The following is a 115,343-nucleotide window of genomic DNA, read 5'->3' as shown; positions in this document are numbered from 1 at the left end:
GTCGTACTGAGCAACGTCAACAAGCACTTCGGCGCGCTGCATGTGCTCCAGGACATCGACCTGACCATCGCCCGTGGCGAGGTCGTGGTCGTCATCGGGCCCTCCGGGTCCGGCAAGTCCACGCTGTGCCGCACGATCAACCGCTTGGAGACGGTCGACTCGGGATCGATCTCGATCGACGGCAAGCCCCTGCCCCAGGAGGGCAAGGAGCTGGCCAGGCTGCGTGCCGACGTGGGCATGGTCTTCCAGTCGTTCAATCTCTTCGCCCACAAGACGGTGCTGGAGAACGTCATGCTGGGCCAGGTCAAGGTCCGCAAGGCCGACAAGAAGGCCGCGGAGGAGAAGGCCCGGACGCTGCTCGACCGGGTGGGCGTCGGCGTCCAGGCCGACAAGTACCCGGCGCAGCTCTCCGGCGGCCAGCAGCAACGCGTGGCGATCGCACGGGCGTTGGCGATGGACCCGAAGGTCATGCTCTTCGACGAGCCCACGTCGGCGCTCGACCCGGAGATGATCAACGAGGTCCTGGAGGTCATGCAGCAGCTGGCCCGCGACGGGATGACGATGATCGTCGTCACCCACGAGATGGGCTTCGCCCGGTCCGCCGCCAACCGCGTCGTGTTCATGGCGGACGGAAAGATCGTCGAAGAGGCGACGCCCGAACAGTTCTTCAGCAACCCGCGCAGCGACCGGGCCAAGGACTTCCTGTCGAAGATCCTTCACCACTGACGACAACGACCTACGAACTTAAGGATTGTTCACATGAAGCTCCGTAAGTCCGCCGCCGTCGCGGCCATCGCCGTCCTCGCCCTGACCGCTACCGCGTGCGGTGGCAAGGAGGGCTCCGCCGGTGACAAGCCGGGCGGCACGAAGCCGGGTTCCTCCGAGGCCCCCGCGCTGCCCACGTACACCGTGGCCAAGGACGTCGCCCTGGACTCCCCGGTCTTCAAGAAGGCCAAGGAGCGCGGCAAGCTGATCCTCGGCGCCAAGGCCGACCAGCCGTACCTCGGCTTCGAGGACCAGTCGACCAAGGAGCGCTCGGGCTTCGACATCGAGATCGCCAAGATGATCGCGGCCGACCTCGGTTTCTCGGACAAGCAGATCGAGTGGAAGACCGTCGACTCCGGCGTCCGCGAGACGGCCATCTCCAAGGGCCAGGTCGACTACTACGTCGGCACCTACACGATCAACGACGAGCGCAAGAAGCAGGTCGGCTTCGCCGGTCCGTACTACAAGGCCGGCGCGGACCTCCTGGTCCGCAAGGACGACACCTCCATCACCGGCAAGGAGTCGGTGAAGGGCAAGAAGGTCTGCTCGATCGTCGGCTCCACGCCGCTCCAGGAGATCAAGAAGCCCGAGTACGGCGCGAGCGTCGTCGAGCTGGCCAAGTACTCCGACTGCGTGCAGCAGCTGCTGACCAAGCAGATCGACGCCGTCACCACGGACGACTCGATCCTCAAGGGCTACGCGGCCGCCAACTCCGGCAAGCTCAAGGTCGTCGGCAAGCCGTTCACCGACGAGCCCTACGGCGTCGGCCTGAACAAGGACGACAAGGTGCTCCGCGAGGCCATCAGCAAGTCGCTGGAGGAGCGCGTCAAGGACGGCACGTACAAGAAGATCTACGAGGCCACGCTGGGCCTGTCCGGTTCGGACTACGTCGAGCCGCCGGCCATCGAGCGCTACTGACGCTCCTCGGGCGCCCGGTACCTCCGGGCGCCCGCTGATGCCGGGCGCGCCCCGCAACCGTCGCGCGCCCGAGCGCCGACACCTTCGTCACGACGCCCCGCGAGTGACTCGGGCGTCCCGTACGCCACCGCCGTCCCGTCCCTTCCGGGGGCGGCGGGCGTACGGGGCGCCGCTTCCCCTGCCCCGATGCCGATGACCGCCGACGCGGAGACCTCATGAACGTACTGCTCGACAACTTCCCAGCGTTCCGCGACGGCTTCATAGGAACTGTGTCGATCACCGCCGTCAGCTCGCTCATCGCCCTGGTCCTCGGTGTGGTCGTCGCCGGGTTCCGCGTCTCGCCGGTGCCGCCGCTGCGGTACTTCGGCACCGCGTGGGTCACGCTGATGCGCAACACCCCGCTGACCCTGCTCTTCCTGATCTTCTTCTTCGTGGTGCCCGAGATCCTCTTCCCGGGGATGAGCCCGTTCGTCCTCGGCTCGCTGGCCCTCGGCTTCTACACCTCCTCGTTCGTCTGCGAGGCGGTCCGCTCCGGCATCAACACCGTGCCGCTGGGGCAGGCCGAGGCCGCGCGCTCGATCGGTATGACGTTCGCGCAGACCCTGAGGATCGTGGTGCTCCCCCAGGCGACACGGACCGTGATCCCGCCGCTGAGCAGCATCTTCATCGCGCTGACGAAGAACTCCGCGATCGCCGGCGCCTTCAGCAACGCCGAACTGTTCGGCTGGCAGAAGCTGATGAGCGACAAGGGCTACGACATCGTGCCCGTCTTCATCTGGGTGGCCATCGGCTATCTGATCATCACCTTTACCATCAGCGGCCTCTTCCGGCTGCTGGAGCGTCGCATGGAGGTCGCCCGATGAGCGCCAGCGTTCTTTACGACGCCCCGGGCCCCAAGGCCGTCGTCCGCAACCGGATCTACGCCGTCGTCGGCAGCCTCGCCATCGTGGCGCTGATCGTCGTCAGCCTCGTACGGCTCTCGGACAAGGGGCACCTCGCCCCGGAGATGTGGGACATCTTCAACTACGCGGGCATCCGGCAGAACATCGCCGACGCGGTGCTGGCGACCCTCAAGGCGTTCGGGCTGGCCGCGGTCGGTTCGCTGGTCCTCGGCGTGCTCCTGGCGGTGGGCCGGCTCTCCGACCACCGGCCGGTCCGCTGGGTGGCGACCACGTTCATCGAGCTGTTCCGCTCGCTGCCGCTGCTGATCACCATCTACGCGATCTGGGTCGGCTTCCTCACCGACCACTCGATGTGGGCGCTGGCGGCGGGCCTGTCCGTCTACAACGGCTGCGTCCAGGCCGAGGTGCTGCGCGCCGGCATCAACTCGGTGCCCAAGGGCCAGAGCGAGGCGGCGTACGCGCTCGGCATGAGCAAGACGCAGGTCATGACGACCGTCCTGATGCCGCAGGCCGTCCGGTCGATGCTGCCGACGATCATCAGCCAGCTCGTGGTGACCCTCAAGGACACCTCGCTCGGCTTCATCATCCTGTACCCGGAGCTGCTCCAGACGGCGCGTCTGATCGCCTCCAACACCCAGGTGAACGGGCAGTACCCGTACGTCTCGACGATCGCCGTCATCGGCACGATCTACATCACGATGTGTCTGCTGCTCTCGGCCCTGGCCACATGGATCGAGAAGCGCGGCCGCCGGGCCAAGACCGGCATCAAGGTCGCGCCCGGCGCCCAGACCGCCGGCATCCCCACCGTGGACGCCGCCGGCCCGGACGCGGGGGGCGCAGGGGGCGCAGGCCCGGTGGACGGCGGTGCCGGTGGGGCCGGTGTGAGCAAGGACTGACCGTCCGGGAGCCTTTCCGGCAGGAGCATTCGAGGCAGCGGCGCACGCGTCGCTGCCTCGGTCACTTGACGCAAACACCACCAGTGGGTTGCATACGTTCTGTGATCACGCACCCGGCTACCTCCGCCATGTTCCGCATGACCGCACGGGCCGGAGGGTACGCGCCGTGGACCCGGTGATCGTCGTCGGCGCCGGGCCCGTCGGCCTGACGCTGTCGCTGGCCCTGGCCGCCCAGGGCGTCCCCTCGGTCGTCCTCGACGAGGGCTCCGGCGCGGAGGAGGCCCGTCCCGCCCGTACCGTCGTGCTGCGCGAGGACACCGCCGACCTGGTGGGCCGTCTCGGCTGCCGGGAGCTGGACCGGGTCGGGCTGCGCTGGGCGGGCTGGCGCTCGATGCGCCGGAAGCAGCTCGTCCGGAACGTTCCGCTGAGCGGAGGCCCCCGTGACGAGAAGGCCCCGCCGCTCCGTTCGCCGCTCCACCTCCCGCAGCACGAGCTGAGCGCGGCCCTGCGCGCGGCGGCCGACAAGGAGCCGCTGGTCCGGCTGGTGCCGATGAGCCGGATCGACACGCTGGAGCAGGACCGCGACGGCATCACGGCGCACACCCGCGAACCGGGCTCGACCTGGTGGCGCGGGAGCTATCTGGTCGGCTGCGACGGCGCCCGGTCCACCGTGCGCAAGCTGCTCGACATCCGCTTCCCCGGTCGTACGGCGGTGGAACGGCACGCCGTCGCCGCCCTGCGGGCCGAACTGCCCTGGGCCGACGAGGCCGTTCTGCACCGGCAGCCGCCCTGGCGGAGCGGAGGCGCCGAGGTCTCCGCCCGGCCGTTGCCGGGCGGCGTGTGGCGGCTGGACTGGCTGCTGCCTCCGGGCGGCGAACTGGTCACCCCGGAGGCCCTGATCAGCCGGGTCCGGGACACCCTGGCCGGCTGGTGCGGCGACACCCCGCCGTACGAACTGCTGGACACCGGCGTCCACACGCTCCACCACCGGCTCGCCCGGCGCTGGCGCAGGCAGCGCGCCTTCCTCGCGGGGGATGCCGCGCATCTGCTGGGCGCTCTCGGCACCCAGGGCCTCGACGAGGGCGTCCGGGACGCGGAGAACCTGGCCTGGAAGCTCGCCCACGCCTGGCACCACGGCCCGGCCGAGCAGCTCCTCGACAGCTACCAGGCGGAGCGCCGGGCGGCGGTGGCCGCCCGGCTGCGCGCCGCCGACCAGTCGCTGCCGATACTGCGCGGTGGTGGCGGGCTGCGCACCCTGGTGCCGGGCGCGGCACGTGGCCACGACACCCTGGTCGCCGACGGCCACCTGGGCCGCGGAGCACTGGGCGCGCCCCCGTCGTACTCCCACTCGCCTCTTTCACCGCCGCACTCGGAGGCGCACACCGTCGTGGGTACGCCCCCCGGTGCGCCGGTGACCGATGTGACGGTGACCGCGCCGGACGGGACGACGACACGGTTGCGGGAACGGCTCGGACAGGGCCACCCGCTGGTGATCCTGGTCGCGCCGGGGACCGGTGTCTGGGACCGGCGGCACTGGCAGACGGCGGGCGTCATGCCGCGCCTCACGGACGCCGTCGCGGCTCTTCCGGGGACGGCGGAACTACTGGTCACCGAGAGCTACCCGGGGGCCTCCGCGCACACCGTCCTGCTGGTCCGGCCCGATGGTCACCTGGTGGCGGCGTTCGGCGGCGTACAGCCGCGGGAACTGTTCACCGCGGCACAGGCCGCGCTGGGCGGTGCGCCCCGCGACGAGCGGGAGCGGGAGGCGGAGTCCGACTCCGTCGAGCCGGGCGAGGTGAACGGCCGCCAGCGGGAAGCTCCGCGCGTGCAGCGGCCCAGGACGCGGATTCACGCGGACGGAACGGCCGGACGCCCCTGACCGGGGGCACCCTTCGGCCCACCCGCCCTCCGTACCGTCCACCGTCACGGAGGCGCGTTGACCGTCACAGGCGCACATGGTTCACTCCAGATCATGACCGACACCGATGTGCGCCTGTGGCGGAGGGTCCATATGGACCTCGTCCGCTACGCGGGCTGCGTGTGTCGTCCGTCCTGCTGAATCGCCTCCCTCTGCCGGTCCGTGCCGCTTCCGCACGGCCGGATCACCGCGCGAACTCCCAGGACGGTCCTCGTGTCTTCCCTCCGCCCCGCCGTGCCCACGGCTGCCTCCCTCCCCTCCCCCGCATCCACGGCTGCCTCCGTGCCCTCCGCCGCGGCCACGGATGTGCCCGTTCCCTCCCCTTCCGCGACCGGTTCGTCCGGCGCGGCACCGACGCTCGCGGAGCTGATGGACTTCGTCCGGAGTGCGGCGCGCGACGAGGCGCTCATCGCCTCGCTTCCTCTCGATCCGGACGGCCGCACCTGGCTCCGCCTCGACGGGCCGGGCGGCAGCGAGGCGTGGCTGATCGGCTGGCCGCCGGGCACCGGTACGGGCTGGCACGATCACGCGGACTCGTTCGGCGCGTTCACCACCGCGGCCGGTGTCCTCACGGAGCACTCGCTGGCCGTACGGCTGCCCACCGACGGCTGGAGGACGCTGGAACTGACGGAGGGCGTCGACCGGTCGAGGGCCCTGGCGACCGGCCAGGGCAGGGCCTTCGGGCAGAACCACGTCCACGAGGTCCTCAACGAGTCCGGCACCACCCACGCCGTTTCCGTCCATGCCTACTACCCGCCCCTGCCGCGGATCCGCCGGTTCAGCCGGGCGGGCGCGGTGCTCCGCCTGGAGCAGACCGAGCGCCCGGAGGACTGGCAGTGAGCGAGGAACGGGACAGGACCGTGACAAGCACACCGGAGCCGGATGCTCCCGGGGAAGGCTCGCGGAATCAGGGTTCGCCGGAGACCGGCGTTCCCGAACCGGTGGGCATCGACGAGCTGCTGGAGCGGGTGAGGGCCGGCTACGACCGGATCGGCCCGGCCGAGGCCGCCGGGGAGGCGGCGTCCGGAGCACTGCTGGTGGACATCCGCTACGCCGCGCTCCGCGACCGCGACGGACTGATCCCGGGCGCACTGGTCGTCGAACGCAATGAGCTGGAGTGGCGGCTCGATCCCCGCGGCAGCCACCGTGCCGCCGAGGCGGTCGGCCACGGCCTGCGGATCGTCGTCGTCTGCGACGAGGGGTACGCCTCCAGTCTCGCGGTCGCCTCGCTGCGGCAGTTGGGGCTGCGCCGGGCCACCGACCTGATCGGCGGCTTCCAGGCGTGGCGCGCCGCGGGACTCCCCGTCATCGCTCCCCTCGGCAGCTGACCCACGACCGGCCCCGGTGTTCGGGGCCCCACGCCCGACCGCCCCCCGTTCCGGGCACGGCGGGCCTGACCCCGCCCCCGGGCTACGGGCTACGGGCTACGGGCTACGGGCTACGGGCTAATCGCACACCCGAACGCCACGTTCCAGTGGAGCAATCGCCGCGCGTGACCGACATTCGCCTCACACCGAGGCCGACATGTACGGAGATGACACGCTATGGCGATCGCGGCTCTCACCCCGGACCAGCTGGACGACCAGGCTTCCCGGCTGCACAACACCCGAGCATGGCAGCAGATCGTCACCGGTTGGGAGCACACGGCCGTCGAGCCGGCGCGGCCTTCCGACTGGCGGGATCTGCTGTCCGTCCCCGTCGAGCAATTGATCGACGACACGCTTCGTACGCTGCCTGCGGTGTCTCCGCGCGAGCGCCGGTTGCCCGGCAGGCTGGGCGCGGTGCTGCCCGACCGCGTCCACCTCTGGCGGCGGGTCGGGCAGAGCGATCTGCGGCCCTCGACCCATCTCGGCTACGCACGGCAGATCCTGGCCGAATGGGGTTGGCAGAACGCTCCGTACCGGCTGCGGAACGTCCGTGGCGCCCGCTGTGTCTGCGGTGCCCTGATCTCCGCGCACCGCCTCGGCTACGGTTCCCTCGAGACCGTGGACCGGGCCGGCGCCTGGCTGATCACGGAGTTGCGCGCGCAGGGATGGCCGGGACTCATCGGCCCCTGGAACCGTCATCCGGGCCGCACGGCCGCGGACGCCCTGGCGCTCGTGGACGCCACCATCCGCCGGGCCTCCCTGGCCGGGGAGTGACCCCCGCCCCGGTGGACCGCTGCCGTCGGAGAGGACGCCGGAGCACCGGGCTTCTGCCGCCGGTGTCCGACCGCTCGGCGTTCACATGAGGCCGACCCGGAACACCTGGTATCTTGCTCGGCCCCGAACCGCCCGGCCCACGGGCCTGCTCGCCTCCACCGCCCGTCGTCGGGCCACCCGGCTTCGGACCGGCCTGCTCACGGCTCGCTCGCCTCCACCGCCTCCTTCGGCCGGCCCCGCTTCCGGACCGACCCGGCCACAGACCGCCCGTCTCCAAGCAGCCCCGCTTCGGACAGCCTGCCTTCCGCGCCTCCCGGTTCAGAAGGGCTCGTCCAGACCCTCCGCGTCCTCGCCTTCCTCCTCCAGCGCCTGACGCACCACCCGCAGGGCCATGCCCTCCCCGTACCCCTTGCGGGCGAGCATCCCCGCCAGCCGACGCAGCCGCTTGTCGCGCTCCAGGCCCCGCGTGGAGCGGAGCTTGCGGGCCACGAGTTCGCGCGCCGTCTCCTCCTCCTGATCCGCGTCGAGCTGCCCGACCGCCTCGTCGATCACCGCGGAGTCCACGCCCTTCGTCCGCAGCTCACGGACGAGGGCACGGCGCGCGAGCCCCCGGCCGTGGTGCCGGGACTCGACCCAGGCCCCGGCGAACGCCGCATCATCGATCAGTCCGACGTCCTCGAAGCGCGCGAGCACCTCCTCGGCCGCCTCGTCCGGGATCTCCCGCTTCCGCAGGGCGTCCGCGAGCTGCTTGCGCGTGCGCGGCGTCCCGGTGAGCAGCCGCAGGCAGATGTTGCGCGCCTGCTCGACCGGGTCGCGCGGCTCCTCCGAGCCACGCGGTTCCCCTTTCCCGGCCCTCGACGAGGAAGGGGAACCGCTGCTTCTGGTGCCGGAGCGGGCCCCGCGGCCCGCTCCTTCGCCGAACCCGCTCCCGGCGCCCGGTCCGCCGCGTGAGCGGCGCCCGGACCGGGCGCCTACGTGGTCCGCTGCCGCCCCCCGCTCGGCGGCGAACCCGTCGGCGTTCCCGTATCCGGATGCGGGAACGCCGGGCTCGGGGCTGTCCGGCCACTCCGTACGACGTGTCACGGTCTAGCTCTTGGCCGCCGCGGTCTTGGCCGGCTTGGCCTTGGCGGCTGCCGCGGTCGCCGGCTTCGCCGCCCCTTCGGCCGCCGGGGCCGCACCGTCCGCGGCGGGCTCGGCAGCGGCGGCGGCGTCCGGACGGACGCCGACACCCAGCTTCTCCAGGATCTTCTTCTCGATCTCGTTGGCGAGGTCGGGGTTGTCCTTGAGGAAGTTGCGGGCGTTCTCCTTGCCCTGGCCGAGCTGGTCGCCCTCGTACGTGTACCAGGCACCGGCCTTGCGGACGAAGCCGTGCTCCACGCCCATGTCGATCAGACCGCCCTCGCGGCTGATGCCCTGGCCGTAGAGGATGTCGAACTCCGCCTGCTTGAACGGCGGGGCGACCTTGTTCTTGACGACCTTGACACGAGTGCGGTTGCCGACCGCGTCGGTGCCGTCCTTGAGCGTCTCGATCCGGCGGATGTCGAGGCGCACGGAGGCGTAGAACTTCAGCGCCCGGCCACCCGTGGTGGTCTCCGGGGAGCCGAACATCACGCCGATCTTCTCCCGGAGCTGGTTGATGAAGATCGCGGTGGTCTTGGACTGGTTGAGCGCACTGGTGATCTTGCGGAGCGCCTGACTCATCAGCCGGGCCTGGAGACCCACGTGCGAGTCGCCCATCTCGCCCTCGATCTCCGCACGCGGCACCAGGGCCGCCACGGAGTCGATGACGATCAGGTCCAGCGCGCCGGAGCGCACCAGCATGTCGACGATCTCCAGCGCCTGCTCACCGTTGTCCGGCTGGGACAGGATGAGGTTGTCGATGTCGACGCCGAGCTTCTTCGCGTACTCCGGGTCCAGCGCGTGCTCGGCGTCGATGAACGCCACCGAGCCGCCGAGCTTCTGCGCGTTCGCCACCGCGTGCAGCGTCAGCGTCGTCTTGCCGGAGGACTCCGGCCCGTACACCTCCACCACGCGGCCGCGCGGCAGACCGCCCACGCCGAGGGCGACGTCGAGGGCGGTCGATCCCGTGGGGATGACCTCGACGGGCTCGTTCGGCCGCTCGCCCAGGCGCATCACCGCACCCTTGCCGAACTGCCGTTCAATCTGTGCGAGTGCGGCGTCCAACGCCTTCTCGCGGTCGGTTCCTGCCATGGGTTCCACCCGATTTGCTTGAGTTGATCGCTTCACGCCACAGACGCTAACCCCTGCCACTGACAATGGGCCTCGACGTCCGCCCGCCCTGTGGACAACTCCACGGCCGAGCCCGGAAAAATCCGGTCCGGACTTCCATCAGAATGGATGTTCGATTTTCGTGTCAAGCGCACCACGCGGCGCCGCCGGGGCCGATCGCAGCGGCCGTCCGGTGCCACCGAACCTTGAGCGTGGGCCGACGAACTGTGGATGGCACGGCGGTAGCTGTCGTCGAGAGTGGTGACCGAAGGGTTGGGGTGCGGACCTCGCCAGCCTTCAGCCGAGCTGCTCGGCCAGTCCGACGATGATGCCCTCAGGGCCGCGGACATAGCAGAGCCGGTAGCTGTCCTCGTACTGTGCCAGCTCGCCGACGAGCTCGGCGCCGCGGGTGCGCAGGCGGGCAACGGTGTCCTCGATGTCGTCGACCGCGAACATGACGCGGTGCGTGCCCAGAGTGTTGTGCGGCCGGTTGCGCGGCCCGTCGCTGATCGCCTCGGGGCTGTGGTACTTCGCCAGCTCGAGCCGACTGTGACCGTCAGGGGTTCGGACCATCGCGATGTCACAGCGGACACCGTCGAGTCCGGTGCACTGGTCGGCGAAGAGGCCCTCGATCTCCGCCCTGCCCTCCAGTTGCATACCGAGTTCCACGAAGAACGCGATGGCGGCGTCCATGTCCTCGACAACGATGCCGACGTTGTCCATCCGCTGAATCGCCATGCTGGTCTCTCCTTCTTCCGTGTGCGGCCGGTGGTGGCCGCCTGATGTCCCTGGGACGGAGCCGGCGGCACGTTCTCGACATCCTCCACCACGAATCTCGGCGAGCGGCCCGCGTCACTCGAATTTCGCTGGCACGCGCTCAAGGTTCGGTGGCACCGGACAGCGGCTTCGCGTCCTCCGGAGGCGCGGACGCCGACGCCCCGAACCGACAGGACCGGCGTCGCCGCCCCGACCGGCGACGCCGCTACGCCCGGTTACTGCTGGGACGGCCCGCCCGAGCCGTCCGCGCCTCCGGGGCCGGCGGCCGGGCGGCCGCTCATCAGCCGGCGGAGCCGTGACGACAGCGGCCTTCCGGGCCTGCGGCTGCTTCCCCCGTGCACACGGGGATCGTCGGTGACGTCGTACCGCTTCACATAGGCGCTGAGGAACGCCTGGAGCGTGGCGACGGCGGGGATGGCGACCAGCGCGCCGACCGCACCGAGCAGGGCCGTGCCGGCGACGACCGATCCGAAGGCGACCGCGGGATGGATGTCCACGGTCTTCGCGGTCAGCTTGGGCTGGAGCACATAGTTCTCGAACTGCTGGTAGACCACGACGAAGCCGAGCACCCACAGCGCGTACCAGGGGTCGACCGTGAAGGCGATCAGCATGGGCAGCGCGCCCGCGAGATACGTGCCGATGGTGGGGATGAACTGGGAGACGAGTCCGACCCAGACCGCGAGCGCCGGGGCGTACGGCACCTCGAGGATCATCAGCAGGATGTAGTGCGCGACGCCGGAGATCAGCGCCATCAGGCCGCGCGAGTAGATGTAGCCGCCGGTCTTGTCGACCGCGATCTCCCAGGCGCGCAGCACCTCCGTCTGCCGGGCCGGCGGCAGGACGGAGCACAGGGCGCGCCGCAGCCGGGGGCCGTCCGCGGCGAAGTAGAAGGAGAACAGGAAGATCGTCAGCAGCCGGAACAGCCCGCCGAGGACGGTGGTGGAGACGTCGAGCACACCGGTGGCGCTGTTCTGGACGTACTTCTGCAGCCAGTCGGAGTGCAGCAGGCTGTCCTGGACCTCGACGCGGGACAGTCTGGTGCGGAACGTCTGGTTGACCCAGTGGATCACCGAGTCGATGTACTTGGGGAGCTCGTCGACCATGTTGACGATCTGGCCCGCGAGCATGGACCCCAGGAGCACGACGAATCCGACGCCGAAGATCATCAGACCGAGGAAGACGAGGAACGTGGCGAGTCCGCGTCGCATGCCGTATCCGGCCATCCGGCCGACCGCGGGCTCGATGGCGAGGGCCAGGAAGAACGCGATCAGCACGTTCGTCAGCAACCCGATGAGCTGGTGGAAAGCCCAGCTGCCGAGCAGGAAGCAGGCGTAGAGCGCGAGGGCCAGCACCATCGCCCGCGGCAGCCAGCCGGGCATGCGGACCCCGCCGGCGCCGGACGGCGGCGCGGGGGGCGGGACGGGTGGCGCGGCGGACGACTGGGCGGGGGCGGTCTCGTCTGTCGATGACACGGGACAAGTCTCGCCTACGCCACGGCCGGCGGGACCCCCGCCCTTGACCGGCCGCTCAGGCTCCGCTTCCGCCGCGGCCGGGCTCGCACCGGTTCAGCGCTTCCGCGACGGGAACGCGGGTTCTTTCGGTGCGACGCTTGTCCGCCGGAAACAGGTCCACCCGTCAGCACCCGTCCGCCCTGAGAAGGGTCCCTGTCAGCGCTTGTCCGCCGGGATGTCCATGGCCGAGCAGACCGCGCGCCAGACGTCCTTGGTCTCCCAACCCGCGTCCAGGGCTTGGTGCACCGTACGACCGCCGAGTTCGGCCATCACATGGTCGCGGGCGAAGGAGTCCGCGTACGCCGCGCCGAAATGGTCGGCCATCCGCTCCCAGAAAATCGTCAACCGCATGCCCCCAGTATCCCGCCCCTGAGAGTGCAGCATGCCCACCCGGCATGTGCCGGGCCTCGTTCCCCTCTACGGTCGGTCCATGGTTGGAACCGGAGCAAACACCCTCGCCCGCGCCGAGCAGTTCATCTGGCTCACAGCCCGTGTGCTCGAACAGCGGCGGTTCGCCCATGACTTCCTGGGCGGAGATCCCGACACCGTCGAGACGGCCCTCGCCGCCTATCGCAACGAGGACGGAGGCTACGGTCACGCGCTGGAACCCGATCTCCGGGGCCCGGTCAGCCAACCGCTGCACACCGCCCACGCGCTGAGCGTCCTCGACTCGATCGGCCGCTGTGAGGGACGGCGCGTCGAGCGGATCTGCCGCTATCTGACCGATGTGTCGACCAAGGAAGGTGCGTTGCCCGCGCTGCTCCCCACCCAGCGCGGCTATCCCGCCGCCCCCTTCATCCCGATCGTGGACGACCCGCCGCCGGAGCTGCTGGCGACCGGCCCGATCGTCGGACTGCTGCACGCCAATCAGGTGTGGAACGCCTGGCTGTTCCGGGCGACGGACTTCTGCTGGAGCGCCGTGGAGGCCTTGGAACAGTCCCACCCCTACGAGGTCGAGGCCGCGATCGCCTTCCTGGACGGAGCGCCGGACCGGGCCCGCGCGGAGGCGGCGGCCGACCGGCTCGGACGCCTGGTGCGTGACCAGCGGCTCGCGGTGCTCGACCCCTCCCGGCGCGAGGACTACCCGGTGTCGCCCGGCTACGCACCGGGCGAGCACCACTTCCCGTACGACTACGCCCGTACACCCCGGTCGCTGGCCCGCCGCTGGTTCACCGACGAGGAGCTGGAACGTTCGCTCGACCATCTGGCCGCCGAGCAGCAGGACGACGGCGGATGGCCCGTGACCTGGCGGCAGTGGGCTCCGGGGACCGCGCTGGAGGGGCGCCCGCTGGTGACGCTCAGGGCCCTGGGAACCCTGAGCGCGTACGACCGCCCGCTCGGCTGACCACGCCCTCACGAGCCGTCCCCTCTCACGGGCCCTCCCCCGCGTGCTTCGTCGCCCCGTGCCCTCGTCACCCCCAGGCCGGTGCGCGCACGGCCGCCGTGACCAGCACGCCCGCGCCGACGACCACCAGGAAGGGCGCGCGCAGGACCAGGGCGAGTGCCGCCGCGCCGAGACCGACGGCGCGGGCATCGAGCACGAGCTGCCCGCCGTCCCCGGCGAAGGTCTGTTGCGCGGTGAGCGCGGCCAGCAGCGCCACGGGCAGCAGGGCGGCCATGCGGCGGACGAGCGGTCGCTCCAGCGCTCCCGCCGGTACGAGCAGGCCGAGGAGCTTGGCGAGGTAGCAGCCCACCGCGGTCAGGCCGATGGCGATCCAGACGTTCACGTCCACCGCTCCCCCTCCGTCCGCTCCGCCACGTCCCCGTGATCCCCATAGCCGCTGTGGCCCTCGGCGTCGTAGCCCCTGTGGTCCTCGGAGTCACCGCCGCTCCCGCCGGCCTCGTCGGCCGTTCCCCGCTTCGTCCGTCCCATCAGGAAGAGGACGACGGGTGCCGCGAGAGCCGACAGCAGGACGGGCACGCCCGCCGGGAGCACGGGCAGCAGCGTCAGGGCGAGCAGGACCGCGAGGGCGGCCGTGACACGTTCGACGGTGCTCCCGAGCAGCGGCGCGAGCAGCGCGAGGAACACCGCCGGACTCGCCGCGTCCAGGCCCCACGCGTCGGTGTCGCCCAGCGCCCCCGCGCCCAGAGCACCCACCAGGGTAGTGAGGTTCCACAGCCCGTAAAGGGCGAGACCGGTGACCGTGAAGCCGACGCGCGCGGCCCGCCGGGTGGGCTGCGGAAGGGTGACGGCGGTCGTCTCGTCGGTGACCCAGTGGGCGGCGAAGGGCCGCACCGCGCGGGGCAGGGCGAGCAGCTGGGAGAGGCGCAGCCCGTAGAACGCGTTCCGGATGCCCAGGAAGAACGCCCCGGCCGCCGCGGTGTACGGATTGCCGCCCGCCGCCAGCGCGCCGACCAGGGCGAACTGGGAGGCGCCGGTGAAGACGAACAGGCTCAGGGCGCAGGTCTGGAGCAGGCTCATGCCGGAGCCGGCCGAGGTGACGCCGAAGGCGAAGCCGGAGAGCCCGACGGCGACGCCGACGCCGAGCGCGTCCCGGACGACGGCCGCGTCCGGCTTGTCCGGTCGGGCCTCCGACGCCGGACCGGGGCCGCCGGACGGACCTGCGGGGAGGGCACCGGCCGTGCCGGTGCCCCCGGTGAGTGCTGTCTGTTCTGCCACGTCCGGAACGCTACGGGGACCGTTCGGGACCGGTCTTGTACGTTCTTGCGCCTGTTCCCGCTTCTTGCGCCTGTTCCCGCACGGGCGGCGCTCACCCGCTCACACCCGTGCGACGCCGGCCCCCATCCGTGGACACCTCCGCCGTGTACGCCCCCGGTGCGCGGCCCCGCCCCGAGCCCGCCTCTCACCGGCCGGGCCGGCCCACTCCGCGTTCGCGCTGGTACGCGCCGGGCGGCACCCCGACGATCCGGGTGAAGTGGCGGTTGAGGTGGGGCTGATCGGTGAAGCCGACGGCTGTCGCGGCCTCGGCGGGGGCGACACCGGCGTCGAGCAGGCGGCGCGCCCTGCGCACGCGGGCGTCGGTGAGCCAGGTGTGGGGCGGCATCCCGAACTCCTTCTTGAAAGCCCGCAGCAGCGCGAACGGCCCGGTTCCCAGCTCGGCGGCGAGCGCCTCCAGCGTGGGCGGGGCGGCCATGCGGTCCTCCAGCACGGTCCGGGCCCGCACGGCGTTCCGCGTGCCGCCGGCGCGCACGGCAGGTGCGGGCAGCGGGCTGCCGTAGTGGCCGAGGAGCCGGGAGACCACGATGCGCAGCAGGCTGTCGGCCGCCAGCGCGTTCCCCTCCTCCGCCGCCCGGTGCACCTCGGTGATCAGCCGGGACGCGTGCGGATCGGTCACCCGGTTCTCGGCGAAGCCGGCCGTGCCGCGCAGGGACGTCACCTCGGCCGCGATGTCGTTGACCACCTGGTACGACGGGTAGAGCGTCGAATACGCCCAGCCGTCGGGCGCCCCGGAGCGGGCGGTGTGCGGCACCTCCGGGTTGATCAGGACGACGGTTCCGGGGACCGCCTGGATCGTGCCGCCCGGCAGCCCCACGTCCTCCACGCCGCCGGTGACCGCTCCGATGACGTAACCCTCGTGGCTGTGCCGGGGGAAGGCGTGGCGGACGTACCGAGCGCGCAGCAGATCGAGGTCGGGCAGTGCGGCGTACTGCCAGTGCCGTGCCCACTCCCCCGTGCGGTCCGCCCTCGCCATGAGGACATTCTCGCAGGTCCCGGCCGTGCACCCCCGGCCGAGCGGGCCGGGGGCGGCGGTGTCGGCGGCCCGTTGTCAGTGGCGGGGTGCACGATGGTGACCATGACCGGTTCCGCGCTCGACGCGTTCTCGCCCGCGACCCGCAGTTGGTTCGCCGGAGCCTTCAGCGCGCCCACCGCGGCACAGGAGGGCGCCTGGCGGGCCATCGGCGAAGGCAGTGACGTGCTGGTCGTCGCGCCGACCGGTTCCGGCAAGACGCTGGCCGCCTTCCTCGCCTCGCTGGACCGGCTGGCCGCCGAGCCGCCGCCCGCCGACGCCAAGAAGCGCTGCCGCGTGCTGTACGTGTCCCCGCTCAAGGCCCTAGCGGTCGACGTCGAGCGCAACCTCCGCTCGCCGCTGACCGGCATCCGCCAGGAATCGGTGCGCCTGGGACTGCCGGAGCCCGACGTACGGGTCGGCATCCGGTCCGGGGACACCCCGGCCGCCGAGCGGCGGTCCATGGTGACCAGACCGCCGGACATCCTGATCACCACGCCCGAGTCGCTGTTCCTGATGCTGACGTCCTCCGCGCGGGACGCGCTGGGCGGCGTCGAGACCGTGATCCTCGACGAGGTGCACGCGGTCGCCGGGACGAAGCGCGGCGCCCATCTCGCCCTGTCGCTGGAGCGGCTCGACGAGCTGCTGCCCCGCCCCGCCCGGCGCATCGGTCTGTCCGCGACGGTCCGGCCGGTCGACGAGGTGGCCCGCTTCCTGTCGCCGCAGCGCAAGGTGGAGATCGTCCAGCCCCGGTCCACCAAGGAGTTCGACCTCTCGGTCGTCGTCCCGGTCGAGGACCTGGGCGAGCTGGGCGGCTCCCCCGCCACGGACGGCGATTCCGGGCAGGCGGACAAGCCCTCGATCTGGCCGCATGTGGAGGAGCGCATCGCCGATCTCGTCCAGGCACACCGCTCCACCATCGTCTTCGCCAACTCCCGGCGGCTGGCCGAGCGCCTGTGCAACCGGCTGAACGAGATCGCCTACGAGCGGGCGACCGGCACCGCGTTCGACCCGGACGCCCCGGCCCCCGACCTGCCGGAGGCCCACGCCCCCGCCGAGATCATGGCCCAGTCCGGTGCGGGCAGGGGTGCGCCGGCCCTGCTGGCCCGTGCCCATCACGGGTCGGTCTCCAAGGAACAGCGGGCCCAGGTCGAGGAGGACCTCAAGGCGGGCCGCCTGCCTGCCGTGGTCGCCACCTCCAGCCTGGAGCTGGGCATCGACATGGGCGCGGTCGATCTGGTGGTCCAGGTCGAGTCCCCGCCCTCCGTCGCCTCCGGCCTCCAGCGGGTGGGCCGGGCCGGGCACCAGGTGGGCGCGGTCTCCACCGGGGTGGTCTTCCCGAAGTACCGCGGCGACCTGGTGCAGGCCGCCGTCGTCACGGAGCGGATGCGTGAAGGGGCCATCGAGGCGCTGCGCATCCCGTCCAATCCGCTGGACGTCCTGGCGCAGCAGCTGGTCGCCATGGTGGCCCTGGACAGCTGGCAGGCCGACGATCTGCTGGCGCTGGTCCGCCGGGCCGCCCCGTTCGCCTCGCTCCCCGAGTCGGCGTTCACCGGTGTGCTCGACATGCTCGCCGGACGCTACCCCTCCGACGCCTTCGCGGAGCTGCGCCCCCGCGTGGTGTGGGACCGGGTGGGGGGCACGGTCACGGGCCGCCCCGGTGCGCAGCGGCTCGCCGTCACCTCGGGCGGCACCATTCCCGACCGGGGCCTCTTCGGGGTCTTCCTGGCCGGGGCCGACCCGAAGAAGGGCGGCGGCCGGGTCGGCGAGCTGGACGAGGAGATGGTGTACGAGTCCCGCGTCGGGGACGTCTTCACCCTGGGCACCACCTCCTGGCGGATCGAGGACATCACGCGGGACCGGGTCCTCGTCTCGCCCGCCCCGGGCGTTCCGGGCCGGCTGCCGTTCTGGAAGGGCGACCAGCTGGGCCGCCCGCTGGAGCTGGGCCGCGCTCTGGGGGCCTTCCTCCGGGAGATCGGCGGCCTGTCGGACGAGGACGCCCGGCTGCGCCTGCTCGCCGCCGGGCTCGACGCCTGGGCCGCGGACAACGTCCTGGCCTACCTGGACGAGCAGCGCCGGTCCTGCGGCCATGTGCCGGACGACCGGACCATCCTGGTCGAGCGGTTCCGGGACGAGCTGGGCGACTGGCGGGTCGTCGTCCACTCCCCCTTCGGCGCGCAGGTGCACGCCCCCTGGGCGCTGGCCCTCTCCGCCCGCCTCGGTGAGCGGTACGGGATGGACGCCCAGGTCATGCACGCCGACGACGGCATCGTGCTGCGGTTGCCCGACGCGGACATGATGGGCCTGGACCTGTTCGATCTCGATGTTCCGGCGGCCTCGGACACCCCGGGCGACGGACCCGCTCCGGGAGCCGTCGCATACGACAGCGACCAGCCGCCGGTGGCCGCGGCCGACGTCGTCTTCGACCGGGGCGAGGTCGAGCAGATCGTCACCGACCAGGTGGGCGGCTCGGCCCTGTTCGCCGCCCGGTTCCGTGAGTGCGCCGCACGCGCGCTGCTGCTGCCCCGGCGCTCCCCGGGCAAGCGCACCCCGCTGTGGCAGCAGCGCCAGCGGGCCTCCCAGCTGCTTCAGGTCGCCTCGGAGTTCGGCTCGTTCCCGATCGTGCTGGAGGCCGTCCGCGAGTGCCTCCAGGACGTGTTCGACGTCCCCGGGCTCACGGAGCTGATGGGCGATCTGGAGGCACGCCGGGTCCGGCTGGTCGAAGTGACCACCCAGGAGCCCTCGCCGTTCGCCCGCTCGCTCCTCTTCGGTTACGTCGCCCAGTTCCTGTACGAGGGGGACTCGCCACTCGCCGAACGGCGTGCCGCCGCCCTCTCGCTGGACTCCCATCTCCTGGCCGAGCTGCTGGGCCGGGCGGAGCTGCGCGAGCTGCTCGACCCCGAGGTCCTCACCGAGCTGGAACGGGAGCTGCAGTGGCTCACCGAGGACCGGCGGATCAAGGACGCCGAGGGAGTGGCCGACCTGCTGCGGGTGCTCGGGCCGCTCACCGACGCCGAGCTGGCCGAGCGGGGTGCCGAGCCGTCCTGGGCACCGGAGCTGGCCACGGCACGCCGGGCGATCCAGGTCAGGATCACCGGTGCCGACCACTGGGCCGCGATCGAGGACGCGGGCCGGCTGCGGGACGCCCTGGGCACGGCGCTTCCGGTCGGTGTTCCGGAGGCGTTCACCGAGCCGGTGAAGGACCCGCTCGGGGATCTCCTCGCCCGGTACGCGCGGACCCACGGCCCGTTCACCGCCACCCGCGCAGCCGAGCGCTTCGGGCTCGGCACAGCCGTCACCGACGGAGCGCTGCAACGGCTCTCGGCCTCCGGCCGGACCGTCCAGGGCGAGTTCCACCCGGCGGGCATCGGCCAGGAGTGGTGCGACGCGACGGTGCTGCGCCGGCTCCGCCGCCGTTCGCTGGCGGCGCTCCGCCAGGAATTGGAGCCGGTGCCGCCCGCCGCCCTGGCCTCCTTCCTCCCCCAGTGGCAGCACTTCGGCTCCCACCGGCTGCGCGGCATCGACGGGCTGGCCCGTGCCGTCGAGCAGCTCCAGGGCGCGCCCGTTCCCGCGTCGGCGCTGGAGAAGCTGATCCTGCCGAGCCGGGTCATGGGCTACGCCCCGGCGATGCTCGACGAGCTGACGACCACCGGCGAGGTCGTCTGGGCCGGTGCCGGGGCGCTGCCGGGCAAGGACGGCTGGATCTCCCTCTACCTCGCCGACAGTGCACCGCTGCTCCTGCCGCCCGCGCACCCGCTGGAGCTGTCGGCGCTCCACGAGTCCGTGCTCACCACGCTCTCCGGCGGGTACGGCCTCTTCTTCCGCCAGATCGCCGACCAGGTCCGGGCCACCACCCACCCGGACTGCACGGATCAGCAGCTGGCCGACGCCGTGTGGGACCTGGTCTGGTCCGGGCGGCTCACCAACGACACCCTGGCCCCGCTGCGCTCGCTCCTGGGCTCGGGGAGGACGGCGGGAGCCACCGCCCACCGTTCCCGGCGCAGCGTGCCGCGCGGGCGCTACGGATCGCTCACCGCGGCGGCCCGCACCGCGTCCCGCACCGGCCCGCCGACCGTCTCGGGCCGCTGGTCCCTCCTCCCCCCGGCCGAACCGGAGCGGACCCACCGCGCCCACGCCCTCGCCCGCACCCTTCTCGACCGGCACGGCGTGGTGACCCGCGGCGCGGTGCAGGCCGAGGGGGTGGAGGGCGGCTTTTCCGCGACGTACCGCGTGCTGGCCGCCTTCGAGGACAACGGACAGGCGCGACGCGGTTATGTGGTCGAGGGGCTGGGGGCCGCCCAGTTCGCGATGGACGGCGCGGTGGACCGGCTGCGGGCCGCCTCCACGGCGCGCGACCGCCGCGATCCGGAGGCCGTGCCCGAGGCCGTGGTGCTCGCCGCGGCCGATCCGGCCAACGCGTACGGCGCGGCGCTGCCGTGGCCGGAGTCCCCGGACGGCGCCGGACACAAGCCGGGGCGGAAGGCGGGGGCGCTGGTGGTCCTCGTCGACGGCGAGCTGACGCTCTACATGGAGCGCGGCGGCAAGACCCTCCTGGCCTGGCCGTCCGACCCCGACTCCCCGGCGCTGCGAGCGGCGGCCGAGGCTCTGGCCGCCTCCGCCCGCGCCGGAGCCCTGGGCACGGTGACGGTGGAGCGGACGAACGGCGTCTCCTCCCTCACCTCACCGCTGGGACGCACGCTGGAGGCCGCCGGATTCCTCGCCACCCCGAAGGGCCTGCGCCTGCGCGCCTGACCGGGCAGCCCGGCCGAAGCCCGGCTCCCGCGCCCAGGGCTCGTCCGCGTTCGCAGCGACGGCCGTACACCGGGACAACCGGCCGTACACCGCGATGGCTCGGACGTCGCGGCGGACGGAGCCGACGGGCCGGACCGACTCCCGCGACCGGGCGGCCGGGCGGATCCCGCACGGACCCGGCAGGCTCCAGGGCCGGGCAGGCTCCAGCGGGGCGGACTCCGGGGCGGGGGCGGCGCACAACCGCGTCCGGCGCACCATCATGGAGGCATGCCCGAAGGAGACACCGTCCTGCAGACCGCCGCCCGGTTGCACACGGCGCTGGCGGGCCGGGTGCTGACCCGGTCGGACCTGCGCGTCCCCCGCTTCGCCACCGCCGACCTCACCGGCCGTACCGTCCTGGACGTCACCGCGCGCGGCAAGCACCTGCTGACCCGTGTCGAGGGCGGGCTGACCCTGCACAGCCACCTCCGGATGGACGGCGCCTGGCGGGTGTACGCACCGGACGAACGGTGGCGGGGCGGGCCGGGACACCAGATCCGCGCGATCCTCGGCAACGCGGAGCACACCGCGGTCGGCTACCGGCTCCCCGTGCTGGAGCTGATGCGTACCGATGAGGAGAGCCGGGCCGTGGGCCATCTCGGGCCGGACCTGCTGGGCCCCGACTGGAACCCGGCCCTCGCCCTGGAACGGCTGCTCGCCGCACCGGAGCGCCCCCTCGGCGAGGCCCTGCTGGACCAGCGCAACCTGGCGGGCATCGGCAATGTCTACAAGTGCGAGCTCTGCTTCCTGGCCCGCGTCACCCCGTGGCTCCCCGTGGGCGCCCTCCCCGACGGCGTACTCCCCCGCGTGGTCACCGCGGCCGAACGCCTGCTGTACGCCAACCGCGAGCGCCCCACCCGCACCACGACGGTCGTCTCGGAACTCCGCACCGCACCCAGCCGGACTCCGGGATCGGGCCCCGACCACGGCTCGGCCCCGGACGCGACCCGCGACACCACCCCGGCGTCCCCCAGCCCAATCCGGCGCCCGCCCGCGAACCGGGCCCCCGCCGCCGGCCGCGCGCGATCGCTCCCGCCCGTCCGCGTCCGGGAGCCGCTGTACGTCTACGGGCGGGCCCGCCGCCCCTGTCTGCGCTGCGGCACGCCGATCCGGCGCGCCGACCAGGACGACCGGCCGACCTACTGGTGCCCCACCTGCCAATCCGGCCCGACCCCGTAGGGAACGATCCGGCGCCCCCTCGGGCCGACGAACCGCCCGACGCGCTCGTACGGTCCCGTCCCCCTCCACGCACGCGGACGATCTCACGGGTCGCGCCGCGCTCATCATCCGCGCCTCACCACGACGCCGGCCGCGGAGCCGGGCCCGCCCGCCGTACGAGTGAACGCGGGTGCCCGGCGGGCCCGTACGCCGGTGACCGATCGGCACCGAGCGGCCGGCGCCCTGCCGATGCGTCGATGGCCGGACATCACCGACGGGCCGGGTCGGCGGACCCGAGGACGCCGCCCCTCCCGGCCTCGGACGCTTCGGCCTTCACGGCCGCCGCCCGGGTCCTCCGCCCGAACGATGGCGTCGCCCCGCACCGGTGAGCCACCTCCGGGTCCACGACCGACCCGCCGTCCCCACCCGGCCCGCCGGTACCGCCGACGCGACATGGACCGGCAGCAGGCTCAGCCCCCAGCCGCCCGCCGCCACCGCCCCCTCGACCAGACCCGCCTGGTCCGGGCGCAGTACCAGCCGGAGCACCGCCCACCACCACAGCCCGCCGAGAACCAGCGCCGGCACCCATCGCCGTATCATCGCTGCCTCCCACGGCCGAGGTTCTTTCCGGCAGTTTCCCCTGGCGGCGGCAGGGGTGCATCCAGAGCGTCCGGCCGAAGCGCCACCCCGCGGAAGCACCCGCACGGCCGCACACAGAAGCGCCCCCGCCGTGACGGCGGGGGCGCTCACGCTCCGGGGCGGCTTCGAGAGCCGCGAGGGGGGCGGACTACTTGTCGTCGTCCCGGCTCAGCGAGTCCTTGACACCCTTGGCGCGCTCGCCGAGCCCGTCCGCGGTGTCCTTGGCGCCGCCCTTGGCCTGGTCGGCCTTCCCCTCGGCCTCCTTGCGGCGGTCGCCGGTCAGCTTGCCCACCGCTTCCTTGCCCTTGCCCTTCAGCTTGTCCATGGCTCCGTCGCTCATGTTGTCGCTCCCTCTCGCTCGTCGGACATCTCGCGGTCGCCGGCCGGGCGCCGACCGATACGGTCAGGTGCCGCAGTCCGGCAGGCCAGCCGGTCAGGCGCTCTCCGCCTGGAACATCCAGGCGTGCTTCTCCAGGTCTGCCGTCAGCGCGATCAGCAGGTCCTGGGTGATCGGGTCCGGCTCGTCGGTCACCTCGATGCGCTCCCTCATCCGGCCGATGACCACGCCCAGCGCGTCCACCAGGATCCTCACGGCGTCGGTGTCCTTGATCCAGCCTTCGGGCACGGCCGCGATGGCGGTCTCCTTGGCCACGGTGCCGGACCGTCCGTCCGGGTTGACGCCGACCGCCGACGCACGCTCGGCGACGGTGTCGGAGTGCTGGCGCGCCGTGGCGACGACGTCGTCGAGCTGAAGGTGTACGGAGCGGAAGCGCGGACCGACCACGTTCCAATGGACCTGCTTGGCCACCAGGGAAAGGTCGACGAGATCGACCAGAGCGCCTTGCAGCGCTGTTCCCACGACCTTCAGATCGCCCTCGGACAACGTGCTCTTGACCACAGTCATGTGCGCTACTCCCATCCGTCAGCCGCTTGACCGACCGTTTCGGTGCATCACCCACGATGGCACATATCAAGCAAAACGGTCACGCGGGCCTCGTCCTCCATGTGCCCGCCCGACGAGGACTCACACACGTCACCCGCGCATGAAGCACAGGTCACATCCGCGGAGCCCAGGCCACCCGGACGGCCCGGCCTTCACACACGAAAGTCCCGGCCGGCCCTGGTGGGGCCGACCGGGACTCCGGTCGAGCAACTGTGCCGCAGCGGATCAAGCGGCGACGACGTCCACAGCTTCCGCGGGCGCCTTGATGGTCACCCGCCCCGACGGCACACCTGCGACCGACGAGACGGAGACGGAGTTGAGCATGGGACGAACCGGCACTGGCACCGGATCACCGGCAGTCGCCGACTCGGCGAGTTCGGCGAGCGAGAGCTCGTCGCTCACCTCACGCATGAGCTCGGACATCCGTACGTCAAGCGCGTCGCAAATCGCGGAGAGCAGCTCGGAGGAAGCCTCCTTCTGCCCCCGCTCCACCTCGGAGAGATAACCGAGCGAGACCCGGGCGGACGAGGAGACTTCGCGCAGAGTACGGCCTTGGCGCTGGCGCTGCCGACGCAGCACGTCACCCAGCAGGCGACGGAGCAGAATCATCGGTGGCTCCCTCCTCGGACCGCGTAGCCGCATCCTTCACGCCCTACCGTACCGCCTTGCGGTGCGGCCGTGCGGGGAGCGATGTCGTGTTCACTCAGGGCTGCAAACATCCATTCCCCCCGTGTTGTTCCGTATCCTGTGCCCGCGCATTCCCGCCGAGTTCGCCCGCGAGCAGTTCGAGGACGCTTCGCACACTCTCATGACGGATTTCCGCCCTCTCACCATTCAACCGCAGCGCAGTGACTTTCTCGGTGCCGGAGGGGCCGACCACGGCCACGTAGACCGTGCCGACCGGCTGCCCGTCCTGCGGTTCCGGACCGGCGACCCCGGTGGTGGCGAGGCCCCAGTCGGCGTCGAGAACCCGGCGCACCCCGGCCGCCATCTGCGCCGCGACCTCGGGGTCCACCGCTCCGCGCTCCGCCAGGAGGGTGGCGTCGACGCCCAGCACGTCCCGCTTCAGCGGGGTGGCGTACGCGGTCACCGAGCCCCGGAAGGACCGGGAGGCGCCGGGTACGGCGGTCAGCTCGGCGGCGACGAGGCCGCCCGTCAGCGATTCGGCGACGGCGAGCGTCTCGCCCCGTCCTCCGAGCAGCCGGAGCACCCGGGCGGCGGCTGTCACCGCTCGGCCTCCGCGGCGCCCCGCGCCTCGGACGGCCCGGACCGCACCTCGTTCACTCCGGACCGCACGTCGGACGCCCCGGCCCCCGCGTCCGTCGCACCGCCCCGCACATCCGTCACACCGGCCGCAGTCGGCCTGGCGCCCACGGGGGCACCGGCGGCCGCCCGCAGCGCCTCCGTGGCGTCCTCCGCCCGCGCCGCGGCGGCGGCCCGCTCGGCCGCGAGGCCCTTGCGGCGCAGGACGAGGGCCTGGCGTACGTAATCGAGGCCGGTGACCACCGTCAGCACGACGGCGACCATCATCACCCAGAACCGCAGGGTCGCCAGGGGCCCCGTGAGGGCCAGGACGTACATCCCGGCCGCCGTGCCCTGTGCGAGCGTCTTGAGCTTGCCGCCTCTGCTGGCCGGGATCACCGCATGGCGGATCACCCAGAACCGCATCAGCGTGATGCCCAGCTCGCGCGCGATGATCACTCCGGTGATCCACCACGGCAGATCGCCCAGGATGGACAGCGAGACCAGTGCGGCGCCCATGATCGCCTTGTCGGCGATCGGGTCCGCGATCTTCCCGAAGTCCGTGACCAGGTTGTACGTCCGCGCCAGATGGCCGTCGAACAGGTCGGTGATCATCGCGACGGCGAAGGCCGCCCAGGCGAAGGAGCGCCAGGCCGGGTCGTACCCGCCGTTGTGGAACAGCAGCAGGACGAAGCCGGGCACGAGCAGCAGCCGGATCATGGTGAGGATGTTGGCGATGTTCCACAGGCTGGCCTGGTTGACGGCCGCAGTGCCCAGCTTGCCGCCGCGGACCGGCTTCGCGCCGGAGCCGCCTGCCGCGGATGCCGGGACTCCGGTCATCTGGCTGCCTCCGCGAGCTCGTGGTGTTCGGCCACCAGGTCCACGCCCTCGGTGGCCACTGCCGTTGCCTCGACCATACGGCCGGGTACGAGTCCCTCGCGTGTGGTGAAGAGCACCTGGCCGTCCGTTTCGGGCGCCTGGTGCGCCGCACGCCCGATCGCGACCTCGCCGTCCTCGTCCGACTCCACGGACTCCACCAGCACCGTCAGGGTCTCCCCCACGCGCTCCTCGGCGCGCTGCGAGGTCAGCTCCTCGGCCAGCTGGGAGATGTGGGCGAGACGTTCCGCGATGGTGTCGGCGTCGAGCTTGTTCTCGTAACCGACCGCTTCGGTGCCTTCCTCGTCGGAGTAGCCGAAGACACCGATCGCGTCGAGGCGGGCGCCGGTGAGGAAGCGTTCCAGCTCCGCGAGGTCGGCCTCGGTCTCGCCGGGGAAGCCGACGATGAAGTTGGAGCGCGCACCGGCCTCGGGGGCCTTGCTCCGAATGGTGTCCAGCAGTTCCAGGAAGCGGTCGGTGTCGCCGAAGCGGCGCATGGCGCGCAGCACGCCGGGGGCGGAGTGCTGGAAGGAGAGGTCGAAGTACGGGGCGACCTTCGGCGTCGAGGTGAGGACGTCGATGAGGCCGGGGCGCATCTCGGCGGGCTGGAGGTAGCTGACCCGGATCCGCTCGATGCCGTCCACGCCGGCGAGCTCGGGCAGCAGGGTCTCCAGCAGGCGGATGTCGCCGAGGTCCTTGCCGTAGGAGGTGTTGTTCTCGGAGACGAGCATGACCTCCTTGACGCCCTGCTCGGCCAGCCAGCGGGTCTCCTGGAGCACGTCCGAGGGCCGCCGCGAGATGAACGAACCGCGGAAGGAGGGGATGGCGCAGAAGGAGCAGCGGCGGTCGCAGCCGGAGGCGAGCTTCACCGAGGCGACGGGGCTGGTGCCGAGCCGACGGCGCAGCGGCGCCCGGGGCCCGGAGACCGGAGCGACGCCTTCCGGCAGGTCCTCGGGGGCGGGAGCGGGGGCCTCCTGGGCGTGGCCGGGCAGCGCCACGGCGGCGTCCTGCCGTTCGGCGGGGCTGATCGGCAGCAGCTTGCGGCGGTCGCGCGGGGTGTGCGAGGCGTGGATGCCGCCGTTGAGGATGGTCTGGAGCCGGTCGGAGATGTCGGCGTAGTCGTCGAATCCGAGGACGCCGTCCGCCTCCGGCAGGGCCTCGGCGAGGTCCTTGCCGTAGCGCTCGGCCATGCAGCCGACGGCGACGACGGCCTGGGTGCGGCCGTGGTCCTTCAGATCGTTGGCTTCGAGCAGGGCGTCGACGGAGTCCTTCTTGGCGGCTTCGACGAACCCACAGGTGTTGACGACTGCGACATCCGCGTCGGAGGCATCCTCGACGAGGTCCCAGCCGTCCGCTGCCAAGCGGCCTGCAAGCTCCTCCGAGTCCACCTCGTTACGGGCGCAGCCAAGAGTGACAAGGGCGACGGTACGGCGTTCGGGCATGGACTCAAGACTACTTCGTCCCCGCGCCCCTCCTGCCGTGCAGGGTTACCGAGGCCACCCATGAGCGCTTTCCGGCTACGGGGAGTGACGGGCGCGGGTCCGGGGAACGCCGACGGGCGCCCGGCGCGAGGCCGGACGCCCGTTGTGAGGCTCACGGAGAGGACGGAGAGGTGGGGCGCGGCGGATCAGCCGGCCTCGGGGTCGCCCTTGGTGTAGGAGAGACGTTCGACCTGTCCGGGACCGAAGCGGTCCTGGACCTGCTTGCCGTTGACGAAGAGGTCGATCGCCCCCGCGTCGCCGAGGACGAGGTCGATGCGCTCGTTGTCCTGGAAGGTCTTGGACTCGCCCTGGAGCAGCAGCCCGTCGAAGAGCAGCCGTCCGTTGTGGTCCTTGGCCGAGATCCAGCTCTTGCCGCGGTCGGCGCTGAGCTTGACCGTCACCTTGTCACGGGGGGCGGCGGCGATGGCGCTCTCGGAGGGCACGGGCTTGGGGTCGGCGGGCTTGGTCGCGGTGGGCTTGGCCGCCGTCTTGTCGGGCTTGGAGCCCTCCGCGATCTGTGCGGTGTCGGTGGGTTCGTCCGCGCCGCCGTTGAAGAGGGTGAAGCCGACGAACCCGATGACGGCGACGATGGCCGCGACCATGGCCGCGGTCCAGTTGGGCCGCCGGGGCTCGGACCGGATGCGTTCCGCTTCGAACAGCGGGGCCGCAGGGGTCGGTGCGGGACGGCCGCCGTGGTCGGCGTCGTACTCCTCGACCAGGGGTTCCGGATCGAGGCCGACGGCGCGGGCGAGCGTGCGGATGTGGCCGCGGGCGTAGACGTCGCCGCCGCAGCGGGAGAAGTCGTCCTGCTCGATCGCGTGCACGATGGGCATGCGCACCCGGGTGGAGCTGCTGACTTCCTCGACCGTCAGACCTGCGGCGATACGAGCCTGCTGGAGGGCACGACCGATCGAAGGCCGGTCGTCTTCGGGGGAGTTGCCGATGGACACGGGGGCGCCTTTCGAGCGTGAGCCACCTGCTGGATGTTCAGTCTAGGGGGGGTACGAAAGGGAGGGGCAACCGGGAGGGACGACTTTGTACGCCATCGGGTCGCCGGTCGGCCCCGCCTCCTGCTCCGGGGAGGAGCGTCGGCGGAGCACGGCCCCGATCGAGGACTGGGCAACCGGTAGTGGGCCGAACGGGGGTGGGGGAACGGGAGGAACGACGACGGAGCGGGCTACGGGGAGGAGCACGGTTCCGTCCCTCCCTTCAACTGGACGTACGGCCGTACGAAACGGTTGCCCACCAAACCTTTACGGAGCTCATTCCGTTACGGGGCGGATTCCCCGCGGATGACGGCCAACACCCCGTCGAGCTCGTCGGGCTTCACGAGGACGTCACGCGCCTTGGAGCCCTCGCTGGGGCCGACGATGGAGCGGGACTCCATCAGGTCCATCAGCCGGCCGGCCTTCGCGAAGCCGACCCGGAGCTTGCGCTGGAGCATCGAGGTCGATCCGAACTGGGTGGAGACGACCAGTTCGGCTGCCTGGCAGAGCAGGTCCAGGTCGTCGCCGATGTCCTCGTCGATCTCCTTCTTCTGCTGCGTGCCGACGACGACGTCGTCCCGGAAGACCGGGGCCCATCTGGTCCTTGCAGTGCTGGACGACGGCGGCGACCTCGTCCTCGGTGACGAACGCCCCCTGCATGCGGGTGGGCTTGTTGGCGCCCATCGGGAGGAACAGCCCGTCGCCCTTGCCGATGAGCTTCTCGGCGCCGGGCTGGTCGAGGATGACGCGGCTGTCGGCGAGCGAGGAGGTGGCGAAGGCGAGCCGGGAGGGAACGTTGGCCTTGATCAGGCCGGTCACCACGTCGACCGAGGGGCGCTGGGTGGCGAGCACCAGGTGGATGCCGGCCGCGCGGGCGAGCTGGGTGATGCGGACGATGGAGTCCTCGACATCGCGCGGGGCCACCATCATCAGGTCGGCCAGCTCGTCGACGATCACCAGCAGGTACGGGTAGGGGGACAGCTCCCGCTCGCTTCCCTCGGGCAGCTTGAGCTTGCCCTCGCGCACCGCCTTGTTGAAGTCGTCGATGTGCCGGTAGCCGAAGTTCGCCAGGTCGTCGTAGCGCAGGTCCATCTCGCGGACGACCCACTGGAGCGCCTCGGCGGCCTTCTTGGGGTTGGTGATGATCGGGGTGATGAGGTGGGGGATGCCCTCGTACGCGGTCAGCTCGACGCGCTTGGGGTCGACGAGGACCATCCGCACGTCCTCGGGGGTGGCACGCACCATGACCGAGGTGATCAGGCAGTTGATGCAGGAGGACTTTCCGGAGCCGGTGGCGCCGGCCACCAGCATGTGGGGCATCTTGGCCAGGCTGTGCATCACGTAGCCGCCCTCGACGTCCTTGCCGAAGGCCACCATCATCGGGTCGTCGTCCTCGGCCAGGCGCAGTACGTCGCCGAGTTTGACCATCTCCCGGTCGCTGTTGGGGATCTCGATGCCGACCGCCGACTTGCCGGGGATCGGGGAGATGATCCGCACGTCCGGACTGGCCACGGCGTACGCGATGTTCTTGGCCAGCGCCGTGATCTTCTCGACCTTCACGGCGGGGCCGAGCTCGATCTCGTACCGGGTGACCGTCGGCCCCCGTGTGAAGCCGGTGACCGCGGCGTCGACCTTGAACTCGGTGAAGACGGTGGTCAGCGATGCCACGACCGCGTCGTTGGCGGCGCTGCGGGTCTTGCCCGGCCCGCCCCGCTCCAGCAGGTCGAGCGAGGGCAGGGAGTACGTGATGTCGCCGGAGAGCTGGAGCTGTTCGGCGCGGGCGGGCAGCCCTGGCGCGGTCTCGGGGGCGGGCTTGGTCAGGTCGGGCACCCCGCCCGACCGCTCCCCGGCGTCCCCCGACGCGGGGGCGGACTTCCGCACGCCCGGCTGCGGGCGCTCCTCCCGTTCGGCCTCGCGGGCGCCGGGCACGGGGGTGCCGGTGCGCTCCCGGTCCACGGAGACGCCCTGCGTCAGGTCGGCGACGACCGGCGAGGGAGGCATGCCGTTGAGTACGGCCCCGTCGAGCGCGGCGGCGGCGGCAGCGGCGACGTCCACCGCGTCCAGCGGCCGGTTCATCGCGGGCTGGGCGGAGGGCCGCCGGGACCTGCGCCGCTTGGTGAGTGCTTCCTCCTCGGCCCGGTCGTGGTCGGGGACCGGTTCGGCGCCCGGCCGCCGGGCACCACCGCGTCGTGACCGCGCGGGCAGGGCCTCCCGCCACTGCTCGTCGTAGCGCTCGTCGTCGCCCTCGTGCCCCTCGTACCCGTCGGCGGCCTCGGGGGTGGGTTCGACGATGCCGAGGCGGACGCCGAGCTGACGCAGCCGCTGCGGGATGGCGTTGACCGGGGTGGCGGTGACGACGAGGAGCCCGAACACGGTCAGCAGGACGAGCAGCGGGACGGCGAGGACCTCGCCCATCATGAAGATCAGCGGCTTCGAGGTGGCCCAGCCGATCAGGCCGCCCGCGTCCTGCATCGCCTCGGTGCCCGCGTCCCGGCCGGGCGAGCCGCAGGCGATGTGGACCTGGCCGAGGACGCCGATGACGAGGGCGGAGAGCCCGATGACGATGCGTCCGTTGGCCTCCGGCCGCTCCGGGTAGAGGATCAGCCTGACCGCCATGGCGCCCAGCAGTATCGGCGCGAGCAGATCGAGACGGCCGAAGGCACCGGTGACCAGCATCTCGACCAGGTCGCCGACCGGGCCCTGGAGGTTGGACCAGGTGCCGGCGGCGACGACCAGCGCCAGACCGAGCAGAAGCAGCGCGAGCCCGTCCTTGCGGTGGGCGGGGTCAAGTCCCTTGGCTCCACGCCCTATCGAGCGGAACACCGCGCCGACGCCGTGTGCCGCTCCGAGCCAGACCGCGCGCACCAGGCGGTAGAGGCCGCCGGTCGGCGACGGCGCCGGTTTGGGAGCGGGCCTCCTGGCCGCCGCCTTCTTGGCGGGTGCCTTCTTCGCGGGGGCTGCCGCCTTCTTGACGGCGGTCTTCTTCGCGGGCGCGGCTTTCTTCGCCGGCCCCGAGGTACGGCCGACGCGCTTCGCGGTGCCCGCCGTGCCCTGGGAACCCTTGCCGGACGTACGTGAGGCCATGATGCCGAGGTTACCGCTGTCGCCGCCCGTGAACACGTTCGCCTACTGGTTCACCCGTCCGTGTCGCCTTCGGGCGGCCGGGAACTGACGTCGCCTCACGGTGACGGCCTCTCGCCCACCGCGCGTCGGCGTGCGCCCGGGCCGTGGACCAGGGCGACGCGGGAGGGGTCAGCTCGGGGCGGGCAGCACGCCCGCGCTTCCGCCGGTACCCGGCTCCAGGGCGTCGAGCGCGCGGCGCAGGCCGGTCAGCTTGCGTTCCAGGTGAGCGGCGGTGGCGACGGCCGCGGCGTCCGCGGATTCGTCGTCGAGCTGCTTGGAGAGCGCTTCGGCCTGTTCCTCGACCGCGGCGAGCCGCGCGGAGAGTTCGGCCAGCAGTCCGGCCGGCTCCTTCTCGTGCCGTCCGCCCGCCTGGCCGTCGCCCTCCAACTGGAGCCGCAGCAGCGCCGCCTGCTCGCGGAGCTTGCAGTTCTTCATGTACAGCTCGACGAAGACGGAGACCTTCGCCCGGAGCACCCACGGGTCGAACGGCTTCGAGATGTAGTCCACCGCACCGGCCGCGTAGCCGCGGAACGTGTGGTGCGGACCGTGGTTGATCGCGGTGAGGAAGATGATCGGGATGTCGCGGGTCCGTTCCCGCCGCTTGATGTGCGCGGCGGTTTCGAAACCGTCCATGCCCGGCATCTGGACGTCCAGCAGAATGACCGCGAAATCGTCCGTGAGCAGCGCTTTGAGCGCCTCCTCCCCTGACGATGCCCGGACCAGTGTCTGATCGAGCGCAGAGAGGATGGCCTCCAGCGCCAGCAGATTCTCCGGCCGGTCATCGACCAGGAGGATCTTGGCCTTCTGCACCATGGCCCGTCCTCCTCGCCCCGGAAATGCGCCGGGTGCCGCCCCAGGGGACGACTCCCTTACGCCGTCCGTCCTTGTGCCGGTCATGGTAGCCGCACCCCGCCCGTCACCACACCCTGTCACCGAGATGTCACTGTGCACACAACGCCAACGTGGTGGGAGACCAGAAGGTTCCCCCGATCCAGCGGGTTCACACCCGTTCGAGCACAGTCGGTCAACAACTCATGCAAATTCACTCAGTCGTCGATCACTCTCCGTTCATCCACTGCTCCATCACCGCGAGCAGGTGATCAGGATCGACCGGCTTCGTCACATAGTCGGAAGCTCCGCACTCGATGGCCTTCTCCCGGTCGCCCTTCATCGCCTTCGCGGTGAGCGCGACGATCGGGAGCCCGGCGAACTGCGGCATCCGCCGGATCGCGGTCGTCGTCGCGTACCCGTCCATCTCGGGCATCATGATGTCCATGAGCACGACCGTCACATCGTCGTGCTGCTCCAGGACTTCGATGCCCTCCCGCCCGTTCTCCGCGTACAGCACCGCGAGGCCGTGCTGTTCCAGCACGCTGGTGAGCGCGAAGACGTTACGGATGTCGTCGTCGACGATGAGCACCTTCTCACCGCGGAAGCGGAATGTCCGCCGAGGCGCCGGCTCGTCGGCAGCGGTCAGGTCCTGCGCCTGGCTCTCACCCTGGCTTCCCCGCACCCACTCCTCCTGCTGCGGGGCGCTCTCGGGCCCGGTGCGGCCGGCCGGCAGCGCGGCCCTGCGTGCCGCGTCCCCCAGGGCCTTGCGCCGCCGGCGGAACACCCCGGCGGAGTTGGCCGGATCGCCGAGCGGAGCCTGTCCGCCCTGGGACGGACGAGCCTGCCCCGGCTCCCCCGCGCCGCCCAGCGCCTCGGCGGAACCGGAACCCGTCGAGGGGTAGCCCTGGGGCGGCAGTTCGGCGCGGTGCAGCGGCAGGTACAGCGTGAAGGTCGAGCCCCGGCCCGGCTCACTCGCCGCGTGGATCTCGCCGCCGAGCAGCCGGGCGATCTCCCGGCTGATGGAGAGGCCGAGACCGGTGCCGCCGTACTTGCGGCTCGTCGTCCCGTCCGCCTGCTTGAACGCCTCGAAGATCACCAGCATCTTGCTGGACGCGATCCCGATCCCGGTGTCGGTGACCGAGAACGCGATCAGGTCGGCGTCCGGGTCGCGCAGCGAACCCGCCTCCAGCAGCTGCTCCCGGATCGCTTGGGGCACATCGGCGCCGGCCGGCCGGATCACCAGCTCCACCGCACCGCTGTCGGTGAACTTCACGGCGTTGGACAGCAGGTTGCGCAGCACCTGGAGCAGGCGCTGCTCGTCCGTGTGCAGCGTGGCGGGAAGTTCCGGCGAGACCCGTACGGAGAAGTCCAGTCCCTTCTCCGCGGTGAGCGGACGGAAGGTCGCCTCCACGTAGTCGACCAGCTGGACCAGCGCGATCCTGGTCGGGCTGACGTCCATCTTGCCCGCCTCGACCTTCGACAGGTCGAGGATGTCGTTGATCAGCTGGAGCAGGTCGGACCCGGCCCCGTGGATCGTCTCGGCGAACTCCACCTGCTTCGGCGAGAGGTTGCCCTCGGCGTTGTCCGCCAGCAACTTGGCGAGGATCAGCAGCGAGTTGAGCGGCGTGCGCAGTTCGTGCGACATGTTCGCCAGGAACTCGGACTTGTAGCGCATCGAGACCGCGAGCTGCTCGGCGCGCTCCTCCAGCACCTGGCGCGCCTCCTCGATCTCGGTGTTCTTCACCTCGATGTCGCGGTTCTGCTGGGCCAGCAGCTCGGCCTTCTCCTCCAGTTCGGCGTTGGACGCCTGGAGGGCCTTCTGCCGGTTCTCCAACTCCTGCGAGCGGTCACGCAGTTGCTCGGTCAGTTCCTGTGACTGCTCCAGCAGCTTCTCGGTCTTGGTGTTGACGCTGATCGTGTTGACGCTCGTCGCGATCATCTCGGCGATCTGGTTCAGGAAATCCCGCTGGATGTGCGTGAACGGCTGGAAGGAGGCCAGTTCGATCACCCCGAGGACCTTGCCCTCGAAGAGCACCGGCAGCACGATCACGTGCGCCGGCGGGGCCTCCCCGAGCCCGGACGAGATCTTCAGATAGCCCGGCGGCACGTTGTCCACCTGGATCGTTCGCTTCTCCTCGGCCGCTGTCCCGATGAGCGTCTCGCCGGGCCGGAAGGAGGTCGGCATCGAGCCCGCGGAGTAGCCGTAGCTCCCCCGCATCCGCAGCTCGTACGAGCCCGGCCGGCCGTTGTCCGGACCGACCTCGTCCGAGTCGCCGGGCGCCATCGCCAGGAAGAACGCGCCGTGCTGTGCCGAGACCACCGGCGTCAGCTCGCTCATGATCAGCGACGCCACGTCGTCCAGATCGCGGCGGCCCTGCATCAGACCGGAGATCCGGGCGAGGTTGCCCTTCAGCCAGTCCTGCTCCTTGTTGGCGAGCGTGGTGTCGCGCAGGTTCGCGATCATCGTGTTGATGTTGTCCTGGAGGACCTGGATCTCACCGGCCGCGTCCACATCGATCTTGAGGTTCAGATCGCCGCGCGTCACCGCCGTGGCGACCGCCGCGATGGCACGTACCTGACGGGTCAGGTTCCCGGCCATCTCGTTCACCGACTCGGTGAGGTCGCGCCAGGTGCCGTCCACGTCCCGCACGCGCGCCTGGCCGCCCAGCTGCCCCTCGGTGCCCACCTCGCGCGCGACCCGCGTCACCTGCTCGGCGAACGAGGACAGCTGGTCGACCATCGTGTTGATGGTGTTCTTCAGCTCCTGGATCTCACCGCGCGCGTCGATGTCGATCTTCTTGGTCAGGTCGCCCTTGGCGATGGCGGTGGTGACCGTGGCGATCTGCCGCACCTGACCGGTGAGGTTGGAGGCCATCGAGTTCACGGACTCGGTGAGGTCCTTCCACGTACCCGAGACGCCCGGCACCCGCGCCTGACCGCCCAGCTCGCCCTCCGTGCCCACCTCGCGGGCCACACGCGTCACCTCGTCGGCGAACGAGGACAGCGTCGTCACCATCGTGTTGACGGTGTCGGCCAGCTCCGCGACCTCGCCCCGCGCCTCCACGGTGACCTTCTTCGTCAGATCGCCGTTGGCGACCGCGGAGGAGACGCGGGAGATGTTGCGCACCTGGCTGGTCAGGTTGTTGGCCATCAGGTTGACGTTGTCGCTCAGGTCCTTCCAGATGCCGGTCGCCCCGCGCACCCGTGCCTGCCCGCCGAGGATCCCCTCGGTGCCCACCTCGCGGGCCACCCTGGTCACCTCGTCCGCGAAGTTCAGCAGCTGGTCGACCATCGTGTTGACGGTCGTGACCAGTTCGAGGATCTCGCCCTTGGCATCGACGGTGATCTTCTTGGAGAGATCGCCCTTGGCGACCGCCGTGGTGACCTCGGCGATGTTGCGGACCTGGAGGGTCAGATTGTTCGCCATGCCGTTGACGGACTGGGTGAGGTCCTTCCACGTACCGGACACACCCTGCACCTCGGCCTGACCGCCGAGGATGCCCTCCGTACCCACCTCACGGGCGACGCGCGTCACCTGCTCCGCGAAGTTGGACAGCTGGTCCACCATCGTGTTGAGGGTGTTCTTCAGCTCCAGGATCTCGCCGCGGGCGTCCACGTCGATCTTCTGCGACAGGTCACCGCGCGCCACCGCCGTGGCGACCTGCGCGATGTTGCGGACCTGGGCGGTGAGGTTGCCCGCCATGCCGTTCACCGAATCGGTGAGATCACGCCACACTCCGGCCACGCCGGGCACCTGCGCCTGGCCGCCGAGGCGCCCGTCCGTACCCACCTCGCGGGCCACCCTGGTGACCTGGTCGGCGAAGGCCGACAGCTGGTCGACCATGGTGTTGATGGTGTTCTTCAGCTCCAGGATCTCGCCGCGGGCGTCCACGTCGATCTTCTGCGACAGGTCGCCCCGCGCCACCGCCGTCGTCACCTGGGCGATCTGCCTCACCTGGGAGGTGAGGTTCCCGGCCATGAAGTTGACGGAGTCCGTCAGCTCCTTCCACGTACCCGAGACACCGTCCACCCGCGCCTGACCGCCGAGGCGGCCCTCGGTGCCCACGTCCCGTGCCATCCGTGTCACCTGGTCGGCGAAGCTGGACAGCTGCGCCACCATCGTGTTGACGGTGTTCTTCAGCTCCAGCATCTCCCCCGCCACGTCGACCGTGACCTTCTGGGAGAGGTCGCCGTTGGCGACCGCCGTCGTCACCTGGGCGATGTCCCGGACCTGACCGGTCAGGTTGCGGAACGCGGTGTTCACCGAATCGGTGAGGTCCTTCCACGTCCCCGCCGCGCCCGGCACCTCGGCCTGGCCGCCGAGCCGGCCCTCGACGCCGACCTCGCGGGCCACGCGGGTCACCTCGGAACCGAACGACTGGAGCTGGTCCACCATCGTGTTGACGGTGTTCTTCAGCTCCAGCATCTCCCCGGCCACATCGACCGTGACCTTCTGCGACATGTCACCGCTGGCCACCGCCGTGGTCACCTGCGCGATGTCCCGCACCTGCGTGGTCAGGTTCCGGAAGACCGTGTTCACCGAATCGGTGAGGTCCTTCCACGTCCCCGCGGCCCCCGGCACCTGCGCCTGGCCGCCGAGCAGCCCCTCGCCACCGACCTCGCTCGCCACCCGCGTCACCTCGTCCGCGAAGGTGCGCAGCGTCTCGGTCATCTGGTTGATCGTCTCGGCGAGCTGGGCGACCTCGCCGCGCGCGCTCACCGTGACCTTCTGCGTCAGGTCACCGTTGGCGACCGCCGTCGTCACCTCCGCGATCCCACGCACCTGGGAGGTGAGGTTGCCCGCCATCGTGTTGACGGAGTCGGTGAGGTCCTTCCACACACCGGCCACGCCCGGCACGGTCGCCTGACCGCCGAGCTCGCCCTCCGTACCCACCTCGCGGGCGACGCGCGTCACCTCCGAGGAGAACGAGGACAGCTGGTCGACCATCGTGTTGACGGTGTTCTTGAGCTGGAGCATCTCGCCGGCCACGTGCACGGTGACCTTCCGGGACAGATCGCCCTTGGCGACCGCCGTCGTCACCAGCGCGATGTCCCTCACCTGTGCGGTGAGCCGGTACGCCATGGTGTTGACGGAGTCCGTGAGGTCCTTCCACGACCCGGACATCCCGCGCACCTGCGCCTGACCTCCGAGCTTGCCCTCGGTGCCCACCTCGACGGCGACCCGCGTCACCTGTTCGGTGAAGACCGACAGCTGGTCCACCAGGTTGTTGACCGTACGGGCGACCTTCAGGAACTCCCCGCGCAGCGGACGCACCGTCTCGTCCTGCGTGTGCGAGCGCAGCTCCATCCGCTGCTCCAGGTCGCCGTCGGCGACCGCCGACAGGACCCGGCCCACCTCGGAGACGGGCCGCGCGAGATCGTCGACGAGTTCGTTGGAGGCGTCGATCGCGGCGGCCCAGGAGCCCTCGCAGGCGCCCGTCTCCAGGCGTTCGGTGAGCTTCCCCTCGCGTCCGACCACCCGTCGTACGCGCGCCAGCTCGCCGGTGAGGTGGAGGTTGCGGTCCGCGACCTCGTTGAAGACGGCGGCGATCTCCGACAGCACGCCGTCCCCGGAGACGGTGAGGCGCCGGCGGAAATTGCCGTCGCGCATCGCCATGAGGGCGCCGAGGACTCTGTTCAGAGCCGCCGCGTCCACTTCGACGGTGCCATTGCGCTGCTTTTTCACGGACTGCCCGCCTTTTGTACGCGCCTTCGAACCCTGCGCCGCCACGCCAGACTCCACCGTGTCCCTCCCGCAGGGGTTGACCGTTCGACCCTGGGCTTCCTCGGAAGTCTGCCCAGTTCCACTGTGGCTCACCGCCACCGCACACCGTCGACGGGCGGCGGGGCGGACGTCAAATCATTGCAACGTACCAGGCCGGAACCGGTCGCCGGGCCACCTGCTCCGGTTGCCCCCATCCCCTGCGCCGGGAGTCCATACTTGTGCGCCCGCGCACCACCGCCGGGGCGACGTGTCCCGAACTCGGCCCTCGTGTATCCGGCGCCTTCGCCGAAGGTCTAGCCTGGCAGGCGAATCGAAGCGGCGATAAACGGGCACAGGACTCGGGGAAGCGACGAGACACCATATGGGGAGTGCTGTGATCACCGCGCGCGCGGCCGCCACGTTCGAACCGGTCGGACGCTCTGTCGCGACCGCCCGCGCCTTCGTCCGGGACACGCTCCAGGGGTGGGGCTACAACGATGTCGTCGACGACGCCGTCGTTCTCACCAGTGAGCTCGTCACCAACGCCGTCATCCACGCGGGCACCGCCGCCGACGTGCTGTGCCTGCGCACCGCGGAGGGCGTCCGCGTCGAGGTGGCGGACCACTATCCGGAGCGCGAGGTGCCGCTCCAGAGCAGCGGCATCGACTTCGGCAGCCCCGACCGTGAGAACGGTCGCGGGCTGCTCCTCTGCGCGGCCCTGGCCTCCCGCTGGGGCGTCGAGTACAGCCCCACCCGCAAGCACGTCTGGTTCCAGCTGGACCTGCCGGACCGGCCCGTGGGCATCCGCTCGGCGGGCCCGGTCCTGCCCACCTCGCTCCTCCCGGTCACCGACCAGCGGGTGAGGGTCGCCGTCGTGCAGATCGACAGCACGGGCGCGATCAGCGCCTGGAACGACGACGCGGCGTACGTGTTCGGGCACACCACGGAGCAGGTCGCCGGCAAACAGTTCACGGACTTCGTGGCCTGGCCGCACACCCCCGGCACCAGCACGGGCATCGCCGACGCCCTCCAGCTCTCCCGCTGGGAGGGCAGTTACGGGATCCGCGGTGCCGACGGACGGACCATCGCCGTCTACGCCTCGCACCTGCGCGTCCGCGACAACGACGGCGAGCCGTCCACGGTCTGCCTCCTCGTCCGCGACGACGAGCGCGCCGTCCTCCAGTCCCCGGTCCGCGCCCCGGTCTCCGACGCCTCTTCCGACAGCCGCGCGGCGGACCCGTTCGAGATCTTCATCGGCTCCCCCGCCCCCGACGACCTGGACGGCCTTCTCCAGCGGACGGTGGAGCGGGCCCGCGACATGCTCGACGCCGATGCCGCCTTCCTCCTCCTGGCCACGGACGACGAGACCGAGTTGGAGGTCCGCGCGACGACGGGCCTCCCCTCGGCCCGCCAGCGCTTCGCACGGGTCCCCGTCGAAGCCGGCACGGGCCGCTACGGCTCCGCCCGTATGCCCGCCGTCCACGAGGACCTGACAGCCGTGCCCGGCGCCGTCCCGCTGCTCACCGACACGGGGATGCGCTCGGTCGTCACGGTGCCGCTGAAGGTCGAAGGACGGCTGACCGGTTCTCTCGGCGTCGCGGCGGAAGCCGCCGGCCGCTACTCCAACGAGGAGGCCCTGCGCCTCCAGTTCGCGGCCGACCGCATCGCGCTGGCCGTGGAGTCCGCCCGTCTCGGCGAGCTGGAACGGCTGCGGCGCGGTTCCCTGTCCTTCCTCGTCGAAGCGTCCGACCTGCTGGCCGGCACGCTGGACCGGGACCAGACGCTGGCGCTCATGGCCCAGATGACGGTCCCGACCCTGGCCACCTGGTGCGCCGTCTACACGATCGCGGACCAGTCCTCCGAGCCGTACCTCTCGTACGTGCTCCACGAGGACGAGGACCTCATCGACGGGCTCAAGGCCCTGCTCTCGACGATCTCCCCGCCGGATCCGGTGCCGGCCCCGGGGGCCCGTGTCTGGGCCGCGCCGTCGGAGGCGGGACACCGCGCGGCGTTGTCCACGTCCACCCGCAGCCTGGCCCACGACGCTCCGCTCAGCATGAGCACGGCCACCCGGACCACGCTCGCCACGGCTCAGGCGGTCGGCGGTGAGACCGTGGTCCTTCCGCTGGTCGCCCGCAACCGTGTCATCGGCATGCTGACGCTCGGGAAGCCTTCGGACGACCACTTCCGCCAGGAGATCCTGGAGCTGGCCGAGGACCTGTCCCGCCGGGCCGCTCTGGCCCTGGACAACGCCCGCCTGTACTCGGAGCGCATGGCGATCAGCCAGTCCCTCCAGCGCAGCCTGCTGCCGCCGGGCCTTCCTGATGTGCCGAACGTCGAGATCGAGGTCATCTACCGCGCCGCGGGCGAGGGCAACGAGGTCGGCGGCGACTTCTACGACGTCTTCCCGATCAGCGACGGCGCGTACGGCTTCGCCATCGGCGACGTCTGCGGTACGGGCCCCGAGGCGGCGGCCGTCACGGGCCTGGCCCGGCACGCGCTGCGCCTGCTGGCCCGCGAGGGCTTCGGCGGCCCGGCGGTCCTGGAGCGCCTGAACGCGGCGATCCTCGACGAGGGCGCCCGCAGCCGCTTCCTGACCCTGCTGTACGGCGAGCTGTGGCCGCAGGAGGACGGCAGCGCCCTCCTGAAGGTCGTCTGTGCCGGCCACCCGCTGCCGCTGCGGCTGCGTCAGGACGGCTCCGTGGAATCCGCCGCGGAACCGCAGCCCCTCCTCGGCGTCCTCGATGACCTGGAGCTGTACGAGCAGGAGGTCGTCCTCGACCCGGGCGACGTACTCCTGTGTGTCACGGACGGCGTCACCGAACGCCGTGAGGGAACCCGCATGCTGGGCGACGACGGCCTCGCGGAGGTCCTGTCGACCTGTACGGGGCTGACGGCCGGGGCAGTCGCCGCACGCATCCTGCGGGCCGTGGAGCGCTTCGCCGCCGAGCCCGCGTCGGACGATATGGCGATCCTCGCCATGCGCGTCCCCGAGCCGCCGCTGATCTGACCCGCACAGCCCGGACCCCATGAGAAAGGCCCCCGCCATCAGGCGGGGGCCTTTCCTTTTCTCTGAGCCCCAATGCGGAATCGAACCGCAGACCTTCTCCTTACCATGGAGACGCTCTACCGACTGAGCTATTGGGGCCTCGTTGCCCTGCGGCAACGAGGTAAACCATACACGGGATCCGGGATTGCTCATAATCGGTGTCCTGCCTTGGTCCCGCAGTCCCTGAACGCCTCTCTGAGCGCCAGCCTTCAAGCTCTCGAAGAGGCCATGCCCAGGACGACCGGCCGACCGTCCCACCTGGGCAGCCCACGCGCCGGCCGGGACAAGTAGCGCCCGCCCCGGAGACGAACTGAAGACGTGTCCCATGGATTCCGAACGCAGAAAAGCCCCGTGCCACAAGGCACGGGGCTTTCCCGGAAAAATTGTTCGGCGGCGTCCTACTCTCCCACAGGGTCCCCCCTGCAGTACCATCGGCGCTGAAAGGCTTAGCTTCCGGGTTCGGAATGTAACCGGGCGTTTCCCTAACGCAATGACCACCGAAACACTATGAAAATTTGAACACCGGGCAACAACACGGCCGTTCGTTATTTCAGAACTAACACAGTGGACGCGAGCAACTGAGGACAAGCCCTCGGCCTATTAGTACCAGTCAGCTCCACCCGTTACCGGGCTTCCACATCTGGCCTATCAACCCAGTCGTCTACTGGGAGCCTTAACCCTTCAAGAGGGTGGGAATACTCATCTCGAAGCAGGCTTCCCGCTTAGATGCTTTCAGCGGTTATCCTTTCCGAACGTAGCCAACCAGCCATGCCCTTGGCAGGACAACTGGCACACCAGAGGTTCGTCCGTCCCGGTCCTCTCGTACTAGGGACAGCCCTTCTCAATATTCCTACGCGCACAGCGGATAGGGACCGAACTGTCTCACGACGTTCTAAACCCAGCTCGCGTACCGCTTTAATGGGCGAACAGCCCAACCCTTGGGACCGACTCCAGCCCCAGGATGCGACGAGCCGACATCGAGGTGCCAAACCATCCCGTCGATATGGACTCTTGGGGAAGATCAGCCTGTTATCCCCGGGGTACCTTTTATCCGTTGAGCGACAGCGCTTCCACAAGCCACTGCCGGATCACTAGTCCCGACTTTCGTCCCTGCTCGACCCGTCGGTCTCACAGTCAAGCTCCCTTGTGCACTTACACTCAACACCTGATTGCCAACCAGGCTGAGGGAACCTTTGGGCGCCTCCGTTACTCTTTAGGAGGCAACCGCCCCAGTTAAACTACCCATCAGACACTGTCCCTGATCCGGATCACGGACCCAGGTTAGACATCCAGCACGACCAGAGTGGTATTTCAACGGCGACTCCACAACCACTGGCGTGGCCGCTTCACAGTCTCCCACCTATCCTACACAAGCCGAACCGAACACCAATATCAAACTATAGTAAAGGTCCCGGGGTCTTTCCGTCCTGCTGCGCGAAACGAGCATCTTTACTCGTAGTGCAATTTCACCGGGCCTATGGTTGAGACAGTCGAGAAGTCGTTACGCCATTCGTGCAGGTCGGAACTTACCCGACAAGGAATTTCGCTACCTTAGGATGGTTATAGTTACCACCGCCGTTTACTGGCGCTTAAGTTCTCAGCTTCGCCACCCCGAAAGGCAGCTAACCGGTCCCCTTAACGTTCCAGCACCGGGCAGGCGTCAGTCCGTATACATCGCCTTACGGCTTCGCACGGACCTGTGTTTTTAGTAAACAGTCGCTTCTCGCTGGTCTCTGCGGCCACCCCCAGCTCAAGCAGCAAGTGCTATCACCAGTGATGGCCCCCCTTCTCCCGAAGTTACGGGGGCATTTTGCCGAGTTCCTTAACCATAGTTCACCCGAACGCCTCGGTATTCTCTACCTGACCACCTGAGTCGGTTTAGGGTACGGGCCGCCATGAAACTCGCTAGAGGCTTTTCTCGACAGCATAGGATCATCCACTTCACCACAATCGGCTCGGCATCAGGTCTCAGACTCATATGCACGACGGATTTGCCTACCGTGCGTCCTACACCCTTACCCCGGGACAACCACCGCCCGGGCTGGACTACCTTCCTGCGTCACCCCATCGCTTACCTACTACAAGTCTGGTTCATCGGCTCCACCACTACCCTCAACTCCGAAGAGATCGGGCCGGCTTCACGGACTTAGCATCGCCTGATTCAGTACTGGGCGTTTCAAAGCGGGTACCGGAATATCAACCGGTTGTCCATCGACTACGCCTGTCGGCCTCGCCTTAGGTCCCGACTTACCCTGGGCAGATCAGCTTGACCCAGGAACCCTTAGTCAATCGGCGCACACGTTTCTCACGTGTGTATCGCTACTCATGCCTGCATTCTCACTCGTGAACCGTCCACAACTCGCTTCCGCGGCTGCTTCACCCGGCACACGACGCTCCCCTACCCATCCACACAGGCGTTGGCCCTATATGTGTGAATGACACGACTTCGGCGGTACGCTTGAGCCCCGCTACATTGTCGGCGCGGAATCACTTGACCAGTGAGCTATTACGCACTCTTTCAAGGGTGGCTGCTTCTAAGCCAACCTCCTGGTTGTCTCTGCGACTCCACATCCTTTCCCACTTAGCGTACGCTTAGGGGCCTTAGTCGATGCTCTGGGCTGTTTCCCTCTCGACCATGGAGCTTATCCCCCACAGTCTCACTGCCGCGCTCTCACTTACCGGCATTCGGAGTTTGGCTAAGGTCAGTAACCCGGTAGGGCCCATCGCCTATCCAGTGCTCTACCTCCGGCAAGAAACACACGACGCTGCACCTAAATGCATTTCGGGGAGAACCAGCTATCACGGAGTTTGATTGGCCTTTCACCCCTAACCACAGGTCATCCCCCAGGTTTTCAACCCTGGTGGGTTCGGTCCTCCACGAAGTCTTACCTCCGCTTCAACCTGCCCATGGCTAGATCACTCCGCTTCGGGTCTAGAGCGTGCAACTCAAACGCCCTGTTCGGACTCGCTTTCGCTACGGCTTCCCCACACGGGTTAACCTCGCTACACACCGCTAACTCGCAGGCTCATTCTTCAAAAGGCACGCAGTCACGACTGCATGTGCAAGCACATACAGCGACGCTCCCACGGCTTGTAGGCACACGGTTTCAGGTACTATTTCACTCCGCTCCCGCGGTACTTTTCACCATTCCCTCACGGTACTATCCGCTATCGGTCACCAGGGAATATTTAGGCTTAGCGGGTGGTCCCGCCAGATTCACACGGGATTTCTCGGGCCCCGTGCTACTTGGGTGTCTCTCAAACGAGCCGTTGATGTTTCAGCTACGGGGGTCTTACCCTCTACGCCGGACCTTTCGCATGTCCTTCGCCTACACCAACGGTTTCTGACTCGCCTCACAGCCGGCAGACTGTGAAAGAGAGATCCCACAACCCCGCATGCGCAACCCCTGCCGGGTATCACACGCATACGGTTTGGCCTCATCCAGTTTCGCTCGCCACTACTCCCGGAATCACGGTTGTTTTCTCTTCCTGAGGGTACTGAGATGTTTCACTTCCCCTCGTTCCCTCCACACTGCCTATGTGTTCAGCAGCGGGTGACAGCCCATGACGACTGCCGGGTTTCCCCATTCGGAAACCCCCGGATCAAAGCTTGGTTGACAGCTCCCCGGGGACTATCGTGGCCTCCCACGTCCTTCATCGGTTCCTGGTGCCAAGGCATCCACCGTGCGCCCTTAAAAACTTGGCCACAGATGCTCGCGTCCACTGTGCAGTTCTCAAACAACGACCAGCCACCCATCACCCCGCCCGAACAGGCGAGTTCACTGGGGCCGGCAACCGAAGGACAGCCACAATCGGCCGTACCCTCAGACACCCAACAACGTGCCCGACACGACCAACCCGTTCCCGTTTTCCACGCCGAAGCAGTACTCACGAAACCGTGCTCATCGTGCCGAATAGTCAACGTTCCACCCATGAGCAACCAGCACCGAACACTCGCCGGTGTACTGGCCTCTGACCACACCCCGAAGGACATGGTGAGAAGTGCTCCTTAGAAAGGAGGTGATCCAGCCGCACCTTCCGGTACGGCTACCTTGTTACGACTTCGTCCCAATCGCCAGTCCCACCTTCGACAGCTCCCTCCCACAAGGGGTTGGGCCACCGGCTTCGGGTGTTACCGACTTTCGTGACGTGACGGGCGGTGTGTACAAGGCCCGGGAACGTATTCACCGCAGCAATGCTGATCTGCGATTACTAGCAACTCCGACTTCATGGGGTCGAGTTGCAGACCCCAATCCGAACTGAGACCGGCTTTTTGAGATTCGCTCCGCCTCACGGCATCGCAGCTCATTGTACCGGCCATTGTAGCACGTGTGCAGCCCAAGACATAAGGGGCATGATGACTTGACGTCGTCCCCACCTTCCTCCGAGTTGACCCCGGCAGTCTCCTGTGAGTCCCCATCACCCCGAAGGGCATGCTGGCAACACAGAACAAGGGTTGCGCTCGTTGCGGGACTTAACCCAACATCTCACGACACGAGCTGACGACAGCCATGCACCACCTGTATACCGACCACAAGGGGGGCACCATCTCTGATGCTTTCCGGTATATGTCAAGCCTTGGTAAGGTTCTTCGCGTTGCGTCGAATTAAGCCACATGCTCCGCTGCTTGTGCGGGCCCCCGTCAATTCCTTTGAGTTTTAGCCTTGCGGCCGTACTCCCCAGGCGGGGAACTTAATGCGTTAGCTGCGGCACCGACGACGTGGAATGTCGCCAACACCTAGTTCCCAACGTTTACGGCGTGGACTACCAGGGTATCTAATCCTGTTCGCTCCCCACGCTTTCGCTCCTCAGCGTCAGTAATGGCCCAGAGATCCGCCTTCGCCACCGGTGTTCCTCCTGATATCTGCGCATTTCACCGCTACACCAGGAATTCCGATCTCCCCTACCACACTCTAGCTAGCCCGTATCGAATGCAGACCCGGGGTTAAGCCCCGGGCTTTCACATCCGACGTGACAAGCCGCCTACGAGCTCTTTACGCCCAATAATTCCGGACAACGCTTGCGCCCTACGTATTACCGCGGCTGCTGGCACGTAGTTAGCCGGCGCTTCTTCTGCAGGTACCGTCACTTGCGCTTCTTCCCTGCTGAAAGAGGTTTACAACCCGAAGGCCGTCATCCCTCACGCGGCGTCGCTGCATCAGGCTTTCGCCCATTGTGCAATATTCCCCACTGCTGCCTCCCGTAGGAGTCTGGGCCGTGTCTCAGTCCCAGTGTGGCCGGTCGCCCTCTCAGGCCGGCTACCCGTCGTCGCCTTGGTAGGCCATTACCCCACCAACAAGCTGATAGGCCGCGGGCTCATCCTTCACCGCCGGAGCTTTCAACCCCGTCCCATGCGGGACAGAGTATTATCCGGTATTAGACCCCGTTTCCAGGGCTTGTCCCAGAGTGAAGGGCAGATTGCCCACGTGTTACTCACCCGTTCGCCACTAATCCACCCCGAAGGGCTTCATCGTTCGACTTGCATGTGTTAAGCACGCCGCCAGCGTTCGTCCTGAGCCAGGATCAAACTCTCCGTGAATGTTTACCCGTGATCGGGTGCACACCACGAGAGCGGAACAACCGGTCGGAATAAGACCCGTTGTTCACAGCGTCCTCGCTGTGTTGTCGCCCACCGGCCACCGAAGTGACCCTGTGGGACTTTTCAAAGGAACCACCAACCTGCACCAGGTGCAGGCCGGGGTATCAACATATCTGGCGTTGACTTTTGGCACGCTGTTGAGTTCTCAAGGAACGGACGCTTCCTTCGGTCCCGTTTCACCGGGCCCCTCCGGGCGCTTCCCTTCGTTTACTGCTTTGTCTTGCTGTCTTGCGTTTCCGACTCTATCAGACTCTTTCGTGTCCGATTCCCGGTCGAAGCGGGGCCGCTTTCCAGGTCCTTCGCTTTCGCGTTTTCCCTTTCCGGCGAGTCCAACTTTACCAGACTCTTTTTCGTTCCGTTTCCGGTCCGAATTCGATTTCCGGTGGCCTGTGGAGTGGCCTTGCCTTTCGGCGGGCCCGACTTTATCAGAGACTCTGAGTCGGATTTCTCCGCCCCTCCAGGTCGGCTCCGGGCACACATGTGCGCGCCGTGCTTCCCGTTCAGGCGGAGACGTAAACGTACTGGAGCGGGGCTCCTCGATGCAAATCGAGGGCCCCGCTCCAGGTCAGGCGGTCACGAGGATCAGACCTCGACGACGACCGGAAGGATCATCGGGCGCCGGCGGTAGGTGTCGGACACCCACTTGCCGACGACCCGGCGGATCAGCTGCTGGAGCTGGTGGGGCTCCATCACGCCGTCCTGGGCCGATTTGTCCAGGGCTTCCTGGATCTTCGGTGTGACGCCGACGAAGGCGTTGTCGTCGATGCCGGAGCCGCGGGCCTGGATGTGGGGGCCGCCCACGATCTTGCCCGAGGAGCTGTCGACCACGAGGAACACCGAGATGATGCCCTCGTCACCGAGGATGCGTCGGTCCTTGAGGGAGGTCTCGGTGACGTCTCCGACGGAGAGGCCGTCGACGTAGACGTAACCGGCCTGCACCTTGCCGACGATCTTCGCCTTGCCGTCGATGAGGTCGACGACCACGCCGTCCTCGGCGATGACGATGTGGTCCTTCGGCACGCCGGTGAGGGCGCCCAGTTCGGCGTTGGCACGCAGGTGGCGCCATTCACCGTGGACCGGCATCAGGTTCTTCGGCTTGCAGATGTTGTAGAAGTACAGCAGCTCGCCGGCCGAGGCGTGGCCCGAGACGTGCACCTTGGCATTGCCCTTGTGGACGACGTTGGCGCCCCAGCGGGTCAGACCGTTGATCACGCGGTAGACCGCGTTCTCGTTGCCCGGAATCAGGGACGACGCGAGGATCACCGTGTCGCCCGGAACGATCCGGATCTGGTGGTCGCGGTTGGCCATCCGGGAGAGGGCGGCCATCGGCTCGCCCTGCGAACCCGTGCAGACGAGCACGACCTCGTCGTCCGGCAGGTCGTCGAGCGTCTTGACGTCGACGACCAGGCCGGCCGGGACCTTCAGATAGCCCAGGTCACGGGCGATACCCATGTTGCGGACCATCGAGCGGCCGACGAAGGCGACCCGGCGTCCGTACTCGTGGGCGGCGTCCAGGATCTGCTGGATGCGGTGCACATGGCTGGCGAAGCTGGCCACGATGATGCGCTTCTGGGCGTTCGCGAACACCGTGCGCAGGACGTTGGAGATGTCCCGCTCCGGCGGCACGAACCCGGGCACCTCGGCGTTCGTGGAGTCCGAGAGGAGGAGGTCGATGCCCTCCTCGCTGAGCCGGGCGAACGCGTGCAGGTCGGTGAGACGGCCGTCCAGCGGGAGCTGGTCCATCTTGAAGTCACCGGTGGCCACGGCCAGGCCCGCGGGGGTGCGGATGGCGACGGCCAGGGCGTCCGGGATCGAGTGGTTGACCGCGATGAACTCGCAGTCGAAGACGCCGATGCGCTCCCGCTGTCCTTCCTGCACCTCAAGGGTGTAGGGGCGGATGCGGTGCTCCTGGAGCTTCGCCTCGATGAGCGCGAGCGTCAGCTTGGAGCCGATGAGGGGGATGTCCGGCTTCAGGCGCAGCAGGTACGGGACACCACCGATGTGGTCCTCGTGGCCGTGCGTGAGGACGATGCCCTCGATGTCGTCCAGGCGGTCCCGGATCGTGGTGAAGTCCGGGAGGATCAGGTCGATGCCCGGCTGCTCCTCCTCGGGGAAGAGGACGCCGCAGTCGACGATGAGCAGGCGGCCGCCGTACTCGAAGACCGTCATGTTGCGGCCGATCTCGCCCAGGCCGCCGAGCGGGGTGACCCGCAGGGCGCCCTTCGGGAGCTTCGGCGGGGTACCGAGTTCAGGATGCGGATGACTCAAAAGACTCTCCTTACCACGCGCGCCACGTACCGCTGAGGCACGTGGCGCGCATGTCGTTCGTGCACTTGCTGTTGTCTTGGGTATTGCTCGATGCGAGTCGCCTCGCGTGTTCAGTTGTGAAGTCCGTGCTCCTCGCGGTGGGCGCGAGGTCTGTGCTGGATGGAGTCCGTGCTCAGAGCTGTACCCCACCGGCGGCGAGATCGATCTTGAGCTGGGCCGTCTCCTGTGCGCTGAGTTCCACCAGCGGCAGGCGCAGCGGCCCGGCCGGCAGGCCCTGGAGGGTCAGGGCTGCCTTCGTGGTGATGACGCCCTGGGTACGGAACATGCCGGTGAAGACCGGGAGCAGCTTCTGGTGGATCTCGGTGGCCTTCTGGACGTCGCCGCTCAGGTGCGCCTCGATGAGGGCACGCAGCTCGGGGGTGACCATGTGGCCGACCACGGAGACGAAGCCGACCGCGCCGACCGAGAGGAGCGGCAGGTTGAGCATGTCGTCGCCGGAGTACCAGGCGAGACCGGACTCGGCGATGGCCCAGCTGGCGCGGCCCAGGTCACCCTTGGCGTCCTTGTTCGCAACGATCCGCGGGTGGTCGGCGAGCCGGACGAGGGTCTCGGTGTCGATCGGCACCCCGCTGCGGCCGGGGATGTCGTACAGCATGACAGGCAGGCCGGTCGAGTCGGCGATGGCCGTGAAGTGCCGGAGGAGACCCTCCTGCGGCGGCTTGTTGTAGTACGGCGTCACCGCGAGCAGGCCGTGGGCGCCGCTGCGCTCCGCCGTCCGGGCGAGCTCGACGCTGTGGCGGGTGTCGTTGGTGCCGATACCGGCGACGACGTGCGCGCGGTCGCCGACCGCTTCGAGTACCGCTCGTACGAGCTGGTCCTTCTCCGCGTCGCTGGTGGTCGGGGACTCACCGGTGGTGCCGTTGACGATCAGACCGTCATTGCCTGCGTCCACCAGGTGGGCGGCGAGCCGCTGGGCGCCGTCGAGATCGAGAGCGCCGTCCGCCGTGAAGGGCGTGACCATAGCGGTGAGGACCCGCCCGAAGGGGGTCTGCGGAGTGGAGATCGGAGCCATGGGTACCACGCTACTCGCTGCTCAGCGCGCGGGGTCCCCTAGGGGGGACGGGGAAGAGGAGCCCGGCACTGCCTGCTCGGGGGTTCAAGCAGTGCCGGGTCCGTTTGATCAGCCTAGATGAACTTCTCGAAACGCCGCAATACGGACACCGCCTATGGGGCAACCCGTCCGTTTTTGTTGAAGGCGGCATGAGTGAGCGGCATGAGCTGCTCCCAGTGGGCTTCCATCTGTTCGCCGACCATCTCGATCTCGCGCTGCGGGAAGGAAGGGACCTTCGCCAGCTCGTGCTGGGTGCGCAGGCCGAGGAAGTGCATCAGTGAGCGCGCGTTGCAGGTGGCGTACATCGAGGAGAAGAGGCCGACGGGGAGGACGGCGCGGGCGACCTCGCGGGCCACGCCCTTCGCCAGCATCTCCTGGTACGCGTCGTAGGAGGCCCGGTAGGACTCCTCCATCGCGCGGGTGGTGACGTCGTACTGCTCCTCGGTGCCCTGGACGAACTCGTACTTGCCGGGGCGGCCCTGCTGGACCAGCTTGCGGGAGGTTCCGGGGACGTAGAAGACCGGCTCCAGCTCCCTGTAGCGGCCCGATTCCTCGTTGTACGACCAGCCGACGCGGTGCCGCATGAATTCGCGGAAGACGAAGATCGGGGCGCTGATGAAGAAGGTCATCGAGTTGTGCTCGAACGGACTGCCGTGCCGGTCCCGCATGAGGTAGTTGATGAGCCCCTTGGAGCGCTCGGGGTCCTTGGTGACCTCTTCGAGCGACTGCTCGCCGGCGGTGGAGACCCGCGCGGCGAACAACACGTCCGCGTCGCGCGCGTCGCTCTTCACCAGCTCGACGGTGACATCGCTGCGGAAGTGGGGCTTTGCGGGTTCGGGAGTGTCGGTCACCGACAGGGGTCCTTCCAGGGGCGGCGCGGGGAGGCCCGAGGGCATCGCTCGGGCGGCGACCACTCTACGGGCCGGCAGGGGACGCATGTCGGCGGCGGCCTCGGGCAGCCGTTCGTGGAGTCTCCTCAACAAGTACGGCGATTCGGGCACCGATCCGGCCGTTCGTACGTCTGACTCAATAGCAGCACCCGCCACAGAGATCAAGGAGAGTTTCCTCATGTTCCGCCGGCGTGAAGCCGTTCCGTTCTCGTTCGTCGCCGAGTCCGAGCGGTTCCGCAGTAATGTCACTCCCCCGCCCGCCGCCCGCGCCTCCGTGCCCGAACTTCTGGGGCGGTCCCTGGTCGGGCTGACCGTGGTCGCCGGTCTCGTGGGCTCGCTGCTGCTGGGGCTCCCCGCGCTCGACTCCGGGCACGCCCCGGACCAGGGCAAGCAGTCCACCGCGTCACAGGGGCGCTGACTCGTACGGACCCCCTGGGGTGGTCGGGCCGGTGGCACGCTCGGTAGCCTCACCGGGCACAGCAATCGAGCGTGCTTGTGAGTGAGGATCAGTCGTGCCCCTGCCCTTTCTGACGGCCGACCGCGCATTCGACGCGAGCGCTGAGGACGTCGCGCTGCCGTTCGACGACCACGACAGCTGGCGGCGGCCCTACCGCCCCGGCCCGTGGCGGGTCGCGGCGGCGGCCACCCTGTTGTTGCTGGCCTCGTTCGTTCTGCTCGCGGCCATGATCATCGGAGTGGCCGGAGCTCCTTCGGGCGCCACCGCCTGCCTGCTCCTGGCCGGTGCGGTGATCGCCGCCGCCCTGCGGCTGTTGCGGGTCGGCGCGTGGGTCAGCCGCCACGGTGTCCGGCGTGTCGGCTTCTTCCGGACCACCACGGTGGCCTGGAGCGAGACGTCGGCGGTCCGTACGGTGCAGCAGCCCGTGAAGTGGATGGGCCTTCCCCGTACGGTCCAGGGCCAGGCGCTCGTCGTGGTCCGGCGGAACGGTGAGACGCTGCCGCCGCTGGCCACCGACCGCAACGCGGACTTCCTCGGGCGCGAGGAGGCGTTCGAGCGGGCCACGGACGCGGTGGAAGCCTGGGCGGACGAGTACCGGCGGGGCTGATCCCCCGCTTTCCGTCCGTACGCGGGTGAGCCCGGAACCCCTGTGGGTTCCGGGCTCACCCGCGTACGGACGGAAGGACGTCGTCAGACACCGGCCGGGCTCGACGGCGTGGCCGCGTGCAGGGCGATCGCCCGCTGCATCGCCTTGCGGGCTCGCGGCGTGTCCCGCGCGTCCTGGTAGGCGACCGCCAGCCGGAACCAGGCCCGCCAGTCGTCCGGGGCGTGCTCGGTCTCCTCGCGGCGCTCGGCGAAGACCGCGTCGGCGGCGTCCCGGTCGATCCGGCCGGACGGCGTGCGGGCCAGGTCGTCGACCGGCAGCCCGCCCTCCGCGTCCAGCTCCGCCGCCAGGGCGTTGGCGCGGCGGACGAACTGGGTGTTCTTCCAGAGGAACCAGACGCCGATCACCGGCAGGATCAGCACGGCCACGCCGAGCGGGACCGTGATCCACGTGCCGTGCCGGATGAGCATCAGGCCTCGGCTGCCGACCAGGACGAAGTAGAAGACCAGGACGGCGGCCGTGACGATGTAGGTGATCTTTGCGCGCATGGTGGGCTCAGTCAGTTCAGGTCGAGGAAGTGTTCCAGGCCGAACGTGAGGCCGGGAGTGGTCACCACGCGGCGCACCCCGAGCAGGACGCCCGGCATGAAGCTGCTGTGGTGGAGGGAGTCGTGGCGGATGGTGAGGGTCTCGCCCTCGCCGCCGAGCAGCACTTCCTGGTGGGCCAGCAGGCCCCGGAGACGGATCGCGTGGACGGGGACGCCGTCCACGTCCGCGCCGCGCGCGCCGTCCAGGGCGGTGACGGTGGCGTCCGGCTGGGGGGCGCTGCCGGCCCGCGCGCGGGCGGCCGCGATCAGCTGGGCGGTGCGGGTGGCGGTGCCGGAGGGGGCGTCGGCCTTGTTCGGGTGGTGCAGCTCGACGACCTCGACGGACTCGAAGTACCGGGCGGCCTGCTCCGCGAACTTCATGGTCAGGACCGCGCCGATGGAGAAGTTCGGGGCGATCAGGACACCGGTCTCCGGGGAGCCGTCCAGCCAGGTGGTGAGCTGCGCGAGCCGTTCGTCGGTCCAGCCCGTGGTGCCGACGACGGCGTGGATGCCGTGCCGGACGCAGAAGTCGAGATTGCCCATGACCGACGCGGGGGTGGTCAGCTCGACGGCGACCTGGGCGCCCGCGTCGGCGAGGGCCTCCAGCTTGTCGCCCCGGCCCAGGGCCGCCACCAGTTCCAGGTCGTCGGCGGCCTCGACGGCCCGTACGGCCTCGGAGCCGATCCGGCCCCGGGCGCCGAGAACGGCTACGCGCAGCTTGCTCATCGTGGTTCCTTAAAGGGTGCGAGCACTTCGGGTCAGGAGACCGCTTCTTCGAGGCGGTCCGCCTGCTTGTCCTTGAGCGGGCCGATGACGGAGAGCGAGGGGCGGTGGGTGAGGAGTTCCCCCGCCACCTCCCGTACGTCGTCGGGAGTGACCTCCGCGATCCGCGCGAGCATGTCGTCGACCGACATCTGCTCGCCCCAGCACAGCTCGCTCTTGCCGATACGGTTCATCAGCGCGCCGGTGTCCTCCAGGCCGAGGACGGTGGAGCCGGAGAGCTGCCCGACGGCGCGGGCGACCTCGTCGTCGTCCAGGCCGTGTGTGGCGACCCGGTCCAGCTCGTCGCGGCAGATCTTCAGCACGTCGTGGACCTGGCTGGGGCGGCAGCCCGCGTAGACGCCGAAGAGGCCGCAGTCGGCGAAGCCCGAGGTGTAGGAGTACACGCTGTAGGCCAGGCCGCGCTTCTCCCGTACCTCCTGGAAGAGGCGGGAGCTCATACCGCCGCCGAGGGCGGTGTTCAGGACGCCGAGCGCCCAGCGGCGGTCGTCGGTGCGGGCGAGGCCGGGCATGCCGAGGACCACGTGGGCCTGCTCGGTCCTGCGGTTGAGCAGCTCGACCTTGCCGGCGGTGCGCAGGGTGCGGGAGCCCTCGCGGGGCGCCATGGGGACCGCGTCGTGACGCGAGAGGGCGCCGGCCTTCTCGAAGGCGCGGCGGACCTGGCGGACGACCGTGGCGTGGTCGATGTTGCCCGCCGCCGCGACGACGAGGTGCGTGGGGTCGTAGTGCTTCTTGTAGAAGCGGGCGATCTGGCCGCGGTTCAGCGCGTTGATCGTGTCGACGGTGCCGAGGACCGGGCGGCCGAGGGGGGTGTCGCCGAGCATGGTGTGCGCGAACAGGTCGTGCACGCAGTCGCCCGGGTCGTCCTCGGTCATCGCGATCTCTTCGAGGATGACGCCGCGCTCGGCGTCGACGTCCTCGGGGGCGATCAGCGAGCCGGTCAGCATGTCGCAGACGACGTCGATGGCCAGCGGCAGGTCCGTGTCCAGGACCCGCGCGTAGTAGCAGGTGTACTCCTTCGCCGTGAAGGCGTTCATCTCGCCGCCGACCGCGTCGATCGCGGAGGAGATGTCGAGGGCGGTGCGCTTCGCGGTGCCCTTGAAGAGGAGGTGTTCGAGGTAGTGGGTCGCGCCGTTCAGGGCGGGCGTCTCGTCGCGGGAGCCGACGTTGGCCCAGATGCCGAAGGTGGCGGACCGGACGGAGGGCAGGGTCTCGGTGACGATCCGCAGACCGCCGGGGAGGACGGTCCGGCGGACCGTCCCGATGCCGTTGCTGCCCTTGAGAAGCGTTTGGGTACGGGCGACGGCCCGCCCCTCCGAGGAGGTGCGGGCCGTCGTCGCGGAACTACGGGACGTCACTGGTCGGTGTCGTCCTTCTTCTCGTCCTCTTCGCCCTCGATGACGGGGATGAGGGAGAGCTTGCCGCGGGAGTCGATCTCGGCGATCTCGACCTGGACCTTGGCGCCGACGCCGAGCACGTCCTCGACGTTCTCGACGCGCTTGCCGCCGGCGAGCTTGCGGATCTGCGAGATGTGCAGCAGACCGTCCTTGCCCGGCATGAGCGAGACGAACGCACCGAAGGTGGTGGTCTTGACGACCGTGCCCAGGTAACGCTCGCCGACCTCCGGCATGGTCGGGTTGGCGATGGCGTTGATCGTGGCGCGGGCGGCCTCGGCCTGCGAGCCCTGCTGCGCGCCGATGTAGATCGTGCCGTCGTCCTCGATCGTGATGTCGGCGCCGGTGTCCTCCTGGATCTGGTTGATCATCTTGCCCTTGGGGCCGATGACCTCACCGATCTTGTCCACCGGGATCTTGACGGTGATGATCCGGGGGGCGTTCGGGGACATCTCGTCCGGGACGTCGATGGCCTCGTTCATGACGTCCAGGATGTGCAGACGGGCGTCACGGGCCTGCTTCAGCGCGGCGGCCAGGACCGAGGCGGGAATGCCGTCGAGCTTGGTGTCGAGCTGGAGCGCGGTCACGAACTGCTTGGTGCCGGCGACCTTGAAGTCCATGTCGCCGAAGGCGTCCTCCGCACCGAGGATGTCGGTGAGGGCGACGTAGTGGGTCTTGCCGTCGATCTCCTGCGAGATCAGACCCATGGCGATACCGGCGACGGCGGCCTTGAGGGGCACACCGGCGTTCAGCAGCGACATGGTGGAGGCGCAGACCGAGCCCATGGACGTCGAGCCGTTGGAGCCCAGCGCCTCGGAGACCTGGCGGATCGCGTAGGGGAACTCCTCGCGCGTCGGGAGGACCGGCACGATGGCGCGCTCGGCGAGCGCTCCGTGGCCGATCTCGCGGCGCTTGGGCGAGCCCACGCGGCCGGTCTCGCCGACGGAGTACGGCGGGAAGTTGTAGTTGTGCATGTAGCGCTTGCGGGTCACCGGGGAGAGGGTGTCCAGCTGCTGCTCCATGCGGAGCATGTTGAGGGTGGTGACGCCCAGGATCTGGGTCTCGCCACGCTCGAAGAGCGCCGAGCCGTGCACGCGCGGGATGGCCTCGACCTCGGCGGCGAGCGTACGGATGTCCGTGACGCCGCGGCCGTCGATGCGGACCTTGTCCTTGATGACGCGCTCGCGGACCAGCTGCTTGGTCAGCGCGCGGTAGGCGGCGGAGATCTCCTTCTCGCGGCCCTCGAACTCCGGGAGGAGCTTCTCGGCGGCGATCTCCTTGACGCGGTCCAGCTCGGTCTCGCGCTCCTGCTTGCCGGCGATGGTGAGCGCCTGCTTCAGCTGGGGCGTGACGGCCTTGGCGAGGGCGTCGAGGACGTCGTCCTGGTAGTCCAGGAAGACCGGGAAGTCGCCGACGGGCTTGGCGGCCTTGGACGCCAGGTCCGACTGCGCCTTGCAGAGGGCCTTGATGAAGGGCTTCGCCGCTTCCAGACCGGCGGCGACGATCTCCTCGGTGGGAGCCTCGGCGCCGTCCTTGACGAGCTGGATGGTCTTCTCGGTGGCCTCGGCCTCGACCATCATGATCGCGACGTCGCCGTCGTCCAGGACGCGACCGGCGACGACCATGTCGAAGACGGCGTCCTCGAGCTCGGTGTGCGTCGGGAAGGCGACCCACTGGCCCTTGATCAGGGCGACGCGGGTGGCGCCGATCGGGCCGGAGAAGGGCAGGCCCGCGAGCTGGGTGGAGCAGGAGGCGGCGTTGATCGCGACCACGTCGTACAGGTGGTCGGGGTTGAGCGCCATGATCGTCTCGACGATCTGGATCTCGTTGCGCAGGCCCTTCTTGAAGGAGGGGCGCAGCGGGCGGTCGATCAGGCGGCAGGTGAGGATCGCGTCCTCGGAGGGACGGCCCTCCCGGCGGAAGAAGGAGCCGGGGATCTTGCCGGCCGCGTACTGCCGCTCCTCGACGTCCACCGTGAGGGGGAAGAAGTCGAGGTTGTCCTTGGGCCGCTTGGAGGCGGTGGTGGCCGACAGCACCATGGTGTCGTCGTCCAGGTACGCGACGGCGGAGCCGGCGGCCTGCTTGGCCAGGCGGCCCGTCTCGAAGCGGATGGTGCGGGTGCCGAAGGTTCCGTTGTCGATGACGGCCTCGGCGTAGTGGGTCTCGTTCTCCACTAGTGATTTCTCCATACTCGTCGTCTTTCGTCCTCACGCCCGTATGGCGCAGGACGGTGCGGGAGAGGCGCACCGTGGATGCGGGCCGGTCTTCGATCGAAGCTCCCGGGCATGTTCCCGGGGGCCACTACCGAGGACCGGCGGCGGCGTCGTAGCGCCTCTCCCTCGTTCTTGCTGCCGCGCGTGTTCGTCGCGCGGGTCCTGCTGGTGTCGCAGTCCCCAGGTTACTGAGGTTGGCACCGGTCTCGCACGTACGGCAAAGGGAGCGATCCCCTCAGACGCGGGAACCGCTCCCTCTCCACGGCGTACTTACTTGGCGCCGCCGGCCGCACCGCGGCGGATGCCGAGGCGGTCGACGAGCGCACGGAAGCGCTGGATGTCCTTCTTGGCCAGGTACTGCAGGAGGCGGCGACGCTGGCCGACCAGGATCAGCAGACCACGACGGGAGTGGTGGTCGTGCTTGTGCGTCTTGAGGTGCTCCGTCAGGTCCGAGATGCGGCGGGAGAGCATGGCGACCTGGACCTCGGGGGATCCGGTGTCACCCTCCTTCTGCGCGAAGTCGGACATGATCTGCTTCTTCGTAGCGGCGTCGAGCGGCACGCGTACTCCTCTTGGTGTTCGAAGCGCCCACGAGTGCCCCTGGTCTGGTTCTCAGGGGAGCTTCCGTGACTCGGAGGCGAAGGTCCGATGAGCGCAGCCCCCAGGATGATCCGAGGACGCGTACACAAACGGCCACTGGACAGGCTACCAGCCATTCGGGTCACACCCTGCCGGTTTCGCTCCGGCAGGGTGTGCGGGCCGTCGCCGCCGGTCAGCTGGTGAGGGCGCGGATCGAGCGGTAGACGTCGAAGACGGCGAGGCAGAGCGGGAGCAGGGTCAGCAGGACGGCCGTCTCGGCGATCTCCAGGAAGCGGCCCCAGAACGGGGTCACCCCCTTGCGCGGCACGATCAGGCCGATGGCGGTGATCAGGACGGCGACGCCCGCGACCGCGGCGGCGAGCCAGACCGTACGGATGTCGAGGGCGGCGCCGTCGCCGCGCAGGGCGTCGCGGACCATCGCGGCCGGCGGGTTGAGGGACAGGCCGAGGCCGAGGAGGACCAGGGAGGCGAGGCCGGCGGCGAGCGCGCAGCCGACCTGGGCGGTGTAGCGGAACAGGTGGGCGCGCATCAGCATGGCGATGCCGGTGGCCAGGGCGAGCAGCTGGCCCCAGACGTTGTCGGAGAAGCCGAGGACGGCGGAGGCAGCCACGGCGACCAGGGCGCAGCCGCCGACCAGGCCGAGGAGCAGTTCGTGGCCGCGCCGCGCCTGGGCGGCGAGGCGGGCGGCGTCCACCGGGCCGGAGGGCGCGGGCTCGGAGGTGCCGTAGTCGCCGACGGTGGTACGGGGCGGTTCGAAGCCGATGGGGAGCCGGGCGAAGCGGGTGGAGAGTCCCGGCAGGAAGGCGAGGGCCCCCACGGCCAGCGGGGAGCAGACGGCGGCGGCCTCGATCGGCTCCAGGCCGCTCAGGATGGCGACGAAGGTGACCACGAGGCCGATGGCGCTCGCGAAGACGAACGCGACGAACGGCCCGTCGCCGGCGGGCGCGACGATCATCAGAATGACCGCCACCACGAGGACGGCGGCGCAGGCGAGCAGGAACTGGAGCCGTCCGATGCCCTGCCCGGCGCTCAGGGGCAGCAGTCCGGAGCCGGCCACCGCCGCGTTGACCAGGGCGCCGGTGCCGAGCGCGATCGACGAGGCCCGGTCCTCGTACACGCGGGCGCGCACACAGGCGAAGGCGAGCAGGAGGAGGGCGACGACGGCGGCCAGGATGCCGGGCAGTCCGTGCATGTCGTGGAGCGGGTCGGCGGTCCACAGCACGAAGCCGAGCAGGGCCAGCAGGACGGAGCCGCCGAAGAGGCCGGCGCCGCGCATGAGCGCGTCGCCCCAGAGCGTGCGGTCCTTGGCCACGGCGGTGGCGACGGCGTCCGAGACGTCGTCGAAGACGGCGGGGGGCAGCGATTCGGAGAAGGGCCGCATCGACAGCAGCTCGCCGTCGAGGATGCGGTGCCCGGCGAGCGTGCGCGCGCTGTCCAGGACGGTGCCGTCGCGGCGTACGAGGTGGTAGCCGACGGGTGCGCCGGGGGCGGGGCTCTGTCCGGAGAGCCGGAGGACCTCGGGGTACAGGTCCGCGATGGGAATGTCCTCGGGCAGGGCCACGTCGACACGGCTGTCGGGCGCGACGACCGTGACCCGGCAGAATCCGGTGGCGCTCCCGGACGGTGTTCCGTGGCTCTGCCGTCCAAGTCCGGTGGCTGCCGCTTGGGCCGTCGTGGTCACCTGGTGCTCCCCCTAGCTCGTTCTGCGCTCGCTGCTCGTTCCGCGCACGTTCCGGGTGTCGCGGGCGTGGTGCCGCGCCGCGTGCCGCTCCCACGACACCGCCGGGCCGCGTCCGCCCCGGACGCACCGCCGGGACCGCCGATCGCACCGCGCGTCCCGAATGACCGCCTTCGCACGACAGTTAGCGGATGCGTACGTGCGTCGCGACACCCTACCGCCATCGGGTCGCGCTCACGCCAGTAGGATCCCTCCCGCGGATGGAGCCCGTCGCCACGGGGGCGCCGATAGGAACACTTCCGTCCGGCAAGGGAATTGGTGAGCTGTGAGCCAGATCGTCGTCAAGCGCCCACCGCGGGCCCTGCCCACCGAAGTGCCGGTCGAGCAGGTGCAGTTGCAACCTCCGCCGGAACTCCCCCGAGGCCAGCAGGAGGGGGCGCTGATGCAGCTCCTGCCGATGCTGGGCATGGGTGGTTCCGTCGTCTTCTTCTTCATGACGCCCAACCCGATCATGCGCATCATGGGCATGATCATGATCGCCTCGACGCTCGCCATGGCCATCGCGATGCTCGTACGGTACCGGCGGGGCACCCAGGGGGAGCTGGCGGATCTGCGCCGCGACTACCTCAAGTACCTGACGCAGACCCGTCGTACGGTGCTGAGGACGGCGCGCAAGCAGCGCGACGCGCAGTTCTACCTCCACCCCTCCCCCGAGCAGTTGTGGGCGCTCGTCGCCGAGGGCAGCCGGGTCTGGGAACGGCGTGCGGGGGACGCGGACTTCGCACAGGTGCGGATCGGGCTGGGCAGCCAGGAGTTGGCGACGCCGCTCGTCGCGCCCGAGACGGCGCCGGTGGACGAGCTGGAGCCGCTGGCCGCCGGGGCGATGCAGCAGTTCCTGGCGACGCACTCCACCCTGGACGGACTGCCCATGGCCGTCTCGCTGCGCGCGTTCTACCACCTGACGGTCAGCGGTGACGCGGAGTCGGCGCGCTCGGCGGCGCGGGCGATGGTGGGCGGGCTGGCCTCCCTGCACTCCCCCGAGGACCTGGTGATCGCGGTCGCGGCCGGTGCCGAGGCGGCGCCGCGGTGGGAGTGGGCGAAGTGGCTCCCGCACGCGCAGGCGCAGGGTCCCGCCGACGGGGCGGGGACCAGGCGGTTGATCACCACCGGCCTGCCGGCGTTGGAGGACCTGCTGGCGGGGCGGCTGGAGGGCAGGCCCCGCTTCCAGCCCGGTGGCCAGCCGCTGGTGGAACAGCCGCATGTCGTCGTGGTCCTGGACGGTGAGTCGGTGCCGCCCATGTCGGTGCTCGCGTCGGCGGAGGGCCTGCAGGGCGTGACGGTCATCGAGATCGTGCCGGGCGAGGTCACCGGGGCGCGCGGGGGCCTGTCCATCGTGGTGCAGCCGGCGTCGCTGCGATTGGAGTCGGGCCAGGGGCTCGTCTACGACGGGGTTCCGGACCTGCTGAGCCTCGAGGCCGCCGAGGCGCTCGCCCGCCAGTTGGCCCCGCTGCACATGGCGACGGGCGGGGATGACGACGAACCCCTGCTGGCCAACCTGGAGTTCACGGACCTGCTGAACCTGGGGGACGCCGCCTCGGTCGACGTGGGCCGGACCTGGCGGCCGCGGTCCCAGGCGGAGCGGCTGCGGGTGCCGATCGGTGTGGGCGAGGACGGTTCGCCCGTGATGCTGGACCTGAAGGAGGCGGCCCAGGAGGGTATGGGACCGCACGGACTCTGCGTGGGCGCCACGGGTTCCGGCAAGTCGGAGCTGCTGCGCACCCTGGTGCTGGGTCTCGCCGTCACCCACACCTCCGAGACGCTGAACTTCGTTCTCGCCGACTTCAAGGGCGGCGCGACCTTCGCCGGAATGGCGCAGATGCCGCACGTGGCGGCGGTGATCACCAACCTGGCGGACGACCTGACGCTGGTCGACCGCATGGGCGACTCCATCAGCGGTGAGCTCAACCGCCGGCAGGAGATGCTGCGCGACGCGGGCAACTACGCCAACATCCACGACTACGAGAAGGCGCGCGCGGCCGGTGCGCCGTTGCAGCCGATCCCCTCACTCGTCCTGGTCATCGACGAGTTCAGCGAACTCCTCACCGCCAAACCGGACTTCATCGACATGTTCGTCCAGATCGGCCGTATCGGCCGTTCGCTGGGCGTGCACCTGCTGCTGGCGTCGCAGCGGCTGGAGGAGGGGCGGCTGCGCGGCCTGGAGACGTATCTGTCGTACCGGGTGGGTCTGCGGACGTTCTCGGCGGCGGAGTCGCGGGCCGCGATCGGCGTGCCCGACGCGTACCACCTGCCGAACGTGCCGGGTTCGGGGCTGCTGAAGTTCGGTACGGAGGAGATGGTCCGGTTCAAGGCGGCGTACGTCTCCGGGGTGTACCGCTCCGGTGGGCAGCGGGCCGCCGCGCCGGGCGCCCCGCTGCCGGTGGACCGCAGGCCGGTTCCGTTCACGGCCGCGCCGGTCCCCGTCCAGTACGTGCGGCCGGCGGCGCAGGTCGGAGGCGTACCGGAGCAGCGTTCGGCGGAGGACGACGCGCTGGCGGACACGGTGCTCGATGTGATCGTGCGCCGGCTGGAGGGCCGCGGGGCCTCGGCGCACCAGGTGTGGCTGCCGCCGCTGGACAACCCGCCGTCGCTGGACGAGCTGCTGCCGGGGCTCTCCCCGGTGCAGGGCCGGGGGCTGACGCAGCCGGATTTCGAAGGCTCGGGTCGGCTGGTCGTGCCGCTGGGCGTGGTCGACAAGCCGTTCGAGCAGCGGCGCGACACCCTGTACCGGGACTTCTCCGGCGCCGCCGGCCACATGCAGATCACGGGCGGCCCGCAGTCGGGGAAGTCGACGCTGCTGCGGACGCTCATCGCCGGTTTCGCGCTCACGCACACCCCGCAGGAGGTCCAGTTCTACGGGCTCGACTTCGGCGGCGGCGGTCTGTCCTCGATCGCGGGTCTGCCGCACGTCGGCGGTGTGGCGTCCCGGCTCGACCCCGAGCGGGTGCGCCGCACGGTCGCCGAGGTGTACGGCATCCTGGCGCGGCGCGAGGAGTACTTCCGCAGCGCCGGCATCGACTCCATCGCCACGTTCCGCAGGATGCGGGCGCGCGGTGAGATCTCGGTGACGGACCAGCCGTGGGGCGACGTGTTCCTGGTGATCGACGGATGGGGCAGCTTCCGTACGGATTACGAGGCGCTGGAGACGGCGGCGACGGACATCGCGGCGCGTGGTCTGGGGTACGGCATCCACCTGATCGTCACGGCGTCGCGCTCCATGGAGGTACGGGCCAGCCTGAAGGACCACCTGATGAACCGCCTGGAGCTGCGGCTCGGCGACGTCATGGACTCCGAGCTGGACCGCAAGGTGGCCGCCAACGTGCCGGCCGGGGTGCCGGGCCGCGGTCTGACCCCGGAGAAGCTGCACTTCATGGCGGCGGTGCCGAGGATCGACGGCATCAACTCCGACAGCGACCTGTCCGAGGCGACCGCGGCGATGAACCAGGAGGTCACCCGCCACTGGACGGCCGCGCCCGCCCCGGCGGTACGTCTGCTGCCGCGCGCGCTTCCGGCGGCCGAACTCCCGCCGGGTCACGCGGTTCCCCAGCGCGGTGTCGCCTTCGGCATCGACGAGAACAACCTGGAGCCGGTGTTCCTGAACTTCGAGCAGGACCCGTTCTTCCTGGCGTTCGGCGAGGCCGAGTCGGGGAAGTCCAACCTGCTGCGGCTGCTCATCAAGCAGCTGACGGAGCGGTACGACGGCAACACCTGCAAGCTGTTCGTCATCGACAACCGGCGATCGCTGCTGGACGTGACCCCCGCCTCGCACCTGGCGGAGTACATCCCGATGTCCAACAACATGGACCATCACATGGCGGCGCTGCACGACCTGATGAAGCGCCGCACGCCGGCCGCCGACGTCACGGCACAGGAGCTGCGCGAGCAGAGCTGGTGGCAGGGCCCCCACGTGTACGTCGTCATCGACGACTTCGACCTGGTCGCCACGTCGAGCGGCAACCCGCTGTCGGCGATCACGGAGATGCTGCCGTTCGCCCGTGACGTGGGCGTCCGCTTCATCATCGCCCGCAGCACGGCGGGGGCGAGCCGCGCGCTGTACGACCCCTTCCTCCAGCGCATGATCGAGCTGGGCGCCCAGGGCGTGATGCTGTCGGGCGACCCGAACGAGGGCGACATCCTCGGCAACGTACGCCCGCGCCCGATGCCTCCGGGCCGCGGCATCTTCGTGACGCGCCGCCGGGGGAATCCGCTGGTGCAGACGGGGCTGGTGGCGGAGTAGCCGGGGGCCGGGCGGGGCCGGCTTGCGGAGGGGCGGGGCGCACGAGGTTCGTGCGCCCCGTTTCTCGGCCGGGGGCGCTTCTCGGTGGCTGTTCCCGCCGTCCGACAGCCCAGGGGCGGGGCGAACCGGTGCCGCCCGGCAGCCGGGGCGGGCAGCGCGGCCCGACAGCCCGGGCGGACCGGTGCCGCATGCCGGGCCGCGACCGGCGTGGGCAGCACTTCCCGCCCGCTGCCTGCCGGTGTGGGGGCACACGGTTCAGGGTGGACACCTCCCGCGCGTGTCCACCCTGATGTGCTGTGCCGCGTCATGCTGCTCAGCGGCGGCTTTCGGCACCGCCTCGGCCGAACTCCGTCAGAAGTTCGCCGCCGCGCGCTTGTCGCCGCCGCGGTAGATCGGCGCGGCCTCGGCGACCTTGCGAGCGATCTCGTTCAGGTTGGACTGGATCGCGGTGGCGTCCGCGTTCCACCTGGTCTGAGCGGTGGTGTAGGCCTGCTTCGCCTCGCCCTCCCACAGCTCCGAGACCTTGGCGATCATGCTGCTGATCTCCTTGAGGTCCTGAGCGAGATTCGCGGCCTGCTTCTTGATCTCACCGGACGCGAGATCAAGGCTCGCGTAAGTGACGACCGTCGTACCGTCGTTGTGTGCCATGGGGTCCTCCGTCGAATCCGGGTTACGGGGTGAGGGGTGCGGGTCAGAAGTCGTTCAGGCTGGACTTCGGGGGCGTGTAGCCCTCCACGACATCCACGCCCTGGAGCGCCTGGCGGATCTCGTCCTCGTTGTCGCCCGAGATGGTACGGGCCGCCTTGATGGCCTCCTGGAAGCTGAGGAGCTGCTTGCCCAGGCTGACCATGCGGTTGTTGATCTCGGTCTGCTTCACGTTGAAGTGGTTGGCGCCGATGCCCTGCCACTTGCCTTCGAGGTTGTCGATCGTCGCGTGGAGGCTCTTGAGCTGGCTCTTCACCGACTCGAACTTGATGGTGAGGTCACCCTCCAGCTTCAGGAGCGCGGCATCTGAGACCTTCTGGTCTGCCATGGTTCTCTTTCCCTTTCGGTTGGTTCTGCGAGGCCGGCATGGATGGCCGGCCGGTACAGGCGGAACGTGCGGGTCAAGCGGCCTTGCGCCTGCGGATCACGGCGTAGGCGATTCCTCCGAGGACGGCCACGGCTGCGGCGACTCCGAGGAGGAGGCCCGACCGGTCGTCGCCTCCGGAGGACCGGGTGTCCTTCACCGCCACGGTCTGCCCGCCCTCCGCCCCGTTCCCGGCGGGCTGCGCCGGGGTCTGGGCGGAAGGGCCGGACGGCGCGGCGCGGCCGGTCGTCCTCTTCTTGGTCAGCGGGCTGATGTCCGGGGCCCCCGGATCGCCCTTGCCCTTGAGCACGCTCATGGAAGGCCGGATCAGCCCGTGCCCGAGGTAGTCGCTGCGCGTGCCGTCCTTCCAGTCGCGGCCGGCGGTGTCGAAGAGGACGTTGAGGACCTGGTTGGCGGTCCAGTCGGGGTGGAGGGACCAGACGAGGGCCGCGGAGCCGGAGGCGATGGCGGTGGCGGCGCTGGTGCCGCCGTCGCCGTCGCAGTAGCGCTTGAAGGAGTTGTCGCACCACCTCGGGACGTCGCTCCCTGGAGAGGCGACATCCGCCGTGCCGGCGTGCTGGGAATAGAACGAGACCTTTCCGGCGCGGTCCGCCGAAGCGACGCCGACCACAGCGGGATAGGCCGCCGGGTACCCACGCTTGTTCTCCTGGTGTCCTTCGTTCCCTACGCCCGCGAAGAGCAGCTTGCCTTTGCCCTCGGCATACTTGATCGCTTCGTGTTGCTGAGGGGAGACCCCATAGCCGCCGAAGGACATGCTGATGATCCGTGCATCGCCGTCGGCCGCGGTCCGGATGGCATGCGCGATGTCGTCGCTCGCCTTGGTGTGTTTCTCCTGGAACTCGTCCAGGCCGATGCGCAGAGGAATGATCTTGGCTCCGGGGGCGAGCCCCTTCAGGCCGCCTCCTTTGCCCGTCCCGGCGATCAGTTCGGCCATCGTCGTACCGTGACCGTCGTAGTCGTCGGTTTCGTCGCCCGGCGCCCCGGTGGCGTCGACGCCCTGGAGAACCTGTCCCCGCAGGGACGGGGTGGACGAGTTCACACCGGAGTCGATGACAGCGACCTTGATTCCCTCACCGGTCGTGACCTTCCACATCTCCTCGGCCTGCATCGCACCGAGGTACCACTGCTTCGAGCGGGTGTCGGCGGCGGCGGGCTGCGCCGCGCCGACGAACACCACGCTCCACGAAGCAACCGCAGCCACCGCACCGAGCACACGCACGCGCCTCGGAGGTCGGCCCATCCCTGCTGTCATCCGGCTTCCGAACCTTCCCTGGGGCTGTTACTCGACCACCGGCGGCACGGCTCCGCGCCGGACGGCGTTCCATGTCTCTTCGTCTTCTGTCAGGTAGTCGGGACGGGTCGATCCGTTGTCCTCGTCCTCGCGCCCGCCTTGGCGGCGATCCGCGGGACCTCGCACGAGCCCCGCGCCACCTGTCGTGAACCCCTTGGTGTTCGGACCACCTCCCGCAGCCTTGCGGGCGGCGCCCACAACACCGCTGCCACCCGGAGCGGGAGTGGTTCGCCCACCGGCACGAGAAGCGGCGGCGGCCCCCGGGCCTCCGATCACTCCCCGCTGGCCGACGCCGCCGGCAGCGCCTCTGCTCCGGGGAGGCTGTTGGGCGGTCCCGCCGACGATGCCGTTCCTACCTCCGGCACGCGGCCCGCCGACCGCAGGCGTCCCGCCCTGGCCGACCACGGGCCGCCCGCCCGTCACACCGGGCCGCCCCGCGATCGGCGACTGCGGACCGCCCACCGGACGTCCGGCGAACGAGGAACCCCCGCCGCCGCTCATCGGGCCGGGGCGGCCGGCCGGAAGGCCGCCCTGCCCTCTGGCGACCGGACCGCCCCCGGTGGGCTGGGCCTTGCCCCAGCCCGGACCGGTCTGGCCGACCGTGCGCGACATGCCCGTGGGCCCCGTCGGGCGCTGCGTTCCCCGTGGACCAGGGTTCGTCGGGCCGGGCAGCATGGGCGGCAGCACCCCGGTCGGCCCTGTGGAGGGCGTGGGAGCGGGAGACGGTGGTGCGCTGGTGACCGTCGGCGGAGTCTGGGGAGGTGCGACGCTGTTGATCTCCGTGGCCGTGCTCCCGTCCAGCGTCGGCGCAGGCCCGAGTGGGTCCACGGCAGCCCGGCCACCAAATGTGCTCGGCGCTTCCGGTCCTTCTGCGACGGAGCGCACCGAATAGCTCTGGCCTGTCCCGCCACCCGCGACGAATCCGTCGGGGGATGAACCGCCGGAACCTCCTGGTAGCCCGACCCCTCCCACTGGCGGCGGCATGTCGATAGGCAGCAGCTTTTCGAACCGCGGCGGCTCCTGCCCCTCCAGCCGCTTCCCCGAGACCGCGTAGTACGAAGCCAGCCGGTTGATCTGGTTGATGGCCTCCTGGCGGTTCTTCTCCACCTTGAGTGCGGCCTGGTACTCCGGGTTGTCCGCGGTCCGGGCCGGGAGTTCGATGTCGTCCGGGCTCTTGCGGACCTGGCGGTCGTCGCGTGGCGGCATGGCGCTGCGTACGGAGGCCAGGCCGGTGCCCGCGACCGTGATCTGGGTGCCGGCGACCTCCGCGAAGTCGCCCAGCTCGCGTGCGTGGGCGACCAGGCCCTTGCCGAACGCACGGAAGGCCGTGCCGGACTCACCCTGCCAGTCGACCCCTGTGAGGTACGTGTCCAGCTCCTCCGCGGCCTTCGAGATGGCATCCCTGGCTGCCCAGAGTGCCTTGCCCGCGCTCTCCAGGTCTTCCGGCCGGGTGTTCTCCACCAGGTCGATCATGGAGTTGAGCTCGAACCCCTCGAAGGAGGTACGGCCCGCGGGCGGGCCGGCGAAAGGCACCCCCTTGCGGAAGGCCTCGACGATGTCCGTCTGCGCCATCTGGATCTTGACCTGCGCCTGGTCCTGCACCCGCTGCTCGGCGGGCGTCAGCTTCTGCGGCGTCTCGTCGCTCATTCCGCTCCCCACCCGCCCTCGACCTGCTTGACCTGGTTGGTCGGCCCGGTGTCGGTGCTCCGCTCGATGCCTTCCTCGTACAGGCGCGTCTGGATCTCGTGGAAACGTCGCCTGATGTCGTCCTCGACGTTGTCGAAGCCGACAGCCGCCGCGTGGACGCCCAGGCTCAGGTACTCGATCTGGTCGCCGAGGGACTTGGAGAGTGCGACGAGGGAGGTATGGACCCGGTTGTACTGGGTGTAGAGGCCGTCGGCCTCGGCGAAGCACGTGTTCTGGCCGCTCAGCGAGGCCCGCGAGATCTTCTGGTCGGCGACCTTCGTCCTGCTGGCCGCCGAGCCCTCGAAGTCGACCAGCAGGTCGTCGACGCGCTTCTTGAATGTCTCCAGCGCGCCCACACCCCGTTTGAGGTCACTCCCACCTTCGGACATCGTTCTGTCCTCCCCGTTCCGCATCCCCGTTTGCTCGGACCGTACGCGTTGCTTTCGCATCGGTGCGGTGCGGTCCGACCCCTCCGGCCAACTCTAGTCACTGGGTACGACAGCGCCAATCGACTTGAGCGTCGCGTGACTTGTCTCATGACGGCGGCCGTCCTGATGTTCCGTCACACGCCACCCGCCGCACGCCCCGTACGTCGCCGGTTGTCCCGCACCGCCACGGCCGTACCGGCGATGGCCGCCACCAGGACCCCGCCGCCGACCATGACGTACGTCGCAAGACGGGCGTTGCGCTCGTCGGCGGTCTCGCCCAGGTGGAGTTCGGCGGGGGCGGGGGCTTTGCCCTTGCTCATGCCTTCGCTCGCGACCGGGCGGTCGATCGGCCTGTCGTCCTCGGTGAGGGCCCGGACCGGGTCGACGACGCCCCAGCCGACCGCGTTGTCGTGGCCGGCGATGGAGCGTTCCGCCGTCTGCTGGATCTGCGCGACGACCTGCGCCGGGGTCCAGCGGGGGTGCTTCGCCCGTATCAGGGCGGCGACCCCGGCGACGTACGGGGCGGAGAAGCTGGTGCCGTTGTCCGCGCAGTGTCCGCCGCCGGGGACCGTGGAGACCATGTCCACGCCGGGGGCGGCGATGCCGACGAAGTCCCCGGACTGGGAGAAGGGCGCGCGTTCGTTGTTCCGGTCCGAGGAGGCGACGGCCAGCACGCCCTCGAAGGAGGCCGGGTAGGTCTCCTTGACGTTGCCGCCGAGCCCGTCGTTGCCGGCCGAGGCGACGACCACGACGTTCCGGGCGAGGGCCCTGTCCACGGCCTGCTTCAGCGCCGCGGACGGCTTCACGGCGTCGGCGGTGTCCTGGGAGATGTTGATGATGTCGGCGCCGGCGTCGTCCACGGCGTAGGTGATCGCCCGCGCGAGGCTGTCGGTGTTCCCGTGGCCCTCGGCGTCGTTCTGCTGGATCGGGATGATCGTCGCGTCGGGGGCGAGGCCGGTGAAGCCGGTGCCCTTCGCCTCGCGTGCGGCGATGATGCCGGCGACCTTGGTGCCGTGGCCCACGGTGTCCGTGGTGCCGTTCTCCTTGCCGCGCTCGATCTTCATACCGTCGGCGGTCTTGAGGTCCTTCGGCAGGAAGTTGCGGCCCGCCCCTGCGTCCACCGCCGGTGTGAGCTGCTCGTTCCTGATGTCGACGCCGGTGTCGATGACCGCGACGCGCACGCCCTTGCCGGTGGACTGCTTCCACAGCTCGTCCAGCAGGACGCGCTGCAACGCCCAGGGGCGGCCCGGGTACTTCTTCGACGGGAAGGTGCACCGGGTCGCGTCGTCCGCCGCCGCGGGGTGCGCCGGCAGGGTGACCAGGAGGACGGCGGCCGCCGCCCCGGCGGTCAGCAGGCGGCGGGCCGCGCGGCGATGGGCGGCGAAGCCCTCGGGGTGCTCCGTGTTCGTCGCCACGTTCACGACCCCTGCGGCTGGCTGGCGGCACCGGTGGAGAGCCGGGGGCCGGTCGGCAGGAGGGCGGACCAGGCCGCCGGTACGGGGCTGGGGTCGACACCCTTGTAGCCGAGCCGGTTCTGCGCCTGCTGCGCCTCCTGCTGCTGGGCCTCCCGGTCCTCCTTCCCGCCGGACTCGCCGATGCCGGACCTGCCGTCCTGGCCGCTGTCGCTGTTGGACTGCATCGCGTAGCGCAGGCCGGTGTCGGTGACCAGGAAGAGAAAGCCCGCACTGGTGGTGGAGCCCTTGAACTGGCGGAAGAACTGGCCCGATCCGGGGGTGACGTAGGCGCTGCTGGAGCCGGTGGGGAGCGTCGCCGGGAAGCTCGTACCCGCCCAGGTGCTCAGGGTGGTGGCGCCGCTGTCGGCGTCAACTCCGCGCAGTACGTTGCACACGGTGTTGCGGCTGCCCTTCTTGACGTCCGGGGAGTTGACGGGTTCGGGCCGGCTGAGCGGCCAGTCGCTCTCCTGGTTGAACGGGGCCCCCGGTTCGAGTTCGGCGGCGCTCACCGGCTGGGCGTTGCCCGCCTGCTTGAGGGGCACCAACTGCCTGCTGCTGAGCAGGAGTTTGGCGGTGAAGTCCGAGACAGGGGCGACCCTGCCCGGCAGGACGACGTAGCTCTGGGTCCGGGTCCCCGCCGTGGCGGTCAGGACCATGCCGACCCGGTTCGTCCGCTCGTCGAGGGTGCCGGGGGCGCCCGCCGGGGCTCCGGGGGTACCGTCCACCGTCGGGAAGGTGATCGGGTCGCCGGTGTGGAGCGTGGCGAGCCAGGCGGCCGAGACCCGCTGGGGCTCGGGGTTCTGGGAGACCAGGGTGCGCAGGAGGAGTTCGTCCTTGCCCACGGGGTAGGCCTTGCCGGCGGCGTCCACGATGTAGCGGGCCCGGTCCGGGCCCTCGACGTACATCAGCTCGCCGCCGCGCAGGGCGTTCTTCCCCTCGGTCTTCTTCTTCTCGCGCTCGGCGAAGACGAAGGTCGCCTTCTGGATGGCCCTGCCGCCCTCGCCGGGGCGTTCGCAGACCGCCCAGCGCTTGGCCGCGCCCGCTTCCTTCGCGTCGGGCAGCCGGTCGGGGGCGTACGGGATGCCGAGGGTCGCCCCGTGCGGGATCCTGCCGTTGTCCAGGACGGACTCGTCGACGTTGACGACGGTGCCCTTGTCCGGGGCGAGCAGCAGCTTGGCGGACGCCATGTTCAGCACGGGGTGCAGCTGCTTCTTGCCGTCGGTCTCCAACACCACGTACCGGGTGGTGGACTTGCTGGCGATGATGACGTGTTCCTTGGGGGTGTCCCACTTCTGCGGCGCGACCGGCTTGAACATGCCCCAGGCGCCGAAGACGGCGAGGACCACGACGGCGATGATGGCTCCGGGCACGACAGCGCGCAGCGGGCGGGGGGCGCCTTCCTCGGAACCGGTGGGGTTGGGTTGCAGGAACTGTGCGATCAACCTCCGCTTCGCAAAGGTATAGGCGTTGAGCTCGTCCCGCCGTGATGCCATGTCGTCCGCTGCCCCTTCATCCCCGATGAGCGCACAGGGTCCCACACGCACCGTCGGCCCCCGTTGCCGTTCCGCGCCCCTACTATGCCTGCTGGGGTTCGACTCCCGGTGCTCAGGTAGGGTGACGACCCGATCAACACCCGTGTAAAAAGCGGTGAATACGGACACGAGGGGGGCAACGGGGCGATGGGTGCAGCCACGCGTGAGCGTTCCGGGCGGGCCGGGCGTCGGGCATCCGGGTCTTCCCGGAGGCAACGCAGCAACGCGTCACCCTCGACGACGTCCGCGCAGCCCTCCGGCTCCGGCGTCCCGGAGTCGCGCGACGCGCCCGCGGCGACGACCCTGCGGTCGATCTCACGGACCGACCGGGTACGCCCGGTGCTGCGGCAGTTGGTGATCGTCGAGGTGGGCCTCGCGGTCGCCGCCGTGGGCGCGGCGCTCGGCGGCGCGTGGCTGATCCCCTCGCTCGTGGTGCTCTGTCTGCTGGTCGCGCTCGCGGTGGTACGCCGACGGGGCCGCGCGCTCCAGGACTGGGTGTCGACCGCGCTCGGGATGCGCGCCCGCCGCCGGGCCGCCGCCACGCCGGCCGCCGACGCGGAGCCGATGCTGGCCCCGGTGGCGGAGAACGTGCCGGGTTTCGGCCCGCACGTCTATGTGGACCGGGCGCACCGCACGGTGGGCATGCTCGGCGACGGGACGTTCCTGACCGCCGTGGTGCGGGTGCAGGCGAGCGGTGAGTCGCTGCGGCCCGCCTTCGGGGCCCGGTCGCTCCCGCTGTCGCTGCTGGGCGACGCCCTCCAGGTGGACGACATCGTGCTGGAGTCGGCGCAGTTGGTGCAGCAGGTGCGGTGCGCACCGGCCCCGCATCTGCCGCAGCAGTCGGTGGCCCGGCTGTCGTACGCGCCGTTGCAGGACCGGACGGGCGCGCCGGCCCTGCGGATGACCTGGGTGGCCGTGAAGCTGAACCCGGAGCTGTGCCGCGAGGCCGTCGAGGCGCGCGGCGGTGGGGCGGCGGGAGCGCAGCGCTGCCTGGTGCGGGCCGTGGACCATGTGGCGAGCCGGATCACGGGCGCCGGTTTCCAGACCGCGGTGCTCGACCAGGACGAGCTGAATTCGGCGGTGGCCACGTCCGCGTGCGCCAACCCCATCCTGTCGGGGCGGGCCGGCCGGCCGGACGCCGCACCGCAGCGGCGCACGATGGAGACCTCCCGGGTCTGGCGGTGCGACGACCGCTGGCACACCACGTACGCGGTGGACCGCTGGCCCGAGTTGGGCCGGGGCGCGACGCCGCTGCCGCAGCTGGTGGCGCTGCTGACCTCGGTGCCCGCGTACGCGACGACCTTCAGCCTGACGGTCCGCCGGGGGGTGCGCCAGGGCTCGACGCGGGTCGGCGGGCACGTGCGGGTCACCGGCGGTTCGGACACGGAACTGATCGGCGTGAGAAGGACGTTGGAGCAGGCCGCCCGGCACGCCAAGGTGGGGCTGGTACGACTGGACCGGGAGCAGGTGCCGGGCGTGCTGGCCACGCTCCCGCTGGGAGGCGCGGAGTGAGCATCCGGACCGAGCCCCGACGTGGTCTGCGCGGCCCTCGTCACGCGGGCCACACGGTGGCCGCGGACCACCTCGGCGCGTTGTCCCTGCCGGTCGGCGACGACGGCGTGATCATCGGCAACGACGCGAACGACACACCCCAGTTGATCGGGTTCCACCGTCCGGTACCGTACGACGTCACGCTCATCGGCGGGCTGTGGACGGCCCAGGTCCTGGCGCTGCGGGCGGCGGGCACCGGCGCGCGGGTGGCGGTCGAGACCGGTCGCGTCCATGCGTGGACGACGCTCGCCCGGGCGGCGGGCGCCGGGCTGGAGTGCGTCTCCCTGTACGACGTGGGCCGCGTGCCGCCGACCGGGGCGACGGTGGGCAGCCCCGTGGTCGTCGTACGGGACTGCGGGATGCGTCCGCCGCGCGGCCGGGTGGTGTCCTCGCCCTGGCAGTCCGTGTTGACGCTGCTCCCCTATCTGAGCCCCGTCGCACCGCGGTTGATGCGGTCCTCCGCGCTGGTCGGCGTCCAGCGGGTGTCGCCCGGCGAGGCGGAGCAGATCGGCCGCATCCTCGGGCTGGCCCGCGCCGAGTACGAGGCGCTGCCCACCCTGGCGGACGGTGTCACGCTGTGGGTGGCGGGGAGCGAGCACCACTGGGTGATGACGAACCCGACGGACGCGGAGACCGGACTGCTGGGCACGGCCCGCCGGATGGACTGAATCCCGTCCGTTCGCCCCCGCCCACCCCTCCCGCCGGGGAACATGGACCACACACAGATTCCGTTCGATCGAAGGGACGCCTCATGGGCACCCAGCAGGAAAAGGACGAGCTCTACGCTCTCGACATCTCCGACGTGACGTGGCTCAGCGCCCCGGGCACGGAGAACGACGAGGAGCGGGTCGAGATCGCGCATCTGCCGGGCGGGGCCGTCGCCATGCGCTCCTCGCTGGACCCGGACACCGTCCTGCGGTACACGGAGGCGGAGTGGACGGCGTTCGTCCTGGGCGCTCGTGACGGGGAGTTCGACCTCAAGTAGGCCCGGTCCCGCACATCCGGCCGTGCGTGCTGGGCGGGTTCGACCCGGATTGACCGTCTCGCCGTTGCCGTTCCGTCGCACCCGCTTCACCGGGGTGTGACCTGGGGACCGCGGGACGGGATTCGCCGTGCGCCACGCCCTGCCGGTGTTCAGCGGATGGCGATTAGGGTGGGTGGGGCGCGACACAGGAAACCTGCTCGCAGGCGATACGCGTCGCACGGGGGAGAGCCGGGCGGACCGGCACATCGGGAACGGTCGCCCCCACCCACCACGGCACAAGGGTGCTCGACCACACCAGGAGGCAAAGTGAACGGCGATCGGGACGAGATCCGCGGCGGATGGGACCTGCCCGTCGACGAGTCGTCCGACGCGGATCCCGCCGAGATGACGGGTGAGTTCACCATCGACTACACCCCTCCCGCCTGGTACACGCAGAACGCGGCGGGGGACTCGTCGGGCGGAGCGGGCTCGCATCTGGCGCCCCCTCCGCCGCCGGTCGGGGCGCCGCTGTCCGCGCCCGGTCTGTCGTCGGCACCCGGCGGCCCCGACCCCGAGCGGGCGCCCGCGCCCCCGGCGCCCTCCGAGCCCGCCACGCCGGACCGGTCCCCGGAGCCCGCGGCACCGGTGGTCCCGGTTGCCGGGAGTGGGGACACCGGCGCGTTCGGCGGCGGCGATGTGGAGAGCGGCGCGACGATGCGGTTCTCGCCCGCCGCCCTCAAGCGGGAGATCGCGGAGCGCGAGGGGTCGGCCGCCGCCGAGCCGGATCCGGCCGGGCCGGGGGCCGTCGCCGACCCCGGTGCGGTTTCCGTCCCTGATTCCGGTTCCGGCGCGGAGGGCACGCCTGCGGCCGGAGCGAAGGCCGACAAGGGCGATCAGGAAGCCGGCGCCCACGCCTCCGGTACGGGTTCCGGGGACGCGTCCCCTCCCGGTACGGGCTCCGAGTCCTCCGCCTCCCCTGCCGCGTCCGCCGCCACGGCGTCCGCAACCGACCCCGCCACGGACGCGGGCCCTGCCTTCCGTACGGACGCGGCCCCGGCGGACGCCGGGGGCAGCGGTACGTCCGGGGCGAACGACACCGGGGCCCCCGGCTCCGACGACGCCCCCGCCGACGTGACCGCCGCCGAGCCGCAGGACGCGGGCCCGCAGGACGCCGTCCCTCAGGATGCTCCGCATCAGGTCGCTCCGTCTCCGGATGGTCCGCAGGCCGCCGCCGCACCGGTGCCGTGGTCGGCGCCCGCGCAGGGCGGCGCACTGCCGCCGCTGCCGCCCGCCTTCCAGCCGGCCGCTCCGGCGCCCTCCGCCCCGCAGCCCGCGGCGCAGTGGCCCGGTTCCGCCCCGGCCGGCCAGGCCCCCGGCGGTTACGGCTTCCCGCAGGCGGCCGGGGCGCCTCAGCAGCCCCACGAGGCCCAGCCGCCGCACCAGCAGCAGCCCTACGCGGGACAGCCCGGCCCCGGAACACCGCTGCCCCCGCAGGCCCCCCGGGGCGCGGACGGTCACGGCTTCCCGCCGCAGGGCGGCTACGGCTTCCCCCAGCCCGGACCGGGGCAACCCGGACCGGGGCAGCCGGTGCCCCCGCAGCAGGGGCGGAACCAGGCGCCCGACGCCCCGCAGCCGCACACGCCTCTTCCGGCACAGGGCCACGGCACCCCGAACCTCCCCGCCCCCGTCGCCCCGCAGCAGCCGGAGCCGTACGGACAGCAGCCCCCGGCCCAGGCCCAGCCGCAGGCCCCGGTCCAGCCGCAGCAGCCCCTGGATCCGCGCGCGGGCGGCGCCTGGCCCACCCCGGTCGCGCACGACCAGCGCGAGCGGTCGGTGCCCGGCGCCCCGCTCGGGTACACCGCGGCCGTCGAGCTGTCCTCCGACCGGCTCGTCCGGGGCAAGCAGAAGGCCAAGAGCAGCCGCAACCCCTCCGCCGCCTCCCGGTTCAAGCTGGGCGGGAAGAAGGAGGAGGCCGAGCGGCTGCGCAAGCTGGAGCTGATCCGCACCCCGGTGCTGTCCTGCTACCGGATCGCCGTCATCAGCCTGAAGGGCGGGGTCGGCAAGACCACCACGACGACCGCGCTGGGTTCGACGCTGGCCACCGAGCGGCAGGACAAGATCCTCGCCATCGACGCCAACCCGGACGCCGGCACGCTGGGCCGCCGGGTGCGCCGCGAGACCGGGGCGACCATCCGCGACCTGGTTCAGGCGATCCCGTACCTCAACTCGTACATGGACATCCGCCGGTTCACCTCGCAGGCGCCCTCCGGCCTGGAGATCATCGCCAACGACGTGGACCCGGCCGTCTCCACGACCTTCAACGACGAGGACTACCGGCGCGCGATCGACGTGCTCGGCAAGCAGTACCCGATCATCCTCACCGACTCGGGCACCGGGCTGCTGTACAGCGCGATGCGCGGGGTGCTGGACCTCGCCGACCAGCTGATCATCATCTCCACGCCCTCGGTCGACGGCGCGTCCAGCGCTTCGACGACGCTGGACTGGCTCTCGGCGCACGGTTACGCCGATCTGGTGCAGCGTTCGCTCACCGTCATCTCGGGCGTCCGCGAGACCGGCAAGATGATCAAGGTGGACGACATCGTCCAGCACTTCGAGACGCGGTGCCGCGGAGTCGTCGTCGTACCGTTCGACGAGCACCTGGCCGCAGGCGCCGAGGTCGATCTCGACATGATGCGGCCCAAGACCCGTGAGGCCTACTTCAACCTCTCGGCGCTGGTGGCCGAGGACTTCGCGCGGGCCCAGCAGCAGCAGGGGCTGTGGACGGCGGACGGCCAGAACCCGCCGCCGCAGTTCGCCCCGCCCATGCCCGGCCGACAGGGCTACCCCGCACCGGGCGCACCCCAGCCCCAGCCCGGACAGCCTTATCCGGACCCGCAGGGCAGGCCCTACCCCGGACAGCCGGGCGGGCCCGGAGAGGCGCACCCCGGCCAGGGCCCGCAGCATCAGGGGCACGAGGGCGCGCCGATCCCCGGCCGGCACCCGTACGCCCCGCAGCAGCCCGGCCCCGGCGAGCCGTACCCGCCGCAGGCCCCCCAGCCGCAGCACCCCGGCCGACCGCACCCGGCGCAGCAGCCCTACGCGGGACAGCAGCCCTACGGCGGACAGCCGCCGTACGGGGGATATCCGGCGGCCGGTCAGCCGGGTGCGCCCCGGGCGACCTACCCGCCGCAGCCCGCGCCGGGCGGACCGCAGCAGGGGTGGCCCCAGGCTCCTTCCCCGCCGGCCGGGCCCGGTGCGGCCGGGGCCGGTGTGCCTCAGCAGGGGCAGCCGGAGCAGCAGAGCGGGCAGGGCGACCCGGCAGGCCAGCCCGATCTGCAGGGCCCTGTGCCGCCCGCCGGGTGGCAGCAGACGCCTCCGCAGCAGCCGCCGGCGCCCCCGCAGTAAGGGCGGCGGAGGGCCGCCGGCCCAGCCGAAGTGGTAGAGACCAATGAGGGCTCGCATCGCTCACGCGGTGCGAGCCCTTCTGTATTCCCGCAGCCCACACGCGGTTTGACAGACCGTTGACGAGGCTCGACCCCCGCTGATAGACCTTCGCTTCACCAACTGGCGATCCAGAGCTCTACCCGCCTTCTCCAGCGAGTGATGACGCGAGGTCCCCGTCCATGGTCACAAGAGTTCCCCATCACTTCTTCCGGCCACGCCGACGCCTGCACCTCCTGCTGGCCTCCGGCGCGGCCGCCCTGGCGCTCACCGCCGGGTCCGTCGTACCCGGAAACCCGCTCATGCCCGCGCCCTCCGAAGCTCGCGCCGACGACGGGAAGACCACCCTGACGGTCGCCGTCGCGCAGAGCGTCGACTCGCTCAGCCCGTTCCTGGCCCAGCGGCTGGTCAGCACCAGCATCCACCGGCTGATGTACGACTACCTCACCAACTACGACCCGAAGGACAACAAGGCCATTCCGGGTCTGGCCACCGCGTGGGAGCCCTCGGCGGACAAGCTGACGTGGACGTACACGATCCGCTCGGACTCGAAGTGGTCCGACGGGCAGCAGGCCACCGCCGAGGACGCGGCCTGGACGTTCAACACGATGATGACCGACGAGGGCGCGGCGACCTCCAACGGCAGCTTCGTCGGCAACTTCGAGAAGGTGACCGCGCCCAGCAAGGACAAACTGGTCATCAAGCTCAAGGAGCCGCAGGCCACCATGGCCGCCCTCGACGTGCCGATCGTCCCCAAGCACGTCTGGGAGAAGGTCGACGACTTCTCGAAGTTCAACAACGACAAGGACTTCCCCGTCGTGGGGAACGGTCCGTTCATCCTGACGGACTACAAGGTCGACAGCTTCGTGAAGCTCAAGGCCAACAAGGACTTCTGGCGCGGCTCGCCCAAGTTCGACGAACTGGTGTTCCGCTACTACAAGGACCAGGACGCGGCAGTGGCCGCCCTGCGCAAGGGCGAGGTCTCCTTCGTCGCGGGCAGCCCCAGCCTCACTCCGGCCCAGTCCGCCTCGCTGGAGAAGGCCCCCGACATCGAGGTGAACGACGCTCCGGGCCGCCGCTTCTTCGCGCTCGCCGTCAATCCGGGGGCGCGTACCAAGGGCGGGCAGAAGTTCGGCGACGGGCATCCGGCGCTGCTGGACCAGAAGGTGCGGCACGCGCTGTTCATGGCGGTCGACCGGAAGACCATCATCGACAAGGTCTTCCAGGGCCATGCCGTCGAGGGCGAGGGCTACATCCCGCCGCGCTTCGGGAACTACTTCTGGAAACCGTCGGCGGACCAGAAGCTGGCCTACGACCCGGAGAAGGCCGCGGCCCTGCTGGACGAGGCGGGCTACCGGAAGAACAGCGCGGGCAAGCGGGTCGGCAAGGACGGCAAGCCGCTCGACTTCCGCATCCTCTGCCACGCCACCGACCCCAACGACAAGGCGATCGGCAAGTACCTCCAGGAGTGGTGGGGCGCGCAGGGCATCGGGCTGAAGGTCGACTGCCTCGACAACGTTTCCGACCCCTGGTACGCGGGTGAGTACGACCTCGCCTTCGACGGCTGGTCCGTCAACCCCGACCCCGACTTCGTCCTCTCCATCCACACCTGCGCCGCGCTGCCGACCAAGGCGAAGGAGACGGCGGCGACGGACAACTTCATCTGCGACAAGCAGTACGACGAGCTCTACAAGAAGCAACTGGCGGAGTACGACCCCGCCAAGCGGGCGGATCTGGTCAAGCAACTGGAGTCGCGGCTGTACGACACCGGGTACATGAACGTCATGGCGTACCCCAATGCCGTCGAGGCATACCGCACCGACCACATCGAGTCCATCACCACCATGCCGTCGGCCGCGGGCAACATCTACGGCCAGGACGGCTACTGGAGCTGGTGGTCGGCGGTCCCTGCTGCCGGGGCCTCCTCGTCCGGCTCGTCCGACTCCGGCGGTTCCTCCACCGGGGTGCTCGTCGGGATCGGGATCGCCGTCGTCGTCCTCGCCGGTGGCGGACTCCTGTTCGCCATGCGTCGCCGCTCCACTGCGGAAGACCGTGAATAGTCCATGAGCTCAGAAAGCACTCCCGCCCTGGTGAAGGGCGCGGCGGGCGTGGAGAGCGCCGAATCCGGCGGTCCGGCTCCGGCCGGGCCGTCGGCCCGCTCCCCGCGCTCCCGCTCCGCCGCCGGCTACGCCCGCTACACGGCGGGCAAGCTGGCGGGGGCGGCCGTCTCCCTCTTCGCCGTCCTCGTCACCAGCTTCTTCCTCTTCCGGCTGATCCCCGGCGACCCGGTCAAGCAGATGACCGGTGGCCGTCAGGTCTCGACCGAGCAGATCGCGGCGATGCGCCGTGAATTCGGGCTCGACCTGCCGTTGTGGCAGCAGTTCACGCAGTACTGCGGCAAGGCGCTGACCGGTGACTTCGGTACGTCGTACCAGTTCCGCGCCCCGGTCGTCGACAAGATCGCCGAAGCGCTTCCCGCCACTCTGCTGCTGACCGGCACCGCCTTCGTGATCTACACCCTGCTCGGCATCTGGCTGGGCGCCCGCTCCGCCTGGCGTAACGGTTCTGCCGAGGACCGGGCCAACACGGCGCTGGCACTGACGCTGTACTCGGTGCCCTCGTTCTGGCTCGGCCTGCTCCTCATCATCACCCTGTCGGTGGGTGTCGGCCCGATCCCCGGTCTCTTCCCGACCGGCGGCATGGAGTCCGGGAACACCGAGGGCTTCGACCGGGTGCTGGACATCGCCCACCACATGGTGCTGCCCGTCGTCACCCTGGTCGCCGTGGAGTACGCGCGCACCCTGCTCGTGATGCGCTCCTCGCTGCTGGACGAGATGGGCGGCGACTACCTGACGACGGCCCGCGCCAAGGGACTCCGCGACGACCTGGTCCGCCGGAAGCACGCCGTGCCGAACGCGATGCTGCCGACCGTGACGCTGCTCTTCGTGAACCTCGGCACGACGGTGGCGGGGGCGATCCTGGTGGAGACGGTCTTCTCCTGGCCGGGCCTCGGCGGCCTCTTCTACCAGGCACTGAGCGTGCCCGACCTGCCCTTGGTGCAGGCACTGTTCTTCGTGTTCGCCTCCGCGGTGATCCTGATGAACACGCTCGCCGATGTGATCTATCCACTGCTCGATCCCCGGGTGGGCCGATGACGACGTCGATGGAGAAGCCCTCCGAGCCGCGCGAACCGGACCTCGGCAAGCCTGCCGGGGAGCGGAGGAAGGCGGCCCCGGTCCCGAGCGCGCGCGCCCTGACCCGTGCCCGGCGGCGGCAGGCGGCGGTCCGCTTCTGGCGGCAGTACCGCACGCACCGCGCCGGTCTCGTCGGGCTCGCCGTGCTCGGGTTGATCGCCCTGCTGGCGCTGACCGCCCCCCTGCTGGTGGGGGCCGATTCACAGAGCGTGACCGACGCGCCGGGCGGCCCGATGGAGGCGCCCAGCGGTGCGTTCCCGCTCGGCACCGACCAGTTCGGGCGCAGCCTGCTCGCCCTGATGCTGTGGGGCACGCGGGTCTCGCTGACCGTCGGACTGCTCGCGGCATTCCTGTCGGTGGCCATCGGCACCCTGGTCGGGATCACCGCCGGGCACTTCAAGGGCTGGTACGCCACCGTCGTCATGCGGGTGACGGACTGGTTCCTGGTCATGCCGACCCTGGTGCTGGCGATCGCGCTGGCGACGGTCCTGTCCCGGTCGGTGTGGACGACGATCCTGGCGATCGGCGTGACGACCTGGCCGACCACCGCCCGCCTGGTCCGGGCGCAGACGCTGTCCGTCGAGTCACGCCCGTACATCGAACGCTCACGGGCGCTCGGCGGCGGGCACGGGCACATCATGTCCCGTCACGTCCTGCCCAATGTGATGCCGCTGGTGCTCGCCCAGACCACGCTCGTGATCTCCACCGCCATCCTCACCGAGGCGACCCTCGCCTTCCTCGGCCTCAGCGATCCCACGGTCGTCTCCTGGGGCGGTCTGCTCCAGGACGCCCGCGAGGCCGGCGCGGTCAGCTCCGGCAACTGGTGGTACCTCGCTCCGCCCGGACTCGCCATCGCGGTGGTCGCCCTCGCCTTCACGCTGTGCGGCCGCGCCATCGAATCCGTGCTCAACCCCAAGCTGGGGGTGTCCCGTTGACCGCCACGACCACGACCGGCGCGCCGAACCCCGACCCGGGCGGCGCGCCCGAAGCGCATCGGCCCACCGGTGATCCGCCGCTCCTGGAGGTGCGGAACCTGACCGTCACCTACGGCGGCGGGGCCGACGCCGTCCCCGCCGTACGCGGGGTCGACCTGCGGGTCGAGGCCGGGCAGAAGCTCGGCATCGCCGGCGAGTCCGGCTGCGGGAAGTCGACGCTGGCCCTCGCACTGCTGCGGCTGCTGCCCGCGACGGCGAAGCTGTCCGGCGAGATCCTGCTGGAGGGCGAGGACGTCCTGACCATGAAGTGGGGGCGGCTGCGGGCGGTCCGCTGGGCGGGCGCGTCGATCGTCTTCCAGGGCGCGATGCACTCCCTGAACGCCGTGCACCGGGTCGGCGACCAGATTGCCGAACCGATCCTGCTGCACAGCGGGTCCACGCCCGCCGCGGCCCGCAGGCGCGCCGGCGAGCTGCTGGAGCAGGTGGGGCTTCCCGCCGCCCGCGCCCGGGCGTACCCGCACGAGCTGTCCGGCGGCCAGCGGCAGCGTGTGATGATCGCCATGGCGCTGGCCTGCGATCCGCGGCTGATCGTCGCCGACGAGCCGACGACCGCGCTGGACGTGATGATCCAGGCCCAGATCCTGCGCCTGATCGAGCAGCTGGTCGCCGACCAGAACGTCGGCCTGATCATGATCAGCCACGACCTCGCGGTGCTCGCGGACACCTGCGACCGGCTCTCGGTGATGTACGCGGGCCGGGTCGTCGAGGAGGGCCCGGCCCGGCAGGTGTACGCGGACGCCCGTCACCCGTACGGCAAGGCGCTCTCCGCCGCGTTCCCGAGGATCGGGGACCTCGCCTCCCGGCACGCGCCGCGCGGTCTGCCGGGGGACCCGCCGGACCCGGCGGCGCTGCCGGGCGGCTGCACGTTCCATCCGCGCTGCCCGGTGGCGCTCGATCTCTGTGCCACCGAGGACCAGGAGCTGCGGGACGCCGGGGCGGAGCGCCGGGCGGCCTGCGTGCGGGTGAGCGCGGACGACACACACGCGGACGGCGCGGGGCCCGATGCCCGGGGCGCGCCCGTGGACGGCGCACAGCCCGGGGACGACGCAGCAAGGAGCACCTCGTGAGCACCACGCACCTCGTCAACACCACGCCCCTCCTCAGCGCGGAGGCGCTGAAGGTCGCGTTTCCCGGCCGGCGCGGGGCGGCCACCGCCCGCGCGGTGGACGGCGTGGACCTGGACATCCGGCCCGGCGAGATCGTGGCGCTGGTCGGCGAGTCGGGCTGCGGCAAGACGACGCTGGCCCGGTCGCTGCTCGGCCTGGTTCCGCCCACCTCCGGCCGGGTCACCTTCGGCGGCGCACCGCTCGACTACGCGGGCCAGGCCCTGAAGGCGTACCGCAAACGGGTCCAGCTGGTCCTCCAGGACCCGAGCGGCTCGCTCAACCCCCGGCACACGGTGTACGAGGCGGTGGCCGAGGGGCTGCGCATCCACGGCTGCGCCGGGGACGAACGCGCTGCCGTCTCCGACGCCCTGGCCCGGTCGGGTCTGCGTCCGCCGGAACGGTTCTTCCTGCGCCTCCCGCATGAGCTGTCGGGCGGTCAGCGCCAGCGCGTGGTGATCGCCGGGGCGCTCGTGCTGGAGCCCGAGCTGATCGTGGCGGACGAGCCGGTGGCGTCGCTGGACGCGTCGGTACGGGGCGAGATCCTGGCCCTGCTGCTGCGTCTGCGGGACGAGCTGGGGCTGTCGGCGCTGGTGGTCACCCATGACCTGGGGCTCGCCTGGAACATCGCGGACCGGGTGGCGGTGATGTACCTGGGCCGGATCGTCGAGACGGGCCCGGTCGAGCAGATGCTGACGGCCCCTCAGCATCCGTACACCCGTGCCCTGTTGTCCGTCCTCCCGGAGGCGGAGGGCGAACCGGTGGTGCTGGCCGGCGAGCCGCCGGACCCCTCGAAGGTGCCCTCCGGCTGCCGCTTCCACGTCCGCTGCCAGGTGCTGGCCTCGGGCGAGGCGGAGCGGGCGGGGGTGGCCGAGGCGTGCCGCACGGTGGATCTGCCGGTGCTGGACGGAGGCGGGGCCGCCCGGGTGGCATGCCACTGGGCGGCGGCGCGCGGCGGGGAGAGCGGAGGCGGGGCCGGCGTGCCGACGGCCTGAGGGCGACGGCCCGAGGCCGGTGGCCTCAGCGGGTCCGGTAGCGGGCGTAGATCAGCCCACTGGCGAAGGCGCGCTCCTCGACCAGTTCGAGGTCGAGGCGCACGCCGTCGGGGAAGAACCGCTTGCCGCCGCCGACCACGCTCGTGGTGATGAACAGGTGGTACTCGTCCACCAGGCCGGCCGCGATGGCCTGAGCCGCGAGGTTCGGGCCGTCGACCGTAAGGTCGGCGTCCGCCCCGTCCTTGAGCCGCCGCACCGCGTCCGGGTCGAAGGACCGCTCGATCCGGGTCTTGGCGCTGGACACCGAGTCGAGCGTCGTGGAGTACACGACCTTCTCCGCGGCCTGCCAGTCGCGGGCGTACTGCGCGATGTGCGGCGGCTGACCGGGCTCGTCGAGCGCTGTCTCCCAGTAGAGCATCGTCTCGTACATCCGCCGGCCGTAGAGATAGGTGCCGACCGGGCGGAAGAGGTCGTTGACGAAGGTGTGGACCTCCGGATCGTCGGCCCCGGTGCCGAGGCCGCCCTCCGCCGCCTCGGCGTAGCCGTCGAGCGAGGTGATCATCGAGTAGATGAGCTTGGCCATGGGATTCCTCCGGTTGCGGGCGCCGCGGTCTGCGGGTGGTTCCGGGTGATGACCTCCGGATGGACCGGAACTCATCGGTTCCGGTGGATCGCTCCCGTCAGTTCACCCAGCGGGCGGCCCGTGCCGCCCCAGCGGTGCTGGATGATCTCGGCCGCGATGGAGACCGCCGTCTCCTCCGGCGTACGGGCTCCGAGGTCGAGGCCGACGGGCGAGGCGAGGCGCGCGATGTCCGCCTCGCCCACTCCGGCCGCGCGCAGCCGGGCCAGCCGGTCGTGGTGGGTGCGGCGGCTGCCCATCACCCCGATGTACGCGGCGGGTGTGCGCAGGGCCGCGACGAGCAGCGGCACGTCGAACTTCGGATCGTGGGTGAGGACGCAGATCGCGGTGCGGGCGTCGACCTCGGTGGACTCCAGGTAGGTGTGCGGCCAGGCACGGACGACCTCGTCCGCCGTGGGGAAGCGCTCCCGCGTGGCGAAGGCGGGGCGGGCGTCGCAGACGGTGACCCGGTAGCCGAGGAACGCGCCGATGCGGGCGGTGGCGGCCGCGTGGTCGATCGCGCCGAAGACGAGCATGCGCGGCGGCGGGGCGTACGTCCGGACGAAGACGGCCACCTCCTGCATCCGGCGCTGCCCGCAGGCCCCGTACCACTGGACGCCGGTGTGCCCCTGGGCCAGCAGCCCGCGGGCGTCGTCGGTGACGGCCGCGTCGAGCCCTTCGGAGCCGAGCGTTCCGGTGGGGGGCCCGGCAGCGGGGGGACGGACCACGAGGCGGGCCCCGGTCTCCGCCGCGCCGGACAGGACGGTCGCCTCGGCCACCGGCCGGTCCGCGGCGATCAGCTCCAGCAGCGCCGCGAGATCGGCCAGTTCGGCCGCGGAGGCGTACGCACGCACCAGGACCTCGATCGTGCCGCCGCACGTCAGCCCGACGCCGAACGCCTCGTCGTCGCTGATCCCGTACGCCACCACGCGCGGTCCGGCCCCGGCGAGCACCTCGCGGGCGACCTCGTACAGATCTCCCTCGACGCAGCCTCCGGAGACGCTGCCGAGCACCGTGCCCGCCGCGTCGACGGCCATGACCGCGCCCGGATCGCGGGGCGCGCTGCCGTGCACGGCGACGACGGTCGCCAGGGCGAAGGGGACGCCGTCGGCGCACCGGGCACGGAGGTCGGGCAGGATGTCGCGCACCCTGTCAGCATCCGCCGTCCGCGGGCGCGGCGCACGGGGAGCCGCGGTGTCAGCGGGCCCGGTCGTACGCGGCGGTCAGCTCGCGGCAGCGCTTCACGTCGGCGGCCATAGCGACCAGGAGGTCGTCGATCGAGTCGAATTTCAGCATGCCGCGTACGTAGGCGAGGAAGTCGACGGCCACGTGCAGCCCGTACAGGTCGAGGTCGACCCGGTCGATGGCGTACGCCTCGACGGTCCGCTCCGTCCCGTCGAACTGCGGGTTCGTGCCGACCGAGATCGCGGCGGGCATCGACTCGCCGTCGACCTCCAGCCAGCCGGCGTAGACGCCGTCGGCGGGGATCGCGGTGTGCGGCAGGGTCTCGACGTTGGCCGTGGGGAAGCCCAGCTCACGGCCGCGCTGCGCGCCGCGGACCACGATGCCCTCGACCCGGTGCGGGCGGCCGAGGATCTCGGCGGCGCCGGTGACGTCGCCCTCCGCGATCAGCCGGCGGGTCAGCGTGGAGGAGAACGGCAGTCCTCCGCCCGCCTCTCCCGTGACGTACAGGTCGATGACCTCGACGGTGTAGTCGTAGGTGGCGCCCAGCTCGGTCAGCAGTTCGACGTTGCCCGCGGCCTTGTGGCCGAAGCGGAAGTTGGGGCCCTCGATGACGGTCTTCGCGTGGAGACGGTCCACGAGGACCTTCGCGATGAAGTCGGCGGGCGCCAGCTGGGAGAACTCCGTGGTGAACGGCAGGATCAGCACCGCGTCCACGCCCAGCTCCGCCATCAGCTCGGCGCGCCGGTGGTGCGGCGCGAGCAGCGGCGGGTGGCTGCCGGGGCGGACGACCTCGCTGGGGTGCGGGTCGAAGGTGACGACGACGGACGGAATGCCCAGCTCACGGGCGTGCTCGACGGCCCGGCCGATGATCAGCTGGTGTCCGCGGTGCACGCCGTCGTAGGAGCCGATGGTGACGACGCTGCGTCCCCAGTCCCGGGGGATGTCCTCCAAGCCACGCCAGCGCTGCACTGTGACCGCTCCTCGCCCGAACCCGTGTACGTGTCATTAGCCGGTTACGCAGGTCTAAGACTGCCATGCTCACGTCCCGCCGCCTGCATCGGCATCGGCATCGGCGGACGGGACGGCTCCGAGGACCCGAGCCCCCGGCGGGCGCCGGGGCCGACCACCGCCGCCCATTCCTCGGGGGCGTCGGCCAGCCAGCGGGTGATGAGGGCGGCGAATCCGGGTACGTCACGGGCGCACTCGATCAGCGTCCGGTCGAAGCGGGCGGCTCCCTCGGGGGTGCGGACCAGCAGCACGCCGGTGCGGTGGACGAGGGCGCGCGTACGGATCTCGGGGCGGCGCTCCGACCCCTCGGCGGCGGCCCGGAGCAGGGCCTCCAGCACGTCCGGGTCCCGGCCGGTGGTCTGCTCGAACTCCAGCAGGACCTCCAGCAGCTCGGCCCGCAGCGGCCGGGAGTCCGTGTTCCCCGGCCCGGCGAGGACGCGGGCCAGCTCGGAGCGGACCGGCGGCGGAGCGGGGCGGTCCCGGAGCAGCCCGGTCACCAGCGGCAGCAGCAGGGCGCGGGCCGCCGGGCCGTGCTCCAGGCGGAGATCGACGTACTCGGCGGCGTGCGTGCCGTCGTCGGGGTGGGCGTCGATGTACTCCCGTACGAGTCCGGCGACGTGCAGCGCGAGCGCGGGCGTGTCGAGTCCGGCGAGGGCCCGCAGCACCGCCGCCCCACCGTCGCCGGGGCGGGCGAGACGGGCGCGGAGTGCGGCGAGGACGGGCTCCGGGTGGGCCGGGAACACCTCGGCGAGGAGTCCGACGGGGATCCGGGGGTCTCCGGTGGCGAACGCGCGCAGGGTGTCCGGGAGGTGGCGGGCACGGGACTTCGGGTCGCGGACGAGCAGGGCGCGGGCGGCGGCATGCGGCTCGGCGTCCTCCGGGCGCTTCAGCAGGACCTCGGCGGCGGAGCGCAGCAGGGCCCGGTCGCCCTCGGCGGTGACGCGCGGCTGGAGGAGCCCTGCGTAGCGGGCGGCGGCGGAGCGGCGGGCCGGGCGGTCCTCGTCGCGGGCCCAGCGCTCGACGGCCCGGCAGAGCACGGTGGGCTCGTCCTCCGCCAGGGCGGCGAGCAGCTCCCCGGCACGCTGGTGCGGGGTGGCGATCAGGGCGTCGGTCAGGTCGTCGGGGGCGAGGCCGCGGCGGGCGTGGAGGAGGGCCTGCGCGGCGGCGGCGACGGTGGGGCGCAGCGGTACGTCCGGCGCGTCGGGGCCCACGAGGAGCGGACGTTCGTCGGTGAACCAGCGGCACAGCAGCGGCTGTACGGCAGGGGCGTCGAGGGCGAGACGGTGGGCGACCGCGTCCAGATAGCGTTCGTCGCCGTCGGTCCGGGGCAGTCCGTCGGCGGGCACGAGGCGGCGGAGGAGGTCGATCCGGTCCTCCTCGGGCAGCCTCAGCCGCCGCCAGAACCAGGGGCCGAACTCCCCGTACGCGCCGAGGTCCCCCGGTCCGCCGGGGGCGGCGGAGCGGCGGGTGATGCGTCCGGCGAGGACGCGCAGGACGCCCAGGTAGGGGCGGGCGTCGGCGACCCGGAGGAGGCTGCCTCCCAGCAGGTGGGCCGCCCACCAGGCGGCGTCCTCGTCGCGCGGCCCCTCGTCGGGCCAGAGCCGGTCCAGCGCCTCGATGAGGTCGGCCATCCGGTGCGCGAGAGCGGCGGCGCCCTGGCGGCGGCCGAGGAGCACCATCGCCTGGATCACCGGCCCGATGCGATGCCGGGGCACGGGCAGGCTGCGGGGCGAGCCCGCGTCGTGGAGGCGCGGGGCGTGGTCCTGCCCACCGCTCCCCCGGTGCCAGCGGTGCACCAGCGAGCGCAGGGCCGCGTCCAGGTCGAGGTGCGCGCCCTGCACCCAGTCGCCCAACTCCTCGTGGGCGAACCGGTAGCCGGCCCCGGCGGGGACGAGCAGGCCCTCGGTCAGCACGGCGGAGGCCCACCCGGTACGCCAGGGGAAGATCTCCTCGAACGCCTCCCGGTCCAGCTCGCCCTGTCCGGGGCCCAGGCAGCGGCGGGCCGCCTCGTGGACCTGGCCCGCCACCCGGGCGGCCAGCCGGCGCACGTCCGCGCCCCGCGGCTGTTCGTCGGCGGCGGCCGCGATGCGGACCGCGGCGCGCACGCACAGCAGGTCGAGGTGGGCGCCGAAGACGTCCTCGGTGTCGGGGCGGCCCGGCACGCCCGGCGGCAGGGCTGCGCGGACCTCGGCGAGGAGGCGCAGGGTGAGCGGGTGCCGGTCGTGGCCGGGGGCCAGGGCTGCGGGCGGGATCCCGTACGCCTCCTTGGCCCGCTCCGCCTGTTCCGGGGTGAGGTCGCCCAGGCTCAGCGCGGGCGGCAGCCGGCGGGCGGGGCGCTGGGGCCGGTGCAGGGCTCCCGGCGGGTAGAGGCCGCCGGCGGTCTCCCAGTGCTCGGGGCGGCAGGAGACGACGAGCCGGACGCCCTGCTCGCGCAGCCAGGCGGCGGTGGCGGCGGTCCACTCGGGGAGCCGGTGCGCCAGCAGCGGCCCCATCTCCTCGGGGCTGTCCAGGACCACCAGGAGCGGGTGCCCGGCGTCGGCGGCGAGCCGGGCGACCCGCTCGGGGGTGGCCGTGCCCATGTCGCCGCGGGCGCCCCCGGCGGTGACGATCCGGCCGGAGCGGACGAGCGCCCGCTGCGCCGCGTCGGCGATCGAGACGTCCTCGGCCAGCAGGTCGGCGCCGCGCAGCCAGAGCGTGGGGGCGGGCGCGCCGCCGTCCGCGCGGCGGGCGGCGAGGGCGGCCAGCTCGGTGGTGCGGCCGGTGCCGGGGGCGCCGACGAGGCCGAGGACCGACGCGGTGCCGGAGGCGAACGCGGCCAGCTCGGCGTGGACGGCCTCCCGCTCGACCGGTGCGATACGGGCCTTGGGGCCGTCCGCCGATCCGACGGAGGTGGCGGTGAGCTGGAGGGCTCCGGCGAGGTTGAGGTGGGCCCCGTAACCGGGGGCGACGGCGGCGTTGCGCCGCAGCAGGGTGTCGAGCGTGCCGTCCGCGCCCCGCGTGATCGGCAGGGCGAGCCCGGCCGCCTGGTGCGCGGCGGTGAGCGTGGTGCACAGGATGCCGAGGACCGCGCCGGTGGCCGGGTCGGTGACGGGACCGCCGATGGCCGCGCCTCCCGAGCGCAGGGCGTCGCGGCCGTCGGTGCCGAGGGCGAGCTCCAGGGCGGCGGGGACCGGGTGGCCGGTGCCGTCCGGGGCGGTGTAGGTGGCGGGGGTGGTGCCGAGCACCCGTGCCTCACGCCGTCCGTGGGCGGCGATGTCCACGTAGCCGCCGGGTTCGGGGCGGCCCCGCCCGGCGATGGGCAGGGGCTCCACGGCGAGGGCGTCGGGGCCGCCGGTGCGCAGCAGGGCGAGGCCGAGGGCGGGCAGCGCGGTGATGTCGTCGGGGGCGACGGAGCACGTGCGGTCGCCGGTGCCGTGGAGAAGGAGCGGGCCGGGGCAGGTGACGGCCTGGTGGGCGGTGACGACGGTGCCGCGGTCGTCCGCGACGAATCCCGTCCCGCGCGGCCGGCCGGCCTGATCACAGATGCTCACCAGTTTCGACCGGTCCCCACTGCCCATGGTCCGACCGTAGGCCGCCGGTGATCCCCCGGAGCGCGCGGACGGGGAAAGCGCCCCCCGCGCCCCCGGCATTCACTCCGAGCGCCCGTCCGTTGGGGTGAATGAGCGTGTCCCCGGAGGAGCAGGAATGGTGCCGGGGAGGGGGAACGTGGAGCGGGCACCGGTGGGGGCAGGGGTGTCCGCTCCACGCAGGGCGCGCGTCGGCGGCACGGCCCCGCTCCGGGCGGAGGCCGTACGGCCCGGCACGGGCGAAGGCCGTACGGCCGCTCGGCTCAGGCGAAGACGGCGAGGCTCCTGGCCTTGCCCTTCTCCTCCTCGACGAGCACGAGGAACGCGCCGTCCGGACCGAAGACCGCGACCGGCCCCGGCGGATACGCGGGCATGTCCAGCCGTACGCCGTTGAGGAGAAGCTTGGCGCGCCTCTCGTCCACGTCCCAGCGGGGGAAGGCCGCGTCGGCCGCCGCGGCGACCGGCATCACGGCCAGCTCCTCCTGGTGCTGGTCGAGCGTCCGGGCCGCGTCCAGCCCGTACGGGCCGACACGGGTGCGGCGCAGCGCGGTCAGATGGCCGCCGGCGCCGAGCCCGGCGCCGAGATCGCGGGCGAGGGCGCGGATGTACGTCCCCGAGGAGCAGACCACGGAGACGACCAGGTCGAGCACGGGGGTGGAGTCCTCGGCGACGGCCTCGCGGACGTCGTACACGCGGAAGGAGGAGACGGTCACCGGACGGGCCGGGATCTCGAACTCCTCGCCGCCGCGCACCCGCGCGTAGGACCGCTTGCCGTCGATCTTGATGGCGCTCACCTTGGACGGCACCTGCATGATCGCGCCGGTCAGCGCGGCCACCCCGGCGTCGATGCCTTCCCGGGTCACCCCGGAGGCGTCGGTGGACGAGGTGATCTCGCCCTCGGCGTCGTCGGTGACCGTGGACTGGCCGAGCCGGATCGTGCCGAGGTACTCCTTCTCGGTCAGGGCGAGGTGCCCCAGGAGCTTGGTGGCCCGCTGGACGCCGAGCACGAGGACGCCGGTCGCCATCGGGTCGAGCGTGCCGGCGTGGCCGACGCGTCGTGTGCGGGCGATGCCGCGCATCTTGGCGACGACGTCGTGCGAAGTGAAGCCGGACGGCTTGTCGACGATGACAAGGCCGTCCGGCGTGGTGGTCTGCTCGGTCATGCGGAGGCGGGGCCCTCGTTCTTGTCGGTCGAGCCGGGGGTCTCCGCCTCGTCGTCGTCCTCGGGCTTGCGGTACGGGTCGGCCTCGCCGGCGTACGTGGCGCCCGTGGACACCTGGCGCACCTCCGCGTCCTTGGCCCGCGCCTTGTCGAGGAGGTCCTCGATGGTGCGGGCGTTGTCCGGGAGGGCGTCCGGCACGAAGGCCAGGGTCGGCGTGAACCGGACCCCGGTCTGCCGCCCGACCTCGGAGCGGAGGACGCCCTTGGCGCTCTCCAGCGCCGCGGCGGAGGCCGCGCGCTCCTCGTCGTCGCCGTAGACCGTGTAGAAGACCGTGGCCTCCCGCAGGTCGCCGGTGACCCGGGCGTCCGTGATCGTCACGAATCCCAGCCGCGGATCCTTGATTCGCCGGTCCAGGGTCTCCGCGACCACGACCTGGATGCGATCGGCCAGCTTGCGGGCCCGCGCGTTGTCGGTCACCGGTCCGTCACTCTTCCTTCTGGTTTCGCTCGACTGTCAGTCTTCGTCACTGTGCAGCCGCCGTCTCACCGACAGCAGCTCCACCTCGGGGCGCGCCGCGACCAGCCGCTCGCAGCGGTCCAGCACGTCCGTGAGGTGTCCGGTGTCACCGGAGACCACGGCAAGGCCGATCTCGGCCCTGCGGTGGAGATTCTGCCCGCCGGTCTCGGCCGCACTCACCGCGTACTTGCGCTGGAGCTCGGCGACGATCGGGCGGACGACGGAACGCTTCTCCTTCAACGACCGTACGTCGCCGAGGAGCAGATCGAAGGACAGGGTCCCCACATACATGTGCGTCCGGATGTCCCGCCGGTTCGGGTTCGTGCCCCGCCAGAGCTTGCCGGGGACATCAGAACCGTACCGGAACGGCCGGAGCCGATCGACGGAAATACGACCCGTCGACCGGCCCCGACCGTGGTGGATGGGCCGCGTGAGTCGACTCACGCGGCCCATCCGAAATCCCTCCGGGTCCTTGCGGGCCCGAGGTGGGAGCGGTTCCGTGAGTGGCTCACGGAACCGCTCCGACTTCCCTGCGGATCCTCGCGGACCCGAGGTGGATCAGCCTCGCGGCTTCTCGCGCATCTCGTACGTCGCGATGACGTCGTCGATCTTGATGTCGTTGAAGTTTCCGAGGTTGATACCGCCCTCGAAGCCTTCGCGGATCTCGGTGACGTCGTCCTTGAAGCGGCGCAGACCGGAGATGTTGAGGTTCTCCGCGATGACCTTGCCATCGCGCAGCAGGCGCGCCTTGGTGTTGCGCTTGACCTCGCCGGAGCGGACCAGCACACCGGCGATGTTGCCCAGCTTGGACGAGCGGAAGATCTCGCGGATCTCCGCCGTGCCGAGCTCGACCTCTTCGTACTCCGGCTTGAGCATGCCCTTGAGGGCCGCTTCGATCTCTTCGATCGCCTGGTAGATGACCGAGTAGTACCGGACGTCCACGCCTTCGCGCTCGGCCATCTGCTCGGCACGCCCTGCGGCGCGCACGTTGAAGCCGATCACGATGGCGTCGGACCCCGTCGCCAGGTTGATGTCCGACTCGGTGACCGCACCCACACCGCGGTGCAGGACCCGGATGTCGACCTCTTCACCGACGTCGAGCTGGAGCAGCGAGGACTCGAGAGCCTCCACCGAACCGGACGCGTCGCCCTTGATGATGAGGTTGAGCTCCTGGACCAGACCGGCCTTGAGCGCCTCGTCCAGGTTCTCCAGGGAGAACCGGACACCCTTGCGGGCGAAGTTGGCGTTGCGCTCACGGGCGGCGCGCTTCTCGGCGATCTGACGGGCCGTACGGTCCTCGTCGACGACCAGGAAGTTGTCGCCGGCACCCGGGACGTTGGTGAGACCGAGCACCAGGACGGGGGTCGAGGGACCCGCTTCCTGGACGTTCTGACCGGTGTCGTCGAGCATGGCGCGCACGCGGCCGTAGGCGTCGCCCACGACCATCGTGTCGCCGATGCGCAGCGTTCCGCGCTGGACCAGGACCGTCGAGACGGCACCGCGACCGCGGTCGAGGTGGGACTCGATCGCGATGCCCTGCGCGTCCTGGTCGGGGTTGGCCCGCAGGTCGAGCGAGGCGTCGGCGGTGAGGACGACGGCCTCCAGGAGCGCCTCGATGTTGAGGCCCTGCTTGGCGGAGATGTCGACGAACATGGTGTCGCCGCCGTACTCCTCGGCCACCAGGCCGAACTCGGTGAGCTGACCGCGCACCTTGGTCGGGTCGGCGCCCTCGACGTCAATCTTGTTGACCGCGACCACGATCGGCACCTCGGCCGCCTTGGCGTGGTTCAGCGCCTCGATCGTCTGGGGCATCACACCGTCGTTGGCCGCCACCACGAGGATCGCGATGTCGGTCGACTTCGCACCACGGGCACGCATGGCGGTGAACGCCTCGTGACCCGGGGTGTCGATGAAGGTGATCCTGCGCTCTTCGTCGTTGACGTCCGTCGTGACCTGGTAGGCACCGATGTGCTGGGTGATGCCGCCGGCCTCGCCCGCGACCACGTTGGTCTTGCGGATCGCGTCGAGGAGCCGGGTCTTACCGTGGTCGACGTGACCCATGACGGTCACGACCGGCGGACGGGAGACCAGGGCCTCTTCGCCGCCCTCGTCCTCGCCGAACTCGATGTCGAAGGACTCGAGCAGCTCGCGGTCCTCCTCCTCCGGGCTGACGATCTCCAGGACGTAGTTCATCTCCTCGGCCAGGAGACGCAGCGTGTCGTCGGAGACCGACTGCGTGGCCGTGACCATCTCGCCGAGGTTCATCATCACGGCGACGAGCGACGCCGGGTTGGCGTTGATCTTCTCCGCGAAGTCGGTGAGCGAGGCGCCGCGCGACAGGCGGACGGCCTGTCCGTTGCCGCGGGGCAGCATGACGCCGCCGACCGACGGGGCCTGCATGGCCTCGTACTCCTGGCGCCTCTGCCGCTTCGACTTGCGGCCACGACGCGCGGGACCGCCGGGGCGGCCGAAGGCGCCCTGCGTGCCACCACGGCCGCCGGGACCACCCGGACGGCCACCGAAGCCGGGACGACCGCCGAAGCCGCCGCCGCCACCGGGACGACCGGCACCGCCGCCGCCACCACCGGGACCGGCCGGACGGCCGGCGAACCCGCCGCCGCCACCGCCACCGGGGCGGCCGGCGAAGCCGCCGCCACCGGGACGACCGCCACCGGCACCGCCGGGACGACCGCCGCCGCCGGGACCGCGGCCACCGCCGCCGGGACCGGGACGCGGGCCGGCAGCGGGACGCTGCGGCATCATGCCCGGGTTGGGGCGGTTACCGGCGGGACCGCCGCCGGGGCGCGGAGCCTGCGGACGGGGCATGCCGCCCGGAGTGGGGCGGGCGCCGCCCTGGGGCTGACCGCCCTGGGGACGCGGGGCGCCGCCGGGGCCGCCCTGGGGACGCGGGGCGCCGGGGCGCTCCGAGCCGCCACCGGGGCGCGGGGCACCGCCGGGACGGGGCGCCGAGGGGCGCGCCATGCCGGTGGAACCGCCGGAGGTGAAGGGGTTGTTGCCCGGACGGGGACCGGCCGGACGGGCGCCGCCGGGACGCGGCGCGCCCTGGCCGGCGGGACGCGCGGGGCGGTCGCCGCCACGCTGGTCGCCGCGCTGGCCGCCGTCACGCTGACCGCCGTCGCGCTGGCCGCCGCCCTGCGCCGGACGGGCCGGGGCGGGACGGGGGCCGGGGGTGGCGCCGGTGGGGCGCTGCGCCTGCGGCTGCTGCGGGGCGGCCGGACGCTCCGGGGCCGGGGCCGGGGCCGAGAACTCGGCGGCCGGGACCGGGGTGACCGGGGCCTTCGGGGCGGGCTTCGGGCCCGGACGGGGGCCCGCCGAGGGCGCGGAGGGCGCCGTCGGGGTGCTGCTCGGGGCCTCGGCGGCGGCCGGCTTGGGGGCCGGTGCGCCGGGCTTGGGGGCAGCGGGACGTGCCGCGGCGGCCGGGGAGGGCGCCGCGGGCTTCGCCGGCGTCGCCTTGCGGGGCGCGCCGGGCTTCGCAGCGGACTTGCCGGCGTTGCCGCCGGGCCCCTGCAGTGCGTCGGTCAACTTACGTACAACCGGCGCCTCGATCGTCGAGGACGCCGAACGGACGAACTCACCGAGTTCTTGGAGCTTGGCCATGACGACCTTGCTCTCGACTCCGAACTCCTTGGCGAGTTCGTATACCCGGACCTTAGCCACTTCGCTCCTTTTAGGTCCGGGTTACCGCCGGACCGTCGCTACTTCATGGGCGTACTCATCGCGTACTCATCGAGTGCTCATCGCAATCTCGACCTACTTCCAACTCGCGAGGTACCTGACCGCACGGGGTCCCGTGCCGTTCACTTCTTACGTTTCTTACGGTGTCGCCCGCTCGACGAACCGCGTCAGAGCCGCGGTGTCGAACGGCCCCTTGGCCTTGAAGGCCCGGGGGAACGCCCGGCGGCGGACCGCCAGGTCGAGACAGACAGAGACGGGGTGCACGTAAGCACCCCGGCCGGGCAGCGTACCGCGTGGATCAGGGGCGCAGGCGCCCTCGTCCACCACGATGCGCAGCAGCTCGCTCTTGGCCGCTCGCTCCCGGCACCCCACACAGGTGCGCTCGGGGCAAGCGCGGGCTTGCGTCCGGCCAGACACGGTTAAGTCTACCTCCCCGTACCGACCCCGCCGCTTTGGGGCAGAAATCGAACGGACGTTGTCGTGATCTCAGCGGTGTGCACCCCAGATCTATTCCCTGGAGCCGCTGCGGGTCAACGCCTTTCCGAGCGCTCCCGAGCCCGCTCGGCCCGCTCGCGGTCGGCGTTCTCCCGCTCCTCGTCCGTCTCGGTGTCCGGCCGGATGTCGATCCGCCAGCCGGTGAGCCGGGCGGCCAGGCGGGCGTTCTGCCCCTCCTTGCCGATCGCCAGCGACAGCTGGTAGTCCGGCACGGTGACGCGGGCGGAACGGGCCCCGAGGTCGACGATCTCCACCTTGCTCACGCGGGCGGGCGAAAGGGCGTTGGCGACCATCTCGGCCGGGTCGTCGGACCAGTCCACGATGTCGATCTTCTCGCCGTGCAGCTCGGCCATGACGTTGCGCACCCGGCTGCCCATCGGGCCGATGCAGGCGCCCTTGGGGTTCAGGCCGGAGCGCGTGGAGCGCACGGCGATCTTGGTGCGGTGACCGGCCTCGCGGGCGATGGCTTCGATGACCACCGAGCCGTCCGCGATCTCCGGGACCTCCAGCGCGAAGAGCTTCTTCACCAGGTTCGGGTGGGTGCGCGAGAGCGTCACCGAGGGACCGCGGACGCCCTTGGCGACCCGGACGACGTACGTGCGCAGACGCAGGCCGTGGGTGTACTCCTCGCCCGGAACCTGCTCCTGCACCGGAAGGATGGCTTCCAGCTTGCCGATGTCGACCAGGACGTTCTTGGGGTCCTTGCCCTGCTGGACGACGCCCGTGACGACGTCGCCCTCGTGGCCCGCGTACTCCCCGAAGGTCCTGTCGTCCTCGGCGTCGCGCAGCCGCTGCAGGATGACCTGCTTCGCGGTGGACGCCGCGATCCGGCCGAAGCCGGAGGGGGTGTCGTCGAACTCCTCGGGCTCCTGGCCCTCCTCGAGGTCGGCCGGGTCCTCCTTGGCCCACACCGTGACGTGGCCGCGCTCGTCGATCTTCACGCGCGCCCGGCGGTGGCTGCCGTCGGTGCGGTGGTACGCGATGAGGAGGGCCGACTCGATCGCCCCGACGAGCACGTCGAAGGGGATCTCCTTGTCCTGCGCCAAGCCCTTCAGAAGCTTCACATCGATGTCCACGGCTACGCCTCCTCTTCCTTCTTGTCCTTGCGGTTGAATTCGATCTCCACGCGCGCCTTGGCGATCTCGTCGAAGGCGAGGCGGCGGGCGGTGGGCTTGCGGCCCTTGACGCCGGGCACTTCGAGGTCGAGCCCGTCCTCGTCCACGGCGAGGATGCGGGCGACCAGCTCGCCGGAGCCGCCGTCGGCCGGATGGAACCTGGCCAGCCGGCCGATGGCGCGTACGTAGTGGCGGTGCTCGGTCAGCGGGCGGTCCGCGCCCGGGGAGCTGACTTCGAGGACGTACTCGCCCTCGCCCATCGCGTCGGTCTCGTCCAGCTTCTGGGAGATCGAGCGGCTCAGCTCCGCACAGGCGTCCAGCTCCACGCCCTCGTCGGAGTCCACGACGATCCGCAGCACCCCCCGGCGGCCGGCGCGGGTCACCTCGATCTCCTCGAGGTCCAGCTGCTGCGCGCTGACGAGCGGTTCCAGCAGCCCGCGCAGCCTCTCGCTCTGGGTGGTGCTCATCCGGGTGACTCCTCGGCCGCGTGTGCTGTTGTGGGAACGTCGTGCGTCAGGTCAAAGGGTATCCGGTCGCCAGGGGTGTTGCCGTCCGCCTGCCGCTCGGCCACGGGTACGCTCACGTGCAGTGATCACATCAGGACAGATCCGGTCAGGACCGGTCCAGGCCCGAAGGAGAGACGTGCGGCGCACGGGGACGACGCGCAGGGGGGCGCTCACCGCGACGGGAGCCCTCGCCCTGGGTGCGGTGCTGACCGGCTGCGGGGGCGACGACGGGGCGACCGGAGGCGGGAGGCCCGCGCGGGCCGTCCCGGAGCGGACCGAACGGACGCTGCGGGAGAGGGCGGTGCGCGACGGCGCCCTCCTGCTCGCCCGGTACGACCTGGTGGCCGGGGCGCATCCGGCGACGGCGGCGGGGCTCGCGCCCCTGCGGGCGGCCGTGGCCGAGCACGGCCGGGCGCTGGCGCCGCCGCGCGCCGAGGACGCCCCGGAGAAGGGGGCTCCGAAGGACGCCCCGCCCGCGGACCCCGGGCCGGTACCGGCCGATCCGAAGGCCGCGGTGAAGGAGTTGGCGACCGCCGAGCGCCGCCGGGCCGACGCGCACGCCGAGGCCCTGCTGACGGCCGGCCCGGAGCTGGCCCGGCTGCTGGCCTCGGTGGCGGCGGCCGCCGCCGCGCACGCGTACCTGCTGACCGAACTGGCCGAGGAGACCGCCGCATGAGCACCCGTTCCGTCCGGCCGTCCGAGGACGACGCCGGTTCTCCCGAACTGACCGCCGTCCAGGCGGCCCTGGCCGCCGAGCACGCCGCGGTGTACGGGTACGGGGTGCTGGGCGGCCGCCTCGACGGGAAGCGGGCCGCCGAGGCCCGTGCCGCGTACGACGGACACCGTGCGCGGCGGGACGCACTGGCGCGCACCGCGCGGGACCTGGGCGGCCGGCCGGCGGCGTCGGACGCCGCGTACGCTCTGCCGTTCGCCGTCGCGGACGCCGCGTCGGCACAGCGGCTGGCCGCGGTGCTGGAGGACCGGATCGCGGGCGCGTACGCCGACCTCGTGCGGGCCTGCGAGGGGCCGCGCCGCAAAGAGGCCGCGGGCGCGTTGCGGGAGGCCGCGGTGCGCTCGGCCCGGTGGCGGGGCGGCAACGTAGCCTTTCCGGGGCTCGCCGAGCGGGCCGCCGGTGCGGATCCGGCCGCGACGGGCCCGGTGGAGGCGGCGGGCGCGGACGGGTCGCGCTGATCCGAAGGACCGGAAAGGGAACACACGACGTATGGGTTTCGAACCGCCGCCGCGCCTGGAGCGCGCACTCGGTGAGATGTACGGGGACGCCGCCGCCGACTGGCTGGCCGCGCTCCCCGCGTTGACCGAGCGGGCGCTCACCGCCGGGGACGGCCTCACCGTGGAGCGGGCGGCCGCTCCCGGCGGGCGCAGCTCCCTGGTGGTGCTGGTGCGGCGGGCGGACGGGACCCCGGCGGCGCTGAAGATCGCCCCGCCGGTCGCCCGGCCCGATCTGGAGCGGGCGGCGCTGGAGCACTGGAACGGCTGGGGCGCGGTCAAGGTGCTGGACGCGCCGGAGCTGCGGTCGTCGCAGCCGGACGCGCCGGGGGCGCACGTGTCGGGGCTCGGTGCGTCCGGGCTCGGTGCGTCGGAGGGCGCTGCGGCCGGGGCGGTGCTGCTGGAGCGGCTGCACCATGAGGTGTCGCTGCGCTCGCTGCCGGAGGCGAAGGCCCTGCTGGAGGCGGCGGGAACGGTACGTCGGCTGTGGGTGGAGCCGCCCGCCGGGCACGGCTTCGAGACGGTGGCCGAGCGGACCGGGCGGCAGAGCGCCGGGATGCGGGCGGCCGCCGAGGCCGATCCGGAGCTGGCGCCGCTGGTGGAGGCGGCGCTCGCGGCCCGCGCGGAGCTGGTCGAGGGATCACCCGAGCTCCTGCTGCTGCACGGCAATTTCCGGCAGAGCAAGGTGCTGTCCGGGGAGCGTGCGCCGTGGCTGACGGTGGGTCCGGAGCCCCTGGTCGGGGAGCGGGCCTACGACCTGGCGCGGCTGGTGAGGGACCGGGTGGAGGATCTGATCGCCTCCCCCGGCGGCCCGGTGACGGCCCGGCGGAGGGTCAAGAAGCTGGCGGAGTCGCTGGAGGTGGACCAGGCGCGGCTGCACGGCTGGACGCTGTTCCGGGCCGTCGAGTCGGGCACCCGTGCGCTGGCCGAGGGGCGGCGGCAGATGGGCGAGGTCAATCTGGAGTTCGCGGGCTGGCTGTAGGGCCCCCGCCCCTGCCGTACGACGCCCTTCCCGTACGACGAAGGCCCCCGCGCGACGTGCGCGGGGGCCTTCGTCGGCGGTCGGTCAGGCCAGGTCGGCCGTCAGGCGGGCGATCGCCTCGTCGACGGTCAGCTCCTCGCGCTCGCCGGTGCGGCGGTCCTTCAGTTCCAGGACGCCGTCGGCGGCGCGGCGGCCGGCGACCAGGATCTTGGGCACGCCGATCAGCTCGGAGTCGGTGAACTTCACGCCGGGCGAGACGCCGGGACGGTCGTCGACCAGGACGCGCAGGCCCGCCGCGTTGAGCTTCTCCGAGACCTCCAGGGCCAGCTCGGTCTGGAGGGCCTTGCCGGCGGCGACGACGTGGACGTCGGCCGGGGCGACCTCGCGGGGCCAGCACAGGCCCTTGTCGTCGGCGGTCTGCTCGGCGAGGGCGGCCACCGCGCGGGAGACGCCGATGCCGTACGAGCCCATCGTGACCCGGACGGGCTTGCCCTGCTGGCCGAGGACGTCGAGCTGGAAGGTGTCGGCGTACTTGCGGCCGAGCTGGAAGATGTGGCCGATCTCGATGGCGCGGTCCAGGACGAGGCCGGTGCCGCACGCGGGGCAGGGGTCGCCCTCCTCGACGACGACGACGTCCAGGTACTGGTCGACCTCGAAGTCCCGGCCGGCGACGACGTTCCTCGCGTGCTTGCCGTCCTTGTTCGCGCCGGTGATCCAGGAGGTGCCGGGGGCGACGCGGGGGTCGGCGAGGTAGCGGACCTTCTCCAGCCCCTGGGGGCCGACGTAACCGCGTACGAGGTCGTCGCGGCCGACGAAGTCCTCGGCGGTGACCAGCTCGACGACGGCGGGCGCCAGGTGCTCGCCCAGCTTGCCGAGGTCGACCTCGCGGTGGCCGGGGACGCCCACGGCGACGATCTCGCCGTCCACCTTGACCAGCAGGTTCTTCAGGGTGGCGGAGGCGGGCACGCCCAGGTGCGCGGCGAGCGTCTCGATGGTCGGGGTGTCGGGGGTGTCCAGCTCCTCGACCGCGCCGTGCGCCGAACCGTCGACCGGGGCAAGCGCGAAGGTCACGGCCTCGGTGTTGGCCGCGTAGTCGCAGTTCGGACAGTCCGCGAAGGTGTCCTCACCGGCGGCGGCGGGGGCCAGGAACTCCTCGGAGGCGGAGCCGCCCATCGCGCCGGAGACGGCGGAGACGACGCGGTGGTCCAGGCCGAGCCGCTCGAAGATCTTGATGTACGCGGCCCGGTGCAGGGCGTAGGAGTGCGCCAGGCCCTCGTCGGTGGTGTCGAAGCTGTACGAGTCCTTCATCTGGAACTCGCGGCCGCGGAGCACGCCGGAGCGGGGGCGGGCCTCGTCGCGGTACTTCGTCTGGATCTGGTAGAGCATCACCGGCAGGTCCTTGTAGGACGTGCACTGGTCCTTGACGGTCTGGGTGAAGATCTCCTCGTGGGTCGGACCGAGGAGGTAGTCGCCGCCCTTGCGGTCCTGGAGGCGGAAGAGCAGGTCGCCGTACTCCTCCCAGCGGCCGGACGCCTCGTAGGGCTCCTTGGGCAGCAGGGCGGGCAGCAGCACCTCCTGGGCGCCGATGGCGTCCATCTCCTCGCGGACGACGTGGGAGATGTTGTCCAGGACCTTCTTGCCGAGCGGCAGCCAGGACCAGATGCCGGCCGCGTTGCGGCGCACGTACCCGGCGCGGACCAGCAGCTTGTGGCTGAGCGTCTCGGCGTCCGCCGGGTCGTCGCGCAGTGTCTTGATCATCAATCGGGACATGCGCTGGACCTGGGCCATGATGAACTCCTGCTCGCAAGGGTGGTGAGCCCGAGGTTAGCCGGGCAGTGCGGGCGGGCGGAAATCCATTCGCCCGGCGCGCAGCAGCGGCAGCGGCGCGCCCATGACCGCGTACGGCTGCGGAGCGCTCGGGAAGAGGACCTGGCGGGCGAGGTCGCGGTAGCCGAGGGAGCGGTACAGGGCGCGGGCCGGGCTGTCCTTGTCGATCGCGGACAGGATCGAGCGGGGGTGGTCGACGGCGTCGGTGATGGCGGTGATCAGGGCCCGTCCGAGGCCGCGCTGCTGGTGGTCGGGGTGGACGTGGAGTTCGGTGATGACGAAGGAGTCGTCGAGCCAGTCCTCGGTGCCGGTGGCCCGCAGACAGGGCTCCACGACGGTGGACCACCACTGGACCCGGTCGTTGGGCAGCCCGTAGACGAACCCGACGAGCCGCCCGTCGGGGGTGAGGGCGCCGAGTGCGCGGGCGCGGGGGTGCTCCAGGTGTCTGAGGACGATGTGGCGGCGTACGTCGATCTCGTCCTGGCCGAGTCCGAAGGCCGCCGCCTGGACGCGCAGCGCTTCGTCGACGCGGGCGGCCAGGTCGACGGGGCCGATCCGGGCGTCGGGGTGTGCGGGGCCTTCTCCGGGGACTGCCATGCCGGAACCCTACTGGCCGGGGCGGGCGTATGGGCCCGACAGCGCGGCGGGCCCCCGGCGGTGAGCGCGCGGGGCGGCGCGGCGGTCCGGACCGGGACGCGGGAGGGGGGACGAGGGAACATGGGCGGGTGGCGGGAGCCCGGAGCGCGGGGAGCGGGGGCGGCTGGGCGGGGCGGCCGGGGTGGGGCCGGTCAGAACAGGACGCTCATGAACGCGCCGACCTCGCGGAAGCCGACGCGGTGGTACGCCTTGCGGGCGGGGGTGTTGTAGTCGTTCACGTACAGGCTGACGACGGGGGCGACGTCGGCCAGGGCGTAGCGCAGGACGGCGGCCATGCCCGCCTCGGAGAGGCCCTTGCCGCGGTGTTCCGGGGCGACCCAGACGCCCTGGATCTGGCAGGCCCGGGGGGTGGCCGCGCCGATCTCCGCCTTGAAGACGACCTTGCCGTCGTCGATGCGGGCGAAGGAGCGGCCGGCGCCGATGAGTTCGGCGACGCGGGCCTGGTAGAGGAGTCCGCCGTCCCCGGCGAGCGGGGAGATGCCGACCTCCTCGGTGAACATGGCCACGCAGGCCGGCATCAGGACCTCCATCTCGTCCTTGCGGATGCGGCGGACGAGCGGGTCGGGCGCGACGTCGGCGGAGAGGCTCTCGGTGACCATGAGGGGCTGGTTGGCGCGGACCTCGCGGGCGGGGCCCCAGCTCGGTTCCAGGAGCCGCCACAGCCGGGTGGTGGGTTCGGCGGGGCCGACGATGGAGGAGCAGCGGCGGCCGGCCCGGCGGGCGCGGTCGGCGAAGGCGCGGACGGCTTCGGGGCCGGCGCAGATCGGGACGAGGTTGGCTCCGGAGTAGCACAGGGAGCGGAGCATGCCGTCCGCGTACCAGCCCCACATCTCGCCGCCGAGGCGCCAGGGGTCGAGCCCCGCGACCTGCACGCGGGACGTCACGAAGGCGTTGGCCACGGGCTCGCTCTCCAGGATGGCGAGCGCGGCGCCGAGGTCGCTGGGTTCGAGGACCCGGGTGGTGGTCTGCGTCAACACGAGGGGGCCTCACCATACGGTCTGCTGATTTCCGCACTGTAACCGAGAAGCCCCTCGAACGCCGCCCGAGTCCGGGGACCGGTTTGGGGGTGCCGCCGCCCGCCCGCCGGACCGTGCCGATACGCCGCCGCCCCGCCGGGCACGGGGCTCGGCGGGGCGGGACGGCCGGAGAGGCGGGGAGCGCCGGTCAGCTGATGGAGACCTCGGGCTCGCCGGACGCGATGCCGTCCTTCTCCATCTGCTCGGCGATCTTCAGGGCCTCTTCGATGAGGGTCTCGACGATCTTCGACTCGGGGACGGTCTTGATGACCTCACCCTTCACGAAGATCTGGCCCTTGCCGTTGCCGGAGGCGACGCCGAGGTCGGCCTCGCGGGCCTCGCCGGGGCCGTTGACGACGCAGCCCATGACCGCGACGCGGAGCGGGACCTCCATGCCCTCCAGGCCGGCGCTGACCTGGTCGGCGAGCTTGTAGACGTCGACCTGGGCGCGGCCGCAGGAGGGGCAGGAGACGATCTCCAGGCGGCGCTGCTTGAGGTTCAGCGCCTCCAGGATCTGGAGGCCGACCTTGACCTCCTCGGCGGGCGGGGCCGAGAGGGAGACGCGGATGGTGTCGCCGATGCCCTCGGAGAGCAGTGCGCCGAAGGCGACGGCCGACTTGATGGTGCCCTGAAACGCCGGGCCGGCCTCGGTGACGCCGAGGTGCAGCGGGTAGTCGCTCTGCGCGGCGAGCTGGCGGTAGGCGTTGACCATGACGACCGGGTCGTTGTGCTTGACCGAGATCTTGATGTCGCCGAAGCCGTGCTCCTCGAAGAGGGACGCCTCCCACAGGGCGGACTCGACCAGGGCCTCGGGGGTGGCCTTGCCGTACTTCTTGAGGAGCCGCGCGTCCAGGGAGCCGGCGTTGACGCCGATCCGGATCGGGGTGCGGGTCTCGCCGGCCGCCTTGGCGATCTCCTTGACCTTGTCGTCGAACTGCTTGATGTTGCCGGGGTTGACCCGGACGGCCGCGCAGCCCGCGTCGATCGCGGCGAAGACGTACTTCGGCTGGAAGTGGATGTCGGCGATCACCGGGATCTGCGACTTCTTGGCGATGGTGGCCAGCGCGTCGGCGTCGTCCTGGGTCGGGCAGGCGACCCGGACGATCTGGCAGCCGGACGCCGTCAGTTCGGCGATCTGCTGGAGCGTGGCGCCGATGTCCGACGTCCGCGTCGTCGTCATCGACTGCACGGACACGGGCGCGTCGCCGCCGACCGCGACCGAGCCGACCTGGATCTGTCGGCTGACCCTGCGGTCGGCGAGCTTGGTCGGAACGGCCGGCATTCCGAGAGAAATCGCAGTCATGCGCTGTGCATCCCCAAGGTGTGGATCAAGGTCCCGAGATCGGCGGGCTTTGGCCTTCGAGGTTACGGCACCGGCGGCGGGACGGACGCACCGTGTCGACATGTCCACCCGTTGGTGAGCGGCCGGACACGGTCTGTGTGTCCGGCCGCCACCCGTGGGGTGACCGGGGCGGAAGGGTCCGTCAGGTGATCTTGACGGGGTTCACGATGTCGGCCACCAGGACCAGCAGCGTGAAGCAGATGAAGAGCCCGGCGACCACGTAGGCGACCGGCATGAGCCGGGCCACGTCGAACGGCCCCGGATCGGGGCGCCGGAACACCCTGGCCAGATTGCGCCGCAGCGACTCCCAGAGCGCGCCCGCGATGTGTCCGCCGTCCAGCGGGAGCAGCGGGAGCATGTTGAACAGGAACAGCGAGAGGTTGAAGCCCGCGAGCAGGAACAGCATCATCGCTACCTGGTTCTGCGCCGGGATGTCGAGATTCATCACCTCGCCGCCGATGCGGGCCGCTCCGACCACGCCGACCGGCGAGTCGTCGGCCCGTTCCCCGTCGCCGAAGGCCGCGTCCCAGAGAGCGGGAATCTTGGACGGCAGGGCGATGATCGAGTCGACGCCGTTCTCGATCATGTCGCCCATGCGGACGACGGAGTCGCCGAAGGAGAGCGGCACGATCTCGGTCTGCGCGGCGAAGCCGAGGTAGCCCGCCTTGACGAACTCCTTCGGGATGATCTCGCCCTTGTCGTCCTTCTTCGCCACCAGGTTCTCGCGCAGGACGGCGTTGAGCGTGACTTCCCTGCCGTCGCGTTCGACGACGATGGTGGCGGGGCCGATCGTCTCGCGGATGCGGTCCGAGAGCGTGGCCCAGTCGTCGACCTTCTTCCCGGCGAACGCGACGATCCTGTCGCCCTCCTGGAGCCCGGCGGCCTTGGCGGGCGAGACGTCGTCACCGGGCTTGCAGGTCTGGCGCTTGTCGCTCTGCGAGATCACGCACTTCTGGACGCCGGCGACCTCGGTGGTCTGGGTCTGGAAGCCGAAGGTCATCGCGACGCCCATGAAGATGGCGACGGCGAGGACCAGGTTCATGAAGGGCCCGGCGAACATCACGATGACGCGCTTCCACGGCTTGCGCGTGTAGAAGAGCCGCTTCTCGTCGCCCGGTTCCAGCTCCTCGAAGGCGGCGGAGCGGGCGTCCTCGATCATGCCGCGCCACGGGGAGGTGGAGCGGGCTTCGAGGCGGCCGTCCGGGCCGGGCGGGAACATCCCGATCATGCGGATGTAGCCGCCGGCCGGGATGGCCTTGATGCCGTACTCGGTGTCGCCCCTCTTCCTCGACCAGAGCGTCGGGCCGAAGCCGACCATGTACTGCGGGACCCGGATGCCGAACATCTTGGCCGTGGAGAGGTGGCCCAGCTCGTGCCAGGCGATGGAGAAGAGCAGGCCCACGACGAAGACGGCGATCCCCAGGACCGTCAGCAGGATCGAGGTCAGACTCATGCGCGCGCCTCCGCTGTCGCTTTCGCCGAGAGTTCCCGGGCCCGTGCGCGGGCCCGGGTTTCCGCTTCGAGGACGTCCGCGACGCTGAGCGAGGTTCCCGGGGCGGGGGTGCCGTGTTCGGTCACCACGGTGGTGACCGTATCCATGATGCCGTTGAACGGCAGCTGTCCGGCGAGGAACGCGTCGACGCACTCCTCGTTGGCCGCGTTGAACACGGCCGGGGCGGTGCCGCCGAGCCCGCCGACGTGCCGGGCGAGGCCGACGGACGGGAAGGCGTCGGTGTCCAGCGGGAAGAACTCCCAGCTGGAGGCCTTCGTCCAGTCGAAGGCCGGGGCGGCGTCCGGGACGCGCTCGGGCCAGCCGAGGCCGATGGCGATGGGTCCGCGCATGTCCGGCGGAGTGGCCTGGGCGAGTGTGGAGCCGTCGCTGAACTCCACCATCGAGTGGACGTAGGACTGCGGGTGGACGACGACCTCGATCCGGTCGAACGGGATGTCGTAGAGGAGGTGCGCCTCGATGACCTCCAGTCCCTTGTTGACCAGGGTCGCGGAGTTGATCGTGATGACCGGTCCCATCGCCCAGGTCGGGTGGGCGAGGGCCTGCTCGCGGGTGACGTCGGCCAGCTCCTCGCGCGTACGGCCCCGGAAGGGTCCGCCGGAGGCGGTGACGACGAGCTTGCGGACGTCGGCGCGGGTGCCCGCGGCGAGCGCCTGGAAGAGCGCGGCGTGCTCGGAGTCGACGGGGATGATCTGGCCGGGGGCGGCGAGCGCCTTCACCAGCGGCCCGCCGACGATCAGCGACTCCTTGTTGGCGAGGGCGAGCGTGCGGCCCGCCTTCAGCGCGGCGAGGGTCGGGGCGAGTCCGATGGAGCCGGTGATGCCGTTGAGCACGGTGTGGCAGTCGCTCGCCGCGAGGGTGGCGGCCGCGTCGGGGCCGGCCAGGATCTCGGGGAGCGGTTCCCCGGCCCCGTACCGGTCCCGCAGCGCGGAGCGCAGGGCGGGGACCGCGTCCTCGGCGGCTACGGCCACCGTGTCCACCCGGAGGCGGCGCGCCTGCTCGGCAAGGAGGGCGACCCGGCCGCCGGCGGCCGAGAGCGCCGTGACCCGGAAGCGGTCGGGGTTGCGCAGGACCAGGTCGATGGCCTGGGTGCCGATGGACCCGGTGGAGCCGAGGATCACCAGATCCCGGCGGCCGTCCGCGGCGTCGAAGACGAGATGCGGATCGGCGAGGGGGGCGGGGCTGTCGCTCATGCCCCCCATTGTTGCCGCTCCCGCCGGGTACGGGGACAGCGCGTCCCGGTGGGCCGCGGATCGACCGCGGGAGCGGAGCCGGATTCCCCGCGCCGCGGCCCCGGTGCCGGGCCCGCGGACTCCCGGCGCGAGGCCCGCCCGCTCCCGGTGTCAGGGCCGCGGGGCCCCGGCGAACTCCGCGAACACCTCGTGGAAGCGCGGGAACGTCTTGCGTACGCAGCCGGGGTCGTCGTACGTGAGACCGGGGGTGCGCAGTCCGGCGACGGCGAAGGACATCACGATGCGGTGGTCGCCGTGGGTGGCGATCTCGGTGGGCTTCGGGACGCCGGGGTGGATCTCGATCCGGTCGGGGCCGGTGTGGACGGTGATGCCCATGGCGCGCAGGTTCCGGGCGCATGCCTCCAGCCGGTCGCACTCCTTGACGCGGGTGTTGGCGACGTCCTCGATGACGACGGGCCCGTCCGCGTACGGGGCGATGGCGGCGAGGGTCGGCATGGTGTCGGAGATGTCGCGCATGGTGACGGTGAGGCCGCGCAGTCGGCCGGTGGAGCGGACGGTGGTGGCGTCGGCCCCGATGCTCACCTCGGCGCCCATCTTCCGCAGGACCTCGACGAAGCGCAGGTCGCCCTGGAGCGCCCCGGTGCCGAGGCCGGGCACGGTCACCTCGCGGCCGGTGAGGGCGGCGGCGGCGAAGAAGTAGCTCGCGGTGGAGGCGTCGGGCTCGACGGCGTAGGCGGTGGCCCGGTAGCCGCCGGGAGGCACGGTGAAGGTGTTCCCCTCGCGCAGCACCTCCACGCCGAAGTCGCGCATCATCGCGCGGGTGATCTCGACGTACGGGGCGGAGACCAGGTCGGTGACCTCGATGCGCAGGCCCTTCGCGGTGAGCGGCCCGAGCATCAGCAGCGCGGTGAGGTACTGGGACGACTCCCCCGCGTCCAGGGTGAGTTCGCCGCCCTCGACGCCCGCCGCGCGCACGGTGAGCGGGTGGTGCCCCTCGGCCTCCTCGTGACGCAGGTCCACGCCGAGGGCGGTGAGGGCGCGGGTGAGCGGGGCGAGCGGGCGGCGGCGCATCTGGGCGGAGGCGTCGAAGCGGTACGTCCCGGAGGCGGCGGCCGCGACGAGGGCGGGCAGGAAGCGGGCGGTGGTCGCGCCGTCGCGGCAGTGGACCTCGGCTTCCGGGACGGCGGGCCCGGCCGGGCGGCCCTCGACGCGCCACCGGTCGGCCTGCTGGACCACCCCGTACCCGAGGGTCCTCAGCCCTTCGGCGAAACCCTCGGTGTCGTCCGAGCGCAGCGGTCGCAGCAGGGTGGTGGTGCCTTCGGAGGCCGCGGCCAGGAAGAGGGCGCGGGCGGTGACGGACTTGGAGCCGGGGATGTCGATGACGGTCACGGCGCTCATCCTGCCCCGCGGCGGCGGGCCGGGCGGGGCGCGTCCGGTGCGTGGGACGTGCCCCGCCCGGCCGTACGCCGGGGACGGGGACGGGGCGGGAGGCCCTCCTGGCGTGCGGCCGCGGGCGGCCTGCGCACCTGCCGCCCGGCGTTCCGGCCCGTCCGGGGCCCTGGCAACTCCGGCCGGTACAGGCCTCCTGGCCCCGCCGTCCGGCAGAGGTCTCCTGACCCGTCGGCCGGCAGAGGTCTCCTGACCCGGCGGCCGGTACGGGGATCAGCGCACCGGCCGGTGCTGGTTTCCGCGGGTGGAGGGGCCGGGGGTGGCGTCCGCGATCCAGGGGCCTTCGCCGCTGGGGTCGATGACGCCCTCCTCCAGCCAGGTGTACGTACCGGACAGGATGCCGTCGACCACGCGCCGGTCGAGGTCGTCGGTGTTGGACCACAGCCGGGTGAACAGTTCCCCGACCCGGATGCGGGCCTGCTCGCAGAAGGCGTCCGCGAGCTGGTACGCCTCGCGGCCGTGCTCCCCCGCCCCGCGCAGGTGCTCGGCACGGACGCAGGCGGCGCTCATCGCGAAGAGCTCCGCGCCGATGTCGACGATCCGGCCGAGGAAGCCCTGCTTGGTCTCCATCCGGCCCTGCCAGCGGGACATGGCGTAGAAGGTGGAGCGGGCGAGCTTGCGGGAGGACCGCTCGACGTACCGGAGATGGCGGGAGAGGTCACGGTGCCCGGCCGGGTGGAACTCCGCGTAGGTACGCGGCAGATGGCCCGGTCCGACGGCGAGTCCGGGCAGCCGGCGGGCGTAGAACGCGGCGGCGTCCGCCCCCGCCCTCGCCTTGGCGGAGAGCGGCTTGTCGGGGTCGATGAGGTCGCCGGCGACCTTCAGGTGGGCGTCCACGGCCTCGCGGGCGATCAGCAGGTGCATCATCTCGGTGGAGCCCTCGAAGATCCGGTTGATCCGCATGTCGCGGAGCATCTGCTCGGCGGGGACGGCGCGTTCGCCGCGGGCGGCCAGCGAATCGGCGGTCTCGAAGCCCCGGCCGCCGCGGATCTGGACCAGTTCGTCGGCGATGAGCCAGCCCATCTCGGAGCCGTACAGCTTGGCGAGGGCGGCCTCGATGCGGATGTCGTTGCGGTCCTCGTCCGCCATCTGCGAGGAGAGGTCGACGACGGCCTCCAGGGCGAACGTGGTGGCCGCGATGAACGAGATCTTCGAGCCGACCGCCTCGTGCCGCGCGACGGGTCTGCCCCACTGCTCGCGTACGCCGGACCATTCGCGGGCGATCTTCAGCGACCACTTGCCGACGCCCACGCACATCGCGGGCAGCGAGAGGCGGCCGGTGTTGAGGGTGGTCAGGGCGATCTTGAGCCCGGCACCCTCGGGCCCGATCCGGCAGGCGGCGGACACCCGGACGCCGTGGAAGCGGGTGACGCCGTTCTCGATGCCGCGCAGCCCCATGAAGGCGTTGCGGTGCTCCACGGTGACGCCGGGGGCGTCGGCCTCGACGACGAACGCGGTGATCCCGCCGGGGTGGCCCTCCGAGGCGGGGACGCGGGCCATGACGACCAGGAGGTCGGCGACGACGCCGTTGGTGGTCCAGAGCTTCACCCCGTCCAGGACGTAGTCCGGCCCGTCGGGCATCGCGGTGGTGGCGAGGCGGGCCGGGTCGGAGCCGACGTCCGGTTCGGTCAGCAGGAAGGCGGAGATGTCGGTGGTGGCCAGCCGGGGCAGGTAGACGTCCTTCTGCTCACGGGTGCCGAAGATCTTCAGGGGCTGCGGTACGCCGATCGACTGATGCGCGGAGAGCAGCGCGCCGATCGCGGGGCTGGCGGAGCCGGCCAGGGCGAGCGCCTTGTTGTAGTACACCTGGGTGAGGCCGAGGCCGCCGTACCTGGTCTCGATCTTCATCCCGAGCGCGCCGAGCCGCTTGAGCCCGTCGATCACCTCGTCGGGGATCCGCGCCTCGCGCTCGATCCGCGCGCCGTCGACGTGCGTCTCGCAGAAGGCGCGCAGCCTGGCCAGGAACTCCTCGCCGCGCCGGATGTCGTCGGGCGGCGGCAGGGGGTGCGGGTGGATCAGGTCGAGCCGGAACCGCCCGAGGAACAGCTCCTTGGCGAAGCTGGGCTTGCGCCAGTCCTGCTCGCGCGCGGCCTCGGCGACGCGGCGCGCTTCGCGCTCGGTGACCTTGGGCGCCTTGGGGACCTGAGGCGTGTTGTGGGGTGCGGACATGGGGGACCTCGCCTCGCCGCGCGCCGCCGGGGCGGAGGGACGCCCGGGCGCACGGACTTCTCGTCGCTGCTGCTGGTGGGCTGCTCCTGGTCCGTATGTAACCCGTGTACGCGCGGTTCGGCACCCGCACAAGGGTCCGCGCTCGGATACGCGGACGGCCCGAACCCCCGCACAGCGGGTTCGGGCCGTCCGTCTTTCGCGCCCCTCCCGCACCCGCTGTCCGGGCGGGGGCGCGGGCGGGGGCGTCCGGGGTGCTACAGCGCGAGGCCGGTGAGGACCAGGACGCGCTCGTAGGTGTAGTCGTCCATGGCGTAGCGCACGCCCTCGCGGCCGACGCCGGACTGCTTGGCGCCGCCGTACGGCATCTGGTCGGCGCGGTACGACGGGACGTCGCCGATGATCACGCCGCCGACCTCCAGCGCGCGGTGGGCGCGGAAGGCGGTCTGCAGGTCATGGGTGAACACGCCCGCCTGGAGGCCGTACTTGGAGGAGTTGACGGCGGCGAACGCCTCGGCCTCGCCGTCGACCTTCCGGAGGGACATGACCGGTCCGAAGACCTCCTCGCAGGAGAGCTTCACGTCGTCGGGGAGGTCCGCCAGGACCGTCGGAGCGTAGGTGGCCCCGTCCCGCTCGCCGCCGGTGAGCAGCTCCGCGCCGCCCCTCACGGCCTCGTCGACCCAGGACTCGACGCGCTTGGCCGCGTCCTCGCTGACCAGCGGGCCGACGTCGGTGGCGGCGTCGGCCGGGTCGCCGGTGACCAGGGCCTCGACGGCGGCGACGATCTTCGGGACGAGCCGGTCGTAGACCGAGGCGTCGGCGATGACGCGCTGCACCGAGATGCAGGACTGGCCGCCCTGGTAGTTGGAGAAGGTGGCGATCCGGGTGGCCGCCCAGTCGAGGTCCTCGTCGGAGGCGTAGTCGCCGAGCACGACCGCCGCGCCGTTGCCGCCCAGCTCCAGGGTGCAGTGCTTGCGGGGCACCGATTCCATGATCGCGTAGCCGACGGGGCCCGAGCCGGTGAAGGAGATGACCGGCAGCCGCTCGTCCTGGACCAGCGCGGGCATCTTGTCGTTCGGGACCGTCAGGACGGACCAGGAGCCGGCCGGGAGGTCGGTCTCGGCCAGCAGCTCGCCCAGGATGAGGGACGAGATGGGGGTCGCCGGGGCGGGCTTGAGGATGATCGGGGCGCCGACGGCGATGGCCGGGGCGACCTTGTGGGCGCTGAGGTTCAGCGGGAAGTTGAAGGGCGCGATGCCGAGGACGGCCCCGCGCGGGAAGCGCCGGGTCAGCCCGAGACGGCCGGTGCCGCCGAGGTCGGTGTCGAGCCGCTGGGCCTCGCCGCCGTTGAAGCGGCGGGCCTCCTCGGCGGCGAACCGGAACACGGACACGGCCCGGCCGACCTCGCCGCGGGCCCACTTGATCGGCTTGCCGTTCTCCGCCGAGATCAGTTGGGCGATCTCCTCGGTGCGCTCCCCGAGCCGCCGTACGACGTGGTCGAGCGCGGCGGCCCGGACGTGCGCCGGGGTGGCGGCGAACTCGTCGCGTACGGCGTGGGCGGCGGCGACGGCCTCCTCGACCTGGGCATCGGTCGGCACGCTGACGGTGCCGACAAGACGTCCGTCGTACGGGTTGGTGACGTCGAAGCTGTCGGCACCGGTGGCCCGGCGGCCGGCCACCCAGAAGGCGTGGGGCGAAGTCATGGAGGTTCCGGCCCTTCGGAGGTCGTGACGGAGGTGGCGGGTGCCCGGAGGGGGTCCGCTGTCGTCCCACGGTAGGACGGGAAGGCCGTCAAGGGGTTTGTCCGGCGTGGAGCGGAGCGGTGACCCGCTGCTCCGAATTGGCGGAAGGGCCCTCACCGGCGGACGGTCCTTCACCGGCGGCGAAGTCTTCCTCGACGGAGAGGCTGCCCTCGGCGGAACGGCCGTCCGGCCCGACCGCCCCGCGCGGCTTCCCGCGCCGGAGCAGATCCGGTACGAGGGTGAGCAGGCCGGCCACCGCGAGGGCCACGCCCAGCCAGAGCGGGGCCCTGGGGCCGAACCGGTCGAGGCCCAGGCCGCCCAGCGCGGAGCCGAGCACCACGCCGAGGGTGATGAAGGAGCTGTGCACCGTGTTGACGAGCGGCCGGGCGTTGCCGGTCCGCTGCACCCGGGTGACCAGGGCCGGGTTCATGGTGACCCCGACCAGGCCGACGCCCAGCATGCAGAGCACCGCCCCGGCCTCCACCCCGGCCAGCAGGGCGAACCCGGCGAGGAACACCGCGTTCAGGGACAGGCCGCCGAGCAGGACGGGAAGGGTGTGCCGGTCGGCGAGCCGGCCGACCACGGTGTTGCCGACGACCGTGGCGGCGCCGTACGCGAGGAGCAGCAGCGGGACGGTGCCCGGGGAGAAGCCGGTGACCTCGGTGAGGATCGGGTTGAGGTAGCTGAAGGCGGAGAAGGTCGCGCCGATGACCATGGTGCTGGTCAGCAGGGTGAGCCAGAGCCGGGGAACGCGGAAGGCCGTCAGCTCGGAGCGGAAGGTGCCACTGCCCTCCGGCCGGCCCGTCCGGCGCACGCCGACGGCGGTGCACAGTGCGGCGGCGACCGTCAGTGCGGAGATGGCCCAGAACGCGGCCCGCCAGCCGTACCGCTCACCGGTCAGGGTGGCCAGCGGGAGTCCGAGCAGGGTGCCGAGCATCAGGCCGTTGAGGATGACCGCCATGGCCCGGCCGCGCTGTTCGGGGCGGGTGAGCTGGGAGCCGAGCGAGATCGCGACGCCGAAGAACGCCTGCGAGGCGACTCCGGTGATCACCCGCGCGACCACCATGACCGGGTAGCCGGACGCGGTGGCGGCGAGCACGTTGCCGGCCAGGAAGAGCGGGAAGAGGACCATGAGCGCGGTCCTGGGCGGCAGCCGCAGCAGGGCGACGGAGAGCAGCGGGCCGCCGAACGCCATGGAGAGGGCGAAGACGGTGATCAGGTAGCCGATCCGCGGAACGGTGACGTTCAGCCCCTCGGCCATCTGCGGCATCAGTCCGGCGACGACGAATTCGCTGGTGACCATGGCGAAGATGCCGAAGGCCAGTACATGGACAGCACGTGGCACGGTGGGTTCCCCCTTGGAAACATTGTTTTGTATTGATCAGTTCAAAACGTGGGCATGGCGGCACCCGCCCGGCTCCGGCAGGGCGGGCGGGCAGGCCGTGCGGCCGGAGCGGCGCTCAGCGGGTCAGGGCATCCAGCGCGGTGTCGGCCACGGACTGGACGGCGGCCCGGTCGGCCCCGCCCTGGGCGGCGATCCGCATACCGCCGATGACGGCGTTGAGGTACCGGGCCAGAGCGTCGGGACCCCGCGCGGAGACGATGGAGCCGTCGCGCAGTCCGGCGGCGACGACGGCGGACAGGCTCCGCAGCCGGCGGGCGGCGTCCCGGTCCAGGAGCCGGGCGACCTCCGGTTCACGGGCCGCCAGCTCGACCGTGGAGTTGACCCCCAGGCACCCGAGACTGCGACCGTCGGGGCGGTGGTCGAACTCGTCGGCCACGATCTTGTCGAGCAGGGCGCGCACCCGCTCGCCCGGCGGGCGCGACGTGTCGTCGAGTACGGCGTCCTGGGCGTCCGCCATGGCGTCCAGGTAGCGCGTGAGCGAGCGCGCGAACAGCTCGCGCTTGCTCCGGAAGGTGTTGTAGATGCTGCTGCGCCCCAGCCCCGTCGCGTCGCACAGGTCCCGGGTGGAGGCGGCCTCGTAGCCGTACTCCCAGAAGGTGCGCATCGCGGCGTCCAGGGCCCGTTCCTCGTCGAACTGTCGCGGTCGGGCCATGACAGCACTCTAGGGTTTTGTACCGAACGATGCAATACGATGCCGGATCGGCCGTTCACCCCTCGGCGGGGGCCGCCGCGTCGGTCGCCTTGAGGGCGAGCCACAGCTCCATGCGGACGTCCGGGTCGTCCAGCGAGCGGCCCAGGATCTCCTCCACCCGGCGCATCCGGTAGCGCAGGGTGTGCCGGTGCACCCCGAGGTCGGCGGCCGCGGCGTCCCACTGGCCGTGACGGGAGAGCCAGGCACGCAGGGAGGCCACGAGGTCGCCGCGGCCCTTGGCGTCGTGCTCGTACAGCGCGCGGAGCATGCCGTCGGCGAAGGCGCGTACCGCGTCGTCGGCGAGCAGCGGCAGCACCGAGCCGGTCGCCAGCTCCTCGTGCTCGACCAGCGCCCTGCCCCGGCGGCGCGCGACGGACAGGGCCTGTTCGGCCTGTTTGTACGCGGCGGAGACGGCGATCGGTCCCGAGGGCGCGGAGAGCCCCACGACGACGTCGCTGTCGTCGGCGCCGCCCTCGCGCGGGCCGCGCTCGTCCTGGGCCGCGGCGTAGGCGGCGCACGCGGCGACGGCGGCGCCGCCGTCGGCCGCCAGCACGAGGACGCGCTCGGCCTCCGGGACCAGGAGCAGCGCCTCGCCGGTGCGGGCGGCGGCGGCCTCCATCGTCTCGGTGAGCGCCTCGGCCCCGGCGGGCGCGGCGGCCTCGGCGATGAGCAGCCGGAACGGGGTGTCGAGCAGGTCGCCGTAGAGGTCTCCGGCGACGGCGCGGGCATGGTCGGACTGTCCGGCGAGCAACATGCGCAGGACGGCGGCGCCCAGGCGCTGTTCCGCGCCGTGGAGGGCGCGGGAGCGGGCGGTGGTCAGGGTGAGGAGGGCCACGGCGGAGTTCACGGCGTACCGCTCGGCGGTGCCCAGCGCGGCTCCGGTGCCGACGGCCAGCGCGCCGCGGGCCCGTCTGCCGGTGCCGAGCGACTGGAGCTCGACCCGGTCGTCGCTGCCGCCGACGACTACGCTGGCGGGGGCGGGGCGGTCCCGGAGGCGTTCGACGTCGGGGGTGAGGCGGGCGGCACGGCGGGCGGCCCACTCGGGGGCGGCGGCGAGGACCGCGCCGGAGGCGTCGTACAGGGCGGCCCAGCCGTCGACGTGGGCGGCGAGCCGGGCGAGCAGACCGGCGGGCCCGTCCCCGGCGAGCGCGGCCTTTGTCAACTCGCGCTGGGCCTCGAAGCCGGCGGTGACCGCACGGTACTGGTCGGCGGCGATGGCGGCGGAGACGGCCTTGCTGATGGCGAGGAAGGGGGTGCGGCGCGGCACTTCGAGGAGCGGCAGCCCGGCCTCCTCGGCGGCCTCCACGAGAGCGGCCGGGACGTCCTCGTAGTTCACGCCGACCGCGAACCCGACTCCGGCGACCCCGGCCGCGTCCAGCCGCCGCACGTAGCGCCGCATGGCCTCGGCGTCCTCGGCGTCAAGGTTGGTGGCGGTCACCAGGAGGAGTTCGCCGCCGTCCATGTACGGGACGGGGTCGGCCAGCTCACTGGCATGGGCCCA

85 protein-coding genes, 1 tRNA gene, 3 rRNA genes and 1 pseudogene (2 of these 90 only partly in view) are annotated in these 115,343 nt (G+C 71.3%); 28 read left to right on the top strand and 62 right to left on the bottom strand.

Annotated elements, in window-relative coordinates; translation table 11 throughout:
- The 9 genes from QFZ71_RS23975 to QFZ71_RS23940 all read left to right on the top strand — a co-directional run.
- On the top strand, positions 1-726 hold the 3' portion of the coding sequence (locus QFZ71_RS23975) for an amino acid ABC transporter ATP-binding protein (protein ID WP_073767533.1). Its footprint begins 60 nt before the window's first position; the window shows 726 of its 786 coding nt (coding positions 61-786); the start codon falls outside the window, past its left edge; its stop codon occupies positions 724-726.
- 33 nt (positions 727-759) lie between these two features.
- Complete coding sequence (locus QFZ71_RS23970; protein ID WP_307670221.1) at positions 760-1,683, top strand: glutamate ABC transporter substrate-binding protein; 924 nt, start codon at positions 760-762, stop codon at positions 1,681-1,683.
- A gap of 215 nt (positions 1,684-1,898) precedes the next feature.
- Positions 1,899-2,546 carry an amino acid ABC transporter permease gene (locus tag QFZ71_RS23965; protein ID WP_307670220.1) on the top strand — a complete coding sequence of 216 codons (648 nt, stop codon included), beginning with the start codon at positions 1,899-1,901 and terminating at the stop codon, positions 2,544-2,546.
- Positions 2,543-3,481: an amino acid ABC transporter permease gene (locus tag QFZ71_RS23960; RefSeq protein ID WP_307670219.1), complete on the top strand. Its 939-nt coding sequence runs from the start codon at positions 2,543-2,545 to the stop codon at positions 3,479-3,481. The genes QFZ71_RS23965 and QFZ71_RS23960 overlap by 4 nt, the downstream gene beginning before the upstream one ends.
- Positions 3,482-3,647: 166 nt before the next feature.
- Positions 3,648-5,360 carry an FAD-dependent monooxygenase gene (locus tag QFZ71_RS23955; RefSeq protein WP_307670218.1) on the top strand — a complete coding sequence of 571 codons (1,713 nt, stop codon included), beginning with the start codon at positions 3,648-3,650 and terminating at the stop codon, positions 5,358-5,360.
- Positions 5,361-5,453: 93 nt separating this feature from the next.
- Positions 5,454-5,540, top strand: coding sequence for a putative leader peptide (locus QFZ71_RS30505; protein ID WP_311605579.1), 87 nt, complete (start codon positions 5,454-5,456; stop codon positions 5,538-5,540).
- Positions 5,541-5,612: 72 nt separating this feature from the next.
- A complete protein-coding gene (locus QFZ71_RS23950) occupies positions 5,613-6,239 on the top strand; it encodes a cysteine dioxygenase (RefSeq protein ID WP_307670217.1) in 627 nt (208 codons plus the stop codon).
- A 101-nt stretch (positions 6,240-6,340) separates the two neighbouring features.
- Positions 6,341-6,727 (top strand): rhodanese-like domain-containing protein, encoded by a 387-nt coding sequence (locus tag QFZ71_RS23945; RefSeq protein WP_307671562.1) that lies wholly within the window; start codon positions 6,341-6,343, stop codon positions 6,725-6,727.
- A gap of 216 nt (positions 6,728-6,943) precedes the next feature.
- Positions 6,944-7,540, top strand: coding sequence for a hypothetical protein (locus QFZ71_RS23940; RefSeq protein WP_307670216.1), 597 nt, complete (start codon positions 6,944-6,946; stop codon positions 7,538-7,540).
- A gap of 318 nt (positions 7,541-7,858) precedes the next feature.
- On the opposite strand, the gene recX is transcribed toward QFZ71_RS23940, so the two are convergent.
- The 5 genes from recX to QFZ71_RS23915 form a co-directional block, all read right to left on the bottom strand.
- On the bottom strand, positions 7,859-8,623 hold the full coding sequence (gene recX, locus QFZ71_RS23935; RefSeq protein WP_307670215.1) for a recombination regulator RecX: 765 nt from the start codon (positions 8,621-8,623) through the stop codon (positions 7,859-7,861).
- Between the two features lie 3 nt (positions 8,624-8,626).
- Positions 8,627-9,751 carry a recombinase RecA gene (gene recA / locus QFZ71_RS23930; protein WP_307670214.1) on the bottom strand — a complete coding sequence of 375 codons (1,125 nt, stop codon included), beginning with the start codon at positions 9,749-9,751 and terminating at the stop codon, positions 8,627-8,629.
- 315 nt (positions 9,752-10,066) lie between these two features.
- Positions 10,067-10,507, bottom strand: coding sequence for a VOC family protein (locus QFZ71_RS23925; RefSeq protein ID WP_307670213.1), 441 nt, complete (start codon positions 10,505-10,507; stop codon positions 10,067-10,069).
- Positions 10,508-10,761: 254 nt separating this feature from the next.
- Positions 10,762-11,925 (bottom strand): AI-2E family transporter, encoded by a 1,164-nt coding sequence (locus QFZ71_RS23920; RefSeq protein ID WP_307671561.1) that lies wholly within the window; start codon positions 11,923-11,925, stop codon positions 10,762-10,764.
- 288 nt (positions 11,926-12,213) lie between these two features.
- Positions 12,214-12,408 (bottom strand): DUF3046 domain-containing protein, encoded by a 195-nt coding sequence (locus tag QFZ71_RS23915; RefSeq protein ID WP_307670212.1) that lies wholly within the window; start codon positions 12,406-12,408, stop codon positions 12,214-12,216.
- A gap of 79 nt (positions 12,409-12,487) precedes the next feature.
- On the opposite strand from QFZ71_RS23915, the gene QFZ71_RS23910 reads away from it, so the two are divergent.
- Positions 12,488-13,402 (top strand): hypothetical protein, encoded by a 915-nt coding sequence (locus tag QFZ71_RS23910; protein ID WP_307670211.1) that lies wholly within the window; start codon positions 12,488-12,490, stop codon positions 13,400-13,402.
- 67 nt (positions 13,403-13,469) lie between these two features.
- On the opposite strand, the gene QFZ71_RS23905 is transcribed toward QFZ71_RS23910, so the two are convergent.
- From QFZ71_RS23905 to QFZ71_RS23895, 3 genes are all read right to left on the bottom strand, one after another.
- Positions 13,470-13,784 (bottom strand): AzlD domain-containing protein, encoded by a 315-nt coding sequence (locus QFZ71_RS23905; protein ID WP_307670210.1) that lies wholly within the window; start codon positions 13,782-13,784, stop codon positions 13,470-13,472.
- Complete coding sequence (locus QFZ71_RS23900; RefSeq protein WP_307670209.1) at positions 13,781-14,677, bottom strand: AzlC family ABC transporter permease; 897 nt, start codon at positions 14,675-14,677, stop codon at positions 13,781-13,783. Before QFZ71_RS23900 ends, QFZ71_RS23905 begins: the two co-directional genes overlap by 4 nt.
- Before the next feature lie 184 nt (positions 14,678-14,861).
- The gene (locus QFZ71_RS23895) at positions 14,862-15,710 is read right to left on the bottom strand and encodes an AraC family transcriptional regulator (RefSeq protein WP_307670208.1); all 849 of its coding nucleotides are present in this window, start codon (positions 15,708-15,710) and stop codon (positions 14,862-14,864) included.
- A 102-nt stretch (positions 15,711-15,812) separates the two neighbouring features.
- Between QFZ71_RS23895 and QFZ71_RS23890 the strand changes: the two genes are divergently transcribed.
- Both QFZ71_RS23890 and QFZ71_RS23885 read left to right on the top strand, forming a co-directional pair.
- Entirely contained in the window at positions 15,813-20,498 is a 4,686-nt protein-coding gene (locus QFZ71_RS23890; protein WP_307670207.1) for a DEAD/DEAH box helicase, read from the top strand.
- Positions 20,499-20,765: 267 nt separating this feature from the next.
- A complete protein-coding gene (locus tag QFZ71_RS23885; RefSeq protein ID WP_307670206.1) occupies positions 20,766-21,716 on the top strand; it encodes a DNA-formamidopyrimidine glycosylase family protein in 951 nt (316 codons plus the stop codon).
- A gap of 312 nt (positions 21,717-22,028) precedes the next feature.
- On the opposite strand, the gene QFZ71_RS23880 is transcribed toward QFZ71_RS23885, so the two are convergent.
- The 11 genes and pseudogenes from QFZ71_RS23880 to QFZ71_RS23830 all read right to left on the bottom strand — a co-directional run bounded on the left by QFZ71_RS23880 (position 22,029) and on the right by QFZ71_RS23830 (position 37,502).
- Entirely contained in the window at positions 22,029-22,295 is a 267-nt protein-coding gene (locus QFZ71_RS23880; RefSeq protein ID WP_307670205.1) for a hypothetical protein, read from the bottom strand.
- A 187-nt stretch (positions 22,296-22,482) separates the two neighbouring features.
- Positions 22,483-22,674, bottom strand: a complete 192-nt coding sequence (locus QFZ71_RS23875; protein ID WP_307670204.1) for a CsbD family protein — start codon at positions 22,672-22,674, stop codon at positions 22,483-22,485.
- A 93-nt stretch (positions 22,675-22,767) separates the two neighbouring features.
- The gene (locus QFZ71_RS23870) at positions 22,768-23,238 is read right to left on the bottom strand and encodes a Dps family protein (protein WP_307670203.1); all 471 of its coding nucleotides are present in this window, start codon (positions 23,236-23,238) and stop codon (positions 22,768-22,770) included.
- A 264-nt stretch (positions 23,239-23,502) separates the two neighbouring features.
- Complete coding sequence (locus QFZ71_RS23865) at positions 23,503-23,886, bottom strand: helix-turn-helix domain-containing protein (RefSeq protein ID WP_307670202.1); 384 nt, start codon at positions 23,884-23,886, stop codon at positions 23,503-23,505.
- Between the two features lie 94 nt (positions 23,887-23,980).
- Positions 23,981-24,505, bottom strand: a complete 525-nt coding sequence (locus tag QFZ71_RS23860; RefSeq protein ID WP_307670201.1) for a CinA family protein — start codon at positions 24,503-24,505, stop codon at positions 23,981-23,983.
- The gene (gene pgsA, locus QFZ71_RS23855; protein ID WP_307670200.1) at positions 24,502-25,359 is read right to left on the bottom strand and encodes a CDP-diacylglycerol--glycerol-3-phosphate 3-phosphatidyltransferase; all 858 of its coding nucleotides are present in this window, start codon (positions 25,357-25,359) and stop codon (positions 24,502-24,504) included. Before pgsA ends, QFZ71_RS23860 begins: the two co-directional genes overlap by 4 nt.
- Positions 25,356-26,837, bottom strand: a complete 1,482-nt coding sequence (rimO, locus tag QFZ71_RS23850) for a 30S ribosomal protein S12 methylthiotransferase RimO (RefSeq protein ID WP_307670199.1) — start codon at positions 26,835-26,837, stop codon at positions 25,356-25,358. The genes pgsA and rimO overlap by 4 nt, the downstream gene beginning before the upstream one ends.
- A 185-nt stretch (positions 26,838-27,022) precedes the next feature.
- Positions 27,023-27,826, bottom strand: coding sequence for a helix-turn-helix domain-containing protein (locus QFZ71_RS23845; protein ID WP_307670198.1), 804 nt, complete (start codon positions 27,824-27,826; stop codon positions 27,023-27,025).
- 320 nt (positions 27,827-28,146) lie between these two features.
- Positions 28,147-30,946: pseudogene (locus QFZ71_RS23840) on the bottom strand (DNA translocase FtsK).
- 168 nt (positions 30,947-31,114) lie between these two features.
- Positions 31,115-31,798, bottom strand: coding sequence for a two-component system response regulator (locus QFZ71_RS23835; protein ID WP_307670197.1), 684 nt, complete (start codon positions 31,796-31,798; stop codon positions 31,115-31,117).
- A 244-nt stretch (positions 31,799-32,042) separates the two neighbouring features.
- A complete protein-coding gene (locus QFZ71_RS23830; RefSeq protein ID WP_307670196.1) occupies positions 32,043-37,502 on the bottom strand; it encodes a HAMP domain-containing protein in 5,460 nt (1,819 codons plus the stop codon).
- A gap of 400 nt (positions 37,503-37,902) precedes the next feature.
- Here QFZ71_RS23830 and QFZ71_RS23825 point away from each other — a divergent pair, with 400 nt between their 5' ends.
- Positions 37,903-40,530, top strand: coding sequence for a SpoIIE family protein phosphatase (locus tag QFZ71_RS23825; RefSeq protein ID WP_307670195.1), 2,628 nt, complete (start codon positions 37,903-37,905; stop codon positions 40,528-40,530).
- A gap of 65 nt (positions 40,531-40,595) precedes the next feature.
- Here the strand turns inward: QFZ71_RS23825 and QFZ71_RS23820 are convergent.
- From QFZ71_RS23820 to thyX, 7 genes are all read right to left on the bottom strand, one after another.
- Positions 40,596-40,668: transfer RNA gene (locus QFZ71_RS23820), tRNA-Thr, on the bottom strand.
- A 286-nt stretch (positions 40,669-40,954) separates the two neighbouring features.
- Positions 40,955-41,071 (bottom strand): 5S ribosomal RNA (gene rrf / locus QFZ71_RS23815).
- A 78-nt stretch (positions 41,072-41,149) separates the two neighbouring features.
- A 23S ribosomal RNA gene (locus tag QFZ71_RS23810) occupies positions 41,150-44,275 on the bottom strand.
- A 307-nt stretch (positions 44,276-44,582) separates the two neighbouring features.
- Positions 44,583-46,108, bottom strand: a 16S ribosomal RNA gene (locus QFZ71_RS23805).
- The 16S, 23S and 5S rRNA genes sit together here with 1 tRNA gene alongside, the layout of an rRNA operon.
- 642 nt (positions 46,109-46,750) lie before the next feature.
- Positions 46,751-48,436, bottom strand: coding sequence for a ribonuclease J (locus QFZ71_RS23800; protein ID WP_307670194.1), 1,686 nt, complete (start codon positions 48,434-48,436; stop codon positions 46,751-46,753).
- Positions 48,437-48,608: 172 nt separating this feature from the next.
- Positions 48,609-49,508 (bottom strand): 4-hydroxy-tetrahydrodipicolinate synthase, encoded by a 900-nt coding sequence (dapA, locus tag QFZ71_RS23795; RefSeq protein WP_307670193.1) that lies wholly within the window; start codon positions 49,506-49,508, stop codon positions 48,609-48,611.
- Between the two features lie 152 nt (positions 49,509-49,660).
- Positions 49,661-50,398, bottom strand: coding sequence for an FAD-dependent thymidylate synthase (thyX, locus tag QFZ71_RS23790; protein ID WP_307670192.1), 738 nt, complete (start codon positions 50,396-50,398; stop codon positions 49,661-49,663).
- A 217-nt stretch (positions 50,399-50,615) separates the two neighbouring features.
- Between thyX and QFZ71_RS23785 the strand changes: the two genes are divergently transcribed.
- Together QFZ71_RS23785 and QFZ71_RS23780 are read left to right on the top strand one after the other, a co-directional pair.
- The gene (locus QFZ71_RS23785) at positions 50,616-50,855 is read left to right on the top strand and encodes a hypothetical protein (protein ID WP_307670191.1); all 240 of its coding nucleotides are present in this window, start codon (positions 50,616-50,618) and stop codon (positions 50,853-50,855) included.
- A gap of 94 nt (positions 50,856-50,949) precedes the next feature.
- The gene (locus QFZ71_RS23780) at positions 50,950-51,501 is read left to right on the top strand and encodes a hypothetical protein (protein WP_307670190.1); all 552 of its coding nucleotides are present in this window, start codon (positions 50,950-50,952) and stop codon (positions 51,499-51,501) included.
- A gap of 83 nt (positions 51,502-51,584) precedes the next feature.
- On the opposite strand, the gene QFZ71_RS23775 is transcribed toward QFZ71_RS23780, so the two are convergent.
- The 6 genes from QFZ71_RS23775 to eccD all read right to left on the bottom strand — a co-directional run bounded on the left by QFZ71_RS23775 (position 51,585) and on the right by eccD (position 58,752).
- Complete coding sequence (locus QFZ71_RS23775) at positions 51,585-52,046, bottom strand: hypothetical protein (protein WP_307670189.1); 462 nt, start codon at positions 52,044-52,046, stop codon at positions 51,585-51,587.
- Positions 52,047-52,057: 11 nt separating this feature from the next.
- Positions 52,058-52,810: a 4-hydroxy-tetrahydrodipicolinate reductase gene (gene dapB / locus QFZ71_RS23770; RefSeq protein WP_307670188.1), complete on the bottom strand. Its 753-nt coding sequence runs from the start codon at positions 52,808-52,810 to the stop codon at positions 52,058-52,060.
- A gap of 32 nt (positions 52,811-52,842) precedes the next feature.
- Complete coding sequence (locus QFZ71_RS23765; protein ID WP_307670187.1) at positions 52,843-54,222, bottom strand: pitrilysin family protein; 1,380 nt, start codon at positions 54,220-54,222, stop codon at positions 52,843-52,845.
- A complete protein-coding gene (locus tag QFZ71_RS23760) occupies positions 54,219-56,432 on the bottom strand; it encodes a polyribonucleotide nucleotidyltransferase (RefSeq protein ID WP_307671560.1) in 2,214 nt (737 codons plus the stop codon). Before QFZ71_RS23760 ends, QFZ71_RS23765 begins: the two co-directional genes overlap by 4 nt.
- A gap of 309 nt (positions 56,433-56,741) precedes the next feature.
- Positions 56,742-57,032 (bottom strand): 30S ribosomal protein S15, encoded by a 291-nt coding sequence (gene rpsO / locus QFZ71_RS23755; protein ID WP_015611843.1) that lies wholly within the window; start codon positions 57,030-57,032, stop codon positions 56,742-56,744.
- A gap of 211 nt (positions 57,033-57,243) precedes the next feature.
- A complete protein-coding gene (gene eccD, locus QFZ71_RS23750) occupies positions 57,244-58,752 on the bottom strand; it encodes a type VII secretion integral membrane protein EccD (protein WP_307670186.1) in 1,509 nt (502 codons plus the stop codon).
- Positions 58,753-59,074: 322 nt separating this feature from the next.
- Here eccD and eccCa point away from each other — a divergent pair, with 322 nt between their 5' ends.
- Positions 59,075-63,043, top strand: a complete 3,969-nt coding sequence (gene eccCa, locus QFZ71_RS23745; protein WP_307670185.1) for a type VII secretion protein EccCa — start codon at positions 59,075-59,077, stop codon at positions 63,041-63,043.
- A gap of 351 nt (positions 63,044-63,394) precedes the next feature.
- Here eccCa and QFZ71_RS23740 read toward each other — a convergent pair whose 3' ends face one another.
- The 7 genes from QFZ71_RS23740 to eccB form a co-directional block, all read right to left on the bottom strand.
- Complete coding sequence (locus QFZ71_RS23740; protein WP_307670184.1) at positions 63,395-63,691, bottom strand: WXG100 family type VII secretion target; 297 nt, start codon at positions 63,689-63,691, stop codon at positions 63,395-63,397.
- A 43-nt stretch (positions 63,692-63,734) separates the two neighbouring features.
- Positions 63,735-64,076: a WXG100 family type VII secretion target gene (locus tag QFZ71_RS23735; RefSeq protein ID WP_307670183.1), complete on the bottom strand. Its 342-nt coding sequence runs from the start codon at positions 64,074-64,076 to the stop codon at positions 63,735-63,737.
- A gap of 73 nt (positions 64,077-64,149) precedes the next feature.
- Positions 64,150-65,385 carry a S8 family serine peptidase gene (locus tag QFZ71_RS23730; RefSeq protein ID WP_307670182.1) on the bottom strand — a complete coding sequence of 412 codons (1,236 nt, stop codon included), beginning with the start codon at positions 65,383-65,385 and terminating at the stop codon, positions 64,150-64,152.
- Between the two features lie 27 nt (positions 65,386-65,412).
- On the bottom strand, positions 65,413-67,071 hold the full coding sequence (locus QFZ71_RS23725) for a hypothetical protein (protein WP_307670181.1): 1,659 nt from the start codon (positions 67,069-67,071) through the stop codon (positions 65,413-65,415).
- Positions 67,068-67,523 (bottom strand): hypothetical protein, encoded by a 456-nt coding sequence (locus tag QFZ71_RS23720; protein WP_307670180.1) that lies wholly within the window; start codon positions 67,521-67,523, stop codon positions 67,068-67,070. Before QFZ71_RS23720 ends, QFZ71_RS23725 begins: the two co-directional genes overlap by 4 nt.
- A 149-nt stretch (positions 67,524-67,672) precedes the next feature.
- Positions 67,673-68,953, bottom strand: a complete 1,281-nt coding sequence (gene mycP, locus QFZ71_RS23715) for a type VII secretion-associated serine protease mycosin (protein WP_307670179.1) — start codon at positions 68,951-68,953, stop codon at positions 67,673-67,675.
- Positions 68,954-68,955: 2 nt separating this feature from the next.
- Positions 68,956-70,485, bottom strand: coding sequence for a type VII secretion protein EccB (gene eccB, locus QFZ71_RS23710; RefSeq protein WP_307670178.1), 1,530 nt, complete (start codon positions 70,483-70,485; stop codon positions 68,956-68,958).
- Between the two features lie 186 nt (positions 70,486-70,671).
- Here eccB and eccE point away from each other — a divergent pair, with 186 nt between their 5' ends.
- The 9 genes from eccE to QFZ71_RS23665 all read left to right on the top strand — a co-directional run bounded on the left by eccE (position 70,672) and on the right by QFZ71_RS23665 (position 82,767).
- A complete protein-coding gene (eccE, locus tag QFZ71_RS23705) occupies positions 70,672-72,036 on the top strand; it encodes a type VII secretion protein EccE (protein WP_307670177.1) in 1,365 nt (454 codons plus the stop codon).
- A complete protein-coding gene (locus tag QFZ71_RS23700; RefSeq protein ID WP_307670176.1) occupies positions 72,033-72,743 on the top strand; it encodes a hypothetical protein in 711 nt (236 codons plus the stop codon). Before eccE ends, QFZ71_RS23700 begins: the two co-directional genes overlap by 4 nt.
- A gap of 83 nt (positions 72,744-72,826) precedes the next feature.
- Positions 72,827-73,060 carry a DUF397 domain-containing protein gene (locus QFZ71_RS23695; RefSeq protein ID WP_307670175.1) on the top strand — a complete coding sequence of 78 codons (234 nt, stop codon included), beginning with the start codon at positions 72,827-72,829 and terminating at the stop codon, positions 73,058-73,060.
- Positions 73,061-73,366: 306 nt separating this feature from the next.
- Positions 73,367-76,444, top strand: a complete 3,078-nt coding sequence (locus QFZ71_RS23690; RefSeq protein WP_307670174.1) for an SCO5717 family growth-regulating ATPase — start codon at positions 73,367-73,369, stop codon at positions 76,442-76,444.
- Between the two features lie 218 nt (positions 76,445-76,662).
- A complete protein-coding gene (locus QFZ71_RS23685; protein ID WP_307670173.1) occupies positions 76,663-78,540 on the top strand; it encodes an ABC transporter substrate-binding protein in 1,878 nt (625 codons plus the stop codon).
- A gap of 3 nt (positions 78,541-78,543) precedes the next feature.
- Entirely contained in the window at positions 78,544-79,635 is a 1,092-nt protein-coding gene (locus tag QFZ71_RS23680) for an ABC transporter permease (RefSeq protein ID WP_307670172.1), read from the top strand.
- Positions 79,632-80,609, top strand: coding sequence for an ABC transporter permease (locus tag QFZ71_RS23675; protein WP_307670171.1), 978 nt, complete (start codon positions 79,632-79,634; stop codon positions 80,607-80,609). The genes QFZ71_RS23680 and QFZ71_RS23675 overlap by 4 nt, the downstream gene beginning before the upstream one ends.
- Positions 80,555-81,736 (top strand): ABC transporter ATP-binding protein, encoded by a 1,182-nt coding sequence (locus tag QFZ71_RS23670; RefSeq protein ID WP_373465144.1) that lies wholly within the window; start codon positions 80,555-80,557, stop codon positions 81,734-81,736. The genes QFZ71_RS23675 and QFZ71_RS23670 overlap by 55 nt, the downstream gene beginning before the upstream one ends.
- The gene (locus tag QFZ71_RS23665) at positions 81,733-82,767 is read left to right on the top strand and encodes an ABC transporter ATP-binding protein (protein ID WP_307670169.1); all 1,035 of its coding nucleotides are present in this window, start codon (positions 81,733-81,735) and stop codon (positions 82,765-82,767) included. Before QFZ71_RS23670 ends, QFZ71_RS23665 begins: the two co-directional genes overlap by 4 nt.
- Positions 82,768-82,792: 25 nt before the next feature.
- Here the strand turns inward: QFZ71_RS23665 and QFZ71_RS23660 are convergent, their stop codons facing one another.
- From QFZ71_RS23660 to rimP, 11 genes are all read right to left on the bottom strand, one after another.
- On the bottom strand, positions 82,793-83,350 hold the full coding sequence (locus tag QFZ71_RS23660) for a dihydrofolate reductase family protein (RefSeq protein ID WP_307670168.1): 558 nt from the start codon (positions 83,348-83,350) through the stop codon (positions 82,793-82,795).
- 71 nt (positions 83,351-83,421) lie between these two features.
- Complete coding sequence (locus tag QFZ71_RS23655; RefSeq protein ID WP_307670167.1) at positions 83,422-84,534, bottom strand: XdhC family protein; 1,113 nt, start codon at positions 84,532-84,534, stop codon at positions 83,422-83,424.
- A 49-nt stretch (positions 84,535-84,583) separates the two neighbouring features.
- Complete coding sequence (locus tag QFZ71_RS23650; protein ID WP_307670166.1) at positions 84,584-85,540, bottom strand: bifunctional riboflavin kinase/FAD synthetase; 957 nt, start codon at positions 85,538-85,540, stop codon at positions 84,584-84,586.
- Between the two features lie 44 nt (positions 85,541-85,584).
- On the bottom strand, positions 85,585-89,136 hold the full coding sequence (locus tag QFZ71_RS23645; protein ID WP_307670165.1) for a serine protease: 3,552 nt from the start codon (positions 89,134-89,136) through the stop codon (positions 85,585-85,587).
- Positions 89,137-89,408: 272 nt separating this feature from the next.
- Positions 89,409-90,308, bottom strand: a complete 900-nt coding sequence (truB, locus tag QFZ71_RS23640; protein WP_307670164.1) for a tRNA pseudouridine(55) synthase TruB — start codon at positions 90,306-90,308, stop codon at positions 89,409-89,411.
- Positions 90,305-90,784 (bottom strand): 30S ribosome-binding factor RbfA, encoded by a 480-nt coding sequence (rbfA, locus tag QFZ71_RS23635; protein ID WP_307670163.1) that lies wholly within the window; start codon positions 90,782-90,784, stop codon positions 90,305-90,307. Before rbfA ends, truB begins: the two co-directional genes overlap by 4 nt.
- Before the next feature lie 36 nt (positions 90,785-90,820).
- On the bottom strand, positions 90,821-91,114 hold the full coding sequence (locus QFZ71_RS23630; protein ID WP_073771471.1) for a DUF503 domain-containing protein: 294 nt from the start codon (positions 91,112-91,114) through the stop codon (positions 90,821-90,823).
- Between the two features lie 267 nt (positions 91,115-91,381).
- Positions 91,382-94,501 carry a translation initiation factor IF-2 gene (gene infB / locus QFZ71_RS23625; RefSeq protein ID WP_307670162.1) on the bottom strand — a complete coding sequence of 1,040 codons (3,120 nt, stop codon included), beginning with the start codon at positions 94,499-94,501 and terminating at the stop codon, positions 91,382-91,384.
- Positions 94,502-94,657: 156 nt separating this feature from the next.
- Positions 94,658-94,936, bottom strand: a complete 279-nt coding sequence (locus QFZ71_RS23620) for a YlxR family protein (RefSeq protein ID WP_167396332.1) — start codon at positions 94,934-94,936, stop codon at positions 94,658-94,660.
- Between the two features lie 113 nt (positions 94,937-95,049).
- Positions 95,050-96,090 (bottom strand): transcription termination factor NusA, encoded by a 1,041-nt coding sequence (nusA, locus tag QFZ71_RS23615; RefSeq protein ID WP_307670161.1) that lies wholly within the window; start codon positions 96,088-96,090, stop codon positions 95,050-95,052.
- A 2-nt stretch (positions 96,091-96,092) separates the two neighbouring features.
- Positions 96,093-96,596 carry a ribosome maturation factor RimP gene (gene rimP, locus QFZ71_RS23610; protein ID WP_307670160.1) on the bottom strand — a complete coding sequence of 168 codons (504 nt, stop codon included), beginning with the start codon at positions 96,594-96,596 and terminating at the stop codon, positions 96,093-96,095.
- Positions 96,597-96,771: 175 nt separating this feature from the next.
- On the opposite strand from rimP, the gene QFZ71_RS23605 reads away from it, so the two are divergent.
- The 3 genes from QFZ71_RS23605 to QFZ71_RS23595 are packed head-to-tail and all read left to right on the top strand — an operon-like array spanning position 96,772 to position 98,844.
- Positions 96,772-97,311, top strand: a complete 540-nt coding sequence (locus QFZ71_RS23605; RefSeq protein ID WP_307670159.1) for a hypothetical protein — start codon at positions 96,772-96,774, stop codon at positions 97,309-97,311.
- Positions 97,308-97,826 (top strand): ferritin-like domain-containing protein, encoded by a 519-nt coding sequence (locus QFZ71_RS23600; RefSeq protein ID WP_307670158.1) that lies wholly within the window; start codon positions 97,308-97,310, stop codon positions 97,824-97,826. The genes QFZ71_RS23605 and QFZ71_RS23600 overlap by 4 nt, the downstream gene beginning before the upstream one ends.
- A 31-nt stretch (positions 97,827-97,857) precedes the next feature.
- Positions 97,858-98,844, top strand: a complete 987-nt coding sequence (locus QFZ71_RS23595; RefSeq protein WP_307670157.1) for an aminoglycoside phosphotransferase family protein — start codon at positions 97,858-97,860, stop codon at positions 98,842-98,844.
- Positions 98,845-98,928: 84 nt separating this feature from the next.
- Here the strand turns inward: QFZ71_RS23595 and QFZ71_RS23590 are convergent, their stop codons facing one another.
- From QFZ71_RS23590 to QFZ71_RS23535, 12 genes are all read right to left on the bottom strand, one after another.
- Positions 98,929-100,632 (bottom strand): proline--tRNA ligase, encoded by a 1,704-nt coding sequence (locus tag QFZ71_RS23590; RefSeq protein ID WP_307670156.1) that lies wholly within the window; start codon positions 100,630-100,632, stop codon positions 98,929-98,931.
- A 36-nt stretch (positions 100,633-100,668) separates the two neighbouring features.
- Complete coding sequence (locus QFZ71_RS23585) at positions 100,669-101,268, bottom strand: GNAT family N-acetyltransferase (protein WP_307670155.1); 600 nt, start codon at positions 101,266-101,268, stop codon at positions 100,669-100,671.
- A gap of 191 nt (positions 101,269-101,459) precedes the next feature.
- A complete protein-coding gene (locus tag QFZ71_RS23580) occupies positions 101,460-102,302 on the bottom strand; it encodes a GNAT family N-acetyltransferase (protein WP_307671559.1) in 843 nt (280 codons plus the stop codon).
- 190 nt (positions 102,303-102,492) lie between these two features.
- On the bottom strand, positions 102,493-103,647 hold the full coding sequence (gene ispG / locus QFZ71_RS23575; RefSeq protein WP_307670154.1) for a flavodoxin-dependent (E)-4-hydroxy-3-methylbut-2-enyl-diphosphate synthase: 1,155 nt from the start codon (positions 103,645-103,647) through the stop codon (positions 102,493-102,495).
- 181 nt (positions 103,648-103,828) lie between these two features.
- Positions 103,829-105,139 carry an RIP metalloprotease gene (locus tag QFZ71_RS23570; protein ID WP_307670153.1) on the bottom strand — a complete coding sequence of 437 codons (1,311 nt, stop codon included), beginning with the start codon at positions 105,137-105,139 and terminating at the stop codon, positions 103,829-103,831.
- Positions 105,136-106,389, bottom strand: coding sequence for a 1-deoxy-D-xylulose-5-phosphate reductoisomerase (dxr, locus tag QFZ71_RS23565; RefSeq protein ID WP_307670152.1), 1,254 nt, complete (start codon positions 106,387-106,389; stop codon positions 105,136-105,138). Before dxr ends, QFZ71_RS23570 begins: the two co-directional genes overlap by 4 nt.
- Before the next feature lie 150 nt (positions 106,390-106,539).
- The gene (gene aroA / locus QFZ71_RS23560) at positions 106,540-107,778 is read right to left on the bottom strand and encodes a 3-phosphoshikimate 1-carboxyvinyltransferase (RefSeq protein WP_307670151.1); all 1,239 of its coding nucleotides are present in this window, start codon (positions 107,776-107,778) and stop codon (positions 106,540-106,542) included.
- 273 nt (positions 107,779-108,051) lie between these two features.
- Entirely contained in the window at positions 108,052-110,007 is a 1,956-nt protein-coding gene (locus QFZ71_RS23555; protein ID WP_307670150.1) for an acyl-CoA dehydrogenase family protein, read from the bottom strand.
- Between the two features lie 254 nt (positions 110,008-110,261).
- The gene (locus tag QFZ71_RS23550) at positions 110,262-111,707 is read right to left on the bottom strand and encodes an aldehyde dehydrogenase family protein (protein WP_307670149.1); all 1,446 of its coding nucleotides are present in this window, start codon (positions 111,705-111,707) and stop codon (positions 110,262-110,264) included.
- Between the two features lie 88 nt (positions 111,708-111,795).
- Positions 111,796-113,091, bottom strand: a complete 1,296-nt coding sequence (locus QFZ71_RS23545) for an MFS transporter (protein ID WP_307670148.1) — start codon at positions 113,089-113,091, stop codon at positions 111,796-111,798.
- 115 nt (positions 113,092-113,206) lie between these two features.
- Positions 113,207-113,803, bottom strand: coding sequence for a TetR/AcrR family transcriptional regulator (locus QFZ71_RS23540; RefSeq protein ID WP_307670147.1), 597 nt, complete (start codon positions 113,801-113,803; stop codon positions 113,207-113,209).
- Between the two features lie 55 nt (positions 113,804-113,858).
- Positions 113,859-115,343, bottom strand: partial view of a PucR family transcriptional regulator gene (locus QFZ71_RS23535; RefSeq protein ID WP_307670146.1) — the 3' portion only. The gene runs 90 nt beyond the window's last position; 1,485 of the gene's 1,575 nt are visible here — the last part of the coding sequence; its start codon lies beyond the right edge, outside the window; its stop codon occupies positions 113,859-113,861.

Source organism: Streptomyces sp. V2I9, assembly GCF_030817475.1.
GTDB lineage: Bacteria > Actinomycetota > Actinomycetes > Streptomycetales > Streptomycetaceae > Streptomyces.
Note: the sequence above shows the minus strand (reverse complement) of the source record. Positions and strands in the feature narration are given on the sequence as shown.

Excerpts from the sequence above, each read along its gene's own strand:
- eccB (WP_307670178.1), bottom strand. The coding sequence starts at position 70,485 with ATGGCATCACGGCGGGACGAGCTCAACGCCTATACCTTTGCGAAGCGG.
- QFZ71_RS23835 (WP_307670197.1), bottom strand. The coding sequence starts at position 31,798 with ATGGTGCAGAAGGCCAAGATCCTCCTGGTCGATGACCGGCCGGAGAAT.
- QFZ71_RS23585 (WP_307670155.1), bottom strand. The coding sequence starts at position 101,268 with ATGGCAGTCCCCGGAGAAGGCCCCGCACACCCCGACGCCCGGATCGGC.
- QFZ71_RS23920 (WP_307671561.1), bottom strand. The coding sequence starts at position 11,925 with ATGCCCGGCTGGCTGCCGCGGGCGATGGTGCTGGCCCTCGCGCTCTAC.
- QFZ71_RS23680 (WP_307670172.1), top strand. The coding sequence starts at position 78,544 with ATGAGCTCAGAAAGCACTCCCGCCCTGGTGAAGGGCGCGGCGGGCGTG.
- dapB (WP_307670188.1), bottom strand. The coding sequence starts at position 52,810 with ATGAGCAAGCTGCGCGTAGCCGTTCTCGGCGCCCGGGGCCGGATCGGC.
- QFZ71_RS23785 (WP_307670191.1), top strand. The coding sequence starts at position 50,616 with ATGTTCCGCCGGCGTGAAGCCGTTCCGTTCTCGTTCGTCGCCGAGTCC.
- QFZ71_RS23875 (WP_307670204.1), bottom strand. The coding sequence starts at position 22,674 with ATGAGCGACGGAGCCATGGACAAGCTGAAGGGCAAGGGCAAGGAAGCG.
- ispG (WP_307670154.1), bottom strand. The coding sequence starts at position 103,647 with ATGACTGCGATTTCTCTCGGAATGCCGGCCGTTCCGACCAAGCTCGCC.
- QFZ71_RS23600 (WP_307670158.1), top strand. The coding sequence starts at position 97,308 with ATGAGCACCCGTTCCGTCCGGCCGTCCGAGGACGACGCCGGTTCTCCC.
- QFZ71_RS23720 (WP_307670180.1), bottom strand. The coding sequence starts at position 67,523 with ATGCGGAACGGGGAGGACAGAACGATGTCCGAAGGTGGGAGTGACCTC.
- QFZ71_RS23725 (WP_307670181.1), bottom strand. The coding sequence starts at position 67,071 with ATGAGCGACGAGACGCCGCAGAAGCTGACGCCCGCCGAGCAGCGGGTG.
- QFZ71_RS23880 (WP_307670205.1), bottom strand. The coding sequence starts at position 22,295 with ATGATACGGCGATGGGTGCCGGCGCTGGTTCTCGGCGGGCTGTGGTGG.
- pgsA (WP_307670200.1), bottom strand. The coding sequence starts at position 25,359 with ATGACCGGAGTCCCGGCATCCGCGGCAGGCGGCTCCGGCGCGAAGCCG.
- truB (WP_307670164.1), bottom strand. The coding sequence starts at position 90,308 with ATGACCGAGCAGACCACCACGCCGGACGGCCTTGTCATCGTCGACAAG.
- dapA (WP_307670193.1), bottom strand. The coding sequence starts at position 49,508 with ATGGCTCCGATCTCCACTCCGCAGACCCCCTTCGGGCGGGTCCTCACC.
- QFZ71_RS23660 (WP_307670168.1), bottom strand. The coding sequence starts at position 83,350 with ATGGCCAAGCTCATCTACTCGATGATCACCTCGCTCGACGGCTACGCC.
- QFZ71_RS23915 (WP_307670212.1), bottom strand. The coding sequence starts at position 12,408 with ATGCGGTTGACGATTTTCTGGGAGCGGATGGCCGACCATTTCGGCGCG.
- QFZ71_RS23910 (WP_307670211.1), top strand. The coding sequence starts at position 12,488 with ATGGTTGGAACCGGAGCAAACACCCTCGCCCGCGCCGAGCAGTTCATC.
- QFZ71_RS23890 (WP_307670207.1), top strand. The coding sequence starts at position 15,813 with ATGACCGGTTCCGCGCTCGACGCGTTCTCGCCCGCGACCCGCAGTTGG.
- QFZ71_RS30505 (WP_311605579.1), top strand. The coding sequence starts at position 5,454 with ATGACCGACACCGATGTGCGCCTGTGGCGGAGGGTCCATATGGACCTC.
- QFZ71_RS23590 (WP_307670156.1), bottom strand. The coding sequence starts at position 100,632 with ATGGCCCAGGTCCAGCGCATGTCCCGATTGATGATCAAGACACTGCGC.
- recA (WP_307670214.1), bottom strand. The coding sequence starts at position 9,751 with ATGGCAGGAACCGACCGCGAGAAGGCGTTGGACGCCGCACTCGCACAG.
- QFZ71_RS23555 (WP_307670150.1), bottom strand. The coding sequence starts at position 110,007 with ATGTCCGCACCCCACAACACGCCTCAGGTCCCCAAGGCGCCCAAGGTC.
- QFZ71_RS23540 (WP_307670147.1), bottom strand. The coding sequence starts at position 113,803 with ATGGCCCGACCGCGACAGTTCGACGAGGAACGGGCCCTGGACGCCGCG.
- QFZ71_RS23645 (WP_307670165.1), bottom strand. The coding sequence starts at position 89,136 with ATGGGCAGTGGGGACCGGTCGAAACTGGTGAGCATCTGTGATCAGGCC.
- rimO (WP_307670199.1), bottom strand. The coding sequence starts at position 26,837 with ATGCCCGAACGCCGTACCGTCGCCCTTGTCACTCTTGGCTGCGCCCGT.
- QFZ71_RS23865 (WP_307670202.1), bottom strand. The coding sequence starts at position 23,886 with ATGATTCTGCTCCGTCGCCTGCTGGGTGACGTGCTGCGTCGGCAGCGC.
- QFZ71_RS23595 (WP_307670157.1), top strand. The coding sequence starts at position 97,858 with ATGGGTTTCGAACCGCCGCCGCGCCTGGAGCGCGCACTCGGTGAGATG.
- QFZ71_RS23735 (WP_307670183.1), bottom strand. The coding sequence starts at position 64,076 with ATGGCAGACCAGAAGGTCTCAGATGCCGCGCTCCTGAAGCTGGAGGGT.
- QFZ71_RS23675 (WP_307670171.1), top strand. The coding sequence starts at position 79,632 with ATGACGACGTCGATGGAGAAGCCCTCCGAGCCGCGCGAACCGGACCTC.
- QFZ71_RS23740 (WP_307670184.1), bottom strand. The coding sequence starts at position 63,691 with ATGGCACACAACGACGGTACGACGGTCGTCACTTACGCGAGCCTTGAT.
- QFZ71_RS23885 (WP_307670206.1), top strand. The coding sequence starts at position 20,766 with ATGCCCGAAGGAGACACCGTCCTGCAGACCGCCGCCCGGTTGCACACG.
- dxr (WP_307670152.1), bottom strand. The coding sequence starts at position 106,389 with ATGAGCGACAGCCCCGCCCCCCTCGCCGATCCGCATCTCGTCTTCGAC.
- QFZ71_RS23630 (WP_073771471.1), bottom strand. The coding sequence starts at position 91,114 with ATGTATGTGGGGACCCTGTCCTTCGATCTGCTCCTCGGCGACGTACGG.
- QFZ71_RS23685 (WP_307670173.1), top strand. The coding sequence starts at position 76,663 with ATGGTCACAAGAGTTCCCCATCACTTCTTCCGGCCACGCCGACGCCTG.
- QFZ71_RS23570 (WP_307670153.1), bottom strand. The coding sequence starts at position 105,139 with ATGAGTCTGACCTCGATCCTGCTGACGGTCCTGGGGATCGCCGTCTTC.
- QFZ71_RS23870 (WP_307670203.1), bottom strand. The coding sequence starts at position 23,238 with ATGACTGTGGTCAAGAGCACGTTGTCCGAGGGCGATCTGAAGGTCGTG.
- rimP (WP_307670160.1), bottom strand. The coding sequence starts at position 96,596 with ATGAGCACCACCCAGAGCGAGAGGCTGCGCGGGCTGCTGGAACCGCTC.
- QFZ71_RS23960 (WP_307670219.1), top strand. The coding sequence starts at position 2,543 with ATGAGCGCCAGCGTTCTTTACGACGCCCCGGGCCCCAAGGCCGTCGTC.
- QFZ71_RS23940 (WP_307670216.1), top strand. The coding sequence starts at position 6,944 with ATGGCGATCGCGGCTCTCACCCCGGACCAGCTGGACGACCAGGCTTCC.
- QFZ71_RS23695 (WP_307670175.1), top strand. The coding sequence starts at position 72,827 with ATGGGCACCCAGCAGGAAAAGGACGAGCTCTACGCTCTCGACATCTCC.
- eccE (WP_307670177.1), top strand. The coding sequence starts at position 70,672 with ATGGGTGCAGCCACGCGTGAGCGTTCCGGGCGGGCCGGGCGTCGGGCA.
- QFZ71_RS23825 (WP_307670195.1), top strand. The coding sequence starts at position 37,903 with ATGGGGAGTGCTGTGATCACCGCGCGCGCGGCCGCCACGTTCGAACCG.
- QFZ71_RS23970 (WP_307670221.1), top strand. The coding sequence starts at position 760 with ATGAAGCTCCGTAAGTCCGCCGCCGTCGCGGCCATCGCCGTCCTCGCC.
- QFZ71_RS23965 (WP_307670220.1), top strand. The coding sequence starts at position 1,899 with ATGAACGTACTGCTCGACAACTTCCCAGCGTTCCGCGACGGCTTCATA.
- QFZ71_RS23730 (WP_307670182.1), bottom strand. The coding sequence starts at position 65,385 with ATGACAGCAGGGATGGGCCGACCTCCGAGGCGCGTGCGTGTGCTCGGT.
- QFZ71_RS23775 (WP_307670189.1), bottom strand. The coding sequence starts at position 52,046 with ATGCGCGCAAAGATCACCTACATCGTCACGGCCGCCGTCCTGGTCTTC.
- QFZ71_RS23550 (WP_307670149.1), bottom strand. The coding sequence starts at position 111,707 with ATGACTTCGCCCCACGCCTTCTGGGTGGCCGGCCGCCGGGCCACCGGT.
- QFZ71_RS23925 (WP_307670213.1), bottom strand. The coding sequence starts at position 10,507 with ATGGCGATTCAGCGGATGGACAACGTCGGCATCGTTGTCGAGGACATG.
- QFZ71_RS23895 (WP_307670208.1), bottom strand. The coding sequence starts at position 15,710 with ATGGCGAGGGCGGACCGCACGGGGGAGTGGGCACGGCACTGGCAGTAC.